A 112,343-nucleotide genomic window follows, 5' to 3' on the forward strand; every position below is an offset into this window, starting at 1 on the left:
TGGCGCCGCTGGATGCCCTCGTGGAAGCTCGTGACGGGCACGTTCCTGTTCTTCGCGGCGAGCCTGATGGGCGCGGCCGCGTTCGCGTACTCGCAGGTGGAGATCCCTGACGAGGCCAAGACCGCGACCTCGCAGAACAACATCTACTACTGGAGCGACAAGACCCGCATGGTCGCCACGGGCAGTGGCACCAACCGGCAGATCGTTCCCATCGCGCAGATCCCGACGTCCATGCAGAACGCGGTGATCTCGGCGGAGAACAAGACGTTCCGCGACGACTCGGGCGTCGACCCGATGGGTATCGCGCGCGCCGTGTGGAACATGGCCAAGGGCGGCGAGACGCAGGGCGGCTCGACCATCACCCAGCAGTACGTGAAGAACAACCGCCTCGACGACCAGTCGCAGACCGTCACCAGGAAGGTGAAGGAACTCTTCATCTCCATGAAGGTCGGCAACGAGGTGGAGAAGCCCGACATCATGGCGGGCTACCTGAACACCTCGTACTACGGGCGGGGCGCCTACGGCATCCAGGCCGCGGCGCGCGCGTACTTCAACAAGGACGCCAAGGACCTCGACCCCAGCCAGTCGGCGCTGCTCGCCGCGGTGCTGAAGGGTGCGACGTACTACGACCCCGCCGGCTACCCCGAGATCGACTCCGAGGCCACCGCTCAGAAGAACACCGAGCGGGCCACCAAGCGGTGGAAGTGGATCCTCGACGAGATGGAGAAGGACGGCCACCTCACGGCCGCCGAGCGGGCGAAGTACACCACCTTCCCGAAGGTCGCGAAGCCCGGCCAGAACGCCAACCTGGGCGGTCAGATCGGCTACCTGGTCAGGACCGCGAACGCCAACATCAAGACCCAGTTCGGCATCAGCGTCCAGGACCTGGAGCGCGGCGGCTACGAGATCTTCACGACCTTCGACAAGAACAAGGTCGCCAAGCTCGAGAAGTCGGTCCAGAAGATCATCGACAAGCACATCGACCCGAAGAAGCGCCCCGAGGACGACACGCACGTCCAGTTCGGCGGTGCCTCCGTCGACACGGCGACCGGGAAGATCGTCGCCCTCTACGGCGGCGCCGACGCCACCAAGCACTTCAGCAACAACGCCGACGCCACCGGCGCCATGGTCGGTTCGACGTTCAAGCCCTTCGTCCTCGCCGCCGCGATGAAGTACGGCGTCCGGGACCCGAAGTTGGGTTCGGTGCAGGACGAGTCCAGCCGCACGCTCGTGGACCCCGACAAGAGCCGCTACTCCGGCAAGAACGGCCTGGTCGTCCGCAAGTACAACGGGGACACCTGGGTCAACGAGAAGGGCGAGCAGTGGAAGCAGACGAATGACGAGTTCCACGACTACGGCAACATCTCGCTGCGCGAGGCGATGATCCACTCCGCCAACTCGCCCTACGTCCAGCTGGGCATGGACATCGGCATCAGCACGGTCCGGCAGACCGCCGAGGAGGCCGGCCTCCTGGAGAGCTCGCTCGTCCAGGGCGAGGTCCCCTCGTTCTCCCTCGGTATCTCCAGCCCGAGCGCGATCCGCATGGCCGGCGCCTACTCGACCTTCGCCAACGGGGGCAAGCAGAACGACCCCTACTCGGTCGAGAGCGTCAAGAAGGAGGGCGTCGTCATCAAGCAGCACGAGGCGGCGACCAAGCAGCCCTTCACGCCGGCCATCGCCAGCCAGGTCACCGACGTGCTCCACGACGTCGTCGAGAAGGGCACCGGCACCAAGGCCCGCATCCCGGGCCGTGACGTCGCCGGCAAGACCGGTACGACCGACGCCAACATGTCGGCCTGGTTCGTGGGCTACACCGCGCAGCTGGCGACGGCGATCGACATGTACCGCTACGACGACGACGACACCAAGAAGGACCGCAAGTTCGAGGACATGTACGGCACGGGCGCGCAGCCGAAGATCCACGGCTCGTCGTTCCCCTCGCGGATCTGGCAGGACTACATGTCCCAGGCCGTCGAGGGCATGCCGCTCGTGAAGTTCCCCGAGCCGATGGACATCGAGAACTCGGAGCCCGTCTTCGGCGGCGGTGCCACCAGCCAGACGCCGACGCCGACGGCCACGCCGACTCCCACCGAGTCGACGATGCCGACGACGACCCCGCCGGCGACCGCCACGACGACTCCCCCGGCGACCAGGACCCCGAAGCCGGGCAAGACGACCTGTGACATCTGGGACTGGGACTGCAACAACCCGGGGAACCCGGGCGGCAACACCGGTCAGCCGACGACCACACCACCCACCACCGGCACACCGACGCCGACCGGCACGGCGACGGACGACAGCGGCGGGAACGGGAACGGCAGACCCGGCGGCGGGGTCTGGGTCCCCTGACCCCCGGGCGCTCTTCGAGGGCCGTCGCGTCCGCTCCGTACCTTCCGTACGGAGCGGCCGCGGCGGCCCTCGCCGTTTTCACGGGGACGTACGGCAGGATGTCCCCCATGCCGAGCCTCCAGAAGACGAGCGCGCCGCAGGACGGTCCGCAGGACCGTTCGCGGACGGTCAGCCCCACCCGACGGGACCCGGTCGCCGCCGCGGGCAGCGAGCTGATCGGCGGCCCCTTCGGGCGCCGGGCGCTGCCCGGCACCGGGCAGTTCACGGCGGTGCGGGTCATCGCCCTCGTGGCGATCGGCATGTTCGCCCTCGGCATGGTGCAGAAGCTGCCCTGCTACAACTGGGCCTGGTTCCGGGGGACGGCGTCCCAGTACACCCACGCCTGCTACTCCGACATCCCCCACCTCTTCTCCGGAAGGGGCTTCGCGGACGGTCTGGTGCCCTACTTCGACCGGCTGGGCGGCGACATACCGTTTCTGGAGTACCCCGTCCTGACGGGGCTGTTCATGGAGGTCGCGGCCTGGCTGACGCCGGGCGGCGGCAGCCCGGAGGAGAACGAGCGGGCGTACTGGCTGGCCAACGCGGGCCTGCTGATGGTCTGCGCGGCCGTCCTCGCGGTCTGCGTGACCCGCACGCACCGCCGGCGCCCCTGGGACGGGCTCCTGGTCGCCCTGGCGCCCTCGGTGGCCCTCACCGCCACGATCAACTGGGACATACTGGCCGTCGCGCTGACCGCCGCCGCCGTCCTGATGTGGTCCCGTGAGCGGCCCCTGGGCTTCGGCATCCTGCTCGGCCTCGCCACCGCCGCCAAGTTCTACCCGATCCTGCTCCTGTGGCCCCTGCTGCTGCTCTGCTGGCGGTCCGGGAAGTGGCGGGAGTACGGGACCGCGGTGCTCGGCTTCATGGGTGCCTGGCTGGTCGTGAACCTGCCGGTGATGCTGCTCGCCCCCGAGGGCTGGAAGCAGTTCTACCTGTTCAGCCGGGACCGGAACGTCGACTTCGGGTCGGTCTGGCTGCTGATCAGCCAGCGGACGGGCACGTCGATCCCGCCGGACCGGGCCAACCTGTACGCGCTGCTGCTGATGGCGGTGGCCGCGGCCGGGATCGCCTACCTGGCGTTCACCGCGCCGCGCAGGCCCCGCTTCGTGCAGCTGGCCTTCCTGGTCGTCGCGGCGTTCGTGCTGACCAACAAGGTCTACTCGCCGCAGTACGTCCTGTGGCTGGTGCCGCTGGCCGCGCTGGCCCGGCCGCGCTGGCGCGACTTCCTGGTCTGGCAGGCGTGCGAGGTCGTGTACTTCCTCGGGATCTGGATGTACCTGGCGTACACGAGCGGCGGCAACAAGCAGGGCCTGCCGGTGGACGGCTACCAGTTCGCGATCGTGCTGCACCTGCTCGGCACGCTGTACCTGTGCGCGATGGTCGTCCGCGACATCCTGGCGCCCGAGAAGGACCCGGTGCGGCAGGACGGCTCGGACGACCCCTCGGGAGGCGTCCTGGACGGCGCCGACGACCTCGTGGTCGCCGGGAGGGCGGCCCACCCGGCCCGGCACGCCGCGCCGGCCGTCGAGGAGGGGCAGCGGGTGCGGTGGGGTACCCCGGAGGAGCCCCACGACCCGTGGAGCGCCCCCCGGGAGCTGGGCTCCCGGGGGTGAGCGGTTCCGGCCGGCTCAGCGCTCGACGAGCCGGTCGAACTGCGTCGTCGTGTGGCGCAGGTGCGCCACCAGCTCGTCGCCGACCCGGGGCTCCTCGGCGTCGGCGGGCACGAACAGGATCGACACCTGCATGTGCGGCGGCTCGGCGAACCAGCGCTGCTTGCCCGCCCAGACGAAGGGCGACAGGTTGCGGTTGACGGTGGCGAGCCCGGCGCGGGCGACGCCCTTGGCGCGCGGCATGACGCCGTGCATGGCTTTGGGGGCCTCCAGGCCCACGCCGTGCGAGGTGCCGCCGGCGACGACGACCAGCCAGCCGTCCGAGGCGGCCTTCTGCTGGCGGTAGCCGAACCGGTCGCCCTTGGCCACCCGGGTCACGTCGAGGACGGCGCCCCGGTACTCGGTGGCCTCGTGGTCGCCCAGCCAGAGCCGGGTGCCGATCCGGGCGCGGAACCGGGTCTGCGGGAACTGCTGCTGGAGCCGGGCCTGCTCCTGGGCCCGCAGGTGGCTCACGAACATGGTGTGCAGCGGCAGCCTGGCGGCCCGCAGGCGGTCCATCCAGGCGATGACCTCCTCGACGGCGTCCGTGCCGTCGGGGCGGTCCAGCGGGAGGTGGAGGGCGAAGCCCTCCAGGCGGACGTCCTCGATGGCCGAGTGGAGCTGCTGGAGCTCGTCCTCGTGGACGCCGTGCCGCTTCATCGAGCTCATGCACTCGATCACGACCCGGGCGCCCACGAGGGCCCGGACGCCGTCCACGGACGACACGGAGCGGATCACGCGGTCGGGCAGCGGAACCGGTTCCTCACCCCGGCGGAACGGGGTGAGGACCAGCAGGTCGCCGCCGAACCAGTCCTTGATCCTCGCGGCCTCGTACGTGGTGCCCACGGCAAGCATGTCGGCCCCGAAACGGGCCGCCTCGTCCGCGAGGCGCTCGTGCCCGAAGCCGTATCCGTTGCCCTTGCAGACCGGGATGATCCCCGGGAACTGGTCGATGACGGACTTCTGGTGCGCGCGCCAGCGAGCGGTGTCGACGTAGAGGGAGAGCGCCATGGCCGGCCCGGAACCTTTCTGGTGGCAGCGGTGTGTCGGAGATGTGTACGAGAGTACGAAGCCTACGGAACGGTCAGCGGCGCGACATGTAGATGTCGAGAGCCTTGTGCAGCAGCTTGTTCAGCGGGAAGTCCCACTCGCCGACGTACTCGACGGCCTCGCCGCCGGTGCCCACCTTGAACTGGATGAGTCCGAAGAGGTGGTCGGTCTCGTCGAGCGAGTCGGAGATGCCGCGCAGGTCGTAGACGGTCGCGCCCATCGCGTACGCGTCGCGCAGCATCCGCCACTGCATCGCGTTCGAGGGCCGGACCTCGCGGCCGATGTTGTCGGAGGCGCCGTAGGAGTACCAGACGTGTCCGCCGACGACGAGCATCGTCGCGGCGGAGAGGTTCACGCCGTTGTGACGGGCGAAGTACAGCCGCATGCGGTTGGGGTCCTCGCTGTTGAGGACGGTCCACATGCGCTGGAAGTACGAGAGCGGGCGCGGCCGGAAGTGGTCGCGGACGGCCGTGATCTCGTAGAGGCGCTGCCACTCGGCGAGGTCCTCGTAGCCGCCCTGGACGACCTCGACACCGGCCTTCTCGGCCTTCTTGATGTTCCGTCGCCACAGCTGGTTGAAGCCCTTGAGGACGTCGTCGAGCGAGCGGTTGGCCAGCGGGACCTGGAAGACGTAGCGGGGCTGGACGTCGCCGAAGCCGGCGCCGCCGTCCTCGGCCTGCTGCCAGCCCATCTTCCGCAGCCGGTCCGCGACCTCGAAGGCGCGCGGCTCGATGTGGGTGGCCTCGACGTCCTTGAGGCGCTTGACGTCCGGGTCCTGGATGCCGGACTTGATGGCGGCGGAGTCCCAGCGGCGGATGACGACCGGCGGACCCATCTTCACGGAGAAGGCGCCCTGGTGCTTGAGGTGCGCCAGCATCGGCTGGAGCCAGTCGTCGAGGTTGGGCGCGTGCCAGTTGATGACCGGGCCCTCGGGCAGGTAGGCGAGGTAGCGCTTGATCTTCGGGAGCTGGCGGTACAGGACCAGGCCGGCGCCGACGAGTTCGCCGTTCTTGTCGAACCAGCCGAGGTTCTCCGAGCGCCACTCCGTCTTCACGTCAGCCCACGCCGGGACCTGGCAGTGGCTCGCCGCGGGCTGGCTCTGGATGAATGCCAGATGCTGCTCACGGCTGATGGTCCTCAGGGTCAGGCTCATGCGGGGCGCTCCTCGGCAGGTGTGTCCCCATCGGTCAGGGGCTCCGGCTCTCGCGCCGAAGCCTACTGTGACCGGGGAGCGCCCCGGATGGGCGTGTACGCCCTGACGTGGCCCTGGACTCAGCTGATGACGCCGCCGAAGAGTCCGCCGTGCGCCATGCCCAGATAGAAGCCGAACGCCGAGGCGCCGAGTCCGAGGACCAGCAGGAAGCGTTCGCGGGTCGTCGCGGAGATGAACTGTCCGTAGGCACCGGTCAGGATGCCGATCAGGCCCGACCAGGAGCTCAGCAGGTGCAGGTTGTCGAACATCGCGCTGACGAAGGCGAGGACGCCCATGACGAGCGTCACGCCGACCAGGGTGTCCTGGAGGGGGTGGGGCTTGCCGTCGGTCGCGAAGAGGGAGTGGCCGGGGTCGGGTCGCATTGCCTGTGCCATGGGGCACCTCCTGGCGTTGCTGCGCGAGGGCGGCGCATAGAGCGCCGCCGACATCCGTTGTGTACAGATTGCGTCCCCTCACCGGGGAATTTCAACCGGAGGGCGATGTGCGGGTACTCTGTACAGCTGCGCCGGTGTCTGCCCAGGTCCCTCCGGGATCCCCGACGGCCCCTCTCGTTCGCCGAGGGGGACTGTCAGTGGTGGTGGGTACCGTCGCTCACGCATCACGACCCTCCTGCCACGGAACGACCGTGGCCGCTGAGTCCAAAGGAGGTGGGTTCCACATGCGTCACTACGAGGTGATGGTCATCCTCGACCCCGATCTGGAGGAGCGCGCTGTCGCCCCCCTGATCGAGAACTTCCTCTCCGTCGTCCGTGAGGGCAACGGAAAGGTCGAGAAGGTCGACACCTGGGGCCGTCGTCGTCTCTCGTACGAGATCAAGAAGAAGCCCGAGGGCATCTACTCGGTCATCGACCTGCAGGCCGAGCCTGCGGTCGTCAAGGAGCTCGACCGCCAGATGAACCTGAACGAGTCGGTCCTCCGGACCAAGGTCCTCCGTCCCGAGACCCACTGAGCTTCTAGCTCAGAGGTCATCGGGTCCGAGTAGCAACAAAGCAGCCAGAAGCAAACCCGCCGAGAGGTTCCCCCATGGCAGGCGAGACCGTCATCACGGTCGTCGGCAATCTTGTCGACGACCCCGAGCTGCGCTTCACCCCGTCCGGTGCGGCGGTCGCGAAGTTCCGTATCGCGTCCACCCCCCGCACCTTCGACCGTCAGACCAATGAGTGGAAGGACGGCGAGAGCCTCTTCCTCACCTGCTCGGTCTGGCGTCAGGCGGCGGAGAACGTCGCCGAATCGCTCCAGCGAGGCATGCGCGTCGTCGTGCAGGGCCGGCTGAAGCAGCGGTCCTACGAGGACCGTGAGGGCGTCAAGCGCACGGTCTACGAGCTGGATGTCGAGGAAGTCGGCCCCAGCCTCAAGAACGCCACGGCCAAGGTCACCAAGACCACCGGTCGAGGCGGCCAGGGTGGATACGGCGGCGGCGGCCAGCAGGCCGGCGGCGGTGGCGGCGGCAGCTGGGGTGGAAACTCCGGCGGTTCCCAGCAGGGTGGCGGCGGTGCTCCCGCCGACGACCCGTGGGCGACCGGCGGTGGTGCTCCCTCCGGCGGCGGCGGCCAGCAGGGCGGCGGAGGCGGCTGGGGTGGAAACTCCGGCGGCGGCTACTCGGACGAGCCCCCCTTCTAGGCACTGCCCGGAAGCAGCTCGTACCCCCACTTCTTGATCACACAGGAGAAACACCATGGCGAAGCCGCCTGTGCGCAAGCCTAAGAAGAAGGTCTGCGCGTTCTGCAAGGACAAGACCGCGTACGTGGACTACAAGGACACGAACATGCTGCGGAAGTTCATTTCCGACCGCGGCAAGATCCGTGCCCGCCGCGTTACCGGCAACTGCACGCAGCACCAGCGTGACGTCGCCACGGCCGTGAAGAACAGCCGTGAGATGGCGCTGCTGCCCTACACGTCCACCGCGCGATAAGGGAAGGGTGACCGAAAAATGAAGATCATCCTCACCCACGAGGTCTCTGGCCTCGGTGCCGCTGGCGACGTCGTCGACGTCAAGGACGGCTACGCTCGCAACTACCTGGTCCCGCGTGGTTTCGCGATCCGCTGGACCAAGGGTGGCGAGAAGGACGTGGCGCAGATCCGCCGCGCCCGCAAGATCCACGAGATCGCGACCATCGAGCAGGCCAACGAGATCAAGGCCCAGCTCGAGGGCACGAAGGTGCGCCTGGCCGTTCGCTCCGGCGACGCCGGCCGTCTCTTCGGCTCCGTGACCCCGGCCGACATCGCCTCGGCGATCAAGTCCGCGGGTGGCCCCGACGTCGACAAGCGTCGCGTCGAGCTCGGCTCGCCGATCAAGACCCTGGGCTCGCACCAGGTGTTCGTGCGTCTGCACCCCGAGGTTGCCGCGAAGCTCGGCGTCGAGGTCGTCGCCGCGTAACGCTGCCCTTGGCAGTCTGCGCTCAGCAGTGAGGAAGGGCCGCACCCCTCGGGGTGCGGCCCTTCCGCTGTTTCACGTGAAACGGGACGTTCCCCGTGACACGTTCAGCGCGTGGCGCCGGTGACGATCCAGCGGCCGGAACGGGTGCGCAGCCAGAGTGTCAGCAGCCGCACGGTCATCATCAGCGTCATCGCACACCAGAGGGCGGTCAGTCCCCCGCCGAGCACCGGTACCAGCAGGGCCACCGGCGCGAAGACGGCCAGGGTCAGCAGCATGGCCCAGGCCAGGTACGGGCCGTCTCCCGCCCCCATCAGGACGCCGTCGAGCACGAAGACCACGCCGGAGATCGGCTGGGAGAGGGCGACCACCAGCAGGGCCGGCAGCAGGGTGTCCTGCACGGTCACGTCACCGGTGAAGAGCGGGATGAACAGGGGACGGGCGACGATCAGGACCGCCCCGAGCACCACACCCGAGAGCACGCCCCACTGGACCATGCGGCGGCAGACCTGGCGGGCGCCCTGGGCGTCGCCCGCACCGAGGTAGCGGCCGACGATGGCCTGGCCCGCGATGGCGATGGCGTCCAGGGCGAAGGCCATGAGGCTCCACAGGGACAGGATGATCTGGTGGGCGGCGACTTCGGCGTCGCCCATGCGGGCCGCCACGGCGGTGGCGATCATCAGGACCGCGCGGAGCGAGAGCGTACGGACGAGCAGGGGGACGCCTGCCTGGGCGGAGGCGCGGATGCCCGCGGCGTCGGGACGGAGGGAGGCTCCGTGGCGCCGAGCACCTCGTACGACCACGACGAGGTAGACGGCGGCCATGCCGTACTGGGCGATCACCGTGCCCCAGGCGGAGCCCGCGATGCCCAGATCGGCGCCGTAGACCAGTCCGACGTTGAGCACGGCGTTGGCCGCGAAGCCACCGATGGCCACATAGAGCGGTGTACGGGTGTCCTGGAGGCCGCGCAGGACGCCGGTGGCGGCCAGGACGACGAGCATCGCGGGGATCCCCAGGCTGGAGATGCGGAGATAGGTGACCGCGTAGGGGGTGGCGGTGTCGGAGGCGCCGAAGACGTCGACGAGTCCGGGGGCGGTGGGCAGTGTCAGGACGACGACGGCGGCACCCAGGAGGAGTGCCAGCCAGATGCCGTCCATGCCCTGCCTGATGGCTGCCGGGAGATCGCCCGCGCCGACCCGGCGCGAGACCGCCGCCGTGGTGGCGTAGGCGAGGAAGACGAAGACGCTGACCGCGGTGGACAGCAGCGCGGCGGCGATCGCCAGGCCCGCGAGCTGGGGGGTGCCGAGGTGGCCGATGATGGCGCTGTCGACCATGAGGAACAGAGGCTCGGCGACGAGGGCGCCGAACGCCGGCAGGGCGAGGGAGACGATCTCGCGGTCGTGCTGTCGGCGGACGGCCTTGGAGGTCACGGGGGCCTGGGTCATGGGGTCAATCTAATCTTCCACAGGTAAGCGATGCAATGCATCATTGATCCTTACTTTCGGGTGGTGCGAGGCTTCGGGTGTGGGCCGTTTGTTCTGATCTTGAACCGGGGGCCGAAGTTTTTCTCCCCCACAGCCCGTGGACGGAGAAATCGCAGGTCAGGTGCGTGAGTTCGAGGGTGCTATGAGTTTGTCCACATGCCTGTCCCCTGCTCCGTGCACAGGTTCCGGCGAGTTCTCCACAGCATCTGGCCCTTCACCCACAGGGCCTGTGGATAACCAGATTGGCTGACGCTCCCCGCGGGCCTACCGTGGACCGGCGCCCGACGCGCCAGAAGCGGTCGCAAAGCCACTCGTTGATCAAGGCTGTGGCGTAAGAAAGAGTGGCAGGGCGAGGTCCGCGGAGCGGACGGGAGGAGGTGGCTTGGTGACCATGACCGAGCCCATGGACGACCCTTGGGCCGACAGCGGACCGAGTGACCGGCTGCCCACCCGTACCCGCGGCGAAGGGCGGGGCCGGGGCCGCGGACGCGACGACCAGCACGAGCGTGGCAACGACGGCCCGTGGGACGGCGGACTCTCCGGTTTCGAGCGGGTTCCCCCGCAGGACCTCGACGCCGAGCAGTCCGTCCTCGGCGGCATGCTGCTCTCCAAGGACGCCATCGCGGACGTCGTGGAGATCATCAAGGGCAACGACTTCTACAAGCCCGCCCACGAGATGGTCTACGCGGCGATCCTCGACCTCTACGCCAAGGGCGAGCCGGCCGACCCCATCACGGTCGGCGCCGAGCTCACCAAGCGCGGAGAGATCACCCGGGTCGGCGGCGCCTCCTACCTCCACACCCTGGTCCAGTCGGTCCCCACCGCGGCCAACGCCTCGTACTACGCGGAGATCGTCCACGAGCGCGCCGTCCTGCGCCGCCTCGTCGAGGCCGGCACCAAGATCACGCAGATGGGCTACGCGGCCGACGGCGACGTCGACGAGATCGTGAACTCTGCACAGGCCGAGATCTACGCCGTCACCGAGCAGCGCACCACCGAGGACTACCTGCCGCTCGGCGACATCATGGAGGGGGCGCTCGACGAGATCGAGGCGATCGGCTCCCGCAGCGGCGAGATGACCGGTGTGCCCACCGGCTTCACGGACCTCGACTCCCTGACCAACGGCCTGCACCCCGGACAGATGATCATCATCGCGGCCCGTCCCGCCATGGGTAAGTCGACCCTCGCGCTGGACTTCGCCCGGGCGGCGTCCATCAAGCACAACCTGCCCAGCGTCATCTTCTCCCTCGAAATGGGCCGCAACGAGATCGCGATGCGTCTGCTGTCGGCCGAGGCCCGGGTCGCGCTCCACCACATGCGTTCCGGCACGATGACCGACGAGGACTGGACGAGGCTCGCCCGCCGGATGCCCGACGTCTCCCAGGCCCCGCTCTACATCGACGACTCTCCGAACCTGTCGATGATGGAGATCCGGGCCAAGTGCCGGCGGCTCAAGCAGCGCAACGGCCTCAAGCTGGTCATCATCGACTACCTCCAGCTGATGCAGTCGGGTGGATCCAAGCGGCAGGAGAGCCGCCAGCAGGAGGTCTCCGACATGTCGCGAAACCTCAAGCTCCTCGCCAAGGAGCTGGAGCTGCCGGTCATCGCGCTCTCCCAGCTGAACCGTGGCCCCGAACAGCGCACGGACAAGAAGCCGATGGTCTCCGACCTGCGTGAATCCGGCTCGATCGAGCAGGACGCCGACATGGTCATCCTGCTGCACCGTGAGGACGCCTACGAGAAGGAGTCCCCGCGCGCCGGCGAGGCGGACATCATCGTGGGCAAGCACCGTAACGGTCCGACGGCCACCATCACCGTCGCCTTCCAGGGCCACTACTCGCGCTTCGTCGACATGGCGCAGACCTGACCGAGCGCTCTGGAGGGCCTCGGACGCCGTGGCGGTGAGAGTCGGCCGCGCGGAGTCGTGAGGCAGCGGGACGCTGCTCAGCGCCTCGTCTCGTACCTGGTCAGGATCACGCCGTGGGGAAACGTCCGAGTCTCCACCAGGTTCAGGTTCACCCAGCCGTCCATCGCGGTGAAGAACGGCGTGCCGCCGCCCACCAGGACCGGCGCGGTGGCCAGCACGTACTCGTCGATCAGCCCGGCCCGCATCGCCGCAGCGGCGAGCGTCGCGCCGCCGATGTCCATCGGGCCGCCGTCCTCGGCCTTGAGCCGGGTGATCTCGGCGATCGCGTCACCGGTGACCAGGCGGGTGTTCCAGTCGACCGTGTCGATCGTCGAGGAGAACACCACCTTCGACATGTCCCGCCAGCGGCGCGCGAACTCGGCCTCCGCCTGCGTGGCGTCGGGCTGCTGGTCGCCGGTCGGCCAGTAGGAGCTCATCGTCTGCCACAGCTTGCGGCCGTACAGCGTCAGGTCGGTCGCCTGCAGCTGGTCGGACCAGAACTGGAACAGCTCGTCGCTCGGCACGCTCCAGCCGATGTCGTCGCCGGGTGCGGCGATGTAGCCGTCCAGGCTCAGGTTCATGCCGTAGACCAGTTTCCGCATGGCCCAGCCTTCCGTCCGTGAGTGTCCGGCGTATGAACCAGCGTGGCGCGGAACGCCCAGGTCACGCAAGATCGACATGCCGTGAACGGCGAGACCCCGCACCCCGGATCGGGAAGCTTCGTATGTGACATCGTGTTTGATCGTTCCGTGACGACATCTTTCGAAGCTTTGCTGCCCGGTACCGAACGCGCCCTGCTGCACCGAGTGGCGGTGGCCCAGGCCGAGGGTCGGGCGCCCTCCCTCGTGGGCGCGGTGGTCCGCGACGGGGCGATGGTCTGGAGCGGTGCGCGGAGCTGTGTGGACGGCCATGCGCCGGACGTCGACACGCAGTTCAGGATCGGGTCCCTCACCAAGGTGTTCACCGCCGTGCTGGTGATGAGGCTGCGGGACGAGGGGCTTGTCGGGCTGGACGACCCGCTGGAGCGCCACCTCAAGGGGACGGGGGCGGGCGAGGTGACGATCGCTCAGCTCCTGGGTCACAGTGGGGGACTCGCGGCCGAGACGCCCGGCTCATGGTGGGAGCGGTCGTCCGCGACGCTGCGTCCTGAGCTCTCCGACGTGCTGGGGGAGCGGCCCTTCCTCCAGTCCCCCGGACGTCGGCACCACTACTCCAACCCCGGTTACACGCTGCTCGGTTCGCTGATCGAAGCCGTCCGGGGGGTGAGCTGGGAGGAGGCGCTCCGGGGCGAGATCCTGGAGCCGCTGGGGATGGAACGTACGACGGCGGACCCCGTCGCCCCGCATGCGGGGGGCTGGGCGGTGCATCCCTGGGCCGATGTGATGCTTCCCGAGCCGTCCGAGGACCTCGGGCTGATGGCGCCCGCCGGCCAGCTCTGGTCGACCGCCGCCGACCTCGCCCGGTTCGGGGCGTTCCTCGCGACGGGCCACGAGGGGGTGCTCGACGCGGCCTCCGTGGCGGAGATGAGGGCGCCCGCGGCCGCCGCCGGCGAGGGGGACTGGGAGGGGAGTTATGGGCTCGGTCTTCAGCTGGCGAGCCGCGACGGGCGGACCCTGATCGGCCACACCGGCTCGCTGCCGGGCTTCGTCGCCTGTCTGTGGGTGAGCGTGGAGGACGGTCTCGCGGGGATCGCCCTCGCCAACGCCACCTCGGGTGTTCCCGCCGGTGCCGTGGCCGCCGACCTCGTACGGATCGTGGCGGAGGCCGAGCCGAGGTTGCCGCAGCCATGGCGCCCGCTGCCCGAGGCGGAGGTCGACCAGGAGCTTCTGGCCCTCACGGGGCCCTGGTACTGGGGCACGTACTCCTACGTGCTTCGGCTCGGTCCCGAGCGGGGCGTGGTGCTCGAACCGCTGCGGGGCTCCGGTCGCCGGGCGCGCTTCCGGGCGCGTCCCGACGGCGGCTGGGTCGGGCTCAACGGCTACTACGAGGGGGAGACCCTCCGGGTGGTGCGGCGCCCCGACGGCAGTGTGAGCCATCTCGACCTCGGTTCGTTCGCGTTCACGCGAGAGCCGTACGCGCCCGAGGACGCGGTGCCGGGCGGGGTGGACGAGGCCGGCTGGCGCGGCCTCTGAGACGGTTCGTGGTGTTTCACGTGAAACAGCGTGCCGGGTGCGCCACCCGGCACGCTGTCCGCGCGGATCGCCTCAGAGGGTCTTCTTGAAGCCCACGTGGGAGGCTTCGAAGCCCAGCCGCTCGTAGAAGCGGTGGGCATCGGTGCGGGTGACGTCCGAGGTCAGCTGGACGAGCCGGCAGTCCTGGCGGCCGGACTCCTCGACCGCCCATTCGATGAGCTGGGTGCCCAGGCCGCTGCCGCGCTCATCGGAGTGGATACGGACCCCCTCGATGATCGAGCGGGTCGTCCCCTTGCGCGACAGCCCGGGGATCACCGTCAGCTGGAGTGTTCCGACCACCTTCTCGCCGCGGACGGCCACGACGACGTGCTGGTGGGGATCGTTCGCGAGCCGCTCGAAGGCCGAGAGGTACGGAGTGAGGTCGTCGGGGGATTCCCGCGTCGCGCCCAGGGGGTCGTCGGCGAGCATGGCCACGATGGCCGGGAGGTCCTGGGCGGTGGCGGGACGTATCTCAAGATCGCTCATACCCTGCAGCGTATGCCCGGCCCGCCGTGGGCCGTGGGTCAGGCCGGAACGCCGACGCCGTTCAGGGCTCCCGCGCCCTCGACGACCTGGACGAGCGGGGCCAGCTCGGGGTTGGTCGCGGCTTCGTCGAGGGCCTCGCGGAGTGCGCTGTCGTTGGTCGGACGGGCCTCTTCGAGGAGCTTCAGGCCGGCTTCCGTGACGTCGGTGTAGATGCCGCGGCGGTCGGTCGCGCAGAGGTACCGGGTGAGCAGTCCCCGATCCTCCAGGCGGGTGACCAGGCGGGTCGTGGCGCTCTGGCTGAGGACGACGGCGTCGGCCACCTGCTTCATCTGCAGATGACCGCCCGGGCCGCTGTGCTGGCGGCTGAGGACGTCGAGGAGGGAGTACTCCCGCACGCTCAGACCGTGTCCCGACTCCAGGGCGCGCTCCAGGTGGGACTCGATCCGGCCGTGCAGCAGGGAGAGGGCGCACCAGCGCTGGGAGAGTGCGGTGAGTGCGGGGTCCGTGGCGGTCATGGTCTCTCCTGTGTCTCTCCTCGGCACGGTTGGTTCACGGACCAGGGTAGACGATCCACCGCAATAATGCGCGTGTGCAAGTAAATGTGCGGCGGGGTCAGCCGGCGGCGACGGTCAGAGGGGCGAAGCGGCGGCTCCAGTCGCCGGGAAGGTCGGGGAGGGACCTGACCATCACCGCGTTGGAGGCGATCGGGTCGAGACCGTTCTCCTTGGCCCAGCTCAGCAGGGCCGTGTGACGCACGTCGATGTCCGTGCGCAGGGGGCGGTCGGAGGCCGCGGCCAGGGAGGCGATCAGGGCCTGGGCCGTTCCGGGGTCCCGGGCGATCAGGGGTCCGACGACATGGGTGTCCATGTTGGGCCAGGCCGCCGCGAAGCCCGTGATCTCGCCGTCCTCCTCGGCGACACGGAGGTGGTCCGCGAATGCCGGAAGCCGGGTGACGAGGGGCGTGCGGTCCAGCCCGAAGACCTCATGGTCCAGGCGCAGGATCGCCGGGAGGTCCTCCGCCGTCGCCGGGCGCACCGGGACGGCGGGGGCCGGCGTGGTGGAGGTGAAGCGCCCGCGCACCATCTCCGCACGGCCCGTCCGCGTGAAGCCGAGCTCCTCGTACAGGGGCTGTCCGTTCGGGGTGGCGTGCAGGGTGAGGGGCGTGTCGCCGGCCTCGGCCAGGACGTGGCGCATCAGGCGGCGTCCCACGCCCTGGCGCGCGTACCGCTCGGCGACGAGCACCATGCCGATCGCCGAGAGCTCCGGGCCGTACGAGGTGACCACGGCGCAGGCGAGCAGTCCGTCACCGGCGGGGTCGTCGATGCCGTAGCCGGTGCCCACGGTGAGGAGGAAGCCCCACTTGTGCTCTTCACGGGGCCATCCCCGGTTCTCGGAGAGATCGGCACAGGCCAGGAGGTCGGACACGCCCAGGTGTCGGACGGGGAGCTGTGCGAGAGCGGCGGGGGTAGTCGGCATGCCCTTCAGGCTGTCCGAAGCGGTGATCTTCCGTCCACCGCTTTACCGGATCCGACCGATGGCCGAGGAAGCGTTGATTCCACCCCGTGGCACACGGACGATGGTTCACGTGAAACCTCGAACGCGGCGACTGCACCTCTTCGACCTGGACGGCACCCTGATCCGAGGGTCGGCCGCCGCGGTGGAGATCTCCCGGCAGCTCGGTGTCGTCGAGGAGATCGCGGCCCTGGAGCGCGGCTTCCTGGAGGGCCTCACACCGGACGAGTTCGCCGTCCGTGCCCGGGAACTCTGGGGCGACCTCACCGTGGAGCAGGTCGCTGCCGCCTTCGACGGGGCGCCATGGCTGGCGGGAATCCGTGAGGTCTGGGCGGACATCCGGGCCCGGGGCGATCGCTGCGCCGTCATCTCGCTCTCGCCCGACTTCTTCGTCGAACGACTCCTGGAGTGGGGTGTCGACACGACGCACGGGTCGGCCTGGCCCGCTGTCCCCTTCCGCGACGCCATCCATCGGCCGGGCATTCTCGACGCCGCCGCCAAGGTGCGGATCGCCCGGGAGCTGTGCGCGGGATACGGCATGGACCCGGCCGACTGCGTCGCGTACGGAGACTCGATGTCCGACGCGGAGCTCTTCGCGCTCGTCCCGGACACCGTGGCCGTGAACGCGGATCACCATCTTGCCGGGCTGTCCCGTCACAGCTACGCCGGAGGGGATCTGCGCGAGGCATACGCACTCGTCCGAAACAGCGCAGCTTAGCCACAATCCCCGCTCATTGGCCCGAGAACTCCGCTTTCCGCCCGGGGCCCGTCACCGAAGGGTCATGCTGCGGTTACGGAAGCCGGCCAGCGCGAGGGCGAGGCACAGGATGGATGCTCCGACCACCACGACGGCCGCAGAACACGCGGACCGACGCGAGAGCCAGACATCGCACGGGCCCAGGGCCCCTTACGAGCCCGAACCATCGGACGACCCCGAGGCGGATCGGGCGGACCCGGCGGATTCGGCGGACGACGGGAGACCGTCGGAAGCCGACGGACCGGTGGCCGCGGGGAAACCCGACGAACCCTCGCCGGGCGGGAAGGTGCTTCGAATAACCGGGGGTGCCTCCGCCGACGCCCTGCTCGTCCGGCGGACCCTGGCGGAGATCGCACCGATCGCCGACAAGGTGACCTCGTACTTCTACGCCCTGCTCTTCGTCCGGAACCCGCACCTGCGCGAGATGTTCCCCGTGGCGATGGACGCGCAGCGGGACCGGCTCCTCAAGGCGCTCCTGACCGCCGCCGAGCACATGGACGACGCCCCGGTCCTCACCGCGTACCTCCAGAACCTCGGCCGAGGACATCGCAAGTACGGCACGCAGCCGGCGCACTACCCGGCCGTCGGCGAGGCGCTCATCGGGGCGCTGGTCCGGTACGCCCCGGAGAGCTGGGACGCGGAGACCGAAGCGGCCTGGGTCCGCACCTACACGACGATCTCCCAGATCATGATCGACGCGGCGGCGGAGAACGAGCAGACCGCACCGGCCTGGTGGCAGGCCGAGGTGGTCTCCCACGATCTGCGGACCCCGGACGTCGCCGTCGTGACGCTCAGGCCCGACCAGCCGTACCCGTTCCTGGCGGGGCAGTACACGACGCTGGAGACGCCCTGGTGGCCCCGGATCTGGCGGCACTACTCCTTCGCCTCCGCACCCCGGCCCGACGGGCTGCTGACGCTGCACGTGAAGGCAGTCCCGGCCGGCTGGGTGTCGAACGCGCTGGTCCACCGGGCCCGCCCCGGGGACGTGCTGCGCCTCGGCCCGCCGGCCGGGTCGATGACGGTCGACCACGCGACGGACACCGGTCTGCTCTGCCTCGGCGGTGGTACCGGCATAGCCCCGATCAAGGCCCTGGTCGAGGACGTGGCCGAGCACGGGGACCGGCGCCCGGTCGACGTCTTCTACGGGGCGCGCCACGGGCACGACCTCTACGACATCGACACCATGCTCCGGCTCCAGAAGACCTTCCCCTGGCTCTCCGTGCACCCGGTCACGGAAGCGCAGGGGCGACTCCCGGACGAGGTGTGCCGCTACGGCCCCTGGAACGAGCGCGACGCCTACCTTTCGGGGCCGCTGGGCATGGTCCGGCGGGGGGTGGACGCACTGCGCGGCGTAGGGGTCCCGTCGGAGCGCATCCGGCACGACTTCCTGACGGAGCTCGCCACGGCCGGCTGACGGCCGTCCCGCCGCCGCCGGCTCGGGTCCGGTGCGCGGGCGTCCGGCTCAGTCCCCGCACGTGCTTCCGGTCCGGCTCCCGCGCACCTCTGGGTCGTCTCTTCAGGCAAGATCCCGAAGACGGCCTAGCCCAGGTCCGGTGCGTGCATCGCGCGGACACCCTCGATGTTGCCGTCGAGGTAGTGGCGCAGGGAGAGGGGCACGAGGTGCACGGCGGCGATGCCGACCCGGGTGAAGGGCACCCGGACGATCTCGTACTCGCCGACCGGCTCGTCCATCTCGGGGCCGTGCCGCAGGGAGGTGTCCATGGAGCCCAGCCGGCACACGAAGAAGTGCTGGACCTTCACGCCGGAGACCCCGCCGTCGACGATGTGCTCGACCGTGTCGACGAAGCAGGGCACGACATCGGTGATCTTGGCGCCGAGCTCCTCGTGCACTTCGCGGTGCAGGGCCTCCACGACGGTGGAGTCGGTGGGTTCCACGCCGCCGCCGGGGGTGACCCAGTAGGGATCCATCCCCGGCTTGGTGCGCTTGATGAGGATCAGGTCCCCCCCGTCGAGCAGGATGGCGCGTGCGGTGCGCTTGATCACGGGCCGTTCGTTCATGGGAAGAAAATGGCCCGTCCGGGGTGTCCTGAAACTCACCAGGCGGTCGCGGCGCTCAGCAGTTCCCCGTGGGCCCGCGCGAGCGGGGACAGGGCGAGCGTTCCCGTCCGTGCCACCAGGAAGTAGGTGCGCAGCGGGGGCACCGGGGGATCGAGCAGCGCCACGAGCCGCCCCGCCGCCAGGTCCTCCTCGCAGAGATAGCGGGGCAGTACGGCGAGACCGGCGCCGGCGACGGCGGAATCCCGCACGGCCCGCAGGTCGGGGGCTATCACGGTCGCCGCGTCCGCCGGCTTGGTGTCGAAGACGGCGGACCAGTAGCGGGAGACGAACGGCAGCGACTCGTGCACCTCGACCACCGGAAGCTGCTCCAGGACCAGCGCGCCCGGCCCGAGCAGCGCGTCGGGGGAGAGCCGCGCCGCCCAGCGCTCGGCCGCGACCAGGACGTGCTCCTCGTCGCACAGCGGTGTGGAGACGAGGAGACCGCCGCGCGGTCGGGAGGTGGTGACGGCCAGGTCGTGGTGGCCCGCTGCGAGGCCGTCGAGGATCTCCTGGGTGTCGCGGAGGAAGGTGGCGCGCACGGCGAGTCCCTGGCCGACCAGGGGGGTGAGAGCGGGCAGGATCCGCAGCGCGGTGAACTCCGGGGGCCCGGCGACATGGAGGGTGCGCAGACCGTTCTCCGCGTCGAGACGGGCCTCGGCGATCTCGGCCAGGGCGTCCAGGTGAGGGGCGGCGCGGTGGGCGAGCTCGTCGCCGACGGTGGTCGGTGTGACACCACGGGCCTGACGGAGGAAGAGCGGCCGGCCCAGCTGCCTCTCCAGGGTCCGGATCTGGCTGGTGACGGCCGGCTGCGAGAGCCCCAGGAGGGCGGCGGCGCGGGTGAAGGAACCGGCCCGGTGCACCGCGACGAACGTGCGCAGCAGGGCCAGATCCATGTCCGTCCCCTCCCGGCCGGTGGCCGTTCGACTCAGGCGGTCGGCTGACAGCGCCTCAGGAACGTCCAACTATAAATAAGTCGATAGGTCTCTGTCGCTACCGTGATTGGACACTGACGCACAGTCAACTAGCCTTGTTCGGGCGGTCTCCGCGCGTGGAACCGAGGCGTTCCGAGCCACGAGGGGGGAGGCTCGGAGCGTCTCGTTCCGTGCGGCCGGTGGCGCATCGCCACCGGCCGGGGGCCGTCAGCCGGCGGCGCCGGTCTCGTCGAGGGCCCGCAGGACGTCGGCGATCAGATCCTCCGGATCCTCGGCGCCGACCGCGAACCGGATGAAGCCCTCGGCGACCGCGTCCCCGCCCCAGCGCCCGCGCCGCTCGGCCGTCGAGCGCAGGCCGCCGAAGCTGGTGGCCTCGTCCACGAGCCGCAGCTCCTCCAGGAACCGCTCGGCGCGCTTCCGGTCGGCGAGCTCGAAGGAGACCACCGGGCCGAAGCGGCGCATCTGCCGGGCGGCCACCTCGTGCGACGGGTCGTCGGGAAGCCCGGGATAGCGCAGCCCGGTCACGTCCGCGCGCTCGGCGAGTGCCTGTGCGAGGGCCAGCGCCGTGCTGCACTGCCGGTCGATGCGCAGCTGGAGCGTGGCGAGCGAACGGTGGGCCAGCCATGCCTCCATGGGGCCGGGAATGGCGCCGACGATCTTGCGCCAGCGCCGTACCTCCGCCGCCCGCAGGGGATCGCGGCAGCTCACGTGCCCGAGCAGGATGTCGCCGTGCCCGGTCATGCCCTTGGTGTCACTGGCGACGGAGAAGTCGGCGCCCAGCTCCAGGGGCCGCTGGCCGAGCGGGGTGGACAGGGTGTTGTCCACGGCGACGAGCGCCCCGGCCGCATGGGCCTCGCCCACCAGGCGGCGGATGTCGCAGACGTCGAGCCCGGGGTTGGAGGGGCTCTCGATCCACAGCAGCCGCGCCCCTTCGAGTACGGCGAGCTGGCCGTCGCCCCCGGTCGGGGCGGTGCGGACCTCGACCCCGTACGCCCTCAGCTGCTCATGCAGCAGGGGCAGGGCCTGATAGCCGTCGGTCGGCACCACCACCGCGTCGCCGGCCTTCAGCTGGGAGAAGAGGACGGCCGAGATCGCGGCCATGCCGGAGGCGAAGACCAGCGTCTCGACGTCCTCCTCCCCCGGTGCCTCCAGCTCGCCGATCGCCCGCTCCAGATGGGTCCAGGTCGGGTTCTCGTCGCGGCCGTAGGCGTACCCGCCCGTCGGCTCGCCCGGCAGGTGGAAGTGGGCGGCGAAGACCGGTCCCGGCAGGGTCGGTTCGTACTTCACGGGCTCGGGGAGCCCGGCCCGCACCGCGCGCGTGCCGTCGCCGTATGCCTTGTCGGTCATGCTGTCCGCTCCTCAAGTTCCGCGCGTACGGCGGCGAGGAGGCCCCCGCTCGCCGCCTCCACCATCTCCAGGCACTGCTCGAAGTCCTCACGACCCCCGTAGTACGGGTCGGGGACGTCGAGTTCGTCACCGGCGGCCGGGTCGTAGGAGCGCAGCAGCCGTATCCGGGCCCGCTCCTCGGGGGTGCGCGCCAGGGCCCTGAGCTCCCTCAGGTGCCCCGCGTCGAGCGCGATCACCAGGTCGAGCCCGTCGAACCAGGAGGCGCGGAACTGCCGGGCGGTGTGCGCGGAGGTGTAGCCGTTCTCCTCCAGGACGGCGACCGTGCGCGGATCCGCTCCGTCGCCCTCGTGCCAGCCTCCGGTGCCGGCGCTGTCGACCTCCACCAGTGCGCCGAGGCCGGCCTCCTCCACGTGACCGCGGAAGACGTGCTCGGCCATCGGCGAGCGGCAGATGTTGCCCGTGCAGACGAAGCAGACGCGGTAGGTCATGGTCGCCACTCAGTCACCGTCGGGGAGCACGACGTTCAGCGCCCACGAGACGACGGAGATGATCAGGCCGCCCAGGACCGCGGTCCAGAAGCCCTCCACGTGGAAGCTGAGGTCGAACTGCTCGGCCAGCCAGGACGTGAGCAGCAGCATCAGGGCGTTGACCACCAGGGTGATCAGCCCGAGCGTCAGGATGAAGAGGGGAAGCGTCAGCAGCTTGACGATCGGCTTGACCACGACGTTCACCACGCCGAAGACCAGAGCGACGAGAATGAGGGTCAGGACCTTCTTGCCGGTGCTCTCACCGGTCAGGGTGATGTCCTGCAGCAGCCAGATGGCGACTGCCAGGGCGCCCGCGTTGGCGAGCGTCTTGACTACGAAATTCTTCATGTGTCTGATCGTGGCAGACATGATCGGGCCGAGGGCAGGGGCGGACAGGCGATGAAGGCATTCCGACTGGACGAGCTGGAGGCGGAGCGCGCCGCGAACGACGGCGCCTACCTCCAGTTCCTGCGCGAGCGGAACATGTCGGTGGGCCTGTACGCGCTCGACGCCGGTGCCCTCGACCCGCAGCAGCCGCACCGGCAGGACGAGGTGTACTTCGTCGTGAGCGGTCGGGCGGCGATCACCGTCGGGGACGAGACGACCCAGGTCGCGCGCGGCAGCGTGGTCTATGTGCCGGCGGGCGTGGAGCACCGCTTCCACCACATCAGCGAGGACCTGCGGGTCATGGTGGTCTTCTCCCCGCCGGAGGGCTGAGGCCGGGCGCCCGTGGAACCGGAACGCGGTTGTCACGGGTGAGGGTCGGGCCCCGGAAGCCCCTAGGGGTCGGATCAGGGGAGAGCGGGGGCCGCGGGGCCCCCGTGACTCGACGGCGGCCCCTAGCCTTGAGGATGTCCGGCGCGGAGCGCGCGGGACGACTCTTCGAGAGCGAGGTAGGGACGATGGCCGTACAGGAGATTCTCGCGGGGATGCCCTGGTGGGTGAAGTGGGTCGCCATACCCGCTCTGGCCCTGATCGTCTTCGGCGGGCTGATCACCAGCGTCCTGGCGTTCGTGGTCGGGCTGCTGTTCAAGGTGCTGCTCTTCGTGGCGCTGGTCGCCGGACTGGTCTACGTCGTACGGAAGTTCAGCTCCTCCTCCAGGTCGCGTGAGGACTGGTAGCACGAGCTACTGATCGGTATGCGGACGACGGAGGGTATTAGCCCGCGCGGGGGAACGCACCGGGCGAATCGGGGCAGGGCCCCGGAGGCTGCCACTAGAGTGGAATCTCTCCGCCGCCTTGGGGACTACGGGCGTAGACCCCCGTACTGACCAGCGGTTTTCCCAGGCCCGGCGGGCGCGCGGGGGCGGCCCCCGCGGACGGGTGCGTTGCATCCGTTGTCACGCCTGGGGGTGACCTTTGGCCACGGCTACGCAGACTGCAGCGCCTACCCTGATCGGCTCGGTGCAGCGGGCGCTGAGACTCCTGGAGGCCGTCGCCTCCCACCCGGACGGCGCTCCCGCCAAACAGCTCGCCCGCGAGACGGGCCTCCCGCTGCCCACCACGTACCACCTGCTCCGCACCCTGACGCACGAGGGCTATCTGCTCCGCGAGAAGGGTGTGTTCGTCCTGGGCGACGCCGCCGTCCGTCTGGCCGGCGGCGGAGACGTGCAGAATCGTCGCATCAAGATCGAGGACTCTCTGGCCCGCTGGCGGGACGAGATCGGCGTGCCGGTCTACTTCGCCGTCTACCGCGAGGGCGAGATCGAGCTCGTCGCCGTCGCCGACACCCCGTCCGCCCCCGCGGTGGAGGAATGGGCCGACTTCCGGGAGACCGCGCACGCCCATGCGATCGGGCAGTGCCTGCTCAGTCAACTCGATCCGAAATCTCGTCAAGACCACCTCGATCGCCATCCGGTGGAAGCCATCACTCCGTACACGCTGCGTAACCGCCGTGTGCTTTTGGAGCGTTTGGACGGTTTGGGGCGAATGGAACCCCTGGTGGAGCGTCAGGAATATGCACTCGGCACGGTCTGTGCCGCAATCCCCATTACGGCGGGCTCCACGGCGGGCGCGATGGCCATTTCCCTCCCCCTTCACCAGGAAGAACGGTTGCTCCCAGCAGTCGAGCGACTACGCACGGAGATCGGAAGGCTCTTCAGTTCCCTTGCGTTCTCTATCAGTATCTGAAAAATCACTCCTTGTGATCTGCTAGCGGGTGCAGCACGATTGCGTCAAGAGGGCCGTGGGGGATCATTCCTGGCCGTTTCGGTCACAGCTTTCAGCAGCTGTGTTTACACAACTGCTCCATCTACTGCGGGGTACATGATGCGAGAGTCGGTTCAGGCCGAGGTCCTGATGAGCTTCCTCGTCTCCGAGGAGCTCTCCTTCAAGATCCCGGTTGAGCTGCGATACGAGGCTCGGGATCCGTACGCGGTGCGCATGACCTTCCACCTCCCCGGAGACGCGCCGGTCACCTGGGCGTTCGGCAGGGAGCTGCTGCTCGACGGGATCAACCGCCCCAGCGGGGACGGCGACGTGCACATCGCACCGACCGAACCCGAGGGGCTGTCCGACGTCTCCATCCGGCTCCAGGTCGGCGGCGACCGCGCTCTGTTCCGCGCGAGCGCGCCGCCGCTGGTCGCCTTCCTGGACCGCACGGACAAGCTCGTCCCGCTCGGTCAGGAGCGGAACCTCGGGGACTTCGAGGACAACCTGGAGGCCGCGCTCGGACGGATCCTCGCCGAGGAGAACGCCGGACCCGCCTGAGCCCTCACTTCGCGCGCCGGCGGCGTCCTCCCCGTGCCGCCGCCGCCTTGCGGCCACCGGTGCCCGGCCGGGTGTCCGCGTCCGCCCGGTCGGCGGAGACGACCAGCGCCGCCAGCGCCGTGGTGAGCGGGACGGAGGCCACCAGACCGATCGAACCGACCAGCGTCCGGACGATCTCCACGGCGACCAACTCGCTGTTGGCGACCGTCCCCATGCTGCTCTGCGCGATCGAGAAGAGCAGCAGCAGCGGCAGTGCGGCGCCCGCGTAGGCCAGGACCAGGGTGTTCACGACCGACGCGATGTGGTCACGGCCGATCCGGATGCCCGCCCGGTACAGGGCGCGCGGCCCCATGCCCGGATCGGCCTGGTGCAGCTCCCAGACCGCGGAGGTCTGGGTCACCGTCACGTCGTCGAGCACGCCCAGCGAACCGATGATGATGCTCGCGAGGAGAAGCCCGGACATGTCGATCTCCGGGTACAGGCCGTGGATCAGACCGGTGTTGTCGTCGGTGTTGCCGCTCAGCGAGGCCCAGCCGATGAAGACCGACCCGAGCAGCCCGATGAGCAGCAGGGAGATCAGCGTGCCGAGCACCGCGACCGAGGTGCGGGCCGACAGGCCGTGACACATGTAGAGCGCGATCAGCATGATCGCACTCGATCCGACCACCGCAACGACCAGCGGATTCGAGCCCTCCAGGATCGCCGGCAGGATGAAGAACGTCAGCACCAGGAAGCTCACGGCGAGCGCGATCAGCGCCATCAGCCCCCGCATCCGGCCGACGAGGACGACCGCGAGCGCGAAGATCCCGGCGAGGACCGCCATGGGCAGCTTCCGGTTCACGTCCGTCACCGAGTACTGCAGATCGCGCGGGGCATCGGGGGCGTACGCCACCACCACGCCCTGCCCCTCGTGCAGTTGGCGCGGTGCGTCCGGCTGGACGATCTCGACGAACGTCCGGCCCTTCTCCGGGCCGCTGGCGACCTCGACCGTCGCCTTCGCGCACTCCCCCCGCTGGGCGTTGACCGCCTCGCGGCCCTCCGGGGTGGAGGTGTCCCCGGTCGGTGGGGTCTGGGCGGCGTTCACGGACGCGCAGTCGACCTTCTCGACGTCGACGACCTTGCCCTGCTCTGTCTGCCGGTCGAAGCCGACCCCGGTGCGCTCGTGCGCCGGGGTCCCGCCCGGCCACAGCACCATCAGGCCGACCACGACGGCGGTCGCGAACGGGATCAGCACGGCGGCGATGACCTTGCGCAGGTGCCGGGAGACGGGGGCGGCCGGGCCGTGGCTGTGACTGTGCCCGTGTCCGTGTCCATGGGAGGAACCCGCGGCGGGACCGGGCCCGTGGTCGTGGTCGTGGCCGTGGGAAGGGCCTCGGGACGGTCCGTTGCCGTGCCCGGGGGAGGGCGGCGGGCCGTGGTCGGGACCGTGGGCGTGGCCGTGGGGCTCAGGGGGCTGATGGGGGGAGGTCACCGACCGATCATCGCAAGAACGTCGGGGGCCCACTGTTCAGCACGCCAGGGATGACGCTAGCGTGGTGACACCTTTGCACACGCGGGAGCTCGGAGCACCGGGCTGAGAGGGCGCTGATCACCGTACGCACGTACGGGAGGAGGCTGCGCCGACCGCCGAACCTGTTACCGGGTAATGCCGGCGTAGGGAGATCGGTCTCATGACCATTCAGGATGCACGCACGCCTGCCTCCGACCAGGACGGGACCCCCGTCGACGGCGGGCGCACGCCCGGCTGGCACAAGGGGTACGTCGAGGGTTCGCGCCCCGACCTCCGGGTGCCGGTCCGTCAGGTGCACCTCACCAACGGCAAGGACGTCACGCTGTACGACACGTCCGGCCCGTACACCGACCCCACCATCGACACCGACGTCCGGCGGGGCCTTCCGCCGCTGCGCGAGAACTGGATCATCGCGCGCGGCGACACCGAGGAGTACGCGGGCCGCCCGGTCCGCCCCGAGGACGACGGCATCAAGCACACCTCGCCGCGCGGCGGCGGGCTGAAGAACCTCGACGCGGTCTTCCCCGGCCGTCCGCGCCTGCCGCGCCGGGGCCGCGACGGCCAGGCCGTCACGCAGCTCGCGTACGCCCGCCGGGGCGAGATCACCCCGGAGATGGAGTACGTCGCGATCCGCGAGAACGTCTCCCCCGAGGTCGTCCGCGAGGAGATCGCCGCGGGCCGGGCCGTCCTCCCGGCGAACGTGAACCACCCGGAGATCGAGCCGATGATCATCGGCAAGCGGTTCCTGGTGAAGGTGAACGCCAACATCGGCAACTCCGCCGTCACCTCCTCCATCGAGGAGGAGGTGGAGAAGATGACCTGGGCGACCAAGTGGGGCGCCGACACGGTCATGGACCTGTCCACGGGCCGCAACATCCACACCACCCGCGAGTGGGTGCTGCGCAACTCCCCCGTGCCGATCGGCACCGTGCCGCTCTACCAGGCGCTGGAGAAGGTCGACGGCAGGGCCGAGGACCTGACCTGGGAGATCTACAAGGACACGGTCATCGAGCAGGCCGAGCAGGGCGTCGACTACATGACCGTCCACGCCGGCGTGCTGCTGCCGTACGTGCCCCTCACCGCCCGCCGCAAGACCGGCATCGTCTCGCGCGGCGGCTCGATCATGGCCGCCTGGTGTCTCGCGCACCACAAGGAGAACTTCCTCTACACGAACTTCGAGGAGCTCTGCGAGATCCTGGCGGCGTACGACGTCACCTACTCGCTCGGCGACGGCCTGCGCCCCGGTTCGATCGCCGACGCCAACGACGAGGCCCAGTTCGCGGAGCTGCGCACCCTCGGCGAGCTCAACACGATCGCCAAGCGGCACAACGTGCAGACGATGATCGAGGGCCCCGGGCACGTCCCGATGCACAAGATCAAGGAGAACATCGACCTCCAGCAGGAGATCTGCGAGGAGGCGCCGTTCTACACGCTCGGCCCGCTGACCACCGACGTGGCGCCCGCCTACGACCACATCACCTCCGGCATCGGCGCGGCCATGATCGCCTGGTGGGGCACCGCGATGCTCTGCTACGTCACGCCCAAGGAGCACCTGGGCCTGCCCAACCGGGACGACGTCAAGACGGGCGTCATCACCTACAAGATCGCCGCCCACGCCGCGGACCTCGCCAAGGGCCACCCGGGCGCGCAGGAATGGGACGACGCGCTCTCGGACGCCCGCTTCGAGTTCCGCTGGGAGGACCAGTTCAACCTGGCCCTAGACCCGGTCACGGCCCGCGAGTTCCACGACGAGACCCTGCCCGCGGAGCCCGCGAAGACCGCCCACTTCTGCTCGATGTGCGGTCCGAAGTTCTGCTCCATGAAGATCTCCCAGGACATCCGCCGCGAACACGGCGGCACCCAGCAGGAGATCGAGGCCGGCATGGCGGAGAAGTCCGCCGAGTTCGCCGCGAGCGGCAACCGCGTCTACCTGCCCCTGGCGGACTGACCCCGTCCCGGTGGCTGTTCACCGGCCCGCGGCTCCGGGGGGAGCCGCGGGCCGGTGGTGTGTCAGGGGTGGGGCGGGGTCGGGGAGCCGGTGGGCGGGGTGGTGGCGGCGAGCGCGTCGCGGAGGAAGGGGAGGATGCCGCGTTCCAGCAGGGCGCGGCGCCAGGCGTCGCGGGCGAGCGACAGCTCGTCGTCGGGCGGGCCGGCGGCGCTGACCTCGACCGGGCTGTTGCGCAGGGCGGTCATGAGGAGTCCGGCGGCGGCGCAGAGCAGGCCGGCCGCGGCGAGGACGCCGAAGACCAGACCGGCGGTGAGCAGGGTCGCGCCGAAGACCACGGTGGGTGCGAGGGCGTGGAGGACGGCGCCGACCAGCAGGAAGATGACGGAGGCCGCGCCGGCGAGGACCGGCACCATGACGGTGAAGATGGCGACGACGCCCGCGCCGGGGCCGGGGCGGTCGGCGGTCGGCGCCGGGGCCCGGGTCCCGAGGGCGGTGCGGTTCTGCTCGCGCACCTTCACGAAGTGGTCGTACTCCTCGGCCGCCGCGCTGGTCACCAGGGTCGTCGCGTTCAGGGTCATGGCGCGCAGCTGCGCGACCGTGAGCCGGGTGCCGACTCCGGCGAGATCCGGACGTGCGTGGGCGGTGCTCAGTGCGTCGTCGAGGACACGCTCGTACTCGGCGCGATCCTCGGTCAGCAGGTGCGGAGCCACGTTCATGTGCATCCCCCGATGCTCCGTGAGCCCACGTCAGCCGTGCGAAGCGGTCGGCTGGGGGGAAACGGAGGAGAGCCTGCTTCGGATGACCCGATGGTATTGCGGTGACGCCACGCCCTGACAGGGTGTTTCCGGAATTCGCCCTCCCCGGATGCGCAGCGTTATGCGTCAGCCGTTCAGGGGGAGTTGGACGACCAGTAGCTTTCCGGCCATGGTCACGCCGCCGTCCATGGCGATCGCGAGTCCGTCGGCGTAGACGTGCGGTCCGTCGACGACGGGGCCTCCGCCTCCCTCGCCCTCCTCCGTGCCGACCTGCCCGAGGAGGTACGGGATGGGGCTGTGGCCGTGGACGATCCGGTGGCCGCCGTAGGTGGAGAGGAGCTCCTGGACGGCCTCGGGGCCGCCCTCGTCGCGGAAGGCGAAGCGCTTGGTGAACTTCCGGAACACGTCCCAGACTTCGTCGGCGTCGTTCCGGGTGAGGATCTCGTGGACGGTGTCGTTGACGTCCTCGATCGTCGTGCCGTACTCGAGGTACGCGGTGGTGTCGGAGTGCAGGAGGAGGTGGTCGTCCTCCCGCACCACGGCGTCGAGGCGGGACATCCACTGGAGGTGGACGTCCTGGAGCCGGTCCATGTCGTGCTTCTGGCCGCCGTTGAGCAGCCAGGCGGCCTGGAAGGTGGCGGTGCCGGCGCCGGAGTTGACCGGCGTGTCGCCGAAGCGCTTGGCGCCGATGAGGAGCAGCTCGTGGTTGCCCATGAGGGCCTTGCAGTAGCCGCCGGCGGCCGCTGCCTCGGCGGAGAGCCGCATGACGAGGTCGATGACGCCGATGCCGTCGGGTCCGCGGTCGGTGAAGTCGCCGAGGAACCAGAGGCGGGCGTTGCCCGCGGCCCAGCTGCCGTTCTCGTCGATGAGGCGCTGTTCCCGCAGGGCGGCGACGAGTTCGTCGAGGTAGCCGTGGACGTCGCCCACGACGAAGAGCGGGCCCGGGCCGTCGCCGGAGGCGGGCTCGGCGGTCGGGACGGCCTCGGGGGCGACCGGGACCTGGAGGGTGTCGCCGCGGTTGATGACGGGCAGGTCGCGCTCGGTCGGGGTGTAGCCCTCCGGGGCCTCGCCCTCGGGGAAGGCGTTGCCGGGGTGGCCGGTGGCGACGGAGACGATGGAGGAGCCGGTCGGCTCGGGGTACGCGGGGGCGAGGCGGCGGCCCAGCTGGAGCGTCGGCGCGGCGGGCATCGGCGCGGTGGGCGCGGGTGCGGCGGCCGGAGCGGCGGGGGCGATCGGGACGGCTTCGATCGGCACCACGACCGGCACGGGCGGGGCCGGCATCACGGAGACCGGGTGCTCGGCGGTGCGGTCCTGCCGGTGCTGCGCCGGGTGGTCGGCGACCGCGATCCGCGCGCCCTGAGCCTCGACCGGAACCGCGACCGGAGCGGAGTACGCGGCGGGGACCCGGTGGTCGGCCGCGGGCTCGGCGGGCGGCGCCTGGGGCGGCGCGGGCACCTGCGGGGTGTCCGCGGCCGGCGGTTCGGCGGCATGGCCCTGTACGGGCACCCGGGCGTACGGCGGTACGCGGAAGTCACGCAATGTCGCCGTGCGCGCCACGGGCTCCTGCCCGGCCCCCTGAGTCATCGACCCCTCCACCACCGTCGCGATGCCCTGCACATCGCGAGCCGGCCTGGTCGTGGTGGTCCGCGATGTCGTGCGCCCATCATAGGAATGAGGGTCCGCCTGTGTGACGCACCAGGGGTGGTGAATCCGGGTCCACTCCGGGTTCACCGGTTGTTTCGCCCGAATTGAGAAGGTCCAGTCCAGGGTCGAGGCCGGTACGGGGTCCGGTTTCGCCGTCCCCGCCCACGGGCAGGGGCGAGGGGCGACGGTTCGGAGGGATGTCGCGCGGGTGTCAGTCCTTCGCGGGTGAGCGCGGCGGGCTGACCGTCGTGCGCGGCGAACGGCGCTGCGAGGACGTGCGGATGATGAGTTCGGTCGGTATCACCTGCTCGACCGGACCGTCGGTGTCGATCCCCTCGATGGCGTCGATGAGGAGCTGGACGACGGCCGTGCCGATGCGGCGCGGTTTGAGCGAGAGCGTCGTGATGGGCGGCTCGGTGGTGGCGTAGACGGTCGACTCGCTGCAGCAGACCAGCAGCAGGTCGTCCGGTACCCGCAGTCCGTAGCGGCGCGCGGCCGCGAGGAGGTCGGTCCCGTTGGGGTCGAACAGGCCGTAGACGGCGTCGGGCCGGTCGGGGCGGGCGAGCAGCCGGTCGGCCGCGACGGCGCCCGCGCACGGATCGTGCGCCGGATATGCCTCGTAGACGGGGTCCTGGCCGACCCGCTCGCACCAGTTCAGGTACGCGGTGGTGGACAGGCGCGTGTAGGTGTCGGTGGTGGTTCCGGTGAGGAGGCCGATGCGCCGGGCGCCGGCGTCGGCGAGGTGGTCGAGCAGGTCGAGGACGGCGGCTTCGTGGTCGTTGTCGACCCAGGCGGTGACCGGAAGGGTGCCGGCGGGGCGTCCGTCGGAGACGACGGGCAGTCCCTGTCGGACCAGCTCGGTGACGACCGGGTCGTGGTCGGAGGGGTCGATGACGACGGTGCCGTCGAGGGCGACGTTCGACCAGACGTCATGGCGGGAGGTGGCGGGGAGGATGACCAGGGCGTAGCCCCGGGCGAGCGCCGCCGACGTGGCTGCCCTGGCCATCTCCGCGAAGTACGCGAATTCGGTGAAGGTGAAAGGTTCATCCCCGTACGTCGTCACGGTCAGGCCGATGAGTCCCGACTTGCCCGTACGGAGCGTGCGGGCCGCCGCGGATGGGCGGTAGCCCAGGCGGTCGGCGACCTCGCGCACGTGGCGGCGGGTGGCGTCCGGGAGCCGGCCCTTGCCGTTGAGCGCGTCGGAGACAGTCGTGATGGAGACCCCGGCGGCGGCGGCCACGTCCCGGATGCCCGCCCGGCCCTGCCGGCTTCCTCGGGTCTGTGCCCGGCTCACCTGGTGCTTCCCTGCTGCTGTCATGGCGAGCCGATAGTAGGGCGATGAGGGGCGGTGGGGCCGGTCGCATATGCAGGCATTGACAGGCACGTTTCTGCATGATCAACAACCCTCAAGGGGCATGAAATCAAAGGTAGTTGTGGTCATTGCCATGAGACCTGTGGTTGTTGAACGGCGTACGCCTGGTGAGGGGGCGAGGTCTCGAAGAGGTCTCAACTCACCTCTACGGGGGATGCGCGCCACGGCGCCCGCCACCGGCGCACGCCACCCTGCCGCGCGCTCCCCCCTCGTCGGGACGTTTCCACAGCGTGTCCCTCCTGTTGTCCACAGCCCATTCGCAGCGGGCGCGAATCCTCTTAAGGTGAGGAGTATTGGCGGTACGGACGGTCGAGGAGGCCACACAGTGAGCGAGACCAGCGGGACGAGTACGGGCAGCCCGAAGCTGCGCGCCGAGCTGGACGGCGTCCCCACCTACAAGCCGGGCAAGCCGGCCGCCGCGGGCGGTCCGGTGGCCTTCAAGCTGTCCTCCAACGAGAACCCCTACCCGCCGCTGCCGGGGGTCATGGAGAGCACGCTGGCGGCCGCCGCGAACTTCAACCGCTACCCGGACATGGCCTGCACGGGTCTGATGCAGGAGCTGGCCGACCGCTTCGGCGTGCCCGTCTCGCACCTGGCCACCGGCACCGGCTCCGTGGGCGTCGCGCAGTCGCTCCTCCAGGCCACCTCCGGCCCCGGCGACGAGGTGATCTACGCCTGGCGCTCCTTCGAGGCGTACCCGATCATCACGCAGATCAGCGGGGCCACCTCGGTGCAGGTGCCGCTGACCGACGGCGAGGTGCACGACCTCGACGCGATGGCGGAGGCGATCACCGACCGCACGCGGCTGATCTTCGTCTGCAACCCGAACAACCCCACGGGCACCGCCGTCCGCCGGGAGGAGCTGGAGCGCTTCCTCGACCGCGTGCCGTCCGACATCCTGGTCGTGATCGACGAGGCGTACCGGGAGTTCGTCCGCGACGCCGACATCCCGGACGGCATCGAGCTCTACCGCGACCGTCCGAACGTCGCCGTGCTGCGCACCTTCTCGAAGGCGTACGGCCTGGCGGGGCTGCGCGTGGGCTTCGCGGTCGCGCACGAGCCGGTGGCGGCCGCGCTGCGCAAGACGGCGGTGCCGTTCGGCGTGAGCCAGCTCGCGCAGGACGCGGCGGTGGCCTCGCTGCGGGCCGAGGACGAACTGCTCGGGCGGGTCGGCTCGCTGGTGGCCGAGCGCGAGCGGGTCCGTGGCGGGCTCGTGGCCCAGGGCTGGACCGTCGCGGACACCCAGGCGAACTTCGTCTGGCTGCGGCTCGGCGAGCGCACGGTGGACTTCGCGGCGGAGTGCGAGCGGCACGGTGTGGTGGTGCGGCCGTTCGCGGGCGAGGGCGTGCGCGTCACGATCGGTGAGACCGAGGCGAACGACCTGTTCCTGAAGGTGGCGGAGGGCTTCCGCAAGGAGGGCTGAGCCGGGCGGAGCGGATCAGTCCGCGACGCGTTCCACGCGGATCGGGTCGCCGTCCCTGACGGTGGCCAGGATCCGCGGATCGCCGTCGAGCGAGCCCAGCAGGTTGCACGGGCTCGCGAGCCGGCACTCGTCGCCCCGCGAGATCGGGGTGGGGCCGTAGGGGAGGGCGAGGGCGTCGCCCTCGGTCCAGAAGGCCACGGTGCCGGGGTCGACGACCTGGCGTGCTCCGCCCTCGACGGCGGCGGAGACCGGTGTGTCGAAGTAGACCTCCTCGCCCCAGGTCCGGGCGGTGGAGGAGAGCGGGAGGGCCCCCGCGAGCGCGCTGCTCGTGGGGGTCTCCTCAAGGGTGGCCGTGGTGTGTCCGGCCGGCCAGACGATGCGTATCCGAAGGGTCATGCCGGGATTCAACAATATGTTGAAGGTCCTGGGAAGAGGTGACCTTCGGTAGAAGGGCCCCCGGCTGAAGGTACGGATTTCGTATGAGTAATAATGCTTGTGAATGTGAACGCGTTCACAAGCGTGTCCCGGTTGATCCCGTAATGAACGGTATGACCCGGGCAAACTGCCGATGTGACCACGGCGATGTAAGGAGAAGACGTGGACCTCGCTCTAGCGCCGGAGACTCTGGCGCGCTGGCAGTTCGGCATCACCACCGTCTACCACTTCCTCTTCGTCCCCCTGACGATCTCCCTCGCCGCCCTCACCGCCGGTCTGCAGACCGCGTGGGTGCGGACCGAGAACGAGAAGTACCTCCGGGCGACGAAGTTCTGGGGCAAGCTCTTCCTGATCAACATCGCCATGGGTGTCGTCACCGGCATCGTGCAGGAGTTCCAGTTCGGCATGAACTGGTCCGACTACTCGCGCTTCGTCGGCGACATCTTCGGCGCCCCGCTCGCCTTCGAGGCGCTCATCGCCTTCTTCTTCGAGTCGACCTTCATCGGCCTGTGGATCTTCGGCTGGGACAAGCTGCCGAAGAAGATCCACCTCGCCTGCATCTGGATGGTGTCGATCGGCACCATCCTCTCGGCGTACTTCATCCTGGCGGCCAACTCCTGGATGCAGCACCCCGTGGGCTACCGCATCAACGCGGAGCGCGGCCGGGCGGAGCTCACCGACTTCTGGCTGGTGCTCACCCAGAACACGGCCGTCACCCAGTTCTTCCACACCATCACGGCGGCCTTCCTGGTCGGCGGCGCGTTCATGGTCGGCATCTCCGCCTTCCACCTGGCGCGGAAGAAGCACATCCCGGTGATGCGCACCTCGCTGCGGCTCGGCCTGATCACCCTGATCATCGCCGGCCTCGGCACCGCCATCAGCGGTGACCTGCTCGGCAAGGTCATGTTCAAGCAGCAGCCCATGAAGATGGCCGCCGCCGAGGCGCTCTGGGACGGCGAGGCGCCGGCCCCCTTCTCGGTCTTCGCCTACGGCGACGTCGAGAAGGGCCACAACACGGTGGCCATAGAGATCCCCGGCCTGCTGTCCTTCCTCGCGAACGACGACTTCAGCTCGTACGTCCCCGGCATCAACGACGTGAACAAGGCCGAGCAGGAGAAGTACGGGCCCGGCGACTACCGGCCCAACATCCCGGTCGCCTACTGGGGCTTCCGCTGGATGATCGGCTTCGGCATGGCCTCGCTGAGCCTCGGCATGCTCGGTCTCTGGCTGACCCGGAAGAAGTTCATGCTCGCGCCGGGCCTGAGGACCGGTGAGGACGAGGTGCCGAACCTGGTCCTGTTCAAGCGCAAGGCGCTCAGCCCCCGACTGGGGAAGTGGTACTGGGTCCTCGCCCTGTGGACCATGGCGTTCCCGCTCATCGCCAACTCCTGGGGCTGGATCTTCACCGAGATGGGCCGGCAGCCCTGGGTCGTCTACGGCGTGCTGCGCACCCGGGACGCGGTCTCCCCCGGTGTCTCCCAGGGCGAGGTGCTCACCTCGATGATCGTCTTCACCACGCTCTACGCCGTCCTCGCCGTGATCGAGGTCAAGCTCCTCGTGAAGTACGTCAAGGCGGGCCCGCCGGAGCTGACCGAGGACGACCTCAACCCGCCCACCAGGATCGGCGGGGACTCTCGTGACCCCGACCGCCCCATGGCCTTCTCGTACTGAGGCTCAGGAGATCGAGGCATGGAACTCCACGACGTCTGGTTCGTACTCATCGCGGTCCTCTGGATCGGCTACTTCTTCCTCGAAGGCTTCGACTTCGGGGTCGGCATCCTGACCAGGCTGCTGGCTCGGGACCGGCCCGAGAAGCGGGTCCTCATCAACACCATCGGACCCGTCTGGGACGGCAACGAGGTGTGGTTGCTCACCGCCGGCGGTGCCACCTTCGCCGCCTTCCCCGAGTGGTACGCGACGCTGTTCTCCGGCTTCTACCTGCCGCTGCTGATCATCCTGGTCTGCCTGATCATCCGGGGCGTCGCCTTCGAGTACCGGGTGAAGCGGCCCGAGGAGAGCTGGCAGCGCAACTGGGAGCAGGCCATCTTCTGGACCTCCCTGATCCCCGCGATCCTCTGGGGCGTGGCCTTCGGCAACATCGTCCGAGGTGTGAAGATCGACGCGGAGATGGAGTACGTCGGCACCTTCTGGGACCTGCTCAACCCGTACGCGCTGCTGGGCGGTCTGGTCACGCTCACCCTCTTCACCTTCCACGGCGCGGTCTTCGTCGCGCTGAAGACGGTGGGGGACATCCGGGGCCGGGCCAGGGCGCTCGCGCTCAAGCTCGGCCTGGTGACCGCGGTGGCGGCGCTGGGGTTCCTGATCTGGACCCAGGTCGACACGGGTGACGGCTGGAGCCTCGCGGCGATGCTGGTCGCGGTGGTGGCGCTGGTGGGCGCGATCGGAGCGATCAAGGCGGGTCGCGAAGGCTGGTCGTTCGCGCTCTCGGGCGTGACGATCGCGGCCGCCGTGGCGATGCTCTTCCTCGCGCTCTTCCCGAACGTCATGCCGTCTTCGCTCAACCCCGAGTGGAGCCTTACCGTGACGAACGCGTCGTCGAGCCCGTACACGCTCAAGATCATGACCTGGTGCGCGGCGATCGCGACCCCGCTGGTGCTGCTCTACCAGAGCTGGACCTACTGGGTGTTCCGCAAGCGCATCGGTACGCAGCACCTCGCCGACGCTCACTAGAGGGGCATGTTTCACGTGAAACCGATCGATCCGCGCCTGCTCCGGTACGCCCGGGCCACCCGCCTCTTCCTGATCGCGGTGGTCGTCCTCGGCCTCGTCGGGGCGGCGCTGGTCGTCGCCCAGGCGATGCTCATCGCCGAGATCGTGGTGGGGGCCTTCCAGAAGGCCCAGTCGGTTTCCGATCTGACCACCCCGCTGCTGCTGCTCGCGGGCGTCGCGGTGGCGCGGGGGCTCGTCTCCTGGCTGACCGAGCTCGCCGCCCACCGGGCGAGCGCGGCGGTCAAGTCCGAACTCCGCGGACGGCTCCTCGGCCGTGCCGCCGCGCTCGGCCCGGGGTGGCTGAGCGGTCAGAGGACGGGCTCGCTGATCGCGCTCGCGACGCGGGGCGTGGACGCGCTCGACGACTACTTCGCCCGCTATCTGCCGCAGCTGGGGCTCGCGGTGGTCGTGCCGGTGGCGGTACTGGCCCGGATCGTCACCGAGGACTGGGTCTCGGCGGCGATCATCGTCGTCACCCTGCCGCTGATTCCGCTCTTCATGATCCTCATCGGCTGGTACACCCAGGCCCGGATGGACCGGCAGTGGAAGCTGCTCTCGCGGCTCTCCGGGCACTTCCTGGACGTGGTGGCCGGCCTCCCCACCCTCAAGATCTTCGGCCGGGCGAAGGCGCAGGCGGAGTCGATCCGGGCGATCACCTCGGAGTACCGCCAGGCGACCATGCGGACCCTGCGGATCGCCTTCCTCTCCTCCTTCGCCCTGGAGCTCCTCGCGACCCTGTCGGTCGCGCTCGTCGCCGTGAGCATCGGCATGCGGCTGGTCCACGGCGACCTCGACCTCTCCACCGGGCTCGTCATCCTGATCCTGGCCCCCGAGGCGTACCTCCCGCTCCGGCAGGTCGGAGCACAGTTCCACGCGGCGGCGGAGGGGCTCGCTGCGGCCGAGGAGATCTTCGACGTCCTGGAGCAGCCGCTGCGCGACGGCGGCACGGCGCCGGTGCCGGCCTCCCTGCGACTGGAGCTCGACCGCGTGACGGTACGCCACGAGGGGCGTGCCGAACCCTCGCTGGACGCGACGACGCTGACGGTCGAGCCGGGCGAGACGGTGGCCCTGGTCGGCCCGAGCGGCGCCGGGAAGTCCACGCTGCTCGACGTCGTGCTGGGGTTCGCGGCACCCGAGGAGGGCGGGTCCGTACGGGTCGGCGGCGAGGACCTCGGCTCGCTCGACCTGGAGTCCTGGCGGTCACGGATCGCCTGGGTCCCCCAGCGCCCCTACCTGTTCGCGGGGACGGTCGCCGAGAACGTGCGGCTGGCCCGCCCGGACGCCTCCGACGCCGCAGTGCGCCAGGCCCTGCGGGACGCCGGCGCGGACGGGTTCGTCGCGGGGCTTCAGCAGGGGATCGACACCGTCCTCGGCGAGGACGGCACCGGACTCTCGGCGGGCCAGCGGCAACGCCTCGCGCTCGCCCGTGCGTTCCTGGCGGACCGCCCCCTGCTGCTGCTCGACGAGCCGACGGCCGCGCTGGACGGTGAGACGGAGGCCGGGGTGGTGGACGCGGTCCGCCGGCTCGCGGCGGGACGGACCGTGCTCCTCGTCGTGCACCGGCCGGCGCTGCTCGCGGTCGCGGACCGGGTGGTGACGGTGGGCGCCGTGGGCGGCGCCACCGGTGGTGCGGATGCCGACGCGACGGACGGCGGGACCGCCGTCCAGGCGGGCCCCACCCATCCGGCTGCGGAGGCGGTGACCGGGTCCGGTGCGGTGAACGGGCGGCCCGGCGCCGACACGGTGGACGCGATGCCCGCGGCCGGTGCGGTGGACGAGACGCCGTCCGCCCGTCGCCCGGTGCTCGCGCGGGTCCGGGGCATGGCGGGGGAGCTGAGGGGGCGCATGGCGCTCGCCCTGCTGCTCGGCAGCCTCGCCCTCGGATCCGCCGTCGGGCTCATGGCCGTCTCCGGCTGGCTCATCTCCCGCGCCTCCGAACAGCCCCCCGTGCTCTATCTGATGGTCGCCGTCACCGCCACGCGCGCCTTCGGCATCGGCCGGGCCGTCTTCCGGTACGCCGAGCGGCTCGTCTCGCACGACGCCGTGCTCCGGATGCTCGCCGAGCTGCGGGTCTCCGTCTACCGACGGCTGGAGCGGATCGCCCCGGCCGGACTGCGCCGCGCACGGCGCGGAGACCTCCTCGCCCGGCTCGTCCACGACGTCGACGCGCTCCAGGACTACTGGCTGCGCTGGCTGCTCCCGGTCGGCGCGGCGCTCGTCGTGGGCGCGGCCTCCGCGGGGTTCACCGCCTGGCTGCTGCCCGAGGCGGGCGCCGTCCTCGCCGTGGGCCTGCTCGTCGCGGGCGTCGCCGTGCCGGCGGCCGGCGGAGCCCTCGCCCGCCGGGCCGAACGCCGGCTCTCCCCCGCCCGCGGCACCCTGGCGACGACCGTGGCCGATCTGCTGCGCGGCTGCGCCGAGCTCACGGTGGCCGGCGCGCTGCGGGGCCGGATCGACCGCACCCGCGACGCCGACCGCACCCTCACCGGCATCGCCTCCCGGCAGGCCGCGGCCACCGCGCTCGGCGCCGGGCTCTCCGCCGTGGTCTGCGGCCTCACGGTCGTGGCCGCGGCGCTCGTCGGAGTCCAGGGCGTGCGGGACGGGCGGCTCGACGGGGTGGCCCTCGCCGTGGTCGTCCTGACGCCGCTCGCCGCCTTCGAGGCCGTCACCGGGCTGCCGCTCGCCGTGCAGTACCGCCAGCGCGTCAAGCACAGTGCCGAGCGCGTCTTCGAGGTGCTCGACGCCCCCGCGCCCGTACACGAGCCGGCCCGGCCCGCCACTCCCCCGGCCGGGCCGTTCCCGCTGGAGCTGGACGGCCTCTCGGCCCGGTACGCCGGGCAGGATCGGCCGGCGCTCACCGACTTCCGGCTCACCCTGGAGGCCGGGCGGCGGGTCGCCGTCGTCGGTGCCTCCGGCTCCGGCAAGACCACGCTCGCCCAGGTGCTGCTGCGCTTCCTCGACGTCGAGTACGGCATGTACCGGCTCGGCGGAGCGCCCGCCTGGGAGCTCGACGGCGACGCGGTCCGCCGCCTCGTCGGGCTCTGTGCCCAGGACGCCCACATCTTCGACAGCTCCGTCCGCGAGAACCTCAGGCTCGCCCGCACCGGCGCGAGCGACGAGGAGCTGCGCGAGGCCCTGCGCCGCGCCCGGCTGCTCGACTGGGTCGACGGACTGCCCGACGGACTCGACACCCTCGTGGGAGAGCACGGCTCCCGGATCTCCGGCGGTCAGCGCCAGCGCCTCGCGCTGGCCCGGGCCCTCCTGGCCGACTTCCCCGTCCTCGTCCTCGACGAGCCGGCCGAGCACCTCGACCTGGCCACCGCCGACGCCCTCACCGACGACCTGCTGCGGGCCACCGAGGGACGGACGACGGTCCTCATCACCCACCGGCTGCACGGTCTCGACGCCGTCGACGAGGTCGTCGTCCTCGACGAGGGCCGGACCGTGCAGCGGGGCCCGTACGAGGAACTCGCCGCCACGGACGGCCCCCTGCGCCGGATGCTGGAGCAGGAGCGCGCCACCGACCTGCTGGCCGTGGGGGCGCGGGGGACGGGAGACGCGCTGTAGGCGGCCCGGGCGGGGGCGGTCGGTTCGCCGACGCCGATGACCCGCCGACTTTTCTCGCCAAATCGGACTAACTAGGCTCAAGCCCATGACCGCCGCCGAGTCCGACGCACCGGACCCCCTGGAAGCAGCCACCCAGGCCACCCGCAGTCTCCAGGGGCTGTCCACGGAGCTCACCGCCCGGGTGCCGCAGCTCCTCGAGGCCATGCGTTCGGTCGGCACCGGGCTGGAACTCCACTCCACCCTCGACCGCATCTGCGAGACGGCCGCCGAGCTCGCCGACGCCCGCTACGCCGCGATCGGCGTGGTCGACGACGAGGGCGACGGCCTGTCGGACTTCGTCACCTTCGGCGTCGACGAGGCCACCGCCCGCCGGATCGGCCGGCGCCCCGACGGGCACGCGGGTCTGCTCGGCGCGCTGATCCGCGATCCGCAGACCATCCACCTCGCCGATCTCTCCACCGATCCGCGCGCGGCCGGGTTCCCGCCGGGGCACCCGCCGATGCGGAGCTTCCTCGGCGTCCCCATCAGGGTCCAGGGCGAGATCTTCGGCAATCTCTACCTCGCCGAGAAGCGCGGCGGCGGCGACTTCAACGACTACGACGTCCACATGGTCCGGGTGCTCGCCACCGAGGCGGGCATCGCCATCGGCAACGCCCGCCTGTACGAGGCGGCCCGGCAGCGCGAACGGTGGATCGACGGCTCGGTCGCCGTCACCACGGCACTGCTCTCCGGTGGCGACGCGGACGACGCCCTGGCGGTCGTCGCCGAACAGGCCCGCCGTCTCGCCGACGCGGACGCCGGCATCGTGCTCCTGCCCGCCGAGGAGGGCGGCCTGGAGATCGTCGCCGTGTCGTCGCCCCGGCCGACCAGGTCCCTCGGGGTGGTGATCCCGCCGGAGAGCGCCGTGGTGAAGGAGCTCCTGGACGGCGAGGCCGTCTTCGTCAACGACGCCTCCACCGACCCGCGCATGATCAGTCGGCTGACCTCCGCCTACGGGCCGAGCATGATGCTGCCGCTGCAGAGCGGGGGGCGGGTGCTCGGCGCGCTCGCCATGCCCCGCACCCGGGGCGCCCGCCCGTTCACCGAGGCGGAGCGGACCCTCGCCACCCAGTTCGCCTCGCAGGCCGCGCTGGCGCTGATGATGGCCGAGGCGCAGCGGGACCGGGAGCGTCTCGCCGTCTACGAGGACCGCGACAGGATCGCCCGTGACCTGCACGATCTCGTCATCCAGCGGCTCTTCGCCACCGGCATGATGCTGGAGAGCGCGCAGCGCAGGTCGATCGTGCCGGCCGTGCGCGACGGCGTGGGCAAGGCCGTGGACGAGCTGGACGTGACCATCCAGGAGATCCGTACGGCGATCTTCGCGCTGCAGCAGGGTCCCGCCGAGGCCCCGTCAGGGCTGCGCACCCGCGTTCTGCGGGAGATCAACATGGCGGCCGTGCCGCTCGGCTTCAAGCCCGCCCACCGTTTCCTCGGCGCGATCGACTCGACGGTCGGCGAGCTCACGGGCAAGAACCTCATCGCCGCCCTGCGCGAGGCGCTCTCCAATGCCTTCCGGCACGCGGAGGCGGACCGCATCGAGGTCGTCGTCGACGCCACCGCCACGCTCCCCGACGGTGTCGCGGGGGTCCGGCTCTCGGTCGCCGACGACGGCATCGGCATCCCGGCCGGCGGCCGCCGCAGCGGCCTGCGCAATCTGGCCCGGCGGGCCGAGGCCCTGGGCGGGGCGAGCTGGTGCGGGCCGGGACTCGGCGAGGACGGCGGCGGGACCACGGTGGTGTGGGAGGCACCGCTGTAGCGCGCTGCGGCGGACGGCCGTCCGCCGCGCCTCCTCGGCCGCCGTACGGCCGGTCCGCCGCGCCGCCTCGGCCCGGGACGACCGGTGCGCCGTGCCTCCTCAGCCCTGTGCGGCCGTCCCGCCCGCCGCGCTCAGCGCCTCGGCGACGAGCTGCTCGATGACGACCGCCACGCCGTCCTCGTTGTTGCCGACCGTTCGGCCGGAGGCGGCGGCGATCACGTCGGGGTGGGCGTTGCCCATCGCGTACGAGCGGCCGGCCCAGCTCAGCATCTCGATGTCGTTGGGCATGTCGCCGAAGGCGACGACCTCGTCCGCCGTGATGCCGCGCTCGGCGCAGCACCGCGCGAGGGTGGATGCCTTGGAGACGCCCAGGCCGCTGATCTCGATGAGCGCGGTGGGGCTGGACCGGGTGATCGACGCCCGGTCGCCGGCGGCCTCCCTCGCCACCGCGAGGAACACGTCGGGGTCGAGCTCGGGGTGCTGGGCGAGCAGCTTGAGGACGGGGGCCGCCGCTCCCGGCGCCTCCTCGAACAGGAGCTTCTCGGCCGTGGCGACGGTCGCGCCGGGGTCGAGGAAGAACGGTGGGTACAGCGGCTCGTAGTGGATGCCGGTGGTGAGCTCGACGGCGAAGGAGGTGCCCGGCGCGGCGGCGCGCAGGGCACTGACGACGTCGAGGGCGACCGGCCGCTCCAGGGGGCGCACCTCCAGGAAGGTGTTTCCCGCGTGGAGGTCGACGACGGCGGCGCCGTTGGCGCAGATCGCCTGGCCGTGACCGTGGACGTGGTCGCTGACGACGTCCATCCAGCGGGCCGGGCGGCCGGTGACGAAGAAGACCTCGATTCCGGCCTGCTCGGCCGCGGCGAGTGCGGCGACCGTGCGCTCGGATACGGACTTGTCGTCGCGCAGCAGCGTGCCGTCCAGGTCGGTGGCGATCAGCCGGGGCGCCGGGGCGGAGGTGCGCGGGGATCGGGGAGAGGTCACCGCACCATTCTTCCGCACCGGACGCACGTGCGTGCGGGGAGCCGCACATATGAGTGGCCTGGTTCTGTCCTCTCGGGCTCCTTTCTGCCTCTCTGCGGCCTTTCGCGCGCTTCCCGTGGGCCGTCACGGCTCAGTACGCGACCTCCACGACGGCCCGGTGGGTGCGCGTGTCGCCGATCCCGACGAGCAGGTAGTGCGCGAGATCGGCGCGGGACAGGGACTTGGGGCGTTCCAGACGGCCGTTCTCCGCCGTGCGGTAGCGGCCGGTCAGCGGGCCGTCGGTGAGCATCGGGGGCCGGACCACCGTCCAGGCCGTGTCCCCGGCGGACGCCGAGGCCAGGAGGGTCTCCATCCGGGCCATGTCGGCGTACCCGTGGCGGTAGAGCCGCTGGATCACGTACCGGGTGACCAGGCGTTGCGCCGGCGGCACGGCGGGGGTGACCTCCAGGCCGGCCGAGGAGAGGCAGAGCAGCCGTCCGACGCCGGCGTCCCGCATGGCCTCGACGATGTTGCCGGTCCCCTGCGAGTAGACCGTCGTGGGGTGTCTGCGGTCGGTGCTGCCGAGACAGGAGACGACCGCGTCGTGCCCCGCCACGGCATCCCGCCAGCCCTCCGGCTCCAGGACGTTCCCGGGTACGACGGTCAGCCGCGCTCCGGGGTCCGTCACCGGCACCCGCGCGGGGTCGCGGACGACGGCGGTCACCTGGTGTCCGGCGCCGACGGCCTGGTCGAGGAGGCGCGCTCCCGTGCCGCCGGTGGCGCCGAAGAGCAGGAGTCTCATGCCGTCCTCCTTCCTGAGCCCGCTTCCGGCGAAGCCGTCGCCGCCTCGGTGGACTGCCCCGGTTCCGGGCCCGCCAGGGAGTCGACGAGGGCCGCGGTGACGGCCCGCTGACCGGCGAGCGTGAGGTGGATCCCGTCGTCGAGGTGCAGGCCGGCGGTGACCCGACGGGTGTCGACGGTGCGTTCCGGCTGTTCGAGGAGGAGTGCGGCGACCCCGTCGATGTCCACGTCCGACCAGCCGATCCCGGCGCGGCGGAAGTGCGGGTAGGCGTCGGCCCGCTCCTGGTCCAGGGAGCTCGGGGTGAGCCAGATCCAGCGGGTCGGGTCGGGGAGCGTCCGGCCGCCGAGGTCCCGGAGGGCACGGAGGTTGCGCGCGGTCTCGGCCTCGCTGACCAGCCGCGTGCCCGGCGCCCCCGCGCCGGCGCCGATCCGCTGGGTGTCGTTCGCGCCGAGCATGCACAGCACCCAGTCGGGGCGCGGGAACGACAGCGGGGACAGCTGGGTGAGGGCCTGGGTGGTGGTGAGGCCCGAGACGGCGAGGTTGACGAGTTCGACGCCGTCCGGGAGGAGGTGGCGCAGGATCGAGAACCACGAGAGCCGGTCGGCGGTGGTGCTCTCGCCCAGGGCCACGATCCGCTGCCCGGGGCGGAAGGGCAGCCGGTCCGCCCGGTCGGCGAAGTCGGGATCCTTCAGCAGCTCGGCGGCGGACGACCGGGCCTGGTCGTCGAAGTCCCGCAGCAGCGCGCGGTAGTCGTCGGGCGACAGGCCGAAGAGGTCGGCCAGCCGGGTCTCGGACGGCTCCCCCAGGTAGCGCAGGGTCTTCTCGGGCTGCTGGAAACGGACGAGCTTCTCGGTGTGCGCGTGCATGTCAGAGCTCCTTGCGGGTGCGGCGGCGGGGCAGCAGGAACCCGGCGGCGATCAGCCAGCCCATGCAGGTGAAGCGGGCCAGCGGAAGAAGCAGCGCGGCGCCGTCCAGGAGCAGGGTGAGGGCGGAGAGTTCGGCCACGGTCGCGAGGACGAGTCCGGCGACGGCCGGCGCGCGGGGCAGCAGTCCGGCGAGGAGTCCGGGGACGGCGATGCCGGCGACGAGCAGCCCGAGCGCGACGACGTGGCCGGGGCCACCGGTGGCGAACGCCAGATACTGCAGCGCCCTTACGAGCGGAGGGAGTTCGAGCACGTCCGTACGGGAGAGGGTCCAGCTCACCAGCCCGCAGCAGGCCAGGAACCCGGCCGCGAGGAGTCCGCCGGCGAGCGCGATGGTCGCGCCGGGGGCGCGGACGCCCAGCCGGTGGAGCCGGGCGGAGACGGTGGCGGCGTAGACGGCCAGCGGGATCGCGGCCGCGAACTGGAGGGCGCCGGCGACCTGGACGGCGTCGGAGTGGGCGCGGAAGTACGCCACGATCTCGCCGGTCTCGCCGAAGGGCGAGGGGAAGGCGGTGCCTCCGGCGAGCACGGTGGCGAGGACGAGCCCGGCCAGGAACAGCGCCGTGAACACCACGGCGAGCACGCCCGGCGGCGGCCCTCCCTGGGCTTCCCGGCGCTCTCGGGGGGCCGCGGTCGGAGGGCGGGGGTCGGTCCGGCTCTCTGCAGACACGAGTCCTATCCGTTCTCTGAGGAGAATAGTTCACTGGAGAGAATCATTCTTGTCTCGTACCATAACCCCGTGAGTACCGACCGGCAACCAGCCGACGAACCCGGAGCGGCCCCCGCCGCGGCCCCGCGCTTCGGCGCCTTCCTGCTCGCACAGCTCGGGGCGCACGCGGCGGCGCGCTTCGGCGAGCGGGTCGGCGAACTGGGCCTCGCGCCCCCGGACGTCGGCCTGTTGCGGATGATCGCCATGGATCCCGGACGCAGTCAGCGCTCCCTCGCGGCCGACCTCGGCGTCGTGCCGAGCCGGGTCGTCGCGCTCATCGACAACCTGGAGCAGAAGGGGTTCGTGGAGCGCCGGCGCAGCGCCGAGGACCGTCGCCACCACGAGCTGTACCTGTCCGAGGAGGGCGGCCGGGTCCTCGAGCGGGTCCGTGAGGTGGCCGCCGCGCACGAGGACGACCTGTTCACGGCGCTCGACCCCGAGGAGCGGGGCCGGCTGACGGCCCTGCTCGGGCGGATCGCCGACCAGCAATGCCTCACCCCGGGCGTCCACCCGGGCTACCGCAACCTGGGGAAGCGGCCGGGGCGCCGCTGAGGGTCTTCGCCCGCATCGACCCGCGGCGAGGAGGGTCGTGGCGCGCCGGTTCGGCCGCGTGTCCGTGCGCGGACGTGGCCGTAAACCCCCGTTCGGTTCCCCCGGCTTCGGGGAAGACCCCCAGAAGGCGGGGGAGCCGAAGGCGTCTCAAGGGGGTGGGTCATGGTCTCGGGCCGGTGGTCCGACGAGTGCGAGGCATGCGGCGCGCCGTACGGCCGGTGGATCGCGAGTCTCGGCATGGCTCTCTGCGGGAGCTGCGAGGAGGCCGGATCGGTCCATCCCGTACGGGAGCCCGTGCTGGTGGGGGAGCTGCTGGCCGGAGTGACCGCCGCGGTGTCGTCCGCCGCCCGCTCCGGCAGGGCCGTACCCGATGTGCGGAGGCCCAGGACCACGACCTGCGACGGGTGCGGGGCCGGCGCCGAGTGGCACCGCACGGTGCGGGGCCGCTGGGTCATGATCGAGCCGGGGGCACTGGCGTCCCGCGGGGTTCCGGCGGGCCGGCGGTGGCGGATCGCGGGCGACGGCACGGCGGTCCACCTCGGGCCCGCGGCACCGTCCGACACCTGCCGGATCAGCCATTTCGACGTCTGCCCGGCCCGGCCCGCCCCGGTCGACGCCCCTGTTCTCCTCGCGCTGTGGCGCGGGCACGCCCGGCGCGGTGCCTGACCCGTCCGGGGCCCGGCACCGCGCGGGGGGTCAGCCCAGCTGCGCCAGGGCTTCGGTGGCGATCCGCTCGAAGACGGCCTGGTCGGCGGCGAAGTCGGAGTCGGGGATGGGCCAGTGGACCACGATCTCGGTGAAGCCGAGCTCGCGGTGGCGCCCGGCGAAGTCCACGAAGGCGTCCACGGACTCCAGCGGGCGGCTCCGGTCCGGCGTGAAGCCGGTCAGCAGGATCTTGTCGAGCTCGGCCACGTCCCGCCCGGACTCGGCGCACGCCTTGCCCAGCTTCTCGATCTGGCCGCGCAGGGCCGCCACCGACTGCTCGGGGGTTCCCTCCTCGTACAGCTTCGGGTCGCCGGTCGTCACCCACGCCTGCCCGTACCGCGCGGCCAGCCTCAGCCCGCGCGGGCCGGTCGCCGCCACCGCGAACGGCAGCCGCGGGCTCTGGACGCAGCCGGGGATGTTCCGGGCCTCGTCGGCGGAGTAGAACGTGCCCCGCTCCGTCACCGCGTCCTCGGTGAGGAGTCGGTCGAGCAGAGCCACGAACTCGCCGAACCGGTCCGCCCGCTCCTTCGGGGTCCACGGCTCCTGGCCGAGCGCGGTGGCGTCGAAGCCGTTGCCGCCCGCTCCGATGCCGAGCGTCACGCGGCCCCCGGAGACGTCGTCCAGGGAGATCAGCTCCTTGGCGAGCGTCACGGGGTGGCGGAAGTTCGGCGAGGTCACGAGCGTGCCGAGGCGGATCCGCTCGGTGGTCGCCGCCGCCGCGGTCAGCGTGGGCAGGGCGCCGAACCAGGGGCCGTCGCGGAAGCTCCGCCAGGACAGGTGGTCGTAGGTGTACGCGGCGTGGAAGCCGAGTTCCTCGGCGTGCCGCCACTTCCGGCTGCCCCCTTCGTGCCAGCGGTCGACGGGCAGGATGACGGTGCTCAGGCGCAGGCTCATGCCCCGAGCCTACGGCGATCCGTGACCGGCCGACGTGCCCGGCGGCGGGGTCCGTGACGCTCGGCTCGTCGGCCCGTCAGCGGACGTTCCTGTTCATCCAGGGGGTGAGGAGCGCGCCGGGGACGAGCTCCTTGTACGTCTCGTCGCCGGGAAGCGGGACGATCAGCCACCAGCCGGGAGGGAAGAACCGTCCCTTCACGTGGGCGAGGCCGCCGAGGACCGAGCGCAGGAAGGCCGGGACCGCGTCCCGGGGCACATCGGCGAAGTCGATGCCTTCCACGGCGATCGTGGCGTCGTCCTCCGGGAAGACCCGGACCGTGAGCGAGGGGGATCCGCCCAGCTCGACGTACGCCTCGTGCGGAAGGGAGCCGTCCGGGTCCAGGACGGCGAACGCGCCGGACGAGGTGCGCCGGGAGGTCTGATCCGCGCCGATGTCGTCGGTCACGATCATCTCCAGGCGGAACTCCTCCGCGATCTCGCGGATCGCGGTGACGGCGGCTTCGGTGCTGGGCAGATGCGGGTGTGCCATGGGAACGATCATGCCTGGTTCCCCCACGCCGCCGGAGCCGCCGGCCTCAAGGGCCCTGGTCCCGCGCTCGCCGGCCCGCTTCCGGCCGTCACTCCGAGAAGCGCAGGAACTCCGGCGGAACGGCGTCGGCCAGCCAGACCCCGTTCGCGCTGACGCGGAAGACGTGTCCGGCGCGGTGCATGGCACCGGCGTCCACGCTCAGCACCACGGGCCGGCCGCGGCGCGCGCCGACCCGGGTCGCGGTCTCGCGGTCGGGGGAGAGGTGCACATGGTGGCGGGCCATGGGGCGCAGCCCTTCCGTCCGGATCGCGGGGAGCCGGTCGGCGACCGTACCGTGGTAGAGGTACGCGGGCGGTTCGGCGGCGGGCAGGTCCAGGTCGACCTCGACGGTGTGTCCCTGACTGGCGCGGATGCGGGTGCCCTCGATCGCGAAGCGCTTCTTGTCGTTGGTGGCGACGACGTGGTCGAGCTCGTCGCGGGTGATGGGGAAGGCGTGTTCGGCCGTGGCCCGGAGCAGCGCGTCGATCTCGGTCCAGCCGTGCTCGTCGAGGACGAGGCCGATGCGTTCGGGCTGGTGGCGCAGGTGCTTGGCGAGGTACTTCGACACCTTCACCGTGCGGCGTTCGTCCCGTGGTCGTGGGGTCATGTCGCCAGGATGCCGGAGCTCGGATCTCCGGACCAATGAATTGAAGCGGACATGTTTGATCCACAGCCAAAGCGGCTTATCCACAGGCAAGTTGAAGATTCTGTGGACAACTGACCTTTCTTTCCGATCCAATTGGGCAAGTTATGTCGATTTCCTCTGGTTTGAGGTAAGAGAGTCCAATGTCCTTTTGTGGATCTCCCGTTCGGTGGCCGCGGCGATGAACGTCCCGATCCCCTCGGTGCCGACAAGATCCTGAACGGCCTTTATCGTCGCGGCAGGCAGCGCCACCGCGCGCGGCTCGTCGTCCCTCGTGGGAGGCGCCTCGGGCGACAGATGGAGCTGGAGGTGCTGGGTGGCCAACAACTGCATGGCCCTGGCCAGTTCGGCGTCGACCGTCTGCTGGGCGAGCGGGCGCAGCCGCCGCACCATCGTCGCCGCCTCGGCCGCGTCGGAGTCCGTGGGGGGCCGGTGCTCCAGGTAGCGGGCGAAGACGTGCTCGGTGGTGAACTCCAGGAAGCGCGAGGCGATGTGCTCGACCTGGTCGCGAAGTTCCCTCAGATGCCCGGTGATTGCGGAGAGCGGGACCCCGGCCGCGTACAACTCGACGGCCACCGCCAGCTCTTGCGGGCTGGGGACGAGGTACTCCTCGGTCCCCCGGTCCGGCAGCGGCTCCAGCACGCCGAGCTCGACGGCCTCCCGGATCGCCTCCTCGTCCGGTGTCCCACCGAAGCGGGCGTCCAGTTCGGCGCGGGAGATTCGGGCGGCCTCCTCGTCGGTCCACGGTCCGTGGACCTCCGCGACCAGGCCGAGGACCCCGCCGAGCCCTCGGCCGGTGTCCCACGCCTCCAGGAGCTCCTTGATCGAGGCGAGCGTGTAGCCCCGGTCGAGGAGATCGGCGATCTGCCGGAGCCGCGCGAGGTGCGCGTCCCCGTACACGTTCGACCTGCCCCGCCGCTCGGGACGGGGCAGCAGGCCGCGGTCCTGGTAGGCGCGGATCGTCCGGACCGTGGCCCCGCTGTGATGGGCGAGGTCCTCGATCCGGTACTCCGGCTGTGCTGACTGCTCGGACAAAACCGCTCCCGCCGACCGCTTCCCGCACCCCGCCGCCGCGGGGCCTTGCTGGGAGGGATCGTACGACCGCACGTCCCTCCCGCACCCCGCCGCCTACGCGGGCGGCTGCCAGCGGGCCAGGGTCCGCAGCGCGCCCGGGCTGAGCCGGGAGAGGAAGCGGGCGCCCCGGGCCTCGGGCGTGACCGGGACGACGGCCCGGTCGTGCAGGACGGCCCCCAGGATCGCGTCCGCGACCTTCTCCGGAGGGTAGTTCCGCAGGCCGTAGAGCCGGGTGGCCTTCTTCTGCCGCCGCTTCTCCTCGGCGCCGTCCGTGACCCCGGCGAACCGCGTCGTCGCCGTGATGTTGGTGTTGACGATGCCGGGGCAGATCGCGGACACCCCGATGCCCTGCCCCGCCAGTTCGGCGCGCAGGCACTCGCTGAGCATCAGCACCGCCGCCTTCGACGTGCTGTACGCCGGGAGGGCGCGCGACGGCTGGAAGGCCGCGGCGGAGGCGGTGTTCACTATGTGCCCGCCCTGGCCGCGCGCCGTCATCTGCGCGCCGAAGATCCGGCACCCGTGGATCACGCCCCACAGGTTGACGTCCAGGACCCGCTTCCACTCCTCGCTCGTCGTCTCGAAGAAGGAGCCGGTGAGGCCGATGCCCGCGTTGTTGACCAGGACGTCGACGATCCCGTACTCGCTCGCCACCTTGGCGGCCAGCTTCTCCATCGCGGCCTCGTCGGCGACGTCGACGGTCTCCCCCCATGCCTGCGGTGCGCCGATCAGGCGGGCCATCTCGGCGGTGCGGACCGCGCCTTCGCCGTCCCGGTCCACGGCCACGACCCGGGCGCCGGCCTCCGCGAAGGCGAAGGCGGTGGCCCGGCCGATGCCGCTGGCCGCACCGGTCACCAGGACGAGCTGACCGCCGAACCGCTCCGCGTGCTCCGGCTTCACGGCGCTCTTCGCCGCGGTCGCCGCGACCGGCTTCGGCGCTTTTCCGGTCGGTTCCTCGTTGGCCCGCACGAACTCGGAGATCCAGGTGGACAGCTGGTCGGGACGGGTGCGCGGCACCCAGTGCTTGGCGGGCAGGGTCCGGCGGGTCAGGTCGGGAACCCAGTCGGCCAGGTCGTCGTAGAGCCGCTCGGAGAGGAAGGAGTCACCGGTCGGCGTGATCAGCTGCACGGGCGTGTGCGCGTACGCGTCGGGGCGCGGTCGGCCCAGCCGGGCGCGGACGTTGTCCCGGTAGAGCCAGGCGCCGTGCGCCGCGTCGCTGGGGAGGGAGGGCGTCGGGTAGTCCCCGGCCGGGAGCTTCTCCACCCGTTCCAGGATCTTGGGCCAGCGCTTGCCGAGGGGACCGCGCCAGGCGAGCTCGGGCAGCACGGGCGTGTGCAGCATGTACACGTACCAGGACTTCGCGCCCTGGCCGAGGAGCTGGCCGACCCGGCGCGGGGTGGGGCGGGCCATCCGCCGCTTGATCCAGTGTCCGAAGTGGTCGAGGGACGGCCCCGACATCGAGGTGAAGGAGGCGATCCGGCCCTCGGTGCGCGGGACGGTGGCGAACTCCCAGGACTGCACCGAACCCCAGTCGTGGCCGACGAGGTGCACCGGGCGGTCCGGGCTGACGGCGTTGGCGACCGCGAGGAAGTCGTCCGTCAGCTTCTCCAGGGTGAAGCCGCCGCGCAGCGGCGCCGGCGCCGTCGACCGGCCGTGCCCCCGGACGTCGTACAGCACCACGTGGAACTCCTCGGCCAGTCGGGTCGCGACCTCCGACCAGACCTCCTTGGAGTCCGGGTAGCCGTGCACGAGCAGGACGGTCGGCCGGTCCGGCTCGCCGAGCTCGGCGACGCACAGCTCGATCCCGCCCGTACGGACCCAGCGCTCCCGCGCCGCGTTCAGTCCGGCGATAACCGCCATCAGACCGCTCCCTCGTTCCAGCGCCGCACGTGCGGCAGGTCGTCGTCCAGCCAGAACGCGCTCTGCTCGGGGTCCTTCGAGTCGGTGACGACCAGGATCTCCTCGAACTTCGCGCCCGTCCCCCGGAATCCGAGGTGCGGCTCGACCGCCCACAGGCCGGGCCTGGGAGGGTGGTCGGAGAACTTGTACGGCGACCAGAGCGGCGACCAGCCGTCCCGGTGGCCGTGCAGGGCGTCGCTCGCGAGCCCCTTCAGCGCCTGGGTGCCGAAGCCGAACAGCGTCGGCGACCAGCTGCGCTCCTTCACTCGGTCGATCTTGTGGGCGATGACCCCGAAAGGATAGGCGCGGTGCCGGTTGGCGTATCCCTGGCGGACCATGAGCCGGTCCACGTCCTCGTATATCTCGCGCAGCGTGCGGCGCTCGCGGACCTCGCGCAGGATCAGCTCCCGGTGGTCCTCCAGGTCGGCGAGGAGCTTGTCGTGCAGGGGGTTGAGGCCCAGGCAGCCGCTGTACCCGATGTCGGCGGTGTGGCCCTTGTAGACCGGAGCCATGTCGAGGATGAACGGCATCCCCGGCTCCAGCCGCCGGTTCGTCGGGAAGAACTGCAGCGGGATCCTGAAGTCGACGAAGGCGGTGCGGTCCCCGAACCAGGCGAACGGCCGGTGGAACCAGTCCCGCACCCCCCGCTCGTACAGCCACTCCCGCTGCATCCGGGCCGCCTCGCGCTCGGTGACCCCGGGCCTGAGCTGCGCCGCGACGGCTTCCGCGCAGGCGTAGGAGAGCCGCTGGACTTCCCTGAACCCCCGCAGCTCCGCGGAGAGTTCCCCTGTCACTGCTGTGGCCATGCCACCCGCCGTCCCGTGTGAGCGCCCGATCGCACTACGCGTCCGTAACTTGACACCGATGAATGTGACAATGCTCGGCGGCTGCGTCAAGGGGTCCGGCGCGAGGCTGTGGAAAACACGGACGGACGGGCCGGAGGGAAAGACTTTCGTCGCGACCGCCCCCACCGGCGTGTACTCCTGTAGTCGGACATGGATCGAGCCGTTGGGCTGACGACTGCTGTGGTGCACGCCACTACCTTCGAATCGTGACTGTGATCGCGACCGAAAGCCTCAGCAAGCGGTTCCCCCGGGTGACCGCGCTTGACCGGCTCTCCCTGGACATCGGGCCCGGTGTGACCGGACTCGTGGGTGCCAACGGAGCCGGCAAGTCCACCATGATCAAGATCCTGCTCGGCCTCTCCCCCGCCACGGAGGGCCGCGCCGAGGTCCTCGGACTCGACGTCCGTACCTCCGGCGCGGAGATCCGTGAGCGCGTCGGGTACATGCCGGAGCACGACTGCCTCCCGCCGGACGTGTCGGCCACCGAGTTCGTCGTCCACATGGCGCGGATGTCCGGGCTGCCCCCGACCGCGGCCCGCGAGCGGACCGCCGACACCCTGCGCCACGTCGGTCTGTACGAGGAGCGCTACCGCCCCATCGGCGGCTACTCGACGGGCATGAAGCAGCGGGTGAAGCTCGCCCAGGCCCTCGTCCACGACCCGAAGCTGGTCCTGCTCGACGAGCCGACCAACGGCCTCGACCCGGTCGGCCGCGACGAGATGCTCGGACTGATCCGCCGGGTCTGGACCGACTTCGGCATCTCCGTCCTCGTCACCTCGCACCTCCTCGGCGAGCTGGAGCGCACCTGCGACCACGTCGTCGTCATCGACGGCGGGCGGCTCCTGCGCTCCAGCTCCACCAGCGACTTCACCCGGACGACCACGACGCTCGCGGTCGAGGTCACCGACTCCGACACCCACCCCGACGGCGCTGCGGCGCTCCGCGCGGCCCTCGCCAAGGCGGGCGTCACGATCCACGCGGGCGTGGAGGACGGCCTGCCCGGCGCCGGCCACATCCTCCTCCTGGAGGCGGCCGGCGAGGAGACGTACGACCTCGTGCGCGACACCGTCGCCGGCCTCGGCCTCGGCCTCGTCCGCATGGAGCAGCGCCGCCACCACATCGCCGAGGTCTTCCGCCCGGAGGCCGCCGAGGCGTCCCCGCAGCACGAGGAGGTGCCGGCCCGATGAGCACCCAGACCCCGCAGCCCTCCCAGGCCGCTCCCGACACGACCCGTATCCACAACATCGGCTACCGGTCCTACGACGGCCAGCGCCTCGGCCGGGCGTACGCCCGCCGGTCGCTGTTCTCGCAGTCGCTGCGCGGTGCGTACGGACTGGGCCGGAGCGCCAAGTCGAAGGTGCTGCCGATGCTGCTCTTCGGCGTGATGTGCGTCCCGGCGCTGATCATCGTCGCGGTCGCGGTCGCCACGAAGCAGAGCAAGCTGTCGATCGAGTACACGCAGTACGCGATCTTCCTCCAGGTCGTCATCGGCATCTACCTGGCCGCCCAGGCGCCGCAGTCGGTCTCCCGCGACCTCAGGTTCAGGACCGTGCCGCTCTACTTCTGCCGGCCGATCGAGCGCGTGGACTACGTGCTCGCCAAGTTCGGGGCGATGGCCTCCGCGCTCTTCGTCCTCACCGCCGTCCCGCTGCTGATCCTCTGGGTCGGGTCGCTGCTCGCCAAGATGGACTTCGCCGAGCAGACCAAGATGTTCGGCCAGGGCCTGGTCTCCGTGGCGCTGCTGTCGCTCCTCTTCGGCGGCATCGGGCTGGTCATGGCGGCCCTCACCCCGCGCCGCGGCTTCGGCGTCGCCGCGGTGATCGCCGTCCTGACCATCTCCTACGGAGCGGTCTCCACGCTGATGGGCATCGCCTACGCCACGGACAACGTGGACGCCATCGAGTGGCTCGGCCTGTTCTCGCCGATCACCCTGATCGACGGCGTGCAGACCGCCTTCCTGGGCGCGCCCACGGCGTTCCCCGACGGCGGCGGCCCGGGCGCCGGTGTCGGCGCGGTCTACCTGCTCGTCGTCCTCGCGCTGATCGCCGGCTCGTACGGCATCCTGATGCGCCGCTACCGGAAGGTCGGGCTGTGACCGCCTCCCCGTCGCCTGCCGCCACCCCTCGAAGGAACGGGCCGCGCCCATGACCATCCTCTCCATCGACCACGTCTCCCGCTGGTTCGGCAACGTCGTGGCCGTCAACGACGTCACGATGTCGGTCGGACCGGGCGTCACCGGACTCCTCGGGCCCAACGGCGCCGGCAAGTCCACCCTGATCAACATGATGGGCGGCTTCCTCGACCCCTCCACCGGCTCCGTCACCCTCGACGGCGCCAGGATCTGGGGGAACGAGTCCGTCTACCGCGAGATCGGCGTCGTCCCCGAGCGGGAGGCGATGTACGACTTCCTCACCGGCCGCGAGTTCGTCCAGGCCAACGCGGAGCTGCACGGACTCGGCACCGCGGAGGCCCGGCGGGCCCTGGCGACGGTCGAGATGGAGTACGCCCAGGACCGCAAGATCTCCACGTACAGCAAGGGCATGCGGCAGCGCGTGAAGATGGCCTCGGCCCTCGTCCACGACCCGTCGGTGCTGCTGCTGGACGAGCCGTTCAACGGCATGGACCCGCGCCAGCGCATGCAGCTGATGGACCTGCTGCGGCGGATGGGCGCGGACGGCCGCACCGTCCTGTTCTCCTCGCACATCCTGGAGGAGGTCGAGCAGCTCGCCTCCCACATCGAGGTGATCGTGGCCGGGCGCCACGCGGCCTCCGGGGACTTCCGCAAGATCCGCCGGCTGATGACGGACCGGCCGCACCGCTACCTGGTCCGCTCCAGCGACGACCGGGCGCTCGCCGCGGCCCTGATCGCCGACCCGTCGACGGCCGGCATCGAGGTCGACCACGTGGAGGGCGGACTGCGCGTCCAGGCCGTGGACTTCGGGCGGTTCACGGAGCTGCTGCCGAAGGTCGCCCAGGAGCGCGGCATCCGCCTGCTGACGGTCTCGCCCTCGGACGAGTCCCTCGAATCGGTCTTCTCGTACCTCGTCGCGGCCTGAAAGGAGCCTGACCGATGTACAACCCCACCGTCGCCCGGCTCACCTACCGGGCGCTCCTCGGCCGCCGCAGGGCGCTGATCCTCTTCCTGCTGCCCGCCATGCTGCTGGTCATCTCGGCCGCGGTCCGCGGCTTCAACGGCGCCGACGACCAGGTCGCCGCCGACGTCCTCGGGGGCTTCGCCCTGGCCACGATGGTCCCGCTGATCGGCGTGATCGCCGGCACGGGCGCCATCGGGCCCGAGATCGACGACGGCTCGATCGTCTACCTGCTGTCCAAGCCGGTGAAGCGGCCCACGATCATCTTCACCAAGCTGATCGTGGCGATCGCGGTGACCATGGTCTTCTCGGCGGTGCCGACGCTGATCGCCGGATTCATCCTCAACGGCAACGGCCAGCAGGTGGCCGTGGCGTACACGGTCGCGGCCCTGGTCGCCTCCATCGCGTACAGCGCGCTGTTCCTGCTGCTCGGCACGGTCAGCCGGCACGCCGTGGTGATCGGTCTCGTCTACGCCCTGGTCTGGGAGGCGCTCTTCGGCTCGCTCATCTCCGGCGCGAAGACCCTCAGCGTCCAGCAGTGGGCGCTGGCCCTCGCGGAGAAGGTCACCGGCGACGGCCTGGTCTCCTCCGAGGTCGCGCTCCCGACGGCCACCGCCCTCCTCGTCGGCGTCACCGTCGCGGCCACCTGGTTCGCCGGCCACAAGCTGCGCACGCTGAAGCTGGCCGGCGAGGAGTAGGGGGTCCGGCGGGCCGCGGGCCCGGCCCCACGCCATGCCGCCGGCCGGACGAGGCCGCGCCGCGCGCCGCGCCGCCGCCGGCCCGGTCCCACCGGGTCGGCGGCGGCGCTTCCTCCTCAGACCGTCCGGTCCCGGGCGGCGAGGAGGCCCACGGCGAGGGCCGCCGCGCAGACGCCGAGGACACCGCAGATCGGCAGGGTCCAGGAGCCGGTGGCCTGGTGGAGGACACCGGCCGCCAGCGGTCCGGCCGCGGCGAGCAGATAGCCGACCGTCTGGGCCATGCCCGACAGCCTGGCCGCGGTCACCGCGTCCCCGGAACGCAGGACGATCAGCGTCAGGGCGAGGCCCACGGCGCCGCCCTGGCCCACGCCGAGGACGGCCGACCAGAGCCAGGCACCCTGCACCGGCGCCACCATCAGACCGGCGTACCCGGCCGCGACCAGGGTCGTGACCAGCACGATCAGGGGCCGCTGGCTGCGCATCCGGCCGGCGAGCAGCGGCACCGCGAAGGCGCCGGCGACCTGGATCAGGTTGTTGAAGGCGAAGATCACGCCGGCGGCGGAGCGGCTCATCCCGTGGTCGGTGAACATCGTCGGCATCCAGGCGATCAGGACGTACGACCACAGCGACTGCAGGCCCATGAAGAGCGTGACCTGCCAGGCGAGCGCCGAGCGCCAGACCCGGACCGGGCGGGTGCCGGCGGCCGGGACGGCCCGTACCGCGTGGCCCGTGCGGCCGCGGGCGATCAGCACCTGCGGCAGCCAGGCGAGCGCGGCGACCGCGGCGAGCAGCGACCAGAAGCCCAGCGATGCCTGCCAGCCGCCGCCCAGCGCCTTCTCCAGCGGCACCGCGGCGGCGGCCGCCACCGTCGCGCCGGCGATCATCGCGCCGGTGTAGACCGAGGTCATCGCCGCGGCCCGGTCCGGGAAGTCCCGCTTGATCAGGCCGGGCATCAGCACGTTGAGCAGGGCGATGGCGGTGCCGACGAGGACGCCGCCGCCGTACAGCGCGTACACGGACGGCAGGAGGCGCACGAGGATGCCGACGCCGAGCAGGAGCAGCGCCCCGAACAGCACGCGTTCGGAGCCGAGGCGGCGTCCCAGCCAGGGGGCCACCAGGGCGCCCAGACCGAGGAACAGCACCGGTACCGAGGTGACGAGCGAACTCGCCGTCGAGGAGAGGCCGAAGGCGTCGGACATCTCGCCGACCAGCGGGGCCACGCTCGCCAGCGCGACCCGCATGTTCAGCGAGGCCAGCACGATGCCGGTGAGGAGCAGGGCCGGATGGGCGAGCAGGGCGCGGCGGGCGGCCGCCCCCTCCGCCGGCGTGCGGGTCCCGGCTCCCGGGTCGACGAGGACGGGCACCGGTCCGTCGGCGCGGGTCTCCTCGGGGGCGGGGGCTCCGGCGGTCATCGGTTCCGCTCCGTCAGGGCCGCGACGGCCTCCCGGGGCGCCCGCAGCAGTTCGCGGGCCTGTCGCTCCGCCGCGTCCGGGTCGCCCGTCTCGATGGCGGTGACCAGGGCCTCGTGGGCGTCGATGTCGACCGGCGGCATCTCGCGGTCGCCGAGCGCCTCGACCAGCACCTCGTGGACCTGGGTGGAGAAGAAGCGGTAGACCTCGGCGAAGGCGGTGTTGTGGGTGGCCTCGACGACGGCGAGGTGGAAGGCGAGGTCGGCGTCCGCGTCCCGGTCGCCCTCCTCGCGCAGGCCGGTCAGGGCGGCCCTCAGCCGGAGCAGGTCGTGGGTGTCGCGGCGTTCGGCGGCGAGCCGGGCGGCCTCGGCCTCCAGGGCGACCCGCAGTTCGAGGACGTCGGACGCGGCCGCGTGGCGCACTCCGCGCAGGACGGCGGCCGGGTCGGCGGTCGACCGGACGAAGGTGCCGTTGCCCTGGCGGGACTCCAGGAGGCCGGCGTGGACGAGGACCCGTACCGCCTCGCGGACGGTGTTGCGGCCCACGCCGAGCTGCTGCGCGAGCTCGTGCTCGGTCGGGATGCGGTCGCCGACCGCCCACTCGCCGTCGGCGAGCTGCCCGCGCAGCTGTTCCACGACGGAGTCCACCAGCGAGGTCCGTCCCGCCGCTCTCAGTGCCATGCCGTTCCGACCTCTCCATTCGCCCGGTTGCCCAGTCATCCTACAACTGACCGTCCCGGAGACACCGGACTACTGTGGGGCCGTACGCGGACCGAACACCCTCACCACCCTCGGGAGTCAGTCATGTCAGACCGCTTCGACGTCGTCGTACTCGGAGCTGGCCCCGGCGGCTACGTCGCCGCCATCCGCGCCGCCCAGCTGGGCAAGCGGGTCGCGGTCGTCGAGGAGAAGTACTGGGGCGGTGTCTGCCTGAACGTCGGCTGCATCCCCACCAAGGCGCTGCTGCGCAACGCCGAGCTCGCCCACATCTTCAACCACGAGGCCAAGACCTTCGGCATCAAGGTCGACGGCACCGTCTCCTTCGACTACGGCGAGGCGTTCCGCCGCAGCCGTTCGGTCGCGGACGGCCGGGTCAAGGGCGTCCACTTCCTCATGAAGAAGAACGGGATCACCGAGTTCGACGGCCGGGGCACCTTCCTCGACGCGAACACCCTCCAGGTGGCGAAGGCCGACGGCACCTCGGAGACGATCACCTTCGACAACTGCATCATCGCCACCGGCGCGACCCCGCGCCTGCTGCCGGGCACCGCCCGCAGCGAGCGCATCGTGTCGTACGAGGAGCAGATCCTCGCCGAGGACGCCCCGAAGTCGATCGTCATCGCCGGCGCCGGCGCGATCGGCATCGAGTTCGCGTACGTCCTGAACAACTACGGCACCAAGGTCACGATCGTCGAGTTCCTCGACCGGATCGCCCCGCTGGAGGACGAGGAGGTGTCGAAGGAGCTGGCGAAGCAGTACCGCAAGCTCGGCATCGACGTCCTGACCTCCACCCGCGTCGAGGCCATCGACGAGTCCGGCCCGCAGGTCCGCGTCACCGTCACGGGCAAGGACGGCGCCACCAAGGTCCTGGAGGCCGACAAGGTCCTGCAGGCCATCGGCTTCGCCCCGAACGTCACCGGCTACGGCCTGGAGGCCACCGGTGTCGCCCTCACCGAGCGCGGCGCGATCGACGTCGACGGCCGCTGCCGCACCTCCGTGCCGCACATCTACGCCATCGGCGACGTCACCGCGAAGCTGATGCTGGCGCACACCGCCGAGGCCATGGGCGTCATCGCGGCGGAGACCATCGGGGACGCCGAGACGATGGAGCTCGACTACCCGATGATCCCGCGCGCGACCTACTGCCAGCCGCAGATCGCCAGCTTCGGCTGGACCGAGGCGCAGGCCCGCGAGAAGGGCTTCGACGTCAAGGTCGCCAAGTTCCCGTTCGTCGCGAACGGCAAGGCGCACGGTCTCGGCGACGCCACCGGCTTCGTCAAGATCATCGCCGACGGCACCCACGGCGAGATCATCGGCGCCCACCTGATCGGCCCCGACGTCACCGAGCTGCTGCCCGAGCTGACCCTGGCCCAGCAGTGGGACCTCACCGTCCACGAGGTCGCCCGGAACGTGCACGCCCACCCGACGCTGGGCGAGGCAGTGAAGGAAGCGATCCACGGTATTGCCGGACACATGATCAATTTCTGAGGTTTCTCCCAGCTCGGGGTGATAGGCACTGAAAGGTGCCGAGCAAAACCTCACCGGGTGGCGAACCGTCCCGGCCGATCAGGTCGTGGGTGCGTTCGTCACCCGGTACGCATGTGTGGCTGGCGGTCATCGCGCTCACCAGCCTCGTCATCGCGCTCTCCCCGGACGGTCTGGAGAACTACCTCCTCCACCGCAACAGCAGCAATCTCCACCAGCTCGCGCACCACCCGGTACGCGCCCTGCTCGGCAGCGCCTTCTGGATCGCGGACCCCGCCGACCTCCTGCTGTACGCGGTGCTCTTCGAGCTCCTGCACGCCCCCGTGGAGCGCTGGCTCGGCACCGCCAAGTGGCTCTTCACCGTCGCCACCGCCCACATCGCGGCGACCCTGATCAGCCAGCAGGTCGTCCTGGTGGCCATCCGGCTCCACGACGTGCCGCGCAGCATGGCGCACGTCGTCGACATCGGCGTCAGCTACGGCCTCGCCGCCTCGGCCGGCATCCTGACCTACCGCCTGCCGCGCCCCTGGCGCTGGCTCTACCTCGCCGGCGTGGTCGCCTTCTTCGTCGTCCCGCTCGTCACCGACCGGACGTACACCGACCTCGGCCACGCCATCTCGCTGGCGATCGGGCTCGCCTGCTATCCGCTCACCCGGGGAGAAAAATCGTTCGCACCCGAACAGGGGCCCGGCGCAGACTAGTTGCACGGGGGACACGGGGGATCTCCCGAAGGGAGCGGCCGCTTCGAGCGCGCGGATGCGTCCGCGCGGGCCGCTCCCTCCCGGAGGATTGGCCGAGTGGTAAGGCAGCGGCTTGCTAAGCCGTGGTCGGGGGAGACCCCGCGCGCGTTCGATCCGCGCATCCTCCGCCGGATACGACGAAGGCCACCCCGAGGGGTGGCCTTCGTGGCGTCGGGGGTCAGGCCGACAGCAGCCGTTCCAGGACGACCGCGATGCCGTCCTCCTCGTTGGAGGCCGTCACCTCGTCGGCCACCGCGCGGAGTTCCGCGTGGGCGTTGCCCATGGCCACGCCGTGGGCGGCCCAGCCGAACATCGGGATGTCGTTCGGCATGTCGCCGAAGGCGATCGTCTCCGCCGCCTTCACGCCCAGCCGACGGGCCGCGAGCGACAGTCCGGTCGCCTTGCTGAGCCCGAGCGGGAGGATCTCCACGATGCCGGGCCCCGCCATGACGACGTCGACCAGACCGCCGACCGTCTCCCGGGCGGCCCGGGTCAGCTCGTCGTCGGTCAGCTTCGGGTGCTGGATGTACAGCTTGGTCAGCGGCGCCGACCACAGCTCGGCCGGGTCGTCGTACGCCACGTACGGCAGGGGCCCTTCCTGGGCCTTGTAGCCGGGGCCCATGAGGACCTCGCCGTCCAGACCGTCACGGCTCGCGGCCAGGGCCAGCGGGCCCACCTCGGCCTCGATCTTGGACAGGGCGAGCCCCGCGAGCTGCCGGTCCAGGGTCAGCGAGGTGAGCAGCCGGTGCTCACTGGCGTGGTAGACCTGCGCGCCCTGCCCGCACACCGCGATCCCCTCGTAGCCGAGGTCGTCGAGGATGTGCCGGGTCCAGGGCACCGCCCGGCCGGTGACCACGATGTGCGCGGCGCCGGCCGCCGTCACGGCGGCGAGCGCGTCCCGCGTACGGGCCGACACGGACTCGTCGGACCGCAGCAGCGTGCCGTCGAGGTCCGTCGCGACCAGGCGGTAGGGGAAGGGGCTCACTTGGCGATCGGCTCCAGGACCTCACGTCCGCCGAGGTACGGGCGCAGCACCTCGGGCACCCGCACCGAGCCGTCGGCGAGCTGGTGGTTCTCCAGGATCGCCACGATCGTGCGCGGGACGGCGCAGAGCGTGCCGTTCAGGGTGGCCAGCGGCTGCACGGTCTTCTTGCCGCCCTGCTCGTCGCGCATGCGGACGGAGAGGCGACGGGCCTGGAAGCTGTCGCAGTTCGACGCGGAGGTCAGCTCGCGGTACTTGCCCTGGGTGGGGATCCACGCCTCGCAGTCGAACTTGCGGGAGGCCGAGGCGCCGAGGTCGCCGGTGGCGACGTCGATGACCTGGAAGGGCAGTTCGAGGCCGGTCAGCCACTGCTTCTCCCACTCCAGGAGACGCTGGTGCTCGGCCTCGGCGTCCTCCGGCGCGACGTACGAGAACATCTCGACCTTGTCGAACTGGTGGACGCGGAAGATGCCGCGGGTGTCCTTGCCGTACGTGCCGGCCTCGCGGCGGAAGCAGGGCGAGAAGCCCGCGTACCGCAGCGGCAGCTTGTCCGCCTCGATGATCTCGTCCATGTGGTACGCGGCGAGGGGGACCTCGGAGGTGCCGACGAGGTAGTAGTCGTCCTTCTCCAGGTGGTACACGTTCTCCGCGGCCTGGCCGAGGAAACCGGTGCCCTCCATGGCGCGCGGACGGACCAGCGCGGGGGTCAGCATGGGGATGAAGCCGGCCTCGGTGGCCTGGGCGATCGCCGCGTTGACCAGGGCGAGTTCCAGGAGGGCGCCGACGCCGGTCAGGTAGTAGAAGCGCGAGCCGGAGACCTTGGCGCCCCGCTCGACGTCGATGGCGCCGAGCGCCTCGCCGAGTTCGAGGTGGTCCTTGGGCTCGAAGCCCTCGGCCGCGAAGTCGCGGATGGTCCCGTGCGTCTCGAGGACGACGAAGTCCTCCTCGCCGCCGACCGGGACGTCCGTGTGGACGATGTTCCCGAGCTGGAGCAGGAGCCGCTTGGCGCTCTCGTCGGCGTCGTTCTGCTCGGCCTCGGCGGCCTTGACGTCGGTCTTGAGCTGTTCGGCCTTCTGGAGGAGCTCGGCGCGCTCCTCGGGGGTGGCCTTGGGGATCAGCTTGCCGAGCGCCTTCTGCTCGGAGCGGAGCTCGTCGAAGCGGACGCCGGACGACCTGCGCCGCTCATCGGCGGAGAGCAGGGCGTCGACGAGTGCGACGTCCTCTCCACGGGCGCGCTGGGAGGCGCGAACACGGTCGGGGTCCTCACGGAGCAGGCGAAGGTCAATCACCCCACCAGGCTACCGGTGCGCGTTCACGTGACCCCACCGGATAACCGTGCGCGTGTTGTTTCGCCCGAATTGAGACCCGTGGGAATGCCGGGATCGGAGCCCTTCCCGGTACTTATCCACAGGCTGTGCGGAAGATCTGTGGACTACGGAGCGCGTTCCGTGGATTTCCCTCCACACACCTGGGAATTCCGTGATCAAACACCATGGGCCCACTCATTCGGGTGGGAATTGCTCGCTCCAAAGGATTGATCGGGCGAGGGGCGCTGACGTGGGCGTCATCCGGGCGCTGTGGACAGCTGCACAGGGGGCGAGGAGTCGTCAGGGCGATTTGTCGACCTTGTCGGAGTGCGGTGTCGACTTGTCCCCAGGCTGGGCATGGAGCCTGTGGATAACCACTGTGGGTAACTCAAAAATATGCAGGTAGGAGTATTGATTCGCACCTGTGGACGACCGCCCCCGGCGGCGGGAGCGGTCGGTCAGTATCGGGTCAGGCCCGACCGTCCTGGGCCCTCGCCAGCCAGTCGGAGGCCGCAGTGAACGCCTGGTCCGAAGTCCCGCGCCGCAGCGGCAGCACGTCCTCGGCCGAGACCCCCGCCCTCGGGTACGAGCCGAGGAAGCGCACCTGGGGACAGATCCGCTTGAGCCCCATCAGCGCCTCGCCCACGCGCCGGTCCGAGATATGGCCCTCGGCGTCCACGGCGAAGCAGTAGTTCCCGATCCCGGCCCCCGTGGGGCGGGACTGGATCAGCATCAGGTTCACCCCGCGCACCGCGAACTCCTGGAGGAGTTCGAGAAGGGCACCCGGATGATCGTCACCCAGCCACAGCACCACCGACGTCTTGTCCGCGCCGGTCGGAGCCGCCGGACGGGCGGGCCGACCCACCAGCACGAACCGCGTCTCGGCGTTCTCCGCGTCGTGGATCTCGGTGACCAGGGCCTCCAGGCCGTACGTCGCCGCCGCGAACTCCCCGGCGAAGGCGGCGTCGAAGCGGCCCTCCTGCACCAGCCGGGCGCCGTCCGCGTTGGACGCGGCCGACTCCCACACGGCCTCGGGCAGGTGCGCCCGCAGCCAGTTCCGGACCTGGGGCTGGGCGACCGGGTGGCCGGTCACCGTCTTGATCTCCGAAAGAGCGGTCCCCGGCCGGACGAGCAGCGCGAAGGCAATCGGGAGGAGCACCTCGCGGTAGATCATCAGCGGCTCACCGGAGGCCAGTTCGTCCAGGGTCGCGGTCACCCCGCCCTCGACCGAGTTCTCGATCGGGACGAGCGCGGCGGCGGCCTCCCCGTTCCGTACGGCGTCGAGCGCCGCCGGGACGGAGACCATCGGGACGAGCTCCCGCGTCGCCGCCTCGGGCAGCGTGCGGAGCGCGGCCTCCGTGAAGGTGCCCTCGGGGCCGAGATACGTGAACCGGGTGGCGGACATACCGTCACCCTAATGGTCGCCGGAGCCCCGAGCGGCCCGCCCGAGCGGAGTCGCCACACCGGTCCCGGCGGTCACGCCTCCAGCAGCCGCTGGCCCACGTACTCGCCTTCGGCGGGGCCGCCCGGCACCGCGAAGAGGCCGCTCGCCTCGTGCCGGATGAACTCCGACAGCGCGTCCCCCCGGTCGAGCTTGCGCTGCACCGGGACGAATCCCCTCAGCGGGTCCGCCTGCCAGCAGACGAAGAGGAGCCCGGCGTCCGGCGTCCCGTCGGGGCCGATCCCGTCGTGGAAGGAGAACGGCCTGCGCAGCATCGCCGCTCCGCCGTTCTGTTCGGGGGCGGAGATCCGGGAGTGGGCGTTGTCGGGGATCACCGTCTTCCCGTCGGGACCGCGCTTGTCCAGGTCCAGTGCGGTGGTCTCGGTGCCACCGCTCAGCGGGGCGCCGTCGGACTTCCGGCGCCCGATCACCTTCTCCTGCCCGTCCCGCGGCAGCTTCTCCCAGTCGTCGAGCAGCATCCGGATCCGGCGGACCACCGCGTACGAGCCACCGGCCATCCAGGCGTCGGCGCCGGCGGCCCCGGCCGGGACGAAGATCCGCCGGTCGAAGTCCGGGTCGGTGGGCTTCGGGTTGCCGGTGCCGTCGACCTGCCCCATGAGGTTGCGGGCGGTCATCGGCTTCGCCGTGGCACCGGCCGAGCGGTTGAAGCCGTTCATCTGCCAGCGGACCCGGGCCGCGTCCCCCGCGTCCTTCTGGAGGGCGCGCAGGGCGTGGAAGGCGACGAGGGCGTCGTCCGCGCCGATCTGCACCCAGAGATCGCCCTCCGAGCGCTTCGCGTCCAGCGCGTCGGAGGAGAAGGCGGGCAGCGGGTCGAGCGCGGAGGGGCGGCGTGCGGTGAGTCCGGTCCGGTCGAAGAAGGTGCGGCCGAAGCCGAAGGTGACCGTCAGCGAGGAGGGGCCCGCGTCGAGGGCGATCCCCGTGTCCCCGGCCGGAGCCCTGCCCGCCATCAGGGCCTTCGCCGTGACCGACCAGCGGCGCAGCAGAGCCGCGGCCTCCTTGCGGCCGGCGCCGGGCGCGAGGTCGAAGGCGACCAGATGGCCGCGCGACTGGAGGGGGGTCGTGATGCCGGCCTGATGTTTCCCGTGAAACATCACCTCGGTCGCGCCGACCGAGGTGAGGGCGGGAGCGCCGCCGGACCCGGAGTTCCCGCCGCCGTCCTCACCGGAGACGGCGGCGGAGACGCCGACACCGCCGGCGGCGCCGATGACGAGCCCGGCCGCGCCGGCCGCGCCGACGGTGCCGAGGAGCCGTCGCCGCGAGATGTCGAGGTTGTCGCTGTCGGTCACGTCGCTCAGCCGATCTTCACGTTCTTGTCGATGGTGGTCTGGTCGATGTCGGAGGTACGGACGGTGACCTGGATCTTCCACTCGCCCGGCATCGGGATCTGGACGCCGCTCGCGCTCCAGTGTCCGGTCTGGATGCGGTCGGGAGCGACGGGCAGCGGGCCGACGTCCTTGGCCTCCAGGGTGAGGGCGACCTTGACCTCCGGAACGTCCAGCGGCTTGCCGTTGGGACGCTCGACGAAGATGTGGAGCCCGTTGGCCCCCGTGCGGCCGGGGTCGAGGCTGAGCCGGACGACGCCCTTGCCGTCGACGCCGCCGGTGTCGAAGGGCAGCCGGATGTCCACGGGCCGGTCGGGCACGGCGGCCGGACCGGCGGTCACGCCCGCGCGCTCGGCCTCCTCCTCGGTGCGGCCGGGCTCGGTCGAGGTGAGCATCGTGGTGACGGCGAGCAGCACGACGGCGACGGCCGCCTCGGTCAGCACCGAGCGGCGCAGGCCGGCCCGCTCGGGATCGGCGTCCCGCTCCCGCTTCCGCCGCGCGGTGGCGACGGCCGCCCGCTGGCGCGCCAGCTGGGCCGCCCGCTCGGGATCGACCGCGGTCCCGCCGGAGGCCGCGCCGTCGCCGGAGGCCGCGCCGTCGTCGGGCGTCGTGGTCCCGTCCGGGTCGGCGCCATCGTCCGGGGTCTCGTCCGGGGTCTCGCCCTGGGTTTCGTCCGGGGTCTCGTCCGGTTCCCCGGCCTCGGTCCCGTCCGCCGCCGAGGTCTCGCCGTCCTCGCTCTCGCCCGGTGCCGGGTCCGCGAGGCGCTGGGTCCAGCGCCGGGAGATCCAGGCGATGCCGACGAGGACGGCGAGGAGGCCGATCTTGACGAGGAGGAGCCGGCCGTAGCTGGTCCCGGTGAGCGCGGACCAGGAGCCGACCTGGCGCCAGCCCTGGTAGAGCCCGGTGGCGGCCAGGACGCTCACGGAGCCGAGGGCCACCGTGGAGAAGCGCCGGACGGCCCTGCGGTCGACGGACGGCGCCCGGTAGAGGGCGACCAGCAGCACGGTGAGTCCGCCGAGCCAGGCGGCGACGGCGAGGAGGTGGAGGATGTCGACGGGCATGGCGATGCCGGGCTGGATACCGGTCGAGGCGTGCTCGGCCAGGGCCCAGGTGCCGGCGATGCCGGCGGCGATGACGGTGCCGCCGATGCCGAGGCCGAAGGCGAGGTCCTTCTTCTCCTTCGGGTCGGTGCGCCGGGCGTACGCGCCGAAGAGGACGGCCACGAAGAGCGCGGCGGCGCCGAGCAGCAGCAGCCGGGAGGTGAGCGCGGCGCCGGTCTTGGTCTCCAGGACGGCCTTCAGACCCGCCAGGTCGAAGGCGTCGGAGAGCTCGCCGGAACCGGTGTACGGGTTGCGCAGGAGCAGCAGCGCCAGGGTGGCACCGGTGAGGGTGAGCCAGCCGCGGACGACGGTCTGCTGCACGGGACGGACGCTCGCGCCGCGCGGCCAGCAGACCAGCACGAAGGCGCCGCCGCCGACGAGGACGGCGAACCCGCCGTACGAGAGGTAGCGCGCGATGCCGTACAGCGTGCCGACGAGACCGCCGCCGGGAGCCCGGTCGGGCAGGGCGACGGAGGTGGTGGAGGGGGCGCCGATGGAGAAGGTGAAGGCGCCGGCGATCGGGTGGCTGTCGGCCGAGACGGTCTGCCAGGCGACGGTGTAGGTGCCGTCGGGCAGTCCGGCGCGGAGGGCCACCCCGTAGCGGACGACGGATCCGCTGCACAGGTCCCGGATCTCCCCGGTGTCGGCCCGCCGTCCCGCCGGGTCGAGGACCCGGATGGAGTCGGCGCTCATGGCCACCTGTTCGGAGAAGGTGAGGTTGACCTCCTTGGGGGCGGTGGCGACCACCGCCCCGTCCTTGGGGTCGCTTCCGGTCAGCGCCGCGTGCGCGGAGGCGGGGGCGGCGCCGGCGAGGAGCGTGCCGAGCAGCGCGGCCGCGAGTATCAGCAGCCGGGCCAGGGCGGTACCGAGGCGCGGGGCGGTGGTTGTCATCTCTGGGTCACTCCGTCAACTCAGGGTCAATCCGTCAACGCGCTCAGTGCTGCTGCGGGTTGTGGTTGGCGGCCTCGACGGGAAGGTCGACCTTGATGGGGCCGGACTTCTCGAAGTGGAGCTCGATGCTGACCTTCTCGCCCTGCTTGGGCTTCTGCTTCAGCTCCATGAACATGATGTGGTTGCCACCACGGGAGAGGGAGAGCTCGCCGTTCGCGGGGATGTCGAACGACGCCACCTCCCGCATCTTCTGGTCCTTCGTCTCGTGCATCGTGATGTCGTCCGAGAGCGGGCTCGTGACGGAGGTGAGCTTGTCCGCCGTGTCCCCGCCGTTGGCGATCGTGAGGAAGCCGCCGGCCATGTCCATCACCGGCTGCGGCATGAACGCGCCGCTGACCCGGAGCTCGGGCCTGCCGTCTCCGGACGAGGACGAGCACCCGGTCAGCGCGAGCGAGGCGGCCAGGGCCACGGCGGCGGACAGGGCGGTGGTGCGGCGGTTCACGGGTTCTCCCCCTTGATGATCTTCGGCAGGTCCTTGGCGTAGTCGTCGACGGAGGTGTCCTCGCCGTACAGGACGTAGCCCTGGTCGGTGGCGGGCGAGAAGGCGATCACCTGGGCTCCGTGCATGGAGACGACCTTGCCGTCCTCGACCTTCGGCGGGTCGATGCCGATGCCCATCGACTTGGCGCCGGCCTGGATGGTGGCGAAGTCGCCGGTGAGACCGGTGAAGGAGGGGTCGCCCGCGGCGGGCAGCCACTTGGCCAGCTCCGCGGAGGTGTCCCGCTCGGGGTCGGTGGTGACGAAGACGACCTGGAGCTTGTCCTGGTCCGCCTTGGGCAGCTGCTTCCTGGCGATGGCGATGTTGCTCATCGTCAGGGGGCAGACGTCGGGGCAGTGCGTGTAGCCGAAGTAGACGAGGGTCGGCTTGCCCTTGGTGCGCTCCCGCAGGTCGTACTTCTCGCCCTTGGTGTCGGTGAGGACGAGCGAGGGCTTGGCGAACGGCCGGTCGAGGACGGTGGCGGCCCTGGTGGAGTCGCTGCCGCCGGAGACCTCGGCGACGGGCCCGGCGGCCTTGTCGTCGTTGCCGCCGAGGCCGACGGCCGCGGTGAGGCCGATCGCGGCCGCGATGGCGACCGCGGCGATGACCAGCGGTGCCCGCCGCCCGGGGCGGGGGGTGCCCGCCGCGGGCGTCTTCTCTTCAGACATGGTGGTTCTTTCCGGTTCTGGTGAGCGTGCGGCCGTCAGGCCGAGCGGCGGCGGCCGGCGAGGACGCCGAAGGCGACGCCGGCGACACCGACGAGGATGCCGATGACACCGAGGACGCGGGCGGTCGTGTCGGTGGACGTGGCGGCGGCGGTCTCCTCGTGGTCGCCGGCCTTGTCGTCGTGACCGGCCTTCTCGTCGGACGGCGCGGAGGCCGAGGCCGACGGGGCGGAGCCGCCGTGGTGGTCGGCGGAGGCGGCGGAGAGCTTCAGGACGGGGGCCGGGTTCTGCGGCTCGTCCGCGCCCTCCTTCGGCTCCTCGATCCAGCGCACGACCTCCTTGTTGTCGTACGTCTGGATCGCCTTCAGCACGAGCTGGTCGGTGTCCTCGGGCAGCTGGCCGAGCGAGAGCGGGAACTGCTGGAACTGGCCGGGGCCGATCTTCGAGCCGTCGGCGGTCCAGGTCACCTTGGAGACGGCCTCGTTGATCTTCTTGCCGTGCAGCTCCAGCGGCTTGCTCAGCTTGCTCTTGGTCACCTCGGCCTTCCAGCCGGGGATGGGCTGCGGCATGACCGAGGCCAGCGGGTGGTCCAGCGGGAAGTTGACCTCGACCTTCACGGTGGAGGCGTTGTCGCGCTCGTTCGGGACCTTGATGTTGACGGTCGCGTAGCCGCCCTTGGCGGCCTCGCCCTGCGGCTGCACGCTGACGTGCGCGGAGGCCGTGCCGGCGAGCAGGACCACGGAGGAGAGGGCGATGCCGCCGGCGAGGGCGACACGGGTGGCGGAGAGACGGCCGGTGGCGGAACGGGAAACGGTCATGGCAGGGGACACTCCAGCTCGGAGAGAGGACGACGGGAAGTCCGGCACGACGCGGGCATGGGACCCGGACGGGCGTGCGGACGAGCGCGGCCCCGCTCCTGGTGAGGGGTCCGCGTCAGGCTGCGAGAACGCAGTCGGCGGCCGGCGGACCGCGCCTGATCACCGTGTTCCTGAGTGCCTCGGCCGCGGGCGGCGGCGAGGAGTCGCCCGGTGTGCGGACGGCCGGACGGGGACCCGTGCGCGGGTCCGTCGGCAGTCCGGCGAGCAGCGCCCGTACGAGGCGGAGCGCGGCCCGCAGCGAGCGGACGAGCGCGGCCTCGGCGAGCTCGGTGGCGCCCGGCGCGGAGAGTTCGACGAGCCGGCTCAGCGCGCGGTCGCCGCGTCGCAGCAGCCAGCCCGTGGCCAGCGCGGCCAGCAGGTGGCCGAGGAGCATGGGAAGGCCGGGCAGCAGCTCGGCGGGGGCGGCCGCGGCGACGGCGTGTCCGCCGTGGGCGTGGGCCGACGCCGGGTCGATGCCGGCGTCGCGGACGATCCTGGCGGCGTCGGCGGGGGCGATCGCCGCGCCGCCGGCCCCGCAGACCAGTCGGGCGGCCATCCGCACGAGGGCGTCGTCGGCCTCGGGGCCCAGCGTGAGCCGGCGCTGTCCGAGGCCGAAGAGGACGTGCAGGCCGAGCTGCCCGCCGGCGAGGGCGCCGACGACGAAGCCGAGGGAGCGCTCGCGTCCGGTGAAGAGGACGGTGATCCCGAAGACGCCGAGGAATCCGGCGAGGAGGGTCCACGCGGCGATCCCCGCGCAGGCGGCGAGGGCGTGGCCCAGCGCGGACAGCACGACGCAGACCGCGGTGAACACCGCGGCCCTCAGCAGCCGTGGAGCGAGCGCGGGGGCAGTCATGGCGGGCCCATCATCGCACCAGGGACCACGCCGCCATGAGGCAGGTCCGGAAGGTCGTTCTTGAGCGTCTTCGGGGTGACATGCAGCCACTTCGGGGTCACGCACGGCGCTCCAGGGGGTGGCATACACCGGTGCCTGGACCCGCTGCATCCGCCGAACGAGCGCTCTTGACGCGTTCTCGCGCTTACGAAGGGTCCCGTACGGCAATAGGTATCGGTATGTCGAGCCGCTGCCGGGAGGCTGGAGCATGAGCATCTGGTGGTCACTGCATCTGCGGCGCGAGGCTGCGAGCGTGCCGCTGGCCAGGCGGCTCCTGCTGGGCACGATGGAGACGGCGGGAGTCGATCCGGACGTGTCCTACGACCTGTCCGTGGCCCTGACCGAGGCGTGTGCGAACGCGGTCGAGCACGGCGGCGGCGCCGGGACCGGCACGCCGGGCGGGCCGTCCTCGGGGGCGTACCGGGTGACGGCGTACCTGGACGGCGAGACCTGCCGCATCGAGGTGGCCGACGCGGGACCGGGCTTCCCGGGCGCCGGCGTGCCGCGGACGCCGTCGGACGACGCCGAGAACGGCCGGGGGCTGCGGCTGATCGAGGAGCTCGCCGACCACGTCCAGTTCGGGAACCGTTCGGGCCGGGGCGGAGCCGTCGTCAGCTTCGACAAGATCCTGAAGTGGCGGGACAGCCCGTCCCTCCTGCTGGCCTGAGGACCGCGGGCGCGGAGCACGGGGAAGGGCCCCCGCCGGTCGGTCGGCGGGGGCCCTTCGGTACCAAACTACGCGGTGGTCAGCCCTTCAGCGCGGCCATCCACGCCTCGACCTCGTCGGAGCGGCGCGGCAGCGCGTCCGACAGGTTCCGGTTGCCGTCCTCGGTGACGAGGATGTCGTCCTCGATCCGGACGCCGATGCCGCGGTACTCCTCCGGCACGGTCAGGTCGTCGGCCTGGAAGTACAGGCCGGGCTCGACGGTCAGGCACATGCCCGGCGCGAGCGTGGTGTCGACGTATGCCTCGGTGCGCGCGGCGGCGCAGTCGTGGACGTCCATGCCGAGCATGTGGCCGGTGCCGTGGAGGGTCCAGCGGCGCTGGAGTCCGAGCTCCAGGACGCGCTCGACCGGGCCCTCGACGAGGCCCCACTCGACGAGCTTCTCGGCGAGGACCCGCTGGGCCGCGTCGTGGAAGTCGCGGTAGGCGGCGCCGGGCTTCACCGCGGCGATGCCGGCCTCCTGCGCCTCGTAGACGGCGTCGTAGATCTTGCGCTGGAGGTCGGTGTACCGGCCGTTGATCGGCAGGGTGCGGGTGATGTCGGCGGTGTAGAGCTCGGTGGTCTCCACGCCGGCGTCGAGCAGCAGCAGGTCGCCGGAGCGGACGTCGCCGTCGTTGCGGACCCAGTGCAGGGTGGTGGCGTGCGGGCCGGCGGCGCAGATCGAGCCGTAGCCGATGTCGTTGCCCTCGACGCGGGCGCGCAGGAAGAACGTGCCCTCGATGTAGCGCTCGCTGGTCGCCTCGGCCTTGTCGAGGACCTTGACGACGTCCTCGAAGCCGCGGGCGGTGGAGGCGCACGCCTTCTCCAGCTCGGAGACCTCGAAGGCGTCCTTGATCAGACGGGCCTCGGAGAGGTGGACGCGGAGTTCCTCGTCGCGCTCGGCGGTGACCTTGTCGGTCAGGGCGGCCTCGATGCCGGCGTCGTGGCCGCGGACGGCGCGGACGGGGCCGGTGGCCTCGCGGAGGGCGGCGGCGAGCTCGCGGACGTCCTTCGCGGGGATGCCGAGGAGCTGCTCGGCCTCGGCGAGGGAGTGGCGGCGGCCGACCCACAGCTCGCCCTGGCCGTCGAGCCAGAACTCGCCGTTCTCGCGGTCGGAGCGCGGCAGCAGGTAGATCGTGGCCTCGTGGCCGTCCTTCGTCGGCTCCAGGACGAGGACGCCGTCCTGGGTCTGGTCGCCGGTGAGGTACGCGTACTCGGTGGAGGCGCGGAAGGCGTACTCGGTGTCGTTCGACCGGGTCTTCAGGTTTCCGGCCGGGATCACCAGGCGCTCGCCCGGGAAGCGGGCGGACGTCGCGGCGCGGCGCGCGGCGGTCTTGTCGGCCTGGGCGATCGGAGCGAGGTCGTGCAGCTCGGTGTCGGCCCAGCCGGACTTCATGCTCTCGGCCAGCTCGTCGGACACGCCCGGGTAGAGGCCGTTCTTCCGCTGCTTGATCGCCTGCTCTTCGGTCGACTCTTCCGGGGTCTCCGGCGTGAGCTCCTCGGCCACGGGTCTGCCTCCTCTTGGTACGACACTGAACCCCCACCATCGTACGGTCGTACGGAAGGGGGCCCAGGGCCGGAAGGCCCATTACCGAAGAGTCACGTTCCGCTTACACGGATCGCACGGGAGTCTCACTCGAAGCGCGCGGCGAGCAGGACCACGTCCGCCCCGTCCACGGCCGGGTCGATGCCCTCGGGCAGCAGGGTCCGCAGCACGTGGTCCGCGACGGCGCCCGGGTCGTCCCGGTCCGCCCGCGGCACGCTCGACGCGGCGGCGTGGAGCCGTGCGAAGGCGCGGTCCATGGCGTCGCCGGTACGGCGGAGCAGCCCGTCCGTGTAGAGAAGCACCGTTTCTCCGGGTGCGGGGGACAGCTCCACGCTCGGCGCCTCCCAGCAGGAGAGCATCCCGAGCGGGGCCGACAGCGAGGTCTCGACGAACTCGGTCCGCCGGTCGCCGACGACCAGCGGCGGGGCGTGCCCCGCACCGGCGAGGACGATCCGGCGCTGCGCGGGCTCGGCGTAGGCGAAGAGCGCGGTCGCCGAACGGGCCGGCTCGGTCAGCCGGAGCAGCAGCTCCAGGTCGGAGAGGACGGCGACCGGGTCCTCGCCCTCCATCACCGCGTACGCCCGCAGGGAGGCGCGCAGCCGGCCCATCGCGGCGAGCGCGCTCGGCCCGGTCCCGGAGACGGAGCCGACGGCCAGTCCCAGGGCGCCGTCGGGAAGCGGCAGCGCGTCGTACCAGTCGCCGCCGCCCAGGGGGCCGGTGCGGTGCCGGGCGGCGAGCTGGACGCCGGGGACGCGCGGGAGGCGGCTGGGGAGCAGCTCCTCGGCGACGGTGGCGACCTGGACGCGGGCGCGTTCGACCTGGAGGAGGCGGGCGAGGTGCTCGGTGGCGAAGCGGCCGTAGAGCCCGATGAGGTGGCGCTGGCGGTCGGAGGGTTCGGCGGGCTCGTCGTAGAGCCAGACGGCCGCGCCGAGCCGGCCGGCCTCCTCGGTGGCGAGGGGGAGGGCGTAGCTGGCGGCGTAGCCGAGGCGGGCGGCGACCTCGCGGTGGCGCGGGTCGAGGCCCTCCTCGGTGCGCACGTCGCGGATGGCGATGGGGTCGGGGACGCGCTCGGGGTGGACCGGGTCGGGGAGGCCGTCGAGGAGTCGGCGGTAGCTGCCGGAGCCGCGCGGGACGGTCTCGATGGTGCCGAGGTCGGCGTGGGCGAGGCCGAGGCCGATGGTCTGGGCGGGGCCGAGGCCGTCGGCCGGTTCGAGCACGGCCATGCCGCGGCCGGCGCCGACGAGGGCGGCGCCCGCGCGGAGGACCTCGCGGAGGGCCTCGTCGAGGGAGGGCGTCCTGATGAGGCGCTCGGTGAGTTCGTGGAGGGTGGTGAGGTCGGAGACCCAGGCGGCCAGCCGGTCCTGGATCTGCGCTCCGGGTGGCGGGACCGCGTCGGAGGGTGACGCCGCCGCGGGGACTCCCGGGAGGGGCGCCGTAGTGTGCGGGGGCCCGGGAACCGTGGCATCGATTCCAGCCACTTTCGGCATGTGCGGGGCACTCATGTCGGTCGGCTTTCCGACCGGTGCGTTTGACGCCATGGCATCGCAAACCCCCATGTCATTCAGAGCCGCTCGATGTCTCCACATGTACACGCACCAGAGGAACGATGTCCAGCATTGTCCCCACGGGACTTGTGGTGTCCGCGAGGTCGCGCGAGAGGGTTGAAGTGCGCGGGAACTTGGCCGAAAATTGTCCCCGGTGTGCACCTTTTGCGGTCGACTGGCGTCGTTTGAAGGCGCGTCATTCCGAGCGTGCTGGGTACGTAACCGGTGACAGGCAGGGGCAGTTGGAGCTGTCCTGGAACGTGACGCGGGACCCCGGCGTCTTTCATGCCGCAGGCCGCACCCCTTCCCCGCGTGGCGGGGAACGTGTTCCGACCCGCCCGGAGACCACCCGGCTCCCTCCGGTTCCGACCCGGCTCCACCCGGTTCCACTCGGTCCCACCTGGTTCCGACCCGGTTCCTCCTGGTCCGGCCCGGACCGCCCCGCCCCGACGCGGGGCGCCGTCCCACCGACCGGTACGCGCTGATACGCACGGTGAAGTGTTCTGCACAGGTTGTCATGTGGATTCGGCGTTCAACGGAAAGGAACGAGCGCTCATGCGCGAGATCCTCGGAATGCGACGCAGGCTCAGGTCCCGGCGCAAGGCGAGGACCGCCCGGCTCGACGCGGCGGTCACCTTCGCCGTCGAGTGGGGCTGGCCCGTCCTGCCGGGAGCGGGCCTGAGAACGACGACCCGCACGGCCGCCGGCACGGCCTGCGCCTGCCCCGACCCCGACTGCGCGGTGCCCGGGGCGCACCCGTACGACCCCGGGCTGCTCGCGGCCACCACGGACGAGCGCATGGTCCGCTGGTGGTGGGCCAGGCGCCCGGACGCCCCGGTCGTGCTGGCCACCGGAGGCGGCGCGCCCTGCGCCGTCAGCCTGCCCGCGGTGGCGGGCGCGCGGGCCCTGGCCGCGCTCGACGCGACGGGCATGCGGCTCGGCCCGGTCGTGGCGACCCCGACGCGGTGGTCGATCCTCGTCGCCCCGTACGGCCTCGAACGGCTGGGCGAGCTGCTGTACGCGAAGGACAGCGTGCCCAGCTCGCTCCGGTTCCACGGCGAGGGCGGCTACCTCCTGCTGCCGCCCTCCGTCACCGGCACCGGCCCGGTGCGGTGGGAGCGGGCGCCCCTCGCGGGCTCGGCCCGCCCGTGGCTGCCCGACGTCGAGGCGGTGGTCGACGCCCTCGTCGAGGCGAGCACCAGCACACCGGGCGGCGGCAGCCGGCTCACGTACTAGCCCGGACCTGCGCTGCCAGGGCCTGCGCTGCCAGGGCCTTGAGGCCGGGCCCGGGGCCCGGGGGTCGCGGTGGGCGTCGGGCCTTCACCCGAACGGGTGTGTCCTGGGTCGACTTCCAGGGGAAACGCGCGCACGGCGGACCGGGCCCCGCCGGCCGCCGCTATGTTCGCCCCACCGTTCAAGATCTCCAGCCGAACAGGAGCAGGTGGGTTCCATGGGTCGGGTGAACCTCCGGGTGGTCGGACTCGGTGCCGCCGTCACGGTGGCCGTCCTGCTGCCCCTCGTGGCCATGGCGGGACCGACGGGAGAACCCGGGCGTCAGGGCGACGCGAAGCCGGGGGACCTGCTGAGGGACCTCGGTCTGGGATCCCGTCCCCGGACCTCCGCCGCCGGGGACGCCGACGCTCCCCCGTCCGCCGCCGGTCCGCGGTCCGGTGGGGCCGTCGCCGAGGCCGCTCCCCAGGCGGCCGACGAGCGGGTCACGCGGTGCGGTCCGGAACTCGCCTCCTCCGACGGCGTCGAGGCGCAGACCTGTGTCGTGTCCGAGGGGCCGGACGTGTGGGCGCGTACGTACTACCGGAACGCCGCGGGGCAGGAACTCGACGCGTTTCTGACCCTCATGGCCCCCGGTGGGCGGACCGTTCAAGTGCGTTGCCCCGTTCCCGCGCAGGACGAACCGGGGACCTGCGAAACACCTCGGGAGCGCGGTCGGGGCGCGGCCGCGGACCATACGGCGGTGGCGGAATTCGCGGGCTCCGGCGAAGGGGGCGACACCCCGCTGCTGCTGCGGTCGGGCAGCAACACGGCGGATGCCGAAGGAAGTTGAGAGTCGACGCTCCGGCCCTGCCGGGAGCGGACATGGAAAGGCCCGATCGCTGGCGACGGGGGATGCACCAGCGACCGGGCTTCCAGAACGGTAACAAGAGATCTGCTGTTCGCAAATTCGATCTCGGTTATTCGGACAGGGATTTACCTGTCCGTCGACCCTCTTGTGGCGGAAGTCACCGACTGGTCGGTCTGTCAGTCACCGATACCACCTGGGGTATCAGCTGAGAGTGACCTGACGGTTCGTTAGGCCGCCGCGCGCCCGGCGCTCCTCCGCCGTGAGAGGGGCGTCCGAGGCGAGCGCCGCGGTCAGCCGCTCGGCGAACTCGGCGGCGGGCTTCTCGCACTGCTCCGCGGTCATCGACGTCGGCAGGTCCCACACCGGCACCATCAGGCCGTGGGCGCGGAACGAGCCGACGAGCCGGGTGTCCTGGCCGAGCGAGGTGCCCTCGCCGGCCTGGAGGCGGGCGAGCGCGTCGAGGAGCTTCTCCTCCGGGTACGGCATGACCCAGCGGAGGTGGTTCTTGTCCGGGGTCTCGCACCAGTACGCGGAGTCCACGCTCGTCAGCTTGACGGTCGGGATCGCGGCCGCGTTGGCCCGCTCCAGGGACGCGGCGACCTCCGGGTCGGCGCCGTCCGCGGACTGCGGGATCCAGAACTCGAAGCCGGTGTGGACCTCGGGCGCGAACGCGGCGTCCGCGTCGAGCAGGTCCTGCAGGCGCGGGCCCTCGGCCGGCACGCGGCGCGCGGGGACCGGGCTGCCCGGCTCGGCCTCCAGGGCGCGCTGGAGGGTGTCGGCGAGGTCCCGCGCGAGGTCGCCGGAGGTGGAGTCGTTCTGCAGGGCGAGGAGGACGGAGCCGTCGTCGCGGCGGAGCGCCGGCCACGCCATCGGCAGCACGGTCGCGAGCGTCACGGACGGCACGCCCTCGGGCAGTCCGCCCTTCAGGGTGAGCGGCACGGTGGCGGCGGGCACCAGCTCGCGCAGCGCGACCCAGTCGCACTCGCCGGCCAGGCCCTCGAAGGGGCGCTGGACGAGCTCGGTCACGGCGTGCGCGGCGGCCCGGCCGTGGCACGCCTTGTAGCGGCGGCCCGAACCGCACGGACACGGCTCGCGAGCACCGACGACCGGGATCTCCCCGCTCGTGACCTGTGCCTGACCGGTCTTGCCGGCCTTCGTCTGGGGGCGCTTCTTGGCCATGGTGTGGCTTTCTCCCGATCGCGGCGTGCTGTGCGCTGTGTGCGCTCTGTGCGTGCTGTATCGGGCGCGAGCCTAGCCGCACCGGGCGCGGGTGCCCCTCAGGCGGGGCGCTGCCGGCCCGGGGATCCCGCCCGGCCGCGTCCCGCCACCGGCGCCGGGACGCGACCCCGGTGCGGGGTCAGTCCAGATCGTCGTACGCGTCGAGGAAGTCGAAGCCGGAGCCGCCGCCGACCCGCGTCGCGAAGTCCTCGCGGCGGTGTCCTTCGGTGACGACCACCCAGACGGTCACCTCGCCGGAGGCGCTGTCGCGCACGCCCCAGTCCTGGGCCAGCGCGCCGATGATGTTCAGCCCGCGGCCGCCGCGTGCGGTGACCGAGGGCGTCGACGGAACGGGGCGTGTCGGACCACCGCCGTCCGTGACCTCGACCCTGAGCCCGCCCGCCGGGTCGACCCGCCAGGCCGCCCGCACGTCGCCTTCGCCCCGCTCCGCGCATCCCAGCGGCCTGCCGTACCGACAGGCGTTGCTGAGCAGCTCGGACAGGATCAGCACCGCGTCGTCGACGACGGAGTCGGACACCCCGCTGCGGTACAGCTCGTCCCTCATCCGGTGTCTTGCCTCACCTACGCCGGCAGGGCCATGGGGTACGGCCATGCTCGACGACGTGGGCACCTCTTGTGCCACCACCAACGCCACCCCCGAGACCTCCTTTGCCCCACGCCACCGTGTGGATGCCCCAATGGCCTGGACCGGAAACCGGCCAATCCGCGTTCGATGAGGCACTCGTGACGATCGCGTACACACGGAACGCGCCGGTGCACTCCCTGTAAGTCCTGCTGTGTCCCGTGACGGGTGGGAAAGTGCAGGAGGACGAAAACGGAGAAGTACGGACATGCTCGCGGGGGCGCCGCGAGCGGTACGCGACCGCGACGTGACCCATGTCGCCATGGGCCGTCACCCTGGCACCCCCGATGTCGCCACACGAGGAGTGCCGGGGTGGTGGTCGACGGGGCGGCCGGTGTAGTCGGCGGCGCGGCCCCGCGACGATCCCGTCCCGGTCGGCGGTGCCGCCGGTCAGTCGCGGCTGAGCTGCGCGAGCACCTGCTTCGGGCGGTTGGTGATGATCGCGTCCACGCCCAGTCGCTCGCAGAGCTCGACGTCCTCCGCCTCGTCCACCGTCCAGACGTGGACCTGGTGGCCCGCCTTCTGGAGTCGGAGGATCACCGCCGGGTGGTGGCGGACGATCCGGATCGACGGCCCGGCGATGCGCGCGCCCGCGGGGAGCCGCCCGTCGCGCAGCCGGGGCGTGACGAACTGGGCGAGCGAGACCGTGGGCAGCGTCGGCGAGGCCGCGGCGATCCGGTGCAGCGAGCGGGCCGAGAAGCTCATGATCCGCACCGGGGACTCGGCCGGGGACGCCGGCTCGTCCAGGCCGAACCGCTTCAGGAGCTGGAGCAGCCGCTCCTCGACCTGGCCCGCCCACCGGGTCGGGTGCTTGGTCTCGATGGCCAGCTCGACCCGGCGCCCGGCGTCGGAGACCAGCTCCAGGAGGCGTTCCAGGGTGAGGACGGAGGTGGAGCCGGGATCGCTCGTGTCGGGGCTCTCGCCGGACTCCTCCCGTCCCTTCCAGGTGCCGAAGTCCAGGGCCGCGAGATCGGCCAGTTCCAGGGCGGACACAGCGCCGCGGCCGTTCGAGGTGCGGTCGACGCGGCGGTCGTGGACGCAGACCAGATGGCCGTCGGCGGTGAGCCGGACGTCGCACTCCAGGGCGTCGGCGCCGTCCTCGATGGCCTTCACATAGGCGGCCAGGGTGTGTTCCGGTGCGTCCTCGGATGCTCCACGGTGGGCGACGACCTGGAGGGGGACGCTGTTCGGGTGCTGCCGTGCGTGAGTCACCGCGACATGGTGCCATTGGCGGATGGCCCGGGGCACACCGGAGCATGTCCGTTCTGCCCTATATAAAGGAGAGGGGGTGAATGCACAGCTCCGCCTTACCGTGGCCTGACGTCCGGTGGGAAAAGCTGGTGCAGCACCCTGGAACCCGTAGTGACCAGTAGTGACCCGAAGGACCATCCCCGCGCAGTGAACGAGGAGAGCGAGCTGTGAGCACCGAGAACGAGGGCACGGCGGTTCCGGCGGACCCGGCTGCCCCGTCCGTCCCTCCCACGCCTCCCGTACCCCCGACGACCCCGCCGGCGAAGGCCGAGGAGGCCGCGGGGAACGCCGTCCCGGCTCCCGCCCCCGAGGAGCCCGAGCCGACCCGGCCCCTGCCGCACACCCAGCCCCCGGCCCCCGGGGGCGCTCCGGCGCACGCCCCCGCGCCGACCCCGGCGTACGCCTCCGACCCGGCCCACGCCCCCGACCCGGCCCACGCCCCCGCTCCCGGTCACCCCGAGACGCACGCCCACGCCCAGGCGCACGCCCCGGCAGCCGCCGCGGGCGGGGCCGGTGGCTGGCCCCCGGCCCCGCCCGCCGTCCCGGCCTGGGGCGCGCCGCCCCCGCCCGCCGCCCCCGCGGGCCGCAGGCGGACCGGTGGCGTCGTGGCGGCCGTCCTGGTGGCGGCGCTCGTCGCCGGAGGCATCGGCGGCGGCATCGGCTACTGGGCCGCCGAGCGAGGCGACGACCACGCCTTCGGCTCCACCACGGTCTCCTCGGGCGAGGCCCCGGCCTCCTTCAAGCGCGAGCCCGGCACCGTCGCCGCGGTGGCGGCGAAGGCGCTGCCGAGCGTCGTCACCATCCAGGCGAAGTCCGGCGGCGCCGAGGGCGAGGGCGGCACGGGCACCGGCTTCGTGTACGACCAGGAAGGCCACATCGTCACCAACAACCACGTGGTCGCGTCGGCGGCGGACGGCGGCACGCTCTCCGTGACCTTCTCCGACGGCAAGTCGTACGACGCGGAGGTCGTCGGCCGGGCCGAGGGGTACGACGTGGCCGTCCTCAAGCTGAAGGACGCCCCGAAGGGGCTGACGCCGCTGCCGCTGGGGGACTCCGACAAGGTCGCCGTGGGCGACTCGACGATCGCGATCGGCGCGCCCTTCGGCCTGTCGAACACGGTGACCACGGGCATCATCAGCGCCAAGAACCGCCCGGTCGCCTCGGGCGACGGCTCCGGCGGCGGCAACTCGTACATGAGCGCGCTGCAGACCGACGCCTCGATCAACCCCGGCAACTCCGGCGGTCCGCTGCTCGACGCGAGCGGCGCCGTCATCGGCATCAACTCCGCCATCCAGTCGACCGGCAGCGGCTTCGGCCAGTCCCAGGCGGGCTCGATCGGCCTCGGCTTCGCGATCCCGGTCAACCAGGCCAAGAACGTCGCCCAGCAGCTGATCAAGACCGGCAAGCCGGTCTACCCGGTGATCGGCGCGACCGTGAACATGAACGGCAAGGGCACCGGCGCCACCATCGCCACCCAGGGCGCCGGCGGCACCTCCCCGGTCACCCCCGACGGCCCGGCGGCCAAGGCGGGCCTGAAGGCGGGCGACGTCATCACCGGCTTCGACGGCCACCAGATCGACAGCGGCCCCACCCTCATCAGCGAGATCTGGACCCACAAGCCCGGAGACGCCGTCAAGGTCACCTACGAGCGCGACGGCAGGACCGCCACGGCCACCGTCACCCTCGGCGAACGCACCGGAGACAGCTGACCCGGGACGATCGCACGCGGACGGGCGGGACTTCGACCCGAGCACACCCCCGCCCGCGCCACCGGCCCTCACCGCCGCACCTCCTCAGCCGGTACGCTGTAGCCCGCTCCACCCCGGGTGGGCCGGAGCGGGGGTGGGTTGCCCGAGCGGCCTAAGGGAACGGTCTTGAAAACCGTCGTGGCGCGAGTCACCGTGGGTTCAAATCCCACACCCACCGCAGCGGAAAGGCCCCTGACCGACGATTTCGGTCAGGGGCCTTTCGCGTTCTCCGGGCGGGGCGCCGCGGGTTCCCGAGATGCGGTTCGGGTGGGGCGCCGGGATGCTGGAAGGGCTGGTTATCGCGCTAGGAGGACCAGGATGTCTGTGTTGGACAAGCTCAAGGGCATGCTGAAGGGCCACGAGGACCAAGCCTCGAAGGGCATCGACAAGGCCGGCGACGCCGTCGACGGGAAGACCCAGGGCAAGTACAGCGGTCAGGTCGACACAGCCCAGGACAAGCTCAAGGGGCAGCTGGGAGGAACGGGCCAGGGCCCGGAGTCCCCGCCCCAGCAGTAGGACCGTGCCGTGCCCGCCGTCGCGGGCCGGTGATGCCGAAGGGGCGCCCCGGGTCGTTCGGGGGCGCCCCTTTCGCGGTCCCGGCGCGGTAATCCCTTGGCCAGGCCGGGATGCGGCGGTTTGAATGCGGCGGGAAGTGAGCGGAGGAAGGGGTCGGGCGTGGTGCGCATCGTGCTCGTGCGGGGGGACATCACCGCGGAGGAGGTGGACGCGGTGGTGAACGCCGCCAACTCCTCGCTGCTCGGGGGTGGCGGAGTCGACGGGGCCATTCACCGCAAGGGCGGGCCCGAGATCCTCGCCGCCTGCCAGGACCTGCGCCGCTCTCACTACGGGAAGGGGCTGCCGACCGGACGGGCGGTGGCGACCACGGCGGGGCGGCTGCCCGCCCGGCACGTGATCCACACGGTGGGGCCGGTCTGGTCGCGGGAGGAGGACCGCTCGGAACTGCTGGCCTCCTGCTACCGCGCGTCGCTGCGGGTGGCGGACGAACTGGGGGACCGCACGGTCGCGTTCCCGGCGATCTCCACCGGCATCTACGGCTGGCCGATGGAGGACGGGGCCCGGATCGCCGTGGGGACCGTGCGGGCGGCCCGTACGCAGGTGGAGGAAGTGCGTTTCGTGCTGTTCGACGCGCACGCGTACGCGGCTTTCGAGGCGGCGGTGCGGGACCTGTAGGGCCCGCGGATCGAATTTCTTCTCCTTTCCGGTAAGCGTGCTCGATTTCCTCGTGCGGGAGACGCGCCGAGGAGTGCGGTCCGGGAGCGGGGCGGGCGCGGACGGTGCCGGAACGCTTCCTCTCTTGCGGCGCACCGGCCGTGCCTGCCCCGGCGGCCCCGCACCCCGGTGAGCTGCGCGTTTCCTCGGAGTGCCGGGGTTTATCTGCTTGTCCTCACGCTTGAGGGGGAATAGGCCGCTCCGGTCTGGTTCGCCGGGGATTCGGTGGGCAACTCTGGAGTCGCGACGTCGAGCAGAAAACGACCGGGGCGGTAGGCCGACCGCCTTGGACATGGCCGTACTTCGAATCACTTCAGACCGCTTCAGAGCAGTTCCGTGCACCAGCACCAGCATTCAGTTCCCGGAGGAACACACATGGCAAGCATCCGTACCGCCCGCGTCCTCGCCGCTGCCGCCGCCCTGCCCCTCGCCGCCGCGCTCTTCAGCGGGGTGGCCCAGGCCGACAACGGAGGATTCGCGGACGACGGATCGAACACGAGCGTCGCCACGATCATCGGCAGCGGCGTCGGTGGCGACAACAACGGCAACTCGACCACGACGCAGCAGGTGGCGACCGGTTCCGGTGCCTCGAACCAGAACAACACCGCGAGTGTGAACGGCTCCGCGTTCACCCACATCAACCAGGCCAACGCGGTGGTCAACTTCCACCCGTGGTGGTGAGCGGAGCACGGCAGCCGGCCCGACGGGGGGCGTGACCGCGGTGTGAACGACGGCCCGCGCGGCGGTACTTCGGTACCGGCGTGCGGGCCGTCGGGCTGTTCGCGTGTCCGCGCCTTGACAGGCATCCCGAATCTGACGGACAGTCAGAAACCTCAGTCGTCCCACGGGAGGCCGTTGCCGTGCACCTCGCCCCGACCGAGCGGCAGCTGCGGCTGCGCGCCGAACTCCGTGCGTACTTCCGGGAGCTGATGCCCGACGGGCCGCCACCGCACGACGACACCGGTGCCCAGCGCCGGCTGCTCCGCCGCATCGGCGCGGACGGGCTCCTCGGCCTCGGCTGGCCCGAGGAGTACGGAGGGCGGGGCCGGGGACCCGACGAGCAGTTCGTCTTCTTCGACGAGGCGTACCGCGCCGGCGCACCCGTCTCGATGGTCACGCTCAACACCGTGGGCCCCACCTTGATGGCGTACGGGACGGAGGAGCAGAAGGCCGCGCTCCTGCCCGGGATCCTGCGCGGCGAGACCGTCTTCGCCATCGGGTACAGCGAGCCCGAGGCCGGCACCGACCTCGCCTCCCTGCGGACGCGGGCGGTCAGGGACGGCGACTCCTGGATCATCGACGGCCAGAAGGTCTTCACCTCCAACGCACAGAACGCCGACTGGATCTGGCTCGCCTGCCGGACCGATCCCGACGCGCCCCCGCACCGCGGCATCTCCATCGTCCTCGTCCCCACCGACGCCCCCGGCTTCTCCTGGACCCCGATCGAGACCGTGGGCGGGCTGACGACGACGGCGACGCACTACGACGGGATACGGGTCCCCGCGGGCCACCTCGTCGGGCCCGAGCACGGCGGCTGGGGGCTCATCACCAGCCAGCTCAACCACGAGCGGGTGGCGCTCGCCGCGATCGGCATGCAGGCCGAGGACTTCTTCGCGGCCGTGCTCGACCGGGCGCGTACCCCCGATCCGGTGACGGGCCGGCGTCGCATTGACGAGCCGTGGATCCGGATCCGGGCCGCCGAAGCGCACGCGCGGCTGGCCGCGACACGCCTGCTGAACTGGCGTTTGGTGGGGGACGTGGGGGCCGGTCGCCTGGCCCCGGGGGACGCGAGCGGAGTGAAGTTCGCGGGAACCGAATCGGCGGTGGAGGTGTATCGAATATGTCAGGAGATCGCGGGCGGGGCGGGGACGGTGCGAGCGGGATCGCCGGGGGAGTTCGACGGCGGTGAGCTGGAGCGCATGAACCGCGCCGCGCAGATCAACACCTTCGGGGGAGGGGTGAGCGAGGTGCAGCGCGAGATCGTCGCGAGGATGCGGCTCGGCATGAAGGGGAGGGGGCGGCGATGACCGGCGCGGAGCGGGACGACCCGTTGTACGCCCGGCTCGTGGCCTACGAGGGCCGGTCCGCCGCCACGGCCGGAACCGGGAAGGACCCGGTCAACCCGGCCATGATCCGGCACTGGTGCGAGGCCATGGGCGACGAGCACCCCGCCTACCGGGGACCGGACGCCGTCGCGCCCCCGACGATGCTCCAGGCATGGACGATGGGCGGACTCTCGGGGCACACGGACCGCTCCGGGGCCTACGAGGAGCTGTCGGCGCTCCTCGACGGCGCCGGGTACACCTCGGTGGTCGCCACCGACTGCGAGCAGGAGTACCTGAGGCCGCTGCGGCCCGGCGACGAGATCACCTTCGACGCCGTCATCGAGTCCGTCTCCCCGCGCAAGACCACCAGGCTGGGCACCGGCCACTTCGTGACGACCCGGATGGACGTGCGGGCGGCCGGCGAGCTCGCCGGCACCCACCGCTTCCGCATCCTCAAGTACGCCCCGGCGGCCCGCCCCGCGGGCCCGGCTCCCGGGAGCCGGGACGAGCGGCCGAAGGCGCGGCGGCCGAGGCCCGTGGTCAACCGGGACAACGCCGGGTTCTGGGAGGGGGTGGCCGCGCACAGGCTGCTCGTCCAGCGCTGCACCGCCTGCGCGACCCTGCGCTTCCCCTGGCTGCCGGGGTGCGCCGAGTGCGGCTCGCGCGCGTGGGACACGGTCGAGGCGAGCGGCGCCGGGACCGTCTTCTCGTACGTGGTGATGCACCACCCGTCCTTCCCGGCCTTCGACCCGCCGTACGCGGTCGGGCTCGTCGAACTCGCCGAAGGCGTGCGGATGGTCAGCAACGTGGTGGGAGTGCCGTACGACAAGGTGCGGATCGGGATGCCGGTACGGCTGGAGTTCCTGCGGGTCGACGAGGAGCTGGAGCTTCCCGTCTTCCGAGCGGGAGGGGAGGACTGACATGGACTTCACCCCCACCGAGGAGCAGGAGGCGGCCCGGGAACTGGCCGGGCGGATCTTCGGCGACCTCTCCGGCCACGAGCGGCTGAGCGCCGCCGGGACCGGCACCGACGCCGAGCTCTGGAAGGCGCTCTGCGCGGCCGGTCTCCCCGGCTCCGTCGAGGAGACCGGCCTGCTCGGTCTGGTCCTGCTGCTGGAGGAACAGGGCCGCACCACGGCCCAGGTGCCCTTCGCCGCGAGCTGTGTGTACGGGATCCTCGCGATCGCCCGCCACGGCACGGAGGAGCAGCGCGACCGGTTCCTGCCCGGCCTGCGCGACGGGACGACGGTGGTGACGGGAGCCCTCCCGGCGCCCGGCACGGTCGCCGCGCGGGACGGGCGGCTCAGCGGGACCGTGGAGTGGGTGCCGTGGCTCAGGGACGCCACCCACGTCCTCGTCCCGGACCAGGACCGGGCCCTGTGGCTCGTCCGTACCCAGGACGTGGCCCGGGTCGAGGCGGTGGAGCTCACCGCGCCCTGGTCCGCCGGCCGGCTCGTCCTCGCCGGGACGCCCGCCGAGCGCCTGGGGGGCCCCGGGCCGGCTGCGGGCCCCGGGCCGGACGAGGGCCCCGGGCGAAACGAGGACCCCGGACGGAACGAGGACCCCGGACGGAACGAGGGCCCAGGACGGAACGCGGGCCCAGGACCGGACGCGGCGTACGCGCCGGACGCGGGCCCCGCGCCGGACGCGGCGTACGCGCAGGTGCTGACGGCGGCGCGGATCGCCTTCGCCGGTCTCCAGGCCGGGGTCTGCGCCGGGTCGCTGGCCAGAGCCGTGGAGTACACCGCGGTGCGGGAGCAGTTCGGCCGGCCGCTCGCCACGCACCAGGCGGTGCAACTGCGGGCCGCCGACGCGCACATGGACACGGAGGCCATCCGGGTCACGGCCTACGAGGCCGCGTGGCGGTTCGACGAGGGTCTGGACGCCACGGGCGCCGCGCTGACGGCCGCGTGGTGGGCCTCCGAAGCGGGAAAGCGGGTCGTGCACACCGGACAGCATCTGCACGGCGGCATGGGCGCGGACCTCGACCACCCCGTCCACCGCCACTTCCTGTGGGGCCGCCAGCTCGACGCCCATCTGGGCTGCGGCACCGAACTCCTCGCCGAGCTCGGCGACCTGCTCGCGAAGGGGGACCCGTCATGAAGCCCGGGGACGAGCTGCCGCCGCTGCGTATCCCGATCACCCGCACCCTGATCGTCGCCGGGGCCGTCGCCTCCCGCGACTACCAGGACGTGCACCACGACGCCGAGCTGGCCCGCGAGAAGGGGTCCCCGGACATCTTCATGAACATCCTGACCACCAACGGGCTCGTCGGCCGGTACGTCACCGACCACTTCGGCCCCCGGGCCGTCCTGCGCAAGGTCGCCATCCGGCTCGGCGCCCCCAACCACCCGGGGGACACGATGGTCCTGACCGGCACGGTCACCGCAGTCGACGGTGACACGGTCGGCGTCCGGATCACCGGGGCGAACGGCCTGGGGAACCACGTCACCGGCACGGTCACCGTGGAGGTCGTGCGATGAGCCTGCGGACCCGGGACGACCTCGGCGGCCGGGCGGCCGTCGTGGGCATCGGCGCGACCGAGTTCTCCAAGGACTCCGGCCGCAGTGAGCTCTCCCTCGCCGTGGAGGCGGTGCGGGCGGCGCTCGACGACGCCGGTCTCACCCCGGCCGACGTCGACGGCCTGGTCACCTTCACCATGGACACCAACCCGGAGATCACCGTCGCCCAGGCGTCCGGGATCGGCGAGCTGTCGTTCTTCTCCCGCGTGCACTACGGAGGCGGGGCCGCCTGCGCCACCGTGCAGCAGGCCGCGCTCGCCGTCGCGGCCGGCGTCGCCGAGGTCGTCGTCTGCTACCGGGCGTTCAACGAGCGCTCCGGGCGCCGCTTCGGCTCCGGGGTCCAGCAGCGCGAGCCCTCCGCCGAAGGGGCCGCGCTGGGCTGGCAGTTGCCCTTCGGCCTCCTCACCCCGGCCTCCTGGGTCGCCATGGCCGCCCAGCGGTACCTCCACGCCTACGGACTGACCCCGGACGCCTTCGGACACGTCGCCGTCACCGACCGCCGGCACGCGGCCCGCAACCCCGCCGCCTACTTCCACGGGAAGCCGATCACCCTCGCGGACCACGCCGCCTCGCGCTGGATCGTCGAGCCCCTCCGGCTCCTCGACTGCTGCCAGGAGACCGACGGCGGCCAGGCGATCGTCGTCACCTCCGCCGAGCGCGCCCGCGACCTGCCGAACCCGCCCGCCGTGATCCTGGCCGCGGCGCAGGGAGCCGGGCGCCGGCAGGAGGCCATGACCAGCTTCTACCGGGACGACCTCACCGGACTACCGGAGATGGGCGTGGTGGCCCGTCAGCTGTGGCGGACGTCCGGGCTCGCGCCGAGCGACATCGACGTGGGCATCCTCTACGACCACTTCACCCCGTTCGTGCTGATGCAGCTGGAGGAGTTCGGCTTCTGCGGCCCGGGGGAGGCGGCCGACTTCGTCGCGGCCGACGCGCTCCCGCTGAACACCCACGGAGGCCAGCTCGGCGAGGCGTACCTCCACGGCATGAACGGCATCGCGGAGGCCGTGCGCCAGGTGCGCGGCACCTCGGTGAACCAGATACCCGGCGCGGCCCGGACCCTGGTGACCGCGGGGACGGGGGTTCCCACGTCCGGGTTGATCCTGGGCTCGGACGGCTGAGGCGACGGGCCCAGCGGTGGCCGGGCGGCGCGGGCGGTTCTTCACTCGCGCCATGAGCACCAGCGCCCGGCCACCCGTGCCACCCGTCCCTCCGCCCACGCGCGGACCCGTCTCCGAGTCGCCGTCGACACCGCTTCCGCCTCCCTCGCCGCCCCTCCCTCCCGCACCTCCGCCCCCTCGGCGGTCGGGGCAGGCCGCCAGGGTGCGGGCCGTGGTGGCCGCGCTGGCCGCGGGGGTGGCCGGTGCGGCGCTCCTCGCCTCCCCGGAGCCGGCCGGTGAGCGGACCCGGCAGGAAGACCCGCCTGCCCGGGCCGGAGCCCCCGCCGGTGGCGCTCCGGCTGGCTCCGCCGCCGGTGAGCCCGCGCTGTTCGCGGGCCGGGCGTTCGACACCTGCGAGGCCCCGTCCCTCGCGGTGATGCAGGCGTGGCGCAGTTCGCCGTACGGGGCCGTCGGGATCTACATCGGCGGGCGGGGCCGCGGCTGCCCCACGCAGCGGGAGCTCACGGGGGAGTGGGTCGCCTCGGTGCACGCCATGGGCTGGCGGCTGCTGCCCCTCTTCGTCGGCTCGCAGGCGCCGTGCGTCGTCGCCCCGGCCAAGAGGCCGTTCGCCATCGGCTCCAACCCCGTGAGCCAGGGCACCGGCGAGGCGGCGGAGGCGGTGCGGGCGGCGAAGGCCCTCGGGCTGGCCGAGAGCAGCCCGCTCTACCTCGACATCGAGGGCTACCGCCGCGAGGACGCGGGCTGCGCGGCGACCACCCTCTCCTTCGTCCGCGCCTGGAACCGGGAGGTACGACGCCTCGGCTACCTCCCCGGCTTCTACAGCAGCGCCGATTCGGGCGTGCAGGACATCGAACAGGCGCGGCGGGCGGGCACGCAGGACATGCCCGCCGTGATGTGGTTCGCGCGCTGGAACGGTTCGGCCACACTGGACTCCGAGCCTGCGCTGCATCCCCAGGCATGGACGCCGCACGCCCGGATCCACCAGTACGCGGGCGACGTCGCCGAGTCGTACGGCGGCCGGCGCCTCATGATCGACCGCAACGTCGTGGACGCGCCCGTCGCCCGTCCCGCGACCAGGACCGTCACCGGCGCCGCCGCCGCGGCGGCGGCATCGTCCGCCCCCAAGCCGACCGCCGCACCCAGCCCGCCGCCCGCGACCAAGCCGACGTCCGCCCCCAAGCCGACAGCCACGCCCAAGCCGACAGTCGGCCCCGAGACGTCGACCACGCCCAAGCCGACGGCCGCACCCAGCTCGCCGGCCGCGACCGAACCGACGGCCGTGCCCCTTCCCCCGGCCGCGACCGGGCCGACGGTCGTGACCCTCCCCCTGGCGGCCACGCCCAAGCCGACCGCCGCACCGAGCGCCCCGGCCGCGACCGATCCGGCGGCCGTGCCCCTTCCGCCGCGCGTGTCCCCGACGTCGCCCTGACCCCGTGGGGCACCGGGGTCCGGCTGCTCCCACCCCGAGACGGGCCCTGACCTCGCCGGGGCCCGGGGCCTGCGGACCTCGACCGCGGGGCACGGCGACCCTGAGGCGTAGGGAGGGGGGCCTCTCCACCCAGAGGAGGTGGAGGTGTCCCCCTCCCTACAACCTGAGGCGGACCGGGGTTCGGGACCTGGGGCCGATCCGCGGGGGACGGTCCGCTCCTAGCGTGGAGTCATGACTCCGCCACCCTCTGGCCCCGTCTGCGCCGGTGCCTCGCAGTACGCGTCGTACTCGACCTTCTCCTCGTACGTACGGGCGCGCGGGCCCGTGCTCCTGCGCACCGCACGCTCGCTGACCGCGAACCCGTCGGACGCGGAGGACCTGCTCCAGACCGCCCTCGCCAAGACGTACATGGCCTGGGAGCGGATCGAGGACCACCGGGCCCTGGACGGCTACGTCCGTCGCGCGCTGCTGAACACGCGCACGTCGCAGTGGCGCAAGCGCAAGGTCGACGAGGTCGTCTGCGAGGAGCTGCCGGAGCCGGTGGGGCTGCCGCAGCCGGACCCGGCCGAGCGGCAGGCACTGCACGACGCGATGTGGCGGGCGGTGCTGAAGCTGCCGGAGCGCCAGCGGCAGATGGTGGTGCTGCGGTACTACGAGGACCTGAGCGAGGCGCAGACCGCCGAGGTGCTCGGGGTGTCGGTCGGCACGGTGAAGAGCGCGGTGTCCCGGGCGCTCGGCAAGCTCCGCGAGGACCCGGAGCTGGCGCCCGTACGGTAGCGAACCCTCCCGCCGCGGCCGGTCCCGGCACTCACGCCAGCGATCACTGGCAATTTCCGTACTCCGGGGTAGTGACATACCGCGCGGTATGTGCGCAGAATCGCCACACCCTTTCTGCCACGTAGCGCCCACCGGGAGGACGCCCCGTGTACAGCACCATGCAGGACGTACAGCTGACCGTGAGCCGCATCCTCAAGCACGGGATGACGATCCACGGGAAGTCCACCATCACCACCTGGACGGGCGAGCCCGAGCCGCACCGCCGCACGTTCGCGGAGGCCGGAGCCCGCGCGCACCAGCTGGCCAACGCCCTGCGCGACGAACTCGGCGTCACCGGCGACCAGCGCGTCGCCACCCTCATGTGGAACAACTCCGAGCACGTCGAGGCGTACTTCGCGATCCCGTCCATGGGCGCGGTCCTCCACACGCTCAACCTCCGCCTGCCCCCCGAGCAGCTGGTGTGGATCGTCAACCACGCGGCCGACCGGGTCGTGATCGTCAACGGCTCCCTGCTGCCCCTGCTCGCCCCGCTGCTCCCGCACCTGCCGACGGTCGAGCACGTCGTGGTCGCGGGCCCGGGCGACCGTTCCGTCCTGGACGGCGCGGCGCCGCGCGTGCACGACTACGAGGAGCTGATCGCGGGCCGCCCGACCACGTACGACTGGCCGGAGCTGGACGAGCGCTCGGCCGCGGCCATGTGCTACACCTCCGGCACCACCGGGGACCCGAAGGGCGTCGTCTACTCCCACCGCTCGATCTACCTGCACTCCATGCAGGTCAACATGGCCGAGTCGATGGGCCTCACCGCCAAGGACACGACCCTGGTCGTCGTCCCGCAGTTCCACGTCAACGCCTGGGGCCTGCCGCACGCCACCTTCATGACCGGCATCAACATGCTCATGCCGGACCGCTTCCTCCAGCCCGCGCCGCTCGCCGAGATGATCGAGCGCGAGAAGCCGAGCCACGCCGCCGCCGTCCCCACCATCTGGCAGGGCCTGCTCGCCGAGGTCACCGCCAACCCCCGCGACCTGTCCTCGATGGCGCAGGTCACCATCGGCGGCGCGGCCTGTCCGCCCTCGCTCATGGAGGCGTACGACCGGCTCGGCGTCCGCCTCTGCCACGCCTGGGGCATGACCGAGACCTCCCCGCTGGGCACGATGGCCCACCCGCCGGCCGGGCTCACGGCCGAGGAGGAGTGGCCCTACCGGGTCACGCAGGGCCGCTTCCCCGCCGGCGTCGAGGCGCGGCTCGTCGGCCCGGGCGGCGAGCACCTGGCGTGGGACGGCGAGTCGGCCGGCGAGCTGGAGGTGCGCGGCACCTGGATCGCGGGGTCGTACTTCGGCGGCATCGACGCCGAGGACATCCGTCCGGCCGACAAGTTCAGCGAGGACGGCTGGCTGAAGACCGGTGACGTCGGCGTGATCAGCCCCGACGGCTACCTGACCCTCACGGACCGGGCGAAGGACGTCATCAAGTCGGGCGGCGAGTGGATCTCCAGCGTCGAGCTGGAGAACGCCCTCATGGCGCACCCGGCGGTCGCCGAGGCCGCGGTCGTCGCGGTGCCGGACGAGAAGTGGGGCGAGCGCCCGCTGGCGACCGTCGTCCTCAAGGACGGCGAGACGGCGGACTACGAGACCCTGCGGGCGTTCCTCGCCGACGAGGGCGGCATCGCCAAGTGGCAGCTGCCGGAGCGCTGGGCGATCGTGCCGGCGGTGCCGAAGACGAGCGTCGGCAAGTTCGACAAGAAGGTCATCCGACGGCAGTACGCGGAAGGCGGCCTGGAGGTCACCGAGCTGTAGCGGACCGGACGGACGGGACGGACCGGAGGGGCCCGACCGACGGGACAGGTCGGACGGGCCCGGCCGGTCGGTGGGAGGGGAGGGCGGGGGCGCCCTCCCCTTCCGCGTTCCCGCGGCTAGTTGGTGCCGATCTTCGCGAGCAGGTCGACGATCCGGGCCTGGACCTCGGTGCTGTTCGACCGCTCGGCGAGGAAGAGGACCGTCTCGCCGGAGGAGAGCTTCGGCAGCTCCTCCTCGTCGAGGTCGACGGAGGTGTAGACGACGAGCGGGGTGCGGTTGAGCTGCCCGTTCGCCCGCAGCCAGTCGATGATCCCGGCACGGCGGCGACGCACCTGCATCAAGTCCATCACCACCAGGTTCGGCTGCGTCTGCGTGGCGAGCGTGACGGCCTCGGTGTCCGTCCCCGCGCGTGCGACCTGCATCCCGCGCCGCTCCAGGGTGGCCGCGAGGGCGTCCGCGATGTCGTCGTGCTCCTCGATCAGCAGGACCCGGGACGGGTGCTGCTCGCTGTCGCGCGGCGCGAGCGCCTTGAGGAGCACGGCCGGATCGGCGCCGTACGCGGCCTCCCGGGTGGCCTGTCCCAGACCGGCTGCGAGCAGCACCGGAACCTCGGCGGCGACGGCGGCCTGACGCAGCGACTGGAGCGCCGTGCGGGTGATCGGCCCGGTCAGCGGGTCGACGAAGAGCGCGGCCGGGAAGGCGGCGATCTGCGCGTCGACCTCCTCGCGGGAGTGCACGATGACCGGCCGGTAGCCCCGGTCGCTCAGCGCCTGCTGGGTGGAGACGTCGGGCGCGGGCCAGACGAGCAGCCGGCGCGGGTTGTCGAGGGGTTCCGGGGGCAGCTCGTCGTCGACCGGACGCGGGGCGGGCCGGTTGGCGACCTCGACCGCGCCGCCGGGACCGTCGAGCGGCTCGGGCCCCTCGGCGGAGCCTTCGGCGGGGGCTCCTATGGCGTAGGCGCGGCCCTCCGACGCGGCCGGGACGAGCCCGAGCGCGGCCTCGGACTGCGGGTGCGGCCTGGCGTCGGCGTCGGCCGCGGCGGGAAGCGCCGCGGGCGCCGGGGGGTCCACCTCGGGCGGGGTGGCGAGCTTCCGCCGGCGCCCGGACCCGTTGGACGGCGTGGCGGCGGCCGGGGGAGCCGCGGGCGGCACGAACGGCACGCCCTGCCCGAGCGTGCGGACGCTGAACGCCCGCCCCTGCGTCGAGTCCTTCGGCAGCGGCGCCGGCATCGGCAGTTCGGGCGGCAGCGGTACGGAACCGGTGCCCGTCCCGGCGGCGGCACCGGACGGGTTCGCGGGCCCGGTCCCGGGCAGCGGGGCCGGCGGCGCGACGGCCCGGCGACGCCCGGTCGCCTCGGCCGGCGGCTCGCTCGGGAGCCCGGTCGGCAGCGGCTGCCGGGGCAGCGGGTGCGGCTGCGGGGGCGTGAGGTCGGCGCCCGGGACACCCCGAACGGCCTCGTGCCGCGCCTCGTCGGACACCGGCAGCGGACCGGCGGCCCGAGCGTGCGGGGCCGAGGCATCGGGCAGGGGTACGGCGTCGAGCGCGGGCACGGGCCCGGCGGTCGGCTCCGGCCGCACCGGGGAGAGGGCCTCGGCCGCCTCCGGGGCACGGTCGGCGTCGGCCGGCGGCAGCGCGAACGGAGTCCGCGGCCCGGCGTCGGCCGCCGCGGCGCGCTCCTGCGCCGCGGCCAGCGCCCTGCGGCGCCGCCCGCTCGGCCGCTCGGCGGACGCGTCCTCGCCGGACGCGACGGCCGGCAGGGCACGGGCCAGGGCGGGCGCCCCCGTCGGCTCGACGGCGACGCCCTGCGGGGGCACGGCGGCGCCGAGCGCGGCCCGGCCCTGCGCGCCCTCGGCGGCGGTCACCACGGAACCCTCGGCGGGCCGGCCCCGGCGGCGTCCGGTCGGCTCCACCCGACCCGCGGGTTCCAGGGCGGCCGCGGCGTCGGCCGGGACGACGCCCGCGGCGGCGTTCTGCTGGGCCGGGATCAGCTCGGCCTGGGCGACCGCCTCACCCGTACGGGCGCGCCGGCGTCCGCTGGGCTCGGCGACGGGCCGTTCGTCCCCCTCGGGTGCGACGGCGCTCTCCAGGAAGGCGTCGGTGGAACCGCGCCGGGCCCGCCGCCGCCCGCCGCCGGAGGTGTCCGGGGCGGCGTCGGGGGCGCCCGGGACGCCGGCACCGCCCGCGCCGGGGCCGTCGGCGCCGACGACGGCGGGGGCAGCCGCTCCGCCGAGGGCCGCGGGGCCCGTACCCGTCGTGGACGCGGTGGCCTGGGCCGGCAGGGCGAGGGCCTCGCGGCCGCCTTCCGGCACGTCGTTCCTCGCGGGCGCCGCGACCGTGCCCCGTCCCGCGCCGAGCGGCACTTCGAGGACGTACGCGCCGCCGGTCGTCCCCGGCACCTCGTGGGTCTGCACGACGCCGTCGTGGGCCGCCACGATCCCGCGCACGACCGGCCCGTGGACCGGGTCGCCGCCCGCGTACGGGCCGCGGACCTCGATCCGTACGACGTCGCCGCGCTGTGCGGCCGCGACGACGATCGTGGAGTCGGCGGGCACGGTGCCCTGGGCGGTGGCGCGGTTCCTGCCGGTCGCGTCGACGCCGGCGACGTCCGCGACGAGGTGCGAGAGCGCGGTCGCGAGCCGGACCGGGTCGACCTCGGCCTCGATCGGCGGCGCGTGCACGGCGAACTGCGCGCGGCCGGGGCCGATCAGCTCGACGGCCCCGTCGATGCCGGCCGTGACGACCCCGTCGAGGAGGGCGACCCGCTTCTCCAGCTTCTCCGCGCCCGCGTCGAGCCGCTGGAAGCCCAGGACGTTGTCGACGAGCGCCGTCATCCGGGCGTACCCGGCGGCGAGGTGGTGGAGCACCTGGTTGGCCTCGGGCCACAGCTGCCCGGCGTCGTCGGCGGCGAGGGTGCCCAGCTGGCTGCGCAGCTCCTCCAGGGGGCCGCGCAGGGACTCGGCGAGAACGGCCGTCAGCTGCTCGTGCCGGGCGGCGAGCGAGGCGTACTTCTCCTGCTGGGCCTCGCGCTCGGCCGCGTGCCGCTCCGCGCGGTCGGCCAGCTCGGCGGTGTGCCGCTCGGCCTGGTCGGCCACCTCGGCGGCGTGCTGCTCGACGAGCTCCTCGTACGGCCTGCGGTCGGTGAAGGTCATCACCGCGCCGACGAGCTGGTCGCCGTCCCGCACCGGAGCGGTCGTCAGGTCGACCGGCACCCGGGCGCCCTTCTTCGCCCACAGGACCTGGCCGCGGACCCGGTGCTTGCGGCCCGACTTGAGGGTGTCGGCGAGCGGCGACTCCTCGTACGGGAACGGCTCGCCGTCGGGACGCTTGGCGAGGATCAGCGGGTGCAGCTCCTGGCCGCCGAGCTCGCCGGCCCGGTAGCCGAGGATCTGGGCGGCGGCGGGGTTGACGAGGACCACGCGGCCGTCGGTGTCCGTGCCGACGACGCCCTCGGCCGCGGCGCGCAGGATCATCTCGGTCTGCCGCTGCGAGCGGGCGAGTTCGGCCTCGGTGTCGAGGGTGCCGGTGAGGTCCCGCACGACCAGCATGAGCAGCTCGTCGCCGGTGTAGCCGCCGTACGAGTCGTATGCCTCGCGGCCGTCCTCCAGGCTGGCGCTGGTCACCTCGACGGGGAACTCGCTGCCGTCGGTACGGCGGGCGATCATCCGGGCGGGCTTGGTGCGGCCCCGCTCGTCGGTGCCCTCGGGGCGGCGCATCGAGCCGGGGATGAGGCGCGAGTCGAACTCGGGCAGCAGATCGAGCAGCCCGCGTCCGACCAGCGCGGTGCCGGGCGTCTCGAACATGCCGAGGGCGATCGTGTTGGCGTTGACGACCGTGCCGTTGCAGTTGACGAGCACGAGCCCGTCGGGGAGGGCGTCGAGTATCGCTGCGAGGCGAGCAGCGCCTCGGGATGGCCTGCTGCTCACGACGACGCTTCCTCCCAGACCCACTGCACGTGCTTGCCCTTCGACCGCGGCCCCATCTTGCCCCTCGGGCCGCAGCCTGTCACTGAGGGGAGTCTAAGGGAGCCCGCGACCGTCATCCCCGGACGAGGGGAAGGACCGGCTCCAGGTTCTGCCAGCGATCGATCTCGCAGCCGTTCGCACGGGAGAACCGGGCGTCGACCCTGCGGCCCTGCCAGGTGCCGGTGACGTGGGCGAGGGCGGGCCCTCCGTACACCTGCGTGCAGAGCGCGTCCTGCGGCACGGGCGCGAACGGGTCCGCCTCCTCCGTCGCCAGCCGGTCCAGCCGCTCACAGGCGCGCGCGGCGGCCGGGTGGTTGCCCTCCGGCCCGTCGTCGCACCGCAGCTCGAAGGTGCCGTCGGCGGCGGGATGCCCGCTCCGCTCGATCGTCACCGTCAGCGCGTCGGGCACCGACAGCAGCGGCAGCGGCAGCGGACCGATGCCGGCGGTCCCGGCGGCGGTGGCGAGGGTCGCGAGAGCGAGGCGGCGCAGCATGCGGATCTCCAGGAACGCGGGTGACGGCGGGCGCGGGCGCTCACCGCGCCCACCCCTCTAACGCTCCCGGCGCCACGGCGTTGCGCAAGCCGGGTGCGCCGGCCGTGCCCCCTCGGCCCGGTGCGCCCCCGCGAGGCCCACGACCCGGCCCGAGGGGCTTTGCCCTGGACCCCGTGTGCCTAGTACGGTGAGAATCGATTGGTGACAGCCGGTTCGCCTGTGTCATCATCTGCACGCACCAAACGCGCATGCGTGAGGTGCATGGAGGCGTCGCCTAGTCCGGTCTATGGCGCCGCACTGCTAATGCGGTTTGGGCCTTCAAGCCCATCGAGGGTTCAAATCCCTCCGCCTCCGCCCCTACCGAAGCCCCGGCCCCAAGGCCGGGGCTTCGGCCGTTTCTCCCCCTTGCCCACCGGCCCCCACCCCTCGGTGTGACCCCGGTCTCTTTCCGGCCATTCCCGCCCCGGAAACCCCCTCCGCCCCCCACGCCGCCCCACTCCCCACCCACCCGCCGTCACGGCGTTTTCGCAGGTCACAAGGGGTGAGGGGAATGGATTTCACATGACGGCGGCAGTCATGTAATGTTCTTCCTGTCGCCGCGAGCGGGCCGAAAGGCCGGGGAGCGAAGACAAAAACTGAAAAACAAGCACTCGTAGCTTAACGGATAGAGCATCTGACTACGGATCAGAAGGTTGCAGGTTCGAATCCTGCCGAGTGCACAGTGAACAAGAGGCCCGGACGAGAGTCCGGGCCTCTTGCGTTGTGGGGTGGGTAGGGTCCGGGACATGGGGGCTGTCGAGATCGAATTGGATCCGCTGGAGTGCGGGTGGTGTCTGGGGCCGGTGCCGCAGCCCAGGTGGTGGCGGCCGAGGCGGTATTGCAGTCGGCGGCACCGGGCGCAGAGATGGGTGGTGCGGGTCTTCGAGTTCATCGGAGGGGTCGTCAGCTCGTGACGGAGAGGCCCCGGACGGGTTGTCCGGGGCCTCTCGGGCGGTCGGGGGTGGTGGCGAGGAGCCCGGGTGGGGGTGCGGGGTCGTCGCGGTGGGGGTCAGGCCCCGGCCTTGAGGGGGGTGGGCAGGCCGGCCGGTCGGGCGAGGACGTGGCGGCGGCGCGAGGGGAGGCCGAGGGTGGGATTGGCGACGCCCCAGACGGCGCCCTTGCAGATGAGCTCCTTGTAGAGGGCGGCGAGGCGGCCGGTGAGGGCGCTGTCGACGGCGCGGTCGTCGGCGGTGACGTACTGGATGACGCCCTCCCTGCGGCCGAGCGAGATGCACTGGTTGAAGTAACGGATCGAGGTGCGGGGAACCTTGGTGCCGGTGAGGCGGGCGGCGATGGCGTCGGCGGCCTGCCAGGCCATGGGGGCGCCCGAGGCGCACGACATGCGGAGCGGCTTGTCGCCGGGGCCCATCGCCAGGGCCGCGTCGCCGACGGCGTACACGTCGGGGTGCGAGACCGAGCGCATGGTGTCGTCGACGACGATCCGGCCGGTGTCGGTGACGTCGAGTGCGGTGGCCTGCGCGATCGGGTGGACGGCGAAGCCGGTGGTCCACACGGTGACGGCGGCGGGGACGGTCGCGCCGTCGGCGGTGGTGACGCGGTCGGCCTCGACGGCGGTGACGGAGGTGTGTTCGTGGACGGTGACGCCGAGTCCGTCGACGACCTTCCGGAGGTGACCGCCGGCCTTGGGGGCGAGCCAGTCGCCGAGTCCGCCGCGGACGGCGAGGGCGACGTCGAGGTCGGGCCGGGCCTCGGCGATCTCGGTCACGGCCTCCAGCCCGGTGAGTCCGCCGCCGACGACGAGCACCGGCTGTCCGGCCTCCAGGCCGGCCAGGCGCTCACGCAGCCGGAGGGCTCCGGCGCGGCCGGCGATCTCGTGGGCGTGCTCGGCGGTGCCGGGGACGCCCTGGTCGGTCCAGCCGCTGCCGAGGGCGTAGACGAGGGTGTCGTACGCCAGCTCCTCGGCGGCTCCGTCGGTGCCGTCCGCGGCCACGACCGAGACGGTCTTGCGGTCGACGTCGAGCGCCGTCACCCTCGCCGCCTTCAGCTCGACGCCGGTGCCGGCGAACATCTCGGCGAACGGCCGGGGCCGCAGCTCCTGGCCGACGGCCACCTGGTGGAGGCGGACGCGCTCGACGAAGTCGGGCTCGGGGTTGACGAGGGTGATGGCGACGTCGGCGCGGTGCAGCCGCTTGGCGAGGCGCCCGGCGGCGATCGCTCCGGTGTAGCCGGCTCCGATGACGATGATTCGGTGCTGCATCTCCATGCTCCTGTCTCGCGCGGTTTCGCCCCTTGAACCGGGCAGCCCGACGATTCCTGACAGGAGTGCGGTGTGAAGCAGGTCACATCGTCGTCAGAAGGCGGAGGCGAGCAGCGGCTCACCGTGGTCGGCGGCCGCCCAGAGCCGGGTCGCGCGGTCGAGCTTGTCGGGGTTGACCTGGTTGCGGAACGCGGTGATGCCCTCGGGGGTGACCTCCAGGCACATGATCCCGATGACCCGGCCGGCGAGGACCGCCACGATCGCGGGGGCGCCGTTCGCGGTCGACGCGTAGACGTCGGGGGAGCCGCCCACCACGTTCCGCTTGGCGAGGCTCGGCTTGAACAGGCCCCGCAGGAACGTCGCGACCGCGCGGGCGCCCTCGAACGCGGCGGCGCGGGCCGGGACCTTGCCGCCGCCGTCGCCGATCGCGATGGCGTCCGCGGTCAGGAGCCGCACGAGCGGCTCGGTGCGGCCGGTGGTCGCGGCCGCGAGGAACTCCTCGACGATCCGCCGGGCGGCGGCCTCGTCGATCTCGGTGCGCGCCTTGCCGTCCGCCACGTGCTTCTTGGCGCGGTGGAAGATCTGCTGGCAGGCGGTCTCGGTGAGGTCGAGGATCTCGGCGATCTCCCGGTGCGGGTAGCCGAACGCCTCCCGCAGCACGTAGACGGCGCGCTCGTTGGGCGAGAGGCGCTCCATGACGGCGAGGACCGCGTACGAGACCGACTCGCGCTGCTCGGCGGTGTCGGCGGGGCCGAGCATCGGGTCGCCGGCCAGCAGCGGCTCGGGCAGCCACTCGCCCACGTAGGTCTCGCGCCGGGCGCGGGCCGAGGTGAGCTGGTTGAGGCAGAGGTTGGTGAGGACCTTCGTCAGCCATGCCTCGGGGACCTCGACGCGGTCGACGTCGGCGGCCTGCCAGCGCAGGTAGGTGTCCTGCACGGCGTCCTCGGCCTCGCTCGCGGAGCCGAGGAGGCGGTAGGCGATGGCCTCCAGGCGCGGCCTGGCGGCCTCGAACCGGTCCACGTCGTTCATGGTCAGCGGCATGGTCCGGATCCTAGTCGCCGTGTTCGATCCGGCAAGGCAACCCCTTTTGGGTGAACCTGTCTGATTTGCATGTCAGTTGAATATGCCCTCGGCCTAGCTTGCGAAGCGGAGGTGATGATCGATGGACGCGATCGACATCGATGACTTGGTGCACGCGGCGACCGGAGCCCGGCTGCGGAGGCTGACCGCGCCGGACGGCTCGTACTGGTTCGCCCTCGCGGACGTGGCGAAGAGGCTGGGGTACTCCGGTTCCCGCGCGGCGTTGCGGGGGGCGGCGCTGCCCCCGGAGTGTCTGGCCACCGCCCGCGGACTCGCCGGGAGCGAGGGCATACTCGCCCGCACCGGCATCCGGGCCTCGGCCCGGCTGGTGAGCCTCCAGGGGCTCGTCCAGCTCGTCGGGGCCTGCCGCAGACCCGAGGCCGTGCCCTTCCGGGCGTGGACGGCCGAGCTGGTGGCGGCGGTGCAGCGGGACGGCTGCTACGCACTCGAACCCTCGCCGGTGCACAGCGGCCATCTGCTGCCGCCGGGCCTCGTCGACGTCCTCGTACGGCTGGAGGGCCGGTTCGACGAGGAGGCTGCCCTCCGCGCCGCGTACGAGGACCACACCGCCTACGCGGAGCTGCTCCGCGAGACCCGGTGCAGCCTCTCAAGGGTCGCCGACTCCCTTGAACGGCTCGCCGTGCCGCGCCAGCGGACCACGGACTCCGTCGTCGAGCGGCTCACCCCGCAGGAACTCGTGGAGTCCTGGGCCATCACGGGTGACGTACTGGCCGTCGCCACCTTCCTCGCGCCCGCCCTGGTCCGGGGCGGGGCCCGCTACCGGCCGCAGGACGTCACCCTCCGCACCGGTCTCTCCCGGGAGCGCGTCCGGGACTGCGTACGGCTCCTCATCGAGCGCGGCTGCATGCGGGAGGTCGGCGTGCCCGGCCCCGACGGGGTCCGGATCTACGTCCTGCCGTGACCCGGGCGGGAAGGGGGGAGGCGGCCCCGAGCGGGGCAGCCGGGGTCGGGTCCGGCGGGGGTGGCGGAGACTGGGCGTCCGGGGAGTGCGAGGAGGCGCGGGCGTGGAGTGGCGGTGTCGGGGGCTCGGCTGGGCCGGGGGAGTGCCGGGGTTGCGGTGGCGGGGCGGGCGGGTCAGCCCGCTCGGGTACGGGCAGGAGCTGGCCTTCCGCGCGGTCGGCGTCCGGCGGTGCCCGGGGGCGCGCGGGAACCCCTGCCCCCTGGAGGCCGCCGTGCCCGGACGGGCCACCGGCGGGAGGTGTCCGGAGTGCGCGCGGCTCGACCGGGCGCACTCGGTCGCCGCGGACACCGTCGCCGACGATCCGCAGCCGTACCGCGTCTACCTGGCATGGTTCGGACCCGGGATGACCAAGGTCGGGATCACCGCGGAGGCCCGGGGCGAGACGCGCCTGCTGGAGCAGGGGGCCGTCGCCTTCAGCTGGCTCGGCCGCGGCCCGCTCATGGCCGCCCGGCGGACCGAGGAGGTGCTGCGGCAGGCCCTCGGCGTGCCCGACCGGGTGGCGTACGAGCGGAAGCGCGCCGTGCGGCACGCGCTGCCGCCGGCCGGGGAGAGGGCCGGTGAGGTCGAGGAGCTGCACCGGCGGGCGGGGGAGGTCGGCGGGTGGACGGAGACCCTGGAGCCCCTGGGCTGCGCGGTGCGCGACCACGCCGACGCCTTCCACCTCGACGGACTGCCCCGGCCGGCCGGCACGGTGACCGAGCTGGTCGACGGCGGCGTCGTCACCGGTCGGCTGCTGGCCGCCGCCGGGCCGGACCTGCATCTCCTCGACCCTGGTGGGCGTTGTCTGGCTCTCGACACCCGGGTCATGGGCGGGTGGGCCCTCCAGGGAGCCGGGGTGGGCGCGGAGTTCTCCGTGCCGGTGGCGCCGACGGCCGAGGCGGCCGACCCGGGCGCCGCGCAGGGGGAGCTCTTCTGAGCCGCCGATCCGGGCGCCGGGACCGGCCCGGGGACGCTCCGCCGAGCCCTCCGGGGCCTCCGGCCCGTTCGTAAAGTCTTGGATCCCTTTGACCGGGGGCCGTGGACATCCGTGCCCGGCCGCGGCGAGGGTGATCACATGACTCCGAAGCTGGTGGCGGGCCTGGAACCGCCCTACTACACCGCTGTGTTCACCGCCGTGCGACCCGACTCTCCCGAGGGGTACGCGGAGACGGCCGACCGCATGAAGGAGCGCGTCGAGTCGATGCCGGGCTTCCTCGGATACGAGTCCGCCCGGACTCCCGGCGGCATCGGCATCACGGTCGCCTACTTCCGCGACCTGGAGGCCCTGGACGCCTGGCGGCTCGACAGCGCGCACCAGGAGGCCAAGGCGTACGGGCGTGAGCACTGGTACGACAGCTACAGCGTCCACATCGGCAAGGTCGAGCGGAGCTACGGCTTTGAGCGGGAGTGACGGCGGGCGCGCGGCCGGGGCCCCGGGTGACGGCGTGAGCCCGGCCGGCACCCCGAACGGCGGCGGGGGAGCCGCCCCGGGCACGACCGGGCTCCCGGACGAGGCGGGGGAGATCAAGGCGCTCGTCGCGCGGCTCGGGCTCCCCGGACTCGTGGACGTGCACACGCATTTCATGCCGAAGAACGTGCTCTACAAGGTGTGGGCGTACTTCGACGCGGTCGGTCCCCTGACCGGGATGGAGTGGCCCATCACCTACCGCGAGGAGGAGGAGCGCCGGCTCGACCTGCTGCGCGGGTTCGGGGCGCTCGCCTTCACCGCGATGCTCTACCCGCACAAGCCGGGGATGGGGGCCTGGCTGAACGCCTGGGCCGCCGACTTCGCCGCCCGTACGCCGGACTGCCTGCACACCGCGACCTTCTTCCCCGAGCCGGGCGTGGACGGGTACGTCCGCCAGGCGCTCGACGCCGGGGCGCGGGTGTTCAAGGTGCACCTCCAGGTCGGCGGGTTCGATCCGACCTCCGCGGAGCTGGACGCCGTCTGGGGAACGCTCGCCGACGGCGGCACGCCCGTTGTCGTGCACTGCGGCTCCGGACCCACCCCGGGCACGTTCACCGGCCCCGGGCCGATGGGGCGGCTGCTGGCCCGGCATCCGCGGCTGCGGGTGATCGTGGCGCACATGGGGATGCCCGAGTACGGCGACTTCCTCGACCTCGCCCAGCGGTACGACGGGGTCCATCTGGACACCACGATGGCCTTCACCGACTTCAGCGAGCGGCTCGCGCCGTTCCCGGAGGCGGAGCGCGGGCGGCTGGTGGACCTCGGGGACCGCATCCTCCTCGGCTCCGACTTCCCGAACATCCCCTACCCGTACGTCCATCAACTCCACGCCCTGGAGCGGCTGGAGCTCGGGGACGACTGGCTGCGAGGGGTCCTGTACGAGAACGGGGCGGCGTTGTTTCACGTGAAACCGTGAACCCCGCCCGCCCCGGCGCCCGAGGCCGTTTCTCAGGAAATTCACAGGAAAGGGAAAGAGGTATCTCAGCGGCGCCGGAGAGCGTGGTGCCATGACCGTCACCACTCGCCGCCCCGGCCCCCGCGCCGACATGCTCCGTGCCGACGGCACCGCCGTCCGCGTCCTCGTCGTCGACGACGAGGCATCGCTCGCCGAGCTGCTCTCGATGGCCCTGCGCTACGAGGGCTGGCAGGTCCGCAGTGCGGGCGACGGGGCCGACGCCCTGCGTACCGTGCGCGAGTTCCGCCCGGACGCGGTGATCCTCGACATCATGCTGCCGGACGTCGACGGGCTGAGCCTGCTCGGTTCGATCCGGCGCGAGCTGCCCGACGTGCCGGTGCTGTTCCTGACGGCGAAGGACGCCGTCGAGGACAGGATCGCCGGACTCACGGCGGGCGGCGACGACTACGTCACCAAGCCGTTCAGCCTGGAGGAGGTGGTGGCCCGGCTGCGCGGTCTCATCCGCAGGTCGGGTGCCGCGCAGACGCGCAGCGAGTCGCTGCTGACCGTCGGGGACCTCACGCTGGACGAGGACAGCCACGAGGTCACCCGCGGCGGGGACTCGATTCATCTCACCGCCACCGAGTTCGAGCTGCTGCGCTACCTCATGCGCAATCCGCGCCGGGTGCTCAGCAAGGCACAGATCCTCGACCGGGTCTGGTCGTACGACTTCGGCGGACAGGCCAACGTCGTCGAGCTCTACATTTCCTACCTCCGCCGGAAGCTGGACGCGGGCCGGTCCCCGATGATCCACACCCGACGCGGGGCGGGCTATCTGATCAAGCCGGGGGAGTAGCGTCCCGTGCCCCGAGGTGTACGGCGGCCGTGGTCGCTGCGGACGCGGCTCGTCGTCTCGGCGGTCGCGCTGATCGCGGTCGTGGCGACCGTGATCGGGACGGTGACGACGATCGCCTTCCGCTCGTACCTGTACGACCAGGCCGACGAGCAGGTCCACAGCGTCTCGATCCGGGCCGCGGGCCCGCCGGCTCCCGGCCCCGTCCCGTCCGACCTGGTCCGCGTCAAGGAGCCGCTCGCCTTCGTCCTGGGGCCCGGCGCTCCCATCGGCACCCTGGGCGCGGTCCTCGTGGACGGCGAGGTGACGTCGGCCGGGTACTCCGCGGAGGCCGAGGAGGGCGGTGCGTACGGGAGGAACGTCCGGACCACCGCGCTCGACGAGGCCCAGCGGGCCGCCCTCGCGGCGGTCCCCCGCGACGGCCGGCCGCACACCGTGGAACTGCCCGGCGGCCTCGGCTCGTACCGGGTCGAGTACGCCGCCGGGATGCACGGGGAGTTCCTCACCGGCATACCGCTCGCCGAGGTCGAGGACGCCCTGTCCACCCTGGTCCTCGTCGAGCTGAGCGTCACCGGCGCAGGGCTCGCCGCGGCCTCGCTCGCCGGGACCGTGCTCGTCCGGGTCGCGCTGCGCCCGCTGCGCCGGGTCGCCACCACCGCCCGCCAGGTCGCCCGGCTGCCGCTGCACAGCGGTGAGGTGGCGCTCCACCAGCGGGTACCGGAGGCGGAGGCCGATCCGCGGACCGAGGTCGGTCAGGTCGGCGCGGCCCTCAACCGGATGCTGGACCACGTCCACTCCGCGCTCGACGCCCGCCAGCAGAGCGAGACCCGGGTCCGGCAGTTCGTCGCGGACGCCAGCCACGAGCTGCGCACCCCGCTCGCCTCGATCCGCGGATACGCGGAACTCACCCGGCGCGGCCGGGAGGAGTGCGGGCCCGACACCCGGCACGCGCTCGGCCGCATCGAGTCCGAGGCGACCCGCATGACGGGCCTGGTCGAGGACCTGCTGCTGCTCGCCCGGCTCGACGCGGGACGCCCGCTCTCGTACGAGACCACCGACCTCGTCCCGCTGGTCGTGGACGCCGTCAGCGATGCCCGCGCCGCCGGTCCCGACCACCACTGGCGGCTCGAACTGCCCTCGGACACCGCGTGCGTGCGGGCCGACGGCGCCCGGCTCCAGCAGGTCCTGGTCAACCTCCTCGCCAACGCCCGCACGCACACCCCGCCCGGCACGAAGGTCACCGCCCGCGTCCGGGCGGAGTCCGGAGCGGTGCTCGTCGAGATCGAGGACGACGGGCCCGGCATCCCACCGGAGCTCGTGCCCGCCGTCTTCGAGCGCTTCGCGCGCGGCGACGCCTCCCGCTCCCGGCACGCCGGGTCCACCGGCCTCGGCCTGGCCATCGTGCGCGCGGTCGTCGTCGCGCACGGCGGCGCGGTGGGCGTCGAAAGCGCCCCGGGACGGACGGTGTTCACGGTGCGGCTGCCCGCCGCCGAGGACTCACAGGCGGGCCACAGGGTCATCACACCGGTGTGACAGCGGCCGCGGCGAGTGTCGTGGGTATGCGAACCCCAACGATCGCGGGCCCCGCGTCCGCGGCCTCCGGAAGCATCGACGCCCTGCCCGCCCGGGAGCACCTGCCGGTGAACGTCGCCGGACGGCCCGTCCTGGACGTGGTGATCCCCGTCTACAACGAGGAGAAGGACCTGGAGCCGTGCGTCCGCCGACTCCACGAGCACCTCCTGCGGACCTTCCCGTACGGCTTCCGCATCACCGTCGCCGACAACGCCTCCACCGACACGACCCCCGAGGTCGCGGCGGCCCTCGCCGCCGAGGTGCCCGAGGTGCGCTCCGTGCGGCTGGAGCAGAAGGGCCGCGGCCGGGCGCTGCGGACGGTGTGGTCGGGCTCGGACGCGCACGTCCTCGCCTACATGGACGTCGACCTGTCGACCGACCTGAACGCGCTGCTGCCGCTGGTCGCGCCGCTCATCTCCGGCCACTCCGACCTGGCGATCGGCTCCCGCCTCGCCCGCTCCTCACGGGTCGTCCGAGGGCCCAAGCGCGAGTTCATCTCGCGGGCCTACAACCTGATCCTGCGCGGCTCGCTCGCCGCCCGGTTCTCCGACGCGCAGTGCGGGTTCAAGGCGATACGGCGTGAGGTCGCCGAGCGGCTGCTGCCGATGGTGGAGGACACGGGCTGGTTCTTCGACACCGAGATGCTGGTGCTGGCCGAGCGGGCCGGGCTGCGCATCCACGAGGTGCCGGTCGACTGGGTCGACGACCCCGACTCGACCGTGCACATCGTGAAGACCGCCACCGACGACCTGAAGGGCGTCCTGCGGGTCGGGCGGGCGCTCGCCACCGGTTCGCTGCCGCTCGACCGGCTCGCCCGGCCCTTCGGCGACGACCCCAGGGACCGCGAGCTGAGCGGCGTCCCCGGAGGTCTGGCGCGCCAGCTGGTCGGCTTCTGCGTGGTCGGCGTCCTGTCCACGCTCTTCTACCTCGCGCTGTACTCGGCCTTCCGGCTCGGCCTGGGGCCGCAGCTCGCCAACGCCGCCGCCCTCCTGGTCTCGGCCGTCGCCAACACGGCGGCCAACCGGCGTCTGACCTTCGGCGTGCGGGGCCGGGACCGGGCCGTGCGCCACCAGGCGCAGGGGCTGGTGGTGTTCGCCATCGGCCTCGCCCTCACCAGCGGGTCGCTCGCCGCGCTCGGCGCGGCCACCGGCGATCCGGCGCACTCCACCGAGCTGGCCGTGCTGATCGTCGCCAACCTGGCCGCGACCGTCCTGCGCTTCCTCCTCTTCCGGCTCTGGGTCTTCCCCGAGCGGTCCGTCCCGCAGACCTCAGCAAGGAACGAACGATGACCACCCTGCCCACGACGGCCGTCCCGGCGGCCCATGCCGCGCCGGGAAGCGGCCGGCTCGCCCGGCTGTGGCGCGGTCGCGCCGAGGACGCTCCCTGGGTCCGGCCCGCCTTCCTCGGCCTGCTGGCCGCCACCACGCTGCTCTACCTGTGGAACCTGAGCGCGTCCGGATACGCCAACTCCTTCTACTCCGCGGCCGTCCAGGCGGGCGGCGAGAGCTGGAAGGCGTTCTTCTTCGGCTCCCTCGACGCGGCCAACGCCATCACCGTCGACAAGCCGCCGGCCGCCCTCTGGCCGATGGCGCTGTCGGTCCGTCTGTTCGGGCTCGGCTCCTGGCAGATCCTCGTCCCCGAGGTCCTCATGGGCGTGGGCACGGTGGCGGTGCTCTACGCGGCCGTCCGGCGCCGCTTCGGCGCGGGCGCGGGTCTGATCGCGGGCGCGGTCCTCGCGCTGACGCCGGTCGCCGCGCTGATGTTCCGCTTCAACAACCCGGACGCCCTGCTCGCGCTGCTGATGACGGTCGCGGTGTACTGCGTCCTGCGCGCCCTGGAGCAGGAGCGCGGCGCCGCGAAGTGGCTGGTGTGGGCGGGCGTGGCCTTCGGTTTCGCGTTCCTCGCCAAGACCCTCCAGGCATTCCTGATCCTGCCGCCGCTCGCCCTGGTCTACGGGGTGTGCGCGCCGGGCGGCTTCGGCCGCCGGATGGGCCGGCTGGCGCTCGGCGGCCTCGCGATGCTCGTCTCGGCGGGCTGGTGGGTGGCGCTGGTCGAGCTGTGGCCGGCGTCCTCGCGTCCGTACGTCGGCGGCTCGCAGAACAACAGCTTCCTGGAGCTGACCTTCGGCTACAACGGCCTCGGCCGCATCAACGGCAACGAGACCGGCAGCGTCGGCGGCGGCGGCCGCGGCGGCGGTCAGGGCGGCGGCTGGGGCGAGACCGGCATCGGCCGGATGTTCAACGACTCGGTCGGCGGCCAGATCTCCTGGCTGCTCCCGGCGGCGCTGCTCCTGCTCGTCGCGGGGCTCGTCGTCACCTGGCGGGCGCCCCGGACCGACACGGCGCGCTCCGCGTTCCTGGTGTGGGGCGGGTCGCTGCTGATCACCCTCGCGGTCTTCAGCTTCATGGCCGGCATCTTCCACGAGTACTACACGGTCGCCCTCGCCCCGTACGGGGCGGCGCTCGTCGGCATGGGCGCGGCCGTGCTGTGGGAGGAGCGCACCCGGTGGCCCGCCTCGGCGGCGCTGGCCGTGACGGTGGCGGTGACGGCCTGGTGGGGCTGGACGCTGCTCGGGCGCACTCCGGACTGGCTGCCGTGGCTGCGCTGGGCGGTGCTGGTGACGGGCGCGGTGGCCGCGCTCGGGCTGCTGTTCGCGGGCCGGACCGACCGCAGGCTCGGGCTGGCGGTGGCGGGCCTCGGCCTGGTGTCGGGTCTCGCGGGCCCGTTCGCGTACACGCTGGAGACGGTGAACGCCGGTCATCAGGGGTCGATCGTCACGGCGGGGCCCGCGGGTGGCGCGATGGGCGGTCGCGGTCCGGGCGGCGGCGGCCGGATGTTCGAGGGTGGCATGTTCCCCGGCGGCCGCGGTGGCCAGATGCCGGGCGGTCAGATGCCCGGTGGTCAGGGCGGACAGGGCGGACAGGGCGGTCAGATGCCCGGCGGCGGCACTCCGCCGCAGGGAATGCCCCAAGGAATGCCGCAGGGAATGCCCCAGGGAATGCCTCAGGGGATGCCCCAGGGCATGCCGCAGGGAGGATCCACCCGAGGCGAGGGCCCCGGTGGCGGGGGCGGCATGGGCGGCCTCCTCAACGGCGCCAGCGTCGGTGCCGAGGCGAAGGCGGCCCTTCTCGCGGACGCGGACTCCTACACCTGGGTCGCGGCCACGGTCGGCGCGCAGAACGCCGCCAGTTACCAGCTCTCCACGGAGAAGCCGGTCATGGCGATCGGCGGCTTCAACGGCAGCGACCCGTCCCCGACGCTCGCGCAGTTCAAGCAGTACGTGGCCGAGGGGCGGATCCACTACTTCATCGGCAGCGGTGGTGACGGGAGCGGAGAGGCGGGCGGCGGCCGCATGGGCGGCGGTCCCGGCGGCAACTCGGAGATCTCCGCCTGGGTCTCGGAGACCTTCGAGAAGGTCACCGTCGGCGGCGCCACCTTCTACGACCTGACGAAGGAGAAGTAGCGGCGGCGAAATCGCTATACAGCGTACGAGAGCCCTTGTACGGTGTACGAGAACCAGTCCCGTACACCGTACAAGGAGTGCTGCCCATGACGGCGACGACCGCCGCGACCGAACCGACCGCCACCGGCGGCCACCCGCAGCGCTGGCTGATCCTCGGCGTCATCTGCCTCGCCCAGCTCACCGTGCTGCTCGACAACACCGTGCTCAGCGTCGCCATCCCGTCGCTGACCTCCGAACTCCACGCGTCGACCAGCGACATCCAGTGGATGATCAACGCGTACTCGCTCGTCCAGTCCGGCCTGCTGCTCAGCGCCGGCAACGCCGCCGACCGCTACGGCCGCAAGAAGCTCCTCGCCGTCGGCCTCGCGCTCTTCGGCCTCGGCTCGCTCGCCGCCGGCCTCGCCGGTTCCACGGCTCAGCTGATCGCCGCCCGCGCGGGCATGGGCGTCGGCGGGGCGCTCCTGATGACCACGACCCTCGCCGTCGTCATGCAGATCTTCGACGACTCCGAGCGGGTCAAGGCGATCGCGCTCTGGTCCACCGTCGCCTCGCTCGGCTTCGCGGGCGGCCCGCTGATCGGCGGGGTGATCCTCGACCACTTCTGGTGGGGGATGATCTTCCTGATCAACATCCCGGTCGCGGTCGTGGCGCTCGTCGCCGTCGTCCGGCTGGTCCCCGAGTCCAGGAACCCGCAGGGCGAGCGGCCCGACCTGCCGGGCGCGCTGCTCTCCACCGTCGGCATGACCGCCGTCGTCTACGCGATCATCAACGGCCCCGAGCACGGCTGGCTCTCCGCCCAGGTCCTGGTGCCGGCCGCCGTCGGTGCCGCCGGCCTCGCGGCCTTCGCCCTGTGGGAGCTGCACACCCCGTTCCCGATGCTGGACATGCACTTCTTCCGCAACCAGAAGTTCGTCGGCGCCATCGGCGGATCGATCCTGGTCGTCTTCGGCATGGGAGGCTCGCTCTTCCTCCTCACCCAGCACCTGCAGTTCGTGCTCGGCTACGAGCCCCTGGAGGCCGGGCTGCGGATGGCGCCGCTCGCGCTGACGATCGTCGGTCTCAACCTGACCGGCATCGGCCCGAGGATCGTCATGAAGCTCGGCACCCCGCCCACGGTCGTCCTCGGCATGACCCTGGTCGCCGCTGGCCTCACCTCGATCTCGCTGCTCGGCGGCGGCACGGACGGCGGCTACCCGGGCATGCTCCTCGGCCTGGTCCTGATGGGCTGCGGCATCGCGGTCTCCTCCCCGGCCATGGCCAACGCGATCATGAGCTCCATCCCGCCGGAGAAGGCCGGTGTGGGCGCCGGCATCAACGGCACCCTCGCCGAGTTCGGCAACGGCCTCGGCGTCGCCGTCCTGGGCGCCGTCCTCAACGCCCGCTTCGCCGCGCTCGTCGCGGTCACCGCGACCTCGCTCCCGGCTGCCCTGGCCGCCGCGGGCGGCGAGGCGGAGCGCCGGGAGATCTCCGACGCCTTCGCCTCCGGTCTCCAGACGAGCCAGCTGGTCGGCGCGATCGCCGTGTTCACCGGCGGTCTGGTCGCAGCGGCCCTGCTCCGGCGGGCCGAGCGCGCGGAGAAGGCCGCGGGCGCCGAGCGGCCCGTCGCTGCCTAGCATGGTGGCGGACCGCTGACAGACGGAGGAACGCGATGGTCAAGGCAGCCGATCGGGCCAGGAACCCGGCGCGTTCCAGCGTCTGGCTGGAGACGAGGGCCGCCCGCAGCGGCGGCGGCCCCGCCGGGCTCGACCGGGACCGGATCGTCGCCGCCTCGATCCGGATGCTCGACGAGGAGGGCCTGACCAAGCTGTCGATGCGCAAGCTCGCCACCGAACTGGGCGTCACGGCCATGTCCCTCTACTGGTACGTGGACACCAAGGACGACATCATCGAGTTCGCGGTGGACAGTGTGTACGGCGAGATCGACCTGGCCGCCGTCGACGCGGCCGGGGACTGGCGGGACCGGCTCCGGGTGCTGGCGCTGGACTACCGGCGGATGCTGGTCCGCCACGCGTGGATGTCGCCGAGCGCCGGCCAGTACCTGAACATCGGCCCGAACGCGGTGGCCGTCGGCCAGAAGATCCACGAGACGATCCGGGACACCGGCCTCGCGCTGGACCGGCAGCCGAGCGCCATGTCGGCGGTCTTCCAGTTCGTGTACGGCTACGGGACGATCGAGTCCCAGTTCGGCCGGCGCGCGGCCCAGGCCGGCATGTCGCAGGACGAGTTCTACGTGGACGCGATCAAGGCGTTCCGCGACGAGCCGGAGTTCGCCGACCACATGGGCGGGATGCGGGAGCTCCTCGACGAGCGCGCCTCGCACGGCAGCGTCAGCGTCATCTGGGACCGCGACTTCGCCTACGCGCTGGACGTCCTGATCGCCGGGATCGAGGTCATGGTCGTGCGCGAGGCCGAGGCGGCCCGCGCGGGTGGGGACCGGGGAGGGGCCGGGAGCCCGGCCGGCACGGAGAAATGACGGAGCGGCGGGCCGTCCCCTGCCCGCCGCTCCGTACCGGACCCGGCCGCGCCTCCGCTCGAAGCGCGTCCGGGAGCTCTGTTACTTCTCGTCCGCCTTCACGGTGTTGCTCTTCAGCGCGACCTCCTTGATGAACAGGGTCACGACGAAGGCGAGCAGCGCGAACGGGGCCGAGTAGAGGAAGACGTCCGCGACACCGTGTCCGTACGCGCTCTCCATGACCGTGCGGATCGGCGCCGGCAGCTTGTCCATGTCGGGGATGCCGCCGCCCGAGCCGCCCTGGCCCATGGCGCCGGCGGCCTTCGGGCCGAGCTCGGCGAGACCGTCCTTGACGTAGCTCGTGACCCGGTGGGCCATGACCGCGCCCAGCGCCGAGACACCGATCGCACCGCCCAGGGAGCGGAAGAAGGTGACGACGGAGGAAGCGGCGCCGAGGTCGGCGGGGGCCACCTGGTTCTGGGTGCAGAGCACGAGGTTCTGCATCATCATGCCGAGGCCGAGGCCCAGGACGGCCATGAAGATCGCGATGTGCCAGTAGGTCGTGTCGTAGCGGATCGTGCCGAGCAGGCCGAGGCCGCCCGCCGCCAGGGCGCCGCCGCTGACCAGCCACGCCTTCCACCGGCCGGTCTTGGTGATGATCAGGCCGGAGACGGTGGAGGAGACGAACAGGCCCGCGATCATCGGGATGGTGAGGACGCCGGACATCGTCGGCGACTCGTTCCGCGCCAGCTGGAA

102 protein-coding genes, 4 tRNA genes and 1 riboswitch (2 of these 107 running past the window's edge) are annotated in these 112,343 nt (G+C 72.1%); of the genes, 57 read left to right on the forward strand and 49 right to left on the reverse strand.

Annotated features, from left to right (window positions below; translation table 11 throughout):
• A protein-coding gene (locus tag AB0424_RS08010) for a transglycosylase domain-containing protein (RefSeq protein WP_366303045.1) crosses the window boundary here: on the forward strand, positions 1-2,349 show its 3' portion. The gene continues 387 nt to the left of window position 1, outside the view; only the last 2,349 of its 2,736 coding nucleotides appear in the window; its start codon lies beyond the left edge, outside the window; its stop codon occupies positions 2,347-2,349.
• A gap of 107 nt (positions 2,350-2,456) precedes the next feature.
• Positions 2,457-4,001: a glycosyltransferase 87 family protein gene (locus AB0424_RS08015; protein ID WP_366303047.1), complete on the forward strand. Its 1,545-nt coding sequence runs from the start codon at positions 2,457-2,459 to the stop codon at positions 3,999-4,001.
• Positions 4,002-4,016: 15 nt separating this feature from the next.
• On the opposite strand, the gene AB0424_RS08020 is transcribed toward AB0424_RS08015, so the two are convergent.
• From AB0424_RS08020 to AB0424_RS08030, 3 genes are all read right to left on the reverse strand, one after another.
• The gene (locus tag AB0424_RS08020) at positions 4,017-5,048 is read right to left on the reverse strand and encodes an alanine racemase (protein WP_366303048.1); all 1,032 of its coding nucleotides are present in this window, start codon (positions 5,046-5,048) and stop codon (positions 4,017-4,019) included.
• A 73-nt stretch (positions 5,049-5,121) separates the two neighbouring features.
• Positions 5,122-6,240 (reverse strand): peptidoglycan bridge formation glycyltransferase FemA/FemB family protein, encoded by a 1,119-nt coding sequence (locus AB0424_RS08025; protein ID WP_366303050.1) that lies wholly within the window; start codon positions 6,238-6,240, stop codon positions 5,122-5,124.
• Between the two features lie 119 nt (positions 6,241-6,359).
• Entirely contained in the window at positions 6,360-6,674 is a 315-nt protein-coding gene (locus AB0424_RS08030) for a hypothetical protein (RefSeq protein WP_366303051.1), read from the reverse strand.
• Between the two features lie 284 nt (positions 6,675-6,958).
• Between AB0424_RS08030 and rpsF the strand changes: the two genes are divergently transcribed.
• The 4 genes from rpsF (at position 6,959) to rplI (ending at position 8,677) form a co-directional block, all read left to right on the forward strand.
• Positions 6,959-7,249: a 30S ribosomal protein S6 gene (gene rpsF / locus AB0424_RS08035; protein WP_005482942.1), complete on the forward strand. Its 291-nt coding sequence runs from the start codon at positions 6,959-6,961 to the stop codon at positions 7,247-7,249.
• A gap of 74 nt (positions 7,250-7,323) precedes the next feature.
• On the forward strand, positions 7,324-7,920 hold the full coding sequence (locus AB0424_RS08040) for a single-stranded DNA-binding protein (protein WP_366303053.1): 597 nt from the start codon (positions 7,324-7,326) through the stop codon (positions 7,918-7,920).
• A 55-nt stretch (positions 7,921-7,975) separates the two neighbouring features.
• Positions 7,976-8,212, forward strand: coding sequence for a 30S ribosomal protein S18 (gene rpsR / locus AB0424_RS08045; protein ID WP_005315025.1), 237 nt, complete (start codon positions 7,976-7,978; stop codon positions 8,210-8,212).
• 18 nt (positions 8,213-8,230) lie between these two features.
• Positions 8,231-8,677, forward strand: coding sequence for a 50S ribosomal protein L9 (gene rplI / locus AB0424_RS08050; RefSeq protein WP_366303056.1), 447 nt, complete (start codon positions 8,231-8,233; stop codon positions 8,675-8,677).
• A 104-nt stretch (positions 8,678-8,781) separates the two neighbouring features.
• Here the strand turns inward: rplI and AB0424_RS08055 are convergent, their stop codons facing one another.
• The gene (locus AB0424_RS08055; protein WP_366303057.1) at positions 8,782-10,119 is read right to left on the reverse strand and encodes an MATE family efflux transporter; all 1,338 of its coding nucleotides are present in this window, start codon (positions 10,117-10,119) and stop codon (positions 8,782-8,784) included.
• Positions 10,120-10,543: 424 nt separating this feature from the next.
• Here AB0424_RS08055 and dnaB point away from each other — a divergent pair, with 424 nt between their 5' ends.
• Entirely contained in the window at positions 10,544-12,025 is a 1,482-nt protein-coding gene (dnaB, locus tag AB0424_RS08060; protein ID WP_366303059.1) for a replicative DNA helicase, read from the forward strand.
• 77 nt (positions 12,026-12,102) lie between these two features.
• On the opposite strand, the gene AB0424_RS08065 is transcribed toward dnaB, so the two are convergent.
• Entirely contained in the window at positions 12,103-12,666 is a 564-nt protein-coding gene (locus tag AB0424_RS08065; RefSeq protein WP_366303060.1) for a dihydrofolate reductase family protein, read from the reverse strand.
• Positions 12,667-12,813: 147 nt separating this feature from the next.
• Between AB0424_RS08065 and AB0424_RS08070 the strand changes: the two genes are divergently transcribed.
• Entirely contained in the window at positions 12,814-14,196 is a 1,383-nt protein-coding gene (locus AB0424_RS08070; RefSeq protein WP_366303061.1) for a serine hydrolase domain-containing protein, read from the forward strand.
• 72 nt (positions 14,197-14,268) lie between these two features.
• Here AB0424_RS08070 and AB0424_RS08075 read toward each other — a convergent pair whose 3' ends face one another.
• The 3 genes from AB0424_RS08075 to AB0424_RS08085 form a co-directional block, all read right to left on the reverse strand.
• Positions 14,269-14,721, reverse strand: a complete 453-nt coding sequence (locus tag AB0424_RS08075; RefSeq protein ID WP_366303062.1) for a GNAT family N-acetyltransferase — start codon at positions 14,719-14,721, stop codon at positions 14,269-14,271.
• A gap of 38 nt (positions 14,722-14,759) precedes the next feature.
• On the reverse strand, positions 14,760-15,236 hold the full coding sequence (locus AB0424_RS08080; protein ID WP_366303063.1) for a MarR family transcriptional regulator: 477 nt from the start codon (positions 15,234-15,236) through the stop codon (positions 14,760-14,762).
• Between the two features lie 97 nt (positions 15,237-15,333).
• Complete coding sequence (locus AB0424_RS08085) at positions 15,334-16,197, reverse strand: GNAT family N-acetyltransferase (RefSeq protein WP_366303065.1); 864 nt, start codon at positions 16,195-16,197, stop codon at positions 15,334-15,336.
• Between the two features lie 100 nt (positions 16,198-16,297).
• On the opposite strand from AB0424_RS08085, the gene AB0424_RS08090 reads away from it, so the two are divergent.
• Positions 16,298-16,951, forward strand: a complete 654-nt coding sequence (locus tag AB0424_RS08090; protein WP_366303380.1) for an HAD-IB family phosphatase — start codon at positions 16,298-16,300, stop codon at positions 16,949-16,951.
• Between the two features lie 325 nt (positions 16,952-17,276).
• Positions 17,277-18,404, forward strand: coding sequence for a globin domain-containing protein (locus AB0424_RS08095; protein WP_366303067.1), 1,128 nt, complete (start codon positions 17,277-17,279; stop codon positions 18,402-18,404).
• Positions 18,405-18,529: 125 nt separating this feature from the next.
• On the opposite strand, the gene AB0424_RS08100 is transcribed toward AB0424_RS08095, so the two are convergent.
• From AB0424_RS08100 to AB0424_RS08120, 5 genes are all read right to left on the reverse strand, one after another.
• On the reverse strand, positions 18,530-19,009 hold the full coding sequence (locus AB0424_RS08100) for an NUDIX hydrolase (protein WP_366303068.1): 480 nt from the start codon (positions 19,007-19,009) through the stop codon (positions 18,530-18,532).
• A 35-nt stretch (positions 19,010-19,044) separates the two neighbouring features.
• The gene (locus tag AB0424_RS08105; RefSeq protein ID WP_366303070.1) at positions 19,045-19,941 is read right to left on the reverse strand and encodes a LysR family transcriptional regulator; all 897 of its coding nucleotides are present in this window, start codon (positions 19,939-19,941) and stop codon (positions 19,045-19,047) included.
• Between the two features lie 246 nt (positions 19,942-20,187).
• Positions 20,188-21,327, reverse strand: a complete 1,140-nt coding sequence (locus tag AB0424_RS08110) for a cystathionine gamma-lyase (protein WP_366303072.1) — start codon at positions 21,325-21,327, stop codon at positions 20,188-20,190.
• A complete protein-coding gene (locus tag AB0424_RS08115) occupies positions 21,324-21,815 on the reverse strand; it encodes a low molecular weight protein-tyrosine-phosphatase (RefSeq protein WP_366303382.1) in 492 nt (163 codons plus the stop codon). Before AB0424_RS08115 ends, AB0424_RS08110 begins: the two co-directional genes overlap by 4 nt.
• Positions 21,816-21,824: 9 nt before the next feature.
• Positions 21,825-22,202, reverse strand: a complete 378-nt coding sequence (locus AB0424_RS08120; RefSeq protein ID WP_366303074.1) for a phage holin family protein — start codon at positions 22,200-22,202, stop codon at positions 21,825-21,827.
• 51 nt (positions 22,203-22,253) lie between these two features.
• Here AB0424_RS08120 and AB0424_RS08125 point away from each other — a divergent pair, with 51 nt between their 5' ends.
• The 4 genes from AB0424_RS08125 to AB0424_RS08140 all read left to right on the forward strand — a co-directional run bounded on the left by AB0424_RS08125 (position 22,254) and on the right by AB0424_RS08140 (position 24,563).
• Positions 22,254-22,571, forward strand: coding sequence for a cupin domain-containing protein (locus AB0424_RS08125; protein WP_366303076.1), 318 nt, complete (start codon positions 22,254-22,256; stop codon positions 22,569-22,571).
• 185 nt (positions 22,572-22,756) lie between these two features.
• Positions 22,757-22,975 (forward strand): DUF5326 family protein, encoded by a 219-nt coding sequence (locus AB0424_RS08130; RefSeq protein WP_366303077.1) that lies wholly within the window; start codon positions 22,757-22,759, stop codon positions 22,973-22,975.
• 238 nt (positions 22,976-23,213) lie between these two features.
• Positions 23,214-23,984 (forward strand): helix-turn-helix domain-containing protein, encoded by a 771-nt coding sequence (locus AB0424_RS08135; protein ID WP_366303079.1) that lies wholly within the window; start codon positions 23,214-23,216, stop codon positions 23,982-23,984.
• Positions 23,985-24,122: 138 nt separating this feature from the next.
• Positions 24,123-24,563 (forward strand): SsgA family sporulation/cell division regulator, encoded by a 441-nt coding sequence (locus AB0424_RS08140; protein WP_366303383.1) that lies wholly within the window; start codon positions 24,123-24,125, stop codon positions 24,561-24,563.
• Positions 24,564-24,567: 4 nt separating this feature from the next.
• Here AB0424_RS08140 and AB0424_RS08145 read toward each other — a convergent pair whose 3' ends face one another.
• A complete protein-coding gene (locus AB0424_RS08145; RefSeq protein ID WP_366303080.1) occupies positions 24,568-26,034 on the reverse strand; it encodes a YibE/F family protein in 1,467 nt (488 codons plus the stop codon).
• A 71-nt stretch (positions 26,035-26,105) separates the two neighbouring features.
• A riboswitch (TPP riboswitch) is annotated at positions 26,106-26,240 on the forward strand.
• Here AB0424_RS08145 and thiC point away from each other — a divergent pair.
• Positions 26,234-28,021: a phosphomethylpyrimidine synthase ThiC gene (gene thiC, locus AB0424_RS08150; protein ID WP_366303082.1), complete on the forward strand. Its 1,788-nt coding sequence runs from the start codon at positions 26,234-26,236 to the stop codon at positions 28,019-28,021. Its footprint overlaps the riboswitch before it by 7 nt.
• Positions 28,022-28,083: 62 nt before the next feature.
• On the opposite strand, the gene AB0424_RS08155 is transcribed toward thiC, so the two are convergent.
• The 3 genes from AB0424_RS08155 to AB0424_RS08165 form a co-directional block, all read right to left on the reverse strand.
• Positions 28,084-28,743, reverse strand: a complete 660-nt coding sequence (locus AB0424_RS08155; RefSeq protein ID WP_366303084.1) for a hypothetical protein — start codon at positions 28,741-28,743, stop codon at positions 28,084-28,086.
• 159 nt (positions 28,744-28,902) lie between these two features.
• Positions 28,903-30,360, reverse strand: coding sequence for a metallophosphoesterase (locus tag AB0424_RS08160; RefSeq protein ID WP_366303086.1), 1,458 nt, complete (start codon positions 30,358-30,360; stop codon positions 28,903-28,905).
• A gap of 271 nt (positions 30,361-30,631) precedes the next feature.
• A complete protein-coding gene (locus AB0424_RS08165; RefSeq protein WP_033201421.1) occupies positions 30,632-31,738 on the reverse strand; it encodes a LacI family DNA-binding transcriptional regulator in 1,107 nt (368 codons plus the stop codon).
• Between the two features lie 379 nt (positions 31,739-32,117).
• Here AB0424_RS08165 and hisC point away from each other — a divergent pair, with 379 nt between their 5' ends.
• Positions 32,118-33,215, forward strand: coding sequence for a histidinol-phosphate transaminase (gene hisC / locus AB0424_RS08170; RefSeq protein ID WP_366303087.1), 1,098 nt, complete (start codon positions 32,118-32,120; stop codon positions 33,213-33,215).
• Positions 33,216-33,230: 15 nt separating this feature from the next.
• On the opposite strand, the gene AB0424_RS08175 is transcribed toward hisC, so the two are convergent.
• A complete protein-coding gene (locus tag AB0424_RS08175; RefSeq protein WP_366303089.1) occupies positions 33,231-33,611 on the reverse strand; it encodes a cyclophilin-like fold protein in 381 nt (126 codons plus the stop codon).
• 201 nt (positions 33,612-33,812) lie between these two features.
• Between AB0424_RS08175 and AB0424_RS08180 the strand changes: the two genes are divergently transcribed.
• The 4 genes from AB0424_RS08180 (at position 33,813) to AB0424_RS08195 (ending at position 41,742) form a co-directional block, all read left to right on the forward strand.
• Complete coding sequence (locus AB0424_RS08180) at positions 33,813-35,321, forward strand: cytochrome ubiquinol oxidase subunit I (protein ID WP_366303091.1); 1,509 nt, start codon at positions 33,813-33,815, stop codon at positions 35,319-35,321.
• Positions 35,322-35,339: 18 nt separating this feature from the next.
• Entirely contained in the window at positions 35,340-36,341 is a 1,002-nt protein-coding gene (cydB, locus tag AB0424_RS08185) for a cytochrome d ubiquinol oxidase subunit II (protein WP_366303092.1), read from the forward strand.
• Between the two features lie 15 nt (positions 36,342-36,356).
• Complete coding sequence (gene cydD / locus AB0424_RS08190) at positions 36,357-39,944, forward strand: thiol reductant ABC exporter subunit CydD (RefSeq protein WP_366303094.1); 3,588 nt, start codon at positions 36,357-36,359, stop codon at positions 39,942-39,944.
• 85 nt (positions 39,945-40,029) lie between these two features.
• Positions 40,030-41,742, forward strand: a complete 1,713-nt coding sequence (locus AB0424_RS08195; protein ID WP_366303095.1) for a GAF domain-containing protein — start codon at positions 40,030-40,032, stop codon at positions 41,740-41,742.
• 99 nt (positions 41,743-41,841) lie between these two features.
• Here AB0424_RS08195 and AB0424_RS08200 read toward each other — a convergent pair whose 3' ends face one another.
• The 4 genes from AB0424_RS08200 to AB0424_RS08215 all read right to left on the reverse strand — a co-directional run bounded on the left by AB0424_RS08200 (position 41,842) and on the right by AB0424_RS08215 (position 45,010).
• Entirely contained in the window at positions 41,842-42,723 is an 882-nt protein-coding gene (locus AB0424_RS08200) for a Cof-type HAD-IIB family hydrolase (protein ID WP_366303097.1), read from the reverse strand.
• A 130-nt stretch (positions 42,724-42,853) separates the two neighbouring features.
• On the reverse strand, positions 42,854-43,504 hold the full coding sequence (locus tag AB0424_RS08205; RefSeq protein WP_366303099.1) for an NAD(P)H-binding protein: 651 nt from the start codon (positions 43,502-43,504) through the stop codon (positions 42,854-42,856).
• Positions 43,501-44,370: an SGNH/GDSL hydrolase family protein gene (locus AB0424_RS08210; RefSeq protein WP_366303101.1), complete on the reverse strand. Its 870-nt coding sequence runs from the start codon at positions 44,368-44,370 to the stop codon at positions 43,501-43,503. The genes AB0424_RS08205 and AB0424_RS08210 overlap by 4 nt, the downstream gene beginning before the upstream one ends.
• A gap of 1 nt (position 44,371) precedes the next feature.
• Positions 44,372-45,010: a hypothetical protein gene (locus AB0424_RS08215; protein WP_366303102.1), complete on the reverse strand. Its 639-nt coding sequence runs from the start codon at positions 45,008-45,010 to the stop codon at positions 44,372-44,374.
• 156 nt (positions 45,011-45,166) lie between these two features.
• Between AB0424_RS08215 and AB0424_RS08220 the strand changes: the two genes are divergently transcribed.
• Together AB0424_RS08220 and AB0424_RS08225 are read left to right on the forward strand one after the other, a co-directional pair.
• Entirely contained in the window at positions 45,167-45,688 is a 522-nt protein-coding gene (locus AB0424_RS08220) for a MarR family transcriptional regulator (protein ID WP_366303103.1), read from the forward strand.
• 162 nt (positions 45,689-45,850) lie between these two features.
• Complete coding sequence (locus AB0424_RS08225; protein ID WP_366303105.1) at positions 45,851-46,354, forward strand: DUF6083 domain-containing protein; 504 nt, start codon at positions 45,851-45,853, stop codon at positions 46,352-46,354.
• 30 nt (positions 46,355-46,384) lie between these two features.
• Here AB0424_RS08225 and AB0424_RS08230 read toward each other — a convergent pair whose 3' ends face one another.
• The 6 genes from AB0424_RS08230 to AB0424_RS08255 all read right to left on the reverse strand — a co-directional run bounded on the left by AB0424_RS08230 (position 46,385) and on the right by AB0424_RS08255 (position 52,274).
• Entirely contained in the window at positions 46,385-47,287 is a 903-nt protein-coding gene (locus AB0424_RS08230; RefSeq protein ID WP_366303107.1) for an LLM class flavin-dependent oxidoreductase, read from the reverse strand.
• A gap of 76 nt (positions 47,288-47,363) precedes the next feature.
• The gene (locus AB0424_RS08235; RefSeq protein WP_366303109.1) at positions 47,364-47,816 is read right to left on the reverse strand and encodes a hypothetical protein; all 453 of its coding nucleotides are present in this window, start codon (positions 47,814-47,816) and stop codon (positions 47,364-47,366) included.
• 88 nt (positions 47,817-47,904) lie between these two features.
• Positions 47,905-48,462 carry an RNA 2'-phosphotransferase gene (locus AB0424_RS08240; protein WP_366303111.1) on the reverse strand — a complete coding sequence of 186 codons (558 nt, stop codon included), beginning with the start codon at positions 48,460-48,462 and terminating at the stop codon, positions 47,905-47,907.
• Positions 48,463-48,603: 141 nt separating this feature from the next.
• A complete protein-coding gene (locus tag AB0424_RS08245; RefSeq protein WP_366303113.1) occupies positions 48,604-49,533 on the reverse strand; it encodes a MerR family transcriptional regulator in 930 nt (309 codons plus the stop codon).
• Between the two features lie 93 nt (positions 49,534-49,626).
• The gene (locus tag AB0424_RS08250; protein ID WP_366303114.1) at positions 49,627-51,429 is read right to left on the reverse strand and encodes an SDR family oxidoreductase; all 1,803 of its coding nucleotides are present in this window, start codon (positions 51,427-51,429) and stop codon (positions 49,627-49,629) included.
• The gene (locus AB0424_RS08255; protein ID WP_366303115.1) at positions 51,429-52,274 is read right to left on the reverse strand and encodes a M24 family metallopeptidase; all 846 of its coding nucleotides are present in this window, start codon (positions 52,272-52,274) and stop codon (positions 51,429-51,431) included. Before AB0424_RS08255 ends, AB0424_RS08250 begins: the two co-directional genes overlap by 1 nt.
• 251 nt (positions 52,275-52,525) lie before the next feature.
• Here AB0424_RS08255 and AB0424_RS08260 point away from each other — a divergent pair, with 251 nt between their 5' ends.
• From AB0424_RS08260 to AB0424_RS08275, 4 genes are read left to right on the forward strand one after another with little or no spacing between them, the layout of a single operon-like run.
• The gene (locus tag AB0424_RS08260; protein WP_366303385.1) at positions 52,526-53,500 is read left to right on the forward strand and encodes an ABC transporter ATP-binding protein; all 975 of its coding nucleotides are present in this window, start codon (positions 52,526-52,528) and stop codon (positions 53,498-53,500) included.
• The gene (locus AB0424_RS08265) at positions 53,497-54,408 is read left to right on the forward strand and encodes an ABC transporter permease (RefSeq protein WP_366303117.1); all 912 of its coding nucleotides are present in this window, start codon (positions 53,497-53,499) and stop codon (positions 54,406-54,408) included. The genes AB0424_RS08260 and AB0424_RS08265 overlap by 4 nt, the downstream gene beginning before the upstream one ends.
• A gap of 49 nt (positions 54,409-54,457) precedes the next feature.
• A complete protein-coding gene (locus tag AB0424_RS08270; protein ID WP_366303119.1) occupies positions 54,458-55,369 on the forward strand; it encodes an ABC transporter ATP-binding protein in 912 nt (303 codons plus the stop codon).
• A gap of 14 nt (positions 55,370-55,383) precedes the next feature.
• On the forward strand, positions 55,384-56,103 hold the full coding sequence (locus tag AB0424_RS08275) for an ABC transporter permease subunit (protein WP_366303120.1): 720 nt from the start codon (positions 55,384-55,386) through the stop codon (positions 56,101-56,103).
• A gap of 116 nt (positions 56,104-56,219) precedes the next feature.
• On the opposite strand, the gene AB0424_RS08280 is transcribed toward AB0424_RS08275, so the two are convergent.
• Complete coding sequence (locus tag AB0424_RS08280) at positions 56,220-57,515, reverse strand: MFS transporter (protein WP_366303122.1); 1,296 nt, start codon at positions 57,513-57,515, stop codon at positions 56,220-56,222.
• Positions 57,512-58,192 (reverse strand): FadR/GntR family transcriptional regulator, encoded by a 681-nt coding sequence (locus AB0424_RS08285; protein WP_366303124.1) that lies wholly within the window; start codon positions 58,190-58,192, stop codon positions 57,512-57,514. Before AB0424_RS08285 ends, AB0424_RS08280 begins: the two co-directional genes overlap by 4 nt.
• A 123-nt stretch (positions 58,193-58,315) precedes the next feature.
• Between AB0424_RS08285 and lpdA the strand changes: the two genes are divergently transcribed.
• The 3 genes from lpdA (at position 58,316) to AB0424_RS08300 (ending at position 60,584) form a co-directional block, all read left to right on the forward strand.
• The gene (lpdA, locus tag AB0424_RS08290) at positions 58,316-59,719 is read left to right on the forward strand and encodes a dihydrolipoyl dehydrogenase (protein ID WP_366303126.1); all 1,404 of its coding nucleotides are present in this window, start codon (positions 58,316-58,318) and stop codon (positions 59,717-59,719) included.
• Positions 59,720-59,754: 35 nt separating this feature from the next.
• Positions 59,755-60,417 (forward strand): rhomboid-like protein, encoded by a 663-nt coding sequence (locus AB0424_RS08295; RefSeq protein ID WP_366303127.1) that lies wholly within the window; start codon positions 59,755-59,757, stop codon positions 60,415-60,417.
• 82 nt (positions 60,418-60,499) lie between these two features.
• Positions 60,500-60,584: transfer RNA gene (locus AB0424_RS08300), tRNA-Ser, on the forward strand.
• A gap of 50 nt (positions 60,585-60,634) precedes the next feature.
• Here the strand turns inward: AB0424_RS08300 and AB0424_RS08305 are convergent.
• The 9 genes from AB0424_RS08305 to AB0424_RS08345 form a co-directional block, all read right to left on the reverse strand.
• Positions 60,635-61,441, reverse strand: a complete 807-nt coding sequence (locus AB0424_RS08305) for an HAD family hydrolase (RefSeq protein ID WP_366303129.1) — start codon at positions 61,439-61,441, stop codon at positions 60,635-60,637.
• Complete coding sequence (gene serS / locus AB0424_RS08310) at positions 61,438-62,727, reverse strand: serine--tRNA ligase (RefSeq protein ID WP_366303131.1); 1,290 nt, start codon at positions 62,725-62,727, stop codon at positions 61,438-61,440. The genes AB0424_RS08305 and serS overlap by 4 nt, the downstream gene beginning before the upstream one ends.
• Before the next feature lie 487 nt (positions 62,728-63,214).
• Complete coding sequence (pheA, locus tag AB0424_RS08315) at positions 63,215-64,150, reverse strand: prephenate dehydratase (RefSeq protein ID WP_366303133.1); 936 nt, start codon at positions 64,148-64,150, stop codon at positions 63,215-63,217.
• Positions 64,151-64,221: 71 nt separating this feature from the next.
• Complete coding sequence (efeB, locus tag AB0424_RS08320) at positions 64,222-65,493, reverse strand: iron uptake transporter deferrochelatase/peroxidase subunit (protein ID WP_366303134.1); 1,272 nt, start codon at positions 65,491-65,493, stop codon at positions 64,222-64,224.
• A 5-nt stretch (positions 65,494-65,498) separates the two neighbouring features.
• Positions 65,499-67,520: a copper resistance protein CopC gene (locus AB0424_RS08325; protein ID WP_366303135.1), complete on the reverse strand. Its 2,022-nt coding sequence runs from the start codon at positions 67,518-67,520 to the stop codon at positions 65,499-65,501.
• Positions 67,521-67,563: 43 nt separating this feature from the next.
• The gene (locus tag AB0424_RS08330; protein ID WP_366303137.1) at positions 67,564-68,022 is read right to left on the reverse strand and encodes a copper chaperone PCu(A)C; all 459 of its coding nucleotides are present in this window, start codon (positions 68,020-68,022) and stop codon (positions 67,564-67,566) included.
• Entirely contained in the window at positions 68,019-68,726 is a 708-nt protein-coding gene (locus AB0424_RS08335) for an SCO family protein (protein WP_366303138.1), read from the reverse strand. The genes AB0424_RS08330 and AB0424_RS08335 overlap by 4 nt, the downstream gene beginning before the upstream one ends.
• A 35-nt stretch (positions 68,727-68,761) precedes the next feature.
• Positions 68,762-69,541, reverse strand: a complete 780-nt coding sequence (locus tag AB0424_RS08340; protein ID WP_366303140.1) for a YcnI family protein — start codon at positions 69,539-69,541, stop codon at positions 68,762-68,764.
• A gap of 115 nt (positions 69,542-69,656) precedes the next feature.
• Complete coding sequence (locus AB0424_RS08345) at positions 69,657-70,433, reverse strand: hypothetical protein (RefSeq protein ID WP_366303142.1); 777 nt, start codon at positions 70,431-70,433, stop codon at positions 69,657-69,659.
• Positions 70,434-70,680: 247 nt separating this feature from the next.
• Between AB0424_RS08345 and AB0424_RS08350 the strand changes: the two genes are divergently transcribed.
• Complete coding sequence (locus AB0424_RS08350; protein WP_366303143.1) at positions 70,681-71,139, forward strand: ATP-binding protein; 459 nt, start codon at positions 70,681-70,683, stop codon at positions 71,137-71,139.
• Positions 71,140-71,218: 79 nt separating this feature from the next.
• On the opposite strand, the gene AB0424_RS08355 is transcribed toward AB0424_RS08350, so the two are convergent.
• Together AB0424_RS08355 and AB0424_RS08360 are read right to left on the reverse strand one after the other, a co-directional pair.
• Entirely contained in the window at positions 71,219-72,682 is a 1,464-nt protein-coding gene (locus AB0424_RS08355) for an aminopeptidase P family protein (RefSeq protein ID WP_366303145.1), read from the reverse strand.
• 125 nt (positions 72,683-72,807) lie between these two features.
• Positions 72,808-74,199, reverse strand: a complete 1,392-nt coding sequence (locus AB0424_RS08360; protein ID WP_366303147.1) for a PP2C family protein-serine/threonine phosphatase — start codon at positions 74,197-74,199, stop codon at positions 72,808-72,810.
• Positions 74,200-74,820: 621 nt separating this feature from the next.
• Here AB0424_RS08360 and AB0424_RS08365 point away from each other — a divergent pair.
• Both AB0424_RS08365 and AB0424_RS08370 read left to right on the forward strand, forming a co-directional pair.
• Positions 74,821-75,501: a bifunctional DNA primase/polymerase gene (locus AB0424_RS08365; RefSeq protein ID WP_366303149.1), complete on the forward strand. Its 681-nt coding sequence runs from the start codon at positions 74,821-74,823 to the stop codon at positions 75,499-75,501.
• 214 nt (positions 75,502-75,715) lie between these two features.
• Positions 75,716-76,327 (forward strand): hypothetical protein, encoded by a 612-nt coding sequence (locus AB0424_RS08370; RefSeq protein WP_366303151.1) that lies wholly within the window; start codon positions 75,716-75,718, stop codon positions 76,325-76,327.
• Positions 76,328-76,546: 219 nt separating this feature from the next.
• On the opposite strand, the gene AB0424_RS08375 is transcribed toward AB0424_RS08370, so the two are convergent.
• From AB0424_RS08375 to AB0424_RS08385, 3 genes are all read right to left on the reverse strand, one after another.
• Complete coding sequence (locus AB0424_RS08375; RefSeq protein WP_366303153.1) at positions 76,547-77,524, reverse strand: DUF5926 family protein; 978 nt, start codon at positions 77,522-77,524, stop codon at positions 76,547-76,549.
• A 178-nt stretch (positions 77,525-77,702) separates the two neighbouring features.
• Entirely contained in the window at positions 77,703-78,305 is a 603-nt protein-coding gene (locus tag AB0424_RS08380) for an ATP-binding protein (protein ID WP_366303155.1), read from the reverse strand.
• A 291-nt stretch (positions 78,306-78,596) separates the two neighbouring features.
• Positions 78,597-79,418 (reverse strand): glycerophosphodiester phosphodiesterase, encoded by an 822-nt coding sequence (locus AB0424_RS08385; protein WP_366303157.1) that lies wholly within the window; start codon positions 79,416-79,418, stop codon positions 78,597-78,599.
• 206 nt (positions 79,419-79,624) lie between these two features.
• Between AB0424_RS08385 and AB0424_RS08390 the strand changes: the two genes are divergently transcribed.
• The 13 genes from AB0424_RS08390 (at position 79,625) to AB0424_RS08450 (ending at position 92,131) form a co-directional block, all read left to right on the forward strand.
• Positions 79,625-81,166, forward strand: coding sequence for a trypsin-like peptidase domain-containing protein (locus AB0424_RS08390; protein WP_366303159.1), 1,542 nt, complete (start codon positions 79,625-79,627; stop codon positions 81,164-81,166).
• A 132-nt stretch (positions 81,167-81,298) separates the two neighbouring features.
• Positions 81,299-81,383, forward strand: a tRNA-Ser gene (locus AB0424_RS08395).
• 140 nt (positions 81,384-81,523) lie between these two features.
• Positions 81,524-81,721 (forward strand): antitoxin, encoded by a 198-nt coding sequence (locus AB0424_RS08400; RefSeq protein ID WP_366303161.1) that lies wholly within the window; start codon positions 81,524-81,526, stop codon positions 81,719-81,721.
• A gap of 159 nt (positions 81,722-81,880) precedes the next feature.
• Positions 81,881-82,396 carry an O-acetyl-ADP-ribose deacetylase gene (locus AB0424_RS08405; RefSeq protein WP_366303163.1) on the forward strand — a complete coding sequence of 172 codons (516 nt, stop codon included), beginning with the start codon at positions 81,881-81,883 and terminating at the stop codon, positions 82,394-82,396.
• A 414-nt stretch (positions 82,397-82,810) separates the two neighbouring features.
• Entirely contained in the window at positions 82,811-83,116 is a 306-nt protein-coding gene (locus AB0424_RS08410) for a hypothetical protein (protein ID WP_366303165.1), read from the forward strand.
• A 179-nt stretch (positions 83,117-83,295) separates the two neighbouring features.
• A complete protein-coding gene (locus AB0424_RS08415; RefSeq protein WP_366303167.1) occupies positions 83,296-84,462 on the forward strand; it encodes an acyl-CoA dehydrogenase family protein in 1,167 nt (388 codons plus the stop codon).
• Positions 84,459-85,400, forward strand: a complete 942-nt coding sequence (locus AB0424_RS08420; RefSeq protein ID WP_366303169.1) for a bifunctional MaoC family dehydratase N-terminal/OB-fold nucleic acid binding domain-containing protein — start codon at positions 84,459-84,461, stop codon at positions 85,398-85,400. The genes AB0424_RS08415 and AB0424_RS08420 overlap by 4 nt, the downstream gene beginning before the upstream one ends.
• A 1-nt stretch (position 85,401) precedes the next feature.
• Positions 85,402-86,583 (forward strand): acyl-CoA dehydrogenase family protein, encoded by a 1,182-nt coding sequence (locus tag AB0424_RS08425; protein WP_366303171.1) that lies wholly within the window; start codon positions 85,402-85,404, stop codon positions 86,581-86,583.
• Entirely contained in the window at positions 86,580-86,963 is a 384-nt protein-coding gene (locus AB0424_RS08430) for a MaoC family dehydratase (RefSeq protein WP_366303172.1), read from the forward strand. The genes AB0424_RS08425 and AB0424_RS08430 overlap by 4 nt, the downstream gene beginning before the upstream one ends.
• The gene (locus tag AB0424_RS08435; protein ID WP_366303174.1) at positions 86,960-88,126 is read left to right on the forward strand and encodes a lipid-transfer protein; all 1,167 of its coding nucleotides are present in this window, start codon (positions 86,960-86,962) and stop codon (positions 88,124-88,126) included. Before AB0424_RS08430 ends, AB0424_RS08435 begins: the two co-directional genes overlap by 4 nt.
• Positions 88,127-88,337: 211 nt before the next feature.
• On the forward strand, positions 88,338-89,555 hold the full coding sequence (locus AB0424_RS08440; RefSeq protein ID WP_366303176.1) for a glycoside hydrolase domain-containing protein: 1,218 nt from the start codon (positions 88,338-88,340) through the stop codon (positions 89,553-89,555).
• Positions 89,556-89,786: 231 nt separating this feature from the next.
• Positions 89,787-90,332: a SigE family RNA polymerase sigma factor gene (locus AB0424_RS08445; protein ID WP_366303178.1), complete on the forward strand. Its 546-nt coding sequence runs from the start codon at positions 89,787-89,789 to the stop codon at positions 90,330-90,332.
• A 146-nt stretch (positions 90,333-90,478) separates the two neighbouring features.
• The gene (locus AB0424_RS08450) at positions 90,479-92,131 is read left to right on the forward strand and encodes a long-chain fatty acid--CoA ligase (RefSeq protein ID WP_366303180.1); all 1,653 of its coding nucleotides are present in this window, start codon (positions 90,479-90,481) and stop codon (positions 92,129-92,131) included.
• A 116-nt stretch (positions 92,132-92,247) separates the two neighbouring features.
• On the opposite strand, the gene AB0424_RS08455 is transcribed toward AB0424_RS08450, so the two are convergent.
• Entirely contained in the window at positions 92,248-96,054 is a 3,807-nt protein-coding gene (locus AB0424_RS08455) for a PAS domain-containing protein (RefSeq protein ID WP_366303182.1), read from the reverse strand.
• Between the two features lie 112 nt (positions 96,055-96,166).
• Entirely contained in the window at positions 96,167-96,586 is a 420-nt protein-coding gene (locus AB0424_RS08460; RefSeq protein ID WP_366303184.1) for an SSI family serine proteinase inhibitor, read from the reverse strand.
• Between the two features lie 263 nt (positions 96,587-96,849).
• Here AB0424_RS08460 and AB0424_RS08465 point away from each other — a divergent pair.
• Positions 96,850-96,940: transfer RNA gene (locus AB0424_RS08465), tRNA-Ser, on the forward strand.
• Between the two features lie 292 nt (positions 96,941-97,232).
• A tRNA-Arg gene (locus tag AB0424_RS08470) sits at positions 97,233-97,305 on the forward strand.
• A 329-nt stretch (positions 97,306-97,634) separates the two neighbouring features.
• Here the strand turns inward: AB0424_RS08470 and AB0424_RS08475 are convergent.
• Both AB0424_RS08475 and sigJ read right to left on the reverse strand, forming a co-directional pair.
• The gene (locus tag AB0424_RS08475; protein WP_366303186.1) at positions 97,635-98,843 is read right to left on the reverse strand and encodes an FAD-dependent oxidoreductase; all 1,209 of its coding nucleotides are present in this window, start codon (positions 98,841-98,843) and stop codon (positions 97,635-97,637) included.
• 93 nt (positions 98,844-98,936) lie between these two features.
• Complete coding sequence (sigJ, locus tag AB0424_RS08480; RefSeq protein WP_366303188.1) at positions 98,937-99,884, reverse strand: RNA polymerase sigma factor SigJ; 948 nt, start codon at positions 99,882-99,884, stop codon at positions 98,937-98,939.
• 121 nt (positions 99,885-100,005) lie between these two features.
• Here sigJ and AB0424_RS08485 point away from each other — a divergent pair, with 121 nt between their 5' ends.
• From AB0424_RS08485 to AB0424_RS08530, 10 genes are all read left to right on the forward strand, one after another.
• Positions 100,006-100,845 carry a BRO family protein gene (locus AB0424_RS08485; RefSeq protein WP_366303190.1) on the forward strand — a complete coding sequence of 280 codons (840 nt, stop codon included), beginning with the start codon at positions 100,006-100,008 and terminating at the stop codon, positions 100,843-100,845.
• A 103-nt stretch (positions 100,846-100,948) separates the two neighbouring features.
• Entirely contained in the window at positions 100,949-101,821 is an 873-nt protein-coding gene (locus AB0424_RS08490) for a DUF2797 domain-containing protein (protein ID WP_366303192.1), read from the forward strand.
• A 138-nt stretch (positions 101,822-101,959) separates the two neighbouring features.
• Positions 101,960-102,295: an antibiotic biosynthesis monooxygenase gene (locus AB0424_RS08495; protein ID WP_366303194.1), complete on the forward strand. Its 336-nt coding sequence runs from the start codon at positions 101,960-101,962 to the stop codon at positions 102,293-102,295.
• Positions 102,296-102,407: 112 nt separating this feature from the next.
• Complete coding sequence (locus AB0424_RS08500) at positions 102,408-103,268, forward strand: amidohydrolase family protein (RefSeq protein ID WP_366303387.1); 861 nt, start codon at positions 102,408-102,410, stop codon at positions 103,266-103,268.
• Between the two features lie 91 nt (positions 103,269-103,359).
• Entirely contained in the window at positions 103,360-104,103 is a 744-nt protein-coding gene (locus tag AB0424_RS08505; RefSeq protein WP_366303196.1) for a response regulator transcription factor, read from the forward strand.
• Positions 104,104-104,109: 6 nt separating this feature from the next.
• Positions 104,110-105,633 carry a HAMP domain-containing sensor histidine kinase gene (locus AB0424_RS08510; protein WP_366303198.1) on the forward strand — a complete coding sequence of 508 codons (1,524 nt, stop codon included), beginning with the start codon at positions 104,110-104,112 and terminating at the stop codon, positions 105,631-105,633.
• Between the two features lie 26 nt (positions 105,634-105,659).
• Entirely contained in the window at positions 105,660-106,961 is a 1,302-nt protein-coding gene (locus AB0424_RS08515) for a bifunctional glycosyltransferase family 2/GtrA family protein (protein WP_366303200.1), read from the forward strand.
• Positions 106,958-109,135, forward strand: a complete 2,178-nt coding sequence (locus AB0424_RS08520; RefSeq protein ID WP_366303201.1) for a glycosyltransferase family 39 protein — start codon at positions 106,958-106,960, stop codon at positions 109,133-109,135. Before AB0424_RS08515 ends, AB0424_RS08520 begins: the two co-directional genes overlap by 4 nt.
• 86 nt (positions 109,136-109,221) lie before the next feature.
• Positions 109,222-110,748, forward strand: a complete 1,527-nt coding sequence (locus AB0424_RS08525; protein ID WP_366303203.1) for an MFS transporter — start codon at positions 109,222-109,224, stop codon at positions 110,746-110,748.
• 35 nt (positions 110,749-110,783) lie between these two features.
• Positions 110,784-111,608 carry a TetR/AcrR family transcriptional regulator C-terminal domain-containing protein gene (locus AB0424_RS08530; protein ID WP_366303205.1) on the forward strand — a complete coding sequence of 275 codons (825 nt, stop codon included), beginning with the start codon at positions 110,784-110,786 and terminating at the stop codon, positions 111,606-111,608.
• A gap of 81 nt (positions 111,609-111,689) precedes the next feature.
• Here AB0424_RS08530 and AB0424_RS08535 read toward each other — a convergent pair whose 3' ends face one another.
• On the reverse strand, positions 111,690-112,343 hold the 3' end of the coding sequence (locus tag AB0424_RS08535) for an MDR family MFS transporter (protein ID WP_366303207.1). Its footprint extends 945 nt past the window's final position; only the last 654 of its 1,599 coding nucleotides appear in the window; the start codon falls outside the window, past its right edge; it ends in the stop codon at positions 111,690-111,692.

Source organism: Streptomyces sp. NPDC051180 (assembly GCF_040689545.1).
Taxonomy (GTDB): Bacteria; Actinomycetota; Actinomycetes; order Streptomycetales; family Streptomycetaceae; genus Streptomyces.

Excerpts from the sequence above, each read along its gene's own strand:
- AB0424_RS08505 (WP_366303196.1), top strand. The coding sequence starts at position 103,360 with ATGACCGTCACCACTCGCCGCCCCGGCCCCCGCGCCGACATGCTCCGT.
- AB0424_RS08040 (WP_366303053.1), top strand. The coding sequence starts at position 7,324 with ATGGCAGGCGAGACCGTCATCACGGTCGTCGGCAATCTTGTCGACGAC.
- AB0424_RS08265 (WP_366303117.1), top strand. The coding sequence starts at position 53,497 with ATGAGCACCCAGACCCCGCAGCCCTCCCAGGCCGCTCCCGACACGACC.
- AB0424_RS08515 (WP_366303200.1), top strand. The coding sequence starts at position 105,660 with ATGCGAACCCCAACGATCGCGGGCCCCGCGTCCGCGGCCTCCGGAAGC.
- AB0424_RS08160 (WP_366303086.1), bottom strand. The coding sequence starts at position 30,360 with ATGACTCAGGGGGCCGGGCAGGAGCCCGTGGCGCGCACGGCGACATTG.
- AB0424_RS08340 (WP_366303140.1), bottom strand. The coding sequence starts at position 69,541 with ATGACCGTTTCCCGTTCCGCCACCGGCCGTCTCTCCGCCACCCGTGTC.
- AB0424_RS08110 (WP_366303072.1), bottom strand. The coding sequence starts at position 21,327 with ATGACCGACAAGGCATACGGCGACGGCACGCGCGCGGTGCGGGCCGGG.
- AB0424_RS08020 (WP_366303048.1), bottom strand. The coding sequence starts at position 5,048 with ATGGCGCTCTCCCTCTACGTCGACACCGCTCGCTGGCGCGCGCACCAG.
- AB0424_RS08460 (WP_366303184.1), bottom strand. The coding sequence starts at position 96,586 with ATGCTGCGCCGCCTCGCTCTCGCGACCCTCGCCACCGCCGCCGGGACC.
- rplI (WP_366303056.1), top strand. The coding sequence starts at position 8,231 with ATGAAGATCATCCTCACCCACGAGGTCTCTGGCCTCGGTGCCGCTGGC.
- AB0424_RS08285 (WP_366303124.1), bottom strand. The coding sequence starts at position 58,192 with ATGGCACTGAGAGCGGCGGGACGGACCTCGCTGGTGGACTCCGTCGTG.
- thiC (WP_366303082.1), top strand. The coding sequence starts at position 26,234 with ATGACCATTCAGGATGCACGCACGCCTGCCTCCGACCAGGACGGGACC.
- AB0424_RS08175 (WP_366303089.1), bottom strand. The coding sequence starts at position 33,611 with ATGACCCTTCGGATACGCATCGTCTGGCCGGCCGGACACACCACGGCC.
- AB0424_RS08055 (WP_366303057.1), bottom strand. The coding sequence starts at position 10,119 with ATGACCCAGGCCCCCGTGACCTCCAAGGCCGTCCGCCGACAGCACGAC.
- AB0424_RS08155 (WP_366303084.1), bottom strand. The coding sequence starts at position 28,743 with ATGCACATGAACGTGGCTCCGCACCTGCTGACCGAGGATCGCGCCGAG.
- AB0424_RS08445 (WP_366303178.1), top strand. The coding sequence starts at position 89,787 with ATGACTCCGCCACCCTCTGGCCCCGTCTGCGCCGGTGCCTCGCAGTAC.
- AB0424_RS08435 (WP_366303174.1), top strand. The coding sequence starts at position 86,960 with ATGAGCCTGCGGACCCGGGACGACCTCGGCGGCCGGGCGGCCGTCGTG.
- AB0424_RS08475 (WP_366303186.1), bottom strand. The coding sequence starts at position 98,843 with ATGCAGCACCGAATCATCGTCATCGGAGCCGGCTACACCGGAGCGATC.
- AB0424_RS08080 (WP_366303063.1), bottom strand. The coding sequence starts at position 15,236 with ATGACCGCCACGGACCCCGCACTCACCGCACTCTCCCAGCGCTGGTGC.
- AB0424_RS08065 (WP_366303060.1), bottom strand. The coding sequence starts at position 12,666 with ATGCGGAAACTGGTCTACGGCATGAACCTGAGCCTGGACGGCTACATC.
- AB0424_RS08410 (WP_366303165.1), top strand. The coding sequence starts at position 82,811 with ATGGCAAGCATCCGTACCGCCCGCGTCCTCGCCGCTGCCGCCGCCCTG.
- AB0424_RS08120 (WP_366303074.1), bottom strand. The coding sequence starts at position 22,202 with ATGAAGAATTTCGTAGTCAAGACGCTCGCCAACGCGGGCGCCCTGGCA.
- AB0424_RS08205 (WP_366303099.1), bottom strand. The coding sequence starts at position 43,504 with ATGAGACTCCTGCTCTTCGGCGCCACCGGCGGCACGGGAGCGCGCCTC.
- rpsR (WP_005315025.1), top strand. The coding sequence starts at position 7,976 with ATGGCGAAGCCGCCTGTGCGCAAGCCTAAGAAGAAGGTCTGCGCGTTC.
- AB0424_RS08420 (WP_366303169.1), top strand. The coding sequence starts at position 84,459 with ATGACCGGCGCGGAGCGGGACGACCCGTTGTACGCCCGGCTCGTGGCC.
- AB0424_RS08235 (WP_366303109.1), bottom strand. The coding sequence starts at position 47,816 with ATGGCACACCCGCATCTGCCCAGCACCGAAGCCGCCGTCACCGCGATC.
- AB0424_RS08430 (WP_366303172.1), top strand. The coding sequence starts at position 86,580 with ATGAAGCCCGGGGACGAGCTGCCGCCGCTGCGTATCCCGATCACCCGC.
- AB0424_RS08350 (WP_366303143.1), top strand. The coding sequence starts at position 70,681 with ATGAGCATCTGGTGGTCACTGCATCTGCGGCGCGAGGCTGCGAGCGTG.
- AB0424_RS08105 (WP_366303070.1), bottom strand. The coding sequence starts at position 19,941 with ATGGATCTGGCCCTGCTGCGCACGTTCGTCGCGGTGCACCGGGCCGGT.
- AB0424_RS08075 (WP_366303062.1), bottom strand. The coding sequence starts at position 14,721 with ATGAGCGATCTTGAGATACGTCCCGCCACCGCCCAGGACCTCCCGGCC.
- AB0424_RS08520 (WP_366303201.1), top strand. The coding sequence starts at position 106,958 with ATGACCACCCTGCCCACGACGGCCGTCCCGGCGGCCCATGCCGCGCCG.
- AB0424_RS08335 (WP_366303138.1), bottom strand. The coding sequence starts at position 68,726 with ATGTCTGAAGAGAAGACGCCCGCGGCGGGCACCCCCCGCCCCGGGCGG.
- AB0424_RS08115 (WP_366303382.1), bottom strand. The coding sequence starts at position 21,815 with ATGACCTACCGCGTCTGCTTCGTCTGCACGGGCAACATCTGCCGCTCG.
- AB0424_RS08375 (WP_366303153.1), bottom strand. The coding sequence starts at position 77,524 with ATGGCCAAGAAGCGCCCCCAGACGAAGGCCGGCAAGACCGGTCAGGCA.
- pheA (WP_366303133.1), bottom strand. The coding sequence starts at position 64,150 with ATGTCCGCCACCCGGTTCACGTATCTCGGCCCCGAGGGCACCTTCACG.
- AB0424_RS08195 (WP_366303095.1), top strand. The coding sequence starts at position 40,030 with ATGACCGCCGCCGAGTCCGACGCACCGGACCCCCTGGAAGCAGCCACC.
- AB0424_RS08090 (WP_366303380.1), top strand. The coding sequence starts at position 16,298 with ATGGTTCACGTGAAACCTCGAACGCGGCGACTGCACCTCTTCGACCTG.
- AB0424_RS08425 (WP_366303171.1), top strand. The coding sequence starts at position 85,402 with ATGGACTTCACCCCCACCGAGGAGCAGGAGGCGGCCCGGGAACTGGCC.
- AB0424_RS08230 (WP_366303107.1), bottom strand. The coding sequence starts at position 47,287 with ATGAGCCTGCGCCTGAGCACCGTCATCCTGCCCGTCGACCGCTGGCAC.
- sigJ (WP_366303188.1), bottom strand. The coding sequence starts at position 99,884 with ATGCCGCTGACCATGAACGACGTGGACCGGTTCGAGGCCGCCAGGCCG.
- AB0424_RS08240 (WP_366303111.1), bottom strand. The coding sequence starts at position 48,462 with ATGACCCCACGACCACGGGACGAACGCCGCACGGTGAAGGTGTCGAAG.
- AB0424_RS08400 (WP_366303161.1), top strand. The coding sequence starts at position 81,524 with ATGTCTGTGTTGGACAAGCTCAAGGGCATGCTGAAGGGCCACGAGGAC.
- AB0424_RS08255 (WP_366303115.1), bottom strand. The coding sequence starts at position 52,274 with ATGGCCACAGCAGTGACAGGGGAACTCTCCGCGGAGCTGCGGGGGTTC.
- AB0424_RS08270 (WP_366303119.1), top strand. The coding sequence starts at position 54,458 with ATGACCATCCTCTCCATCGACCACGTCTCCCGCTGGTTCGGCAACGTC.
- AB0424_RS08025 (WP_366303050.1), bottom strand. The coding sequence starts at position 6,240 with ATGAGCCTGACCCTGAGGACCATCAGCCGTGAGCAGCATCTGGCATTC.
- AB0424_RS08210 (WP_366303101.1), bottom strand. The coding sequence starts at position 44,370 with ATGCACGCGCACACCGAGAAGCTCGTCCGTTTCCAGCAGCCCGAGAAG.
- AB0424_RS08165 (WP_033201421.1), bottom strand. The coding sequence starts at position 31,738 with ATGACAGCAGCAGGGAAGCACCAGGTGAGCCGGGCACAGACCCGAGGA.
- lpdA (WP_366303126.1), top strand. The coding sequence starts at position 58,316 with ATGTCAGACCGCTTCGACGTCGTCGTACTCGGAGCTGGCCCCGGCGGC.
- AB0424_RS08225 (WP_366303105.1), top strand. The coding sequence starts at position 45,851 with ATGGTCTCGGGCCGGTGGTCCGACGAGTGCGAGGCATGCGGCGCGCCG.
- AB0424_RS08530 (WP_366303205.1), top strand. The coding sequence starts at position 110,784 with ATGGTCAAGGCAGCCGATCGGGCCAGGAACCCGGCGCGTTCCAGCGTC.
- AB0424_RS08525 (WP_366303203.1), top strand. The coding sequence starts at position 109,222 with ATGACGGCGACGACCGCCGCGACCGAACCGACCGCCACCGGCGGCCAC.
- AB0424_RS08370 (WP_366303151.1), top strand. The coding sequence starts at position 75,716 with ATGGGTCGGGTGAACCTCCGGGTGGTCGGACTCGGTGCCGCCGTCACG.
- AB0424_RS08015 (WP_366303047.1), top strand. The coding sequence starts at position 2,457 with ATGCCGAGCCTCCAGAAGACGAGCGCGCCGCAGGACGGTCCGCAGGAC.
- AB0424_RS08485 (WP_366303190.1), top strand. The coding sequence starts at position 100,006 with ATGGACGCGATCGACATCGATGACTTGGTGCACGCGGCGACCGGAGCC.
- AB0424_RS08365 (WP_366303149.1), top strand. The coding sequence starts at position 74,821 with ATGCGCGAGATCCTCGGAATGCGACGCAGGCTCAGGTCCCGGCGCAAG.
- AB0424_RS08275 (WP_366303120.1), top strand. The coding sequence starts at position 55,384 with ATGTACAACCCCACCGTCGCCCGGCTCACCTACCGGGCGCTCCTCGGC.
- AB0424_RS08495 (WP_366303194.1), top strand. The coding sequence starts at position 101,960 with ATGACTCCGAAGCTGGTGGCGGGCCTGGAACCGCCCTACTACACCGCT.
- AB0424_RS08345 (WP_366303142.1), bottom strand. The coding sequence starts at position 70,433 with ATGACTGCCCCCGCGCTCGCTCCACGGCTGCTGAGGGCCGCGGTGTTC.
- AB0424_RS08125 (WP_366303076.1), top strand. The coding sequence starts at position 22,254 with ATGAAGGCATTCCGACTGGACGAGCTGGAGGCGGAGCGCGCCGCGAAC.
- AB0424_RS08030 (WP_366303051.1), bottom strand. The coding sequence starts at position 6,674 with ATGGCACAGGCAATGCGACCCGACCCCGGCCACTCCCTCTTCGCGACC.
- AB0424_RS08325 (WP_366303135.1), bottom strand. The coding sequence starts at position 67,520 with ATGACAACCACCGCCCCGCGCCTCGGTACCGCCCTGGCCCGGCTGCTG.
- rpsF (WP_005482942.1), top strand. The coding sequence starts at position 6,959 with ATGCGTCACTACGAGGTGATGGTCATCCTCGACCCCGATCTGGAGGAG.
- cydB (WP_366303092.1), top strand. The coding sequence starts at position 35,340 with ATGGAACTCCACGACGTCTGGTTCGTACTCATCGCGGTCCTCTGGATC.
- AB0424_RS08250 (WP_366303114.1), bottom strand. The coding sequence starts at position 51,429 with ATGGCGGTTATCGCCGGACTGAACGCGGCGCGGGAGCGCTGGGTCCGT.
- AB0424_RS08280 (WP_366303122.1), bottom strand. The coding sequence starts at position 57,515 with ATGACCGCCGGAGCCCCCGCCCCCGAGGAGACCCGCGCCGACGGACCG.
- AB0424_RS08130 (WP_366303077.1), top strand. The coding sequence starts at position 22,757 with ATGGCCGTACAGGAGATTCTCGCGGGGATGCCCTGGTGGGTGAAGTGG.
- AB0424_RS08085 (WP_366303065.1), bottom strand. The coding sequence starts at position 16,197 with ATGCCGACTACCCCCGCCGCTCTCGCACAGCTCCCCGTCCGACACCTG.
- AB0424_RS08140 (WP_366303383.1), top strand. The coding sequence starts at position 24,123 with ATGCGAGAGTCGGTTCAGGCCGAGGTCCTGATGAGCTTCCTCGTCTCC.
- AB0424_RS08100 (WP_366303068.1), bottom strand. The coding sequence starts at position 19,009 with ATGAACGAACGGCCCGTGATCAAGCGCACCGCACGCGCCATCCTGCTC.